Origin of the sequence: Mucilaginibacter ginsenosidivorans, from assembly GCF_007971025.1 — a bacterium.
Lineage (GTDB): Bacteria > Bacteroidota > Bacteroidia > Sphingobacteriales > Sphingobacteriaceae > Mucilaginibacter > Mucilaginibacter ginsenosidivorans.
In genome coordinates this window covers 5,126,017-5,241,359 of the sequence record NZ_CP042436.1, presented here as the reverse complement: position 1 = coordinate 5,241,359, position 115,343 = coordinate 5,126,017, and the positions used below count along the sequence as shown (strand labels likewise).

Annotated in this window: 87 protein-coding genes, 1 tRNA gene and 1 pseudogene (2 of these 89 only partly in view); 43 read left to right on the top strand and 46 right to left on the bottom strand. The window is 46.2% G+C overall.

Annotated elements, in window-relative coordinates; genetic code table 11:
- From FRZ54_RS23850 to FRZ54_RS23840, 3 genes are all read right to left on the bottom strand, one after another.
- On the bottom strand, positions 1-785 hold the 5' end (the start) of the coding sequence (locus tag FRZ54_RS23850; protein ID WP_147034299.1) for a T9SS type A sorting domain-containing protein. Its footprint begins 2,158 nt before the window's first position; the window shows 785 of its 2,943 coding nt (coding positions 1-785); it begins with the start codon at positions 783-785; its stop codon lies off the left edge, out of view.
- Positions 786-1,101: 316 nt separating this feature from the next.
- Positions 1,102-4,041 carry a T9SS type A sorting domain-containing protein gene (locus FRZ54_RS23845; RefSeq protein ID WP_147034298.1) on the bottom strand — a complete coding sequence of 980 codons (2,940 nt, stop codon included), beginning with the start codon at positions 4,039-4,041 and terminating at the stop codon, positions 1,102-1,104.
- 367 nt (positions 4,042-4,408) lie between these two features.
- On the bottom strand, positions 4,409-4,618 hold the full coding sequence (locus FRZ54_RS23840; protein WP_147034297.1) for a hypothetical protein: 210 nt from the start codon (positions 4,616-4,618) through the stop codon (positions 4,409-4,411).
- A gap of 169 nt (positions 4,619-4,787) precedes the next feature.
- On the opposite strand from FRZ54_RS23840, the gene FRZ54_RS23835 reads away from it, so the two are divergent.
- Together FRZ54_RS23835 and FRZ54_RS23830 are read left to right on the top strand one after the other, a co-directional pair.
- Complete coding sequence (locus tag FRZ54_RS23835; protein ID WP_147034296.1) at positions 4,788-5,918, top strand: hypothetical protein; 1,131 nt, start codon at positions 4,788-4,790, stop codon at positions 5,916-5,918.
- Positions 5,919-6,109: 191 nt separating this feature from the next.
- Complete coding sequence (locus FRZ54_RS23830; protein WP_147034295.1) at positions 6,110-9,841, top strand: S8 family serine peptidase; 3,732 nt, start codon at positions 6,110-6,112, stop codon at positions 9,839-9,841.
- A 72-nt stretch (positions 9,842-9,913) separates the two neighbouring features.
- Here FRZ54_RS23830 and FRZ54_RS23825 read toward each other — a convergent pair whose 3' ends face one another.
- Complete coding sequence (locus tag FRZ54_RS23825; protein WP_147034294.1) at positions 9,914-10,432, bottom strand: hypothetical protein; 519 nt, start codon at positions 10,430-10,432, stop codon at positions 9,914-9,916.
- Between the two features lie 220 nt (positions 10,433-10,652).
- On the opposite strand from FRZ54_RS23825, the gene ggt reads away from it, so the two are divergent.
- From ggt to FRZ54_RS23805, 4 genes are all read left to right on the top strand, one after another.
- Positions 10,653-12,362, top strand: a complete 1,710-nt coding sequence (gene ggt / locus FRZ54_RS23820; RefSeq protein WP_147034293.1) for a gamma-glutamyltransferase — start codon at positions 10,653-10,655, stop codon at positions 12,360-12,362.
- A gap of 92 nt (positions 12,363-12,454) precedes the next feature.
- Entirely contained in the window at positions 12,455-12,889 is a 435-nt protein-coding gene (locus FRZ54_RS23815; protein WP_187359845.1) for a MarR family winged helix-turn-helix transcriptional regulator, read from the top strand.
- Positions 12,890-13,013: 124 nt separating this feature from the next.
- On the top strand, positions 13,014-13,511 hold the full coding sequence (locus tag FRZ54_RS23810; protein ID WP_147034291.1) for an FKBP-type peptidyl-prolyl cis-trans isomerase: 498 nt from the start codon (positions 13,014-13,016) through the stop codon (positions 13,509-13,511).
- A gap of 12 nt (positions 13,512-13,523) precedes the next feature.
- Positions 13,524-14,450 (top strand): FKBP-type peptidyl-prolyl cis-trans isomerase, encoded by a 927-nt coding sequence (locus FRZ54_RS23805; protein WP_147034290.1) that lies wholly within the window; start codon positions 13,524-13,526, stop codon positions 14,448-14,450.
- On the opposite strand, the gene FRZ54_RS23800 is transcribed toward FRZ54_RS23805, so the two are convergent.
- The 4 genes from FRZ54_RS23800 to FRZ54_RS23785 form a co-directional block, all read right to left on the bottom strand.
- Positions 14,451-15,764, bottom strand: coding sequence for a cryptochrome/photolyase family protein (locus tag FRZ54_RS23800; RefSeq protein ID WP_147034289.1), 1,314 nt, complete (start codon positions 15,762-15,764; stop codon positions 14,451-14,453). It lies immediately after the preceding gene.
- Positions 15,757-16,677, bottom strand: a complete 921-nt coding sequence (locus FRZ54_RS23795) for a TIGR01777 family oxidoreductase (RefSeq protein WP_147034288.1) — start codon at positions 16,675-16,677, stop codon at positions 15,757-15,759. The genes FRZ54_RS23800 and FRZ54_RS23795 overlap by 8 nt, the downstream gene beginning before the upstream one ends.
- 34 nt (positions 16,678-16,711) lie before the next feature.
- Complete coding sequence (locus FRZ54_RS23790; RefSeq protein ID WP_147034287.1) at positions 16,712-17,599, bottom strand: NAD(P)H-binding protein; 888 nt, start codon at positions 17,597-17,599, stop codon at positions 16,712-16,714.
- Between the two features lie 73 nt (positions 17,600-17,672).
- On the bottom strand, positions 17,673-17,984 hold the full coding sequence (locus FRZ54_RS23785; protein ID WP_147034286.1) for a Dabb family protein: 312 nt from the start codon (positions 17,982-17,984) through the stop codon (positions 17,673-17,675).
- A gap of 197 nt (positions 17,985-18,181) precedes the next feature.
- Between FRZ54_RS23785 and FRZ54_RS23780 the strand changes: the two genes are divergently transcribed.
- From FRZ54_RS23780 to FRZ54_RS23740, 9 genes are all read left to right on the top strand, one after another.
- Complete coding sequence (locus FRZ54_RS23780) at positions 18,182-19,498, top strand: DASH family cryptochrome (protein WP_147034285.1); 1,317 nt, start codon at positions 18,182-18,184, stop codon at positions 19,496-19,498.
- An 11-nt stretch (positions 19,499-19,509) separates the two neighbouring features.
- Positions 19,510-19,956 carry a type II toxin-antitoxin system RatA family toxin gene (locus FRZ54_RS23775; RefSeq protein ID WP_147034284.1) on the top strand — a complete coding sequence of 149 codons (447 nt, stop codon included), beginning with the start codon at positions 19,510-19,512 and terminating at the stop codon, positions 19,954-19,956.
- A gap of 196 nt (positions 19,957-20,152) precedes the next feature.
- Positions 20,153-22,954 (top strand): 2-oxoglutarate dehydrogenase E1 component, encoded by a 2,802-nt coding sequence (locus tag FRZ54_RS23770; RefSeq protein ID WP_147034283.1) that lies wholly within the window; start codon positions 20,153-20,155, stop codon positions 22,952-22,954.
- Between the two features lie 17 nt (positions 22,955-22,971).
- Positions 22,972-24,570: a 2-oxoglutarate dehydrogenase complex dihydrolipoyllysine-residue succinyltransferase gene (gene odhB / locus FRZ54_RS23765; RefSeq protein WP_147034282.1), complete on the top strand. Its 1,599-nt coding sequence runs from the start codon at positions 22,972-22,974 to the stop codon at positions 24,568-24,570.
- A 319-nt stretch (positions 24,571-24,889) separates the two neighbouring features.
- Positions 24,890-25,612, top strand: a complete 723-nt coding sequence (locus tag FRZ54_RS23760; protein WP_147034281.1) for a cytochrome c — start codon at positions 24,890-24,892, stop codon at positions 25,610-25,612.
- Complete coding sequence (locus FRZ54_RS23755) at positions 25,585-25,998, top strand: hypothetical protein (RefSeq protein WP_147034280.1); 414 nt, start codon at positions 25,585-25,587, stop codon at positions 25,996-25,998. The genes FRZ54_RS23760 and FRZ54_RS23755 overlap by 28 nt, the downstream gene beginning before the upstream one ends.
- 11 nt (positions 25,999-26,009) lie before the next feature.
- Positions 26,010-26,549 (top strand): YceI family protein, encoded by a 540-nt coding sequence (locus FRZ54_RS23750; protein WP_147034279.1) that lies wholly within the window; start codon positions 26,010-26,012, stop codon positions 26,547-26,549.
- A gap of 113 nt (positions 26,550-26,662) precedes the next feature.
- Positions 26,663-27,478: a DUF5777 family beta-barrel protein gene (locus FRZ54_RS23745; protein ID WP_147034278.1), complete on the top strand. Its 816-nt coding sequence runs from the start codon at positions 26,663-26,665 to the stop codon at positions 27,476-27,478.
- A 20-nt stretch (positions 27,479-27,498) separates the two neighbouring features.
- Positions 27,499-27,912 carry an OB-fold protein gene (locus FRZ54_RS23740; RefSeq protein WP_147034277.1) on the top strand — a complete coding sequence of 138 codons (414 nt, stop codon included), beginning with the start codon at positions 27,499-27,501 and terminating at the stop codon, positions 27,910-27,912.
- A gap of 159 nt (positions 27,913-28,071) precedes the next feature.
- Here the strand turns inward: FRZ54_RS23740 and FRZ54_RS23735 are convergent, their stop codons facing one another.
- From FRZ54_RS23735 to FRZ54_RS23725, 3 genes are read right to left on the bottom strand one after another with little or no spacing between them, the layout of a single operon-like run.
- Positions 28,072-28,533, bottom strand: coding sequence for a hypothetical protein (locus tag FRZ54_RS23735; protein ID WP_147034276.1), 462 nt, complete (start codon positions 28,531-28,533; stop codon positions 28,072-28,074).
- Entirely contained in the window at positions 28,530-29,003 is a 474-nt protein-coding gene (locus FRZ54_RS23730; RefSeq protein WP_147034275.1) for a RidA family protein, read from the bottom strand. The genes FRZ54_RS23735 and FRZ54_RS23730 overlap by 4 nt, the downstream gene beginning before the upstream one ends.
- 9 nt (positions 29,004-29,012) lie before the next feature.
- Entirely contained in the window at positions 29,013-29,477 is a 465-nt protein-coding gene (locus FRZ54_RS23725; protein WP_147034274.1) for a DinB family protein, read from the bottom strand.
- 77 nt (positions 29,478-29,554) lie between these two features.
- Here FRZ54_RS23725 and FRZ54_RS23720 point away from each other — a divergent pair, with 77 nt between their 5' ends.
- From FRZ54_RS23720 to FRZ54_RS23710, 3 genes are all read left to right on the top strand, one after another.
- Entirely contained in the window at positions 29,555-31,717 is a 2,163-nt protein-coding gene (locus FRZ54_RS23720; protein WP_147034273.1) for an outer membrane protein assembly factor BamB family protein, read from the top strand.
- Positions 31,718-31,813: 96 nt separating this feature from the next.
- Positions 31,814-33,541, top strand: a complete 1,728-nt coding sequence (locus FRZ54_RS23715; RefSeq protein ID WP_147034272.1) for an ArnT family glycosyltransferase — start codon at positions 31,814-31,816, stop codon at positions 33,539-33,541.
- Positions 33,542-33,550: 9 nt separating this feature from the next.
- Positions 33,551-34,582 (top strand): hypothetical protein, encoded by a 1,032-nt coding sequence (locus tag FRZ54_RS23710; RefSeq protein ID WP_147034271.1) that lies wholly within the window; start codon positions 33,551-33,553, stop codon positions 34,580-34,582.
- Positions 34,583-34,731: 149 nt separating this feature from the next.
- On the opposite strand, the gene FRZ54_RS23705 is transcribed toward FRZ54_RS23710, so the two are convergent.
- The 3 genes from FRZ54_RS23705 to FRZ54_RS23695 all read right to left on the bottom strand — a co-directional run bounded on the left by FRZ54_RS23705 (position 34,732) and on the right by FRZ54_RS23695 (position 39,063).
- Positions 34,732-35,457, bottom strand: a complete 726-nt coding sequence (locus FRZ54_RS23705) for a head GIN domain-containing protein (protein ID WP_147034270.1) — start codon at positions 35,455-35,457, stop codon at positions 34,732-34,734.
- Between the two features lie 146 nt (positions 35,458-35,603).
- On the bottom strand, positions 35,604-37,262 hold the full coding sequence (locus tag FRZ54_RS23700; RefSeq protein WP_147034269.1) for a M1 family metallopeptidase: 1,659 nt from the start codon (positions 37,260-37,262) through the stop codon (positions 35,604-35,606).
- Positions 37,263-37,389: 127 nt separating this feature from the next.
- Positions 37,390-39,063, bottom strand: coding sequence for a M1 family metallopeptidase (locus tag FRZ54_RS23695; RefSeq protein ID WP_147034268.1), 1,674 nt, complete (start codon positions 39,061-39,063; stop codon positions 37,390-37,392).
- A gap of 226 nt (positions 39,064-39,289) precedes the next feature.
- Between FRZ54_RS23695 and lpdA the strand changes: the two genes are divergently transcribed.
- The 6 genes from lpdA to FRZ54_RS23665 all read left to right on the top strand — a co-directional run bounded on the left by lpdA (position 39,290) and on the right by FRZ54_RS23665 (position 44,489).
- Positions 39,290-40,693, top strand: coding sequence for a dihydrolipoyl dehydrogenase (lpdA, locus tag FRZ54_RS23690; protein WP_147034267.1), 1,404 nt, complete (start codon positions 39,290-39,292; stop codon positions 40,691-40,693).
- A gap of 127 nt (positions 40,694-40,820) precedes the next feature.
- Positions 40,821-41,447, top strand: a complete 627-nt coding sequence (locus FRZ54_RS23685) for a TlpA family protein disulfide reductase (RefSeq protein ID WP_147034266.1) — start codon at positions 40,821-40,823, stop codon at positions 41,445-41,447.
- Between the two features lie 36 nt (positions 41,448-41,483).
- Entirely contained in the window at positions 41,484-42,251 is a 768-nt protein-coding gene (locus FRZ54_RS23680) for a putative signal transducing protein (RefSeq protein WP_187359706.1), read from the top strand.
- 79 nt (positions 42,252-42,330) lie between these two features.
- Positions 42,331-43,347, top strand: a complete 1,017-nt coding sequence (gene murB, locus FRZ54_RS23675) for a UDP-N-acetylmuramate dehydrogenase (protein WP_147034264.1) — start codon at positions 42,331-42,333, stop codon at positions 43,345-43,347.
- A gap of 256 nt (positions 43,348-43,603) precedes the next feature.
- Positions 43,604-44,140, top strand: a complete 537-nt coding sequence (locus FRZ54_RS23670) for an RNA polymerase sigma factor (RefSeq protein ID WP_147034263.1) — start codon at positions 43,604-43,606, stop codon at positions 44,138-44,140.
- A gap of 112 nt (positions 44,141-44,252) precedes the next feature.
- The gene (locus tag FRZ54_RS23665) at positions 44,253-44,489 is read left to right on the top strand and encodes a cytochrome b5 domain-containing protein (protein ID WP_147034262.1); all 237 of its coding nucleotides are present in this window, start codon (positions 44,253-44,255) and stop codon (positions 44,487-44,489) included.
- Positions 44,490-44,547: 58 nt separating this feature from the next.
- Here FRZ54_RS23665 and FRZ54_RS23660 read toward each other — a convergent pair whose 3' ends face one another.
- Positions 44,548-45,465 (bottom strand): PfkB family carbohydrate kinase, encoded by a 918-nt coding sequence (locus FRZ54_RS23660; RefSeq protein WP_147034261.1) that lies wholly within the window; start codon positions 45,463-45,465, stop codon positions 44,548-44,550.
- An 87-nt stretch (positions 45,466-45,552) separates the two neighbouring features.
- On the opposite strand from FRZ54_RS23660, the gene FRZ54_RS23655 reads away from it, so the two are divergent.
- From FRZ54_RS23655 to FRZ54_RS24810, 3 genes and pseudogenes are all read left to right on the top strand, one after another.
- Positions 45,553-45,626: transfer RNA gene (locus tag FRZ54_RS23655), tRNA-Asn, on the top strand.
- A gap of 184 nt (positions 45,627-45,810) precedes the next feature.
- A pseudogene (locus tag FRZ54_RS24815) lies at positions 45,811-45,969 on the top strand (hypothetical protein); the annotation flags it as partial.
- Positions 45,954-46,178 carry a hypothetical protein gene (locus FRZ54_RS24810; RefSeq protein ID WP_228462584.1) on the top strand — a complete coding sequence of 75 codons (225 nt, stop codon included), beginning with the start codon at positions 45,954-45,956 and terminating at the stop codon, positions 46,176-46,178. The pseudogene FRZ54_RS24815 and the gene FRZ54_RS24810, both read left to right, overlap by 16 nt.
- Here FRZ54_RS24810 and FRZ54_RS23645 read toward each other — a convergent pair.
- From FRZ54_RS23645 to FRZ54_RS23570, 17 genes are all read right to left on the bottom strand, one after another.
- Complete coding sequence (locus tag FRZ54_RS23645) at positions 46,175-47,119, bottom strand: sterol desaturase family protein (RefSeq protein WP_147034260.1); 945 nt, start codon at positions 47,117-47,119, stop codon at positions 46,175-46,177. The genes FRZ54_RS24810 and FRZ54_RS23645 overlap by 4 nt on opposite strands.
- A complete protein-coding gene (locus FRZ54_RS23640) occupies positions 47,120-48,559 on the bottom strand; it encodes an N-acetylneuraminate synthase family protein (RefSeq protein WP_147034259.1) in 1,440 nt (479 codons plus the stop codon).
- Positions 48,560-48,571: 12 nt separating this feature from the next.
- A complete protein-coding gene (locus tag FRZ54_RS23635; RefSeq protein ID WP_147034258.1) occupies positions 48,572-49,375 on the bottom strand; it encodes an SDR family oxidoreductase in 804 nt (267 codons plus the stop codon).
- A gap of 2 nt (positions 49,376-49,377) precedes the next feature.
- The gene (locus FRZ54_RS23630) at positions 49,378-50,724 is read right to left on the bottom strand and encodes an aminotransferase class III-fold pyridoxal phosphate-dependent enzyme (RefSeq protein ID WP_147034257.1); all 1,347 of its coding nucleotides are present in this window, start codon (positions 50,722-50,724) and stop codon (positions 49,378-49,380) included.
- A gap of 12 nt (positions 50,725-50,736) precedes the next feature.
- The gene (locus FRZ54_RS23625; RefSeq protein WP_147034256.1) at positions 50,737-51,672 is read right to left on the bottom strand and encodes a transketolase family protein; all 936 of its coding nucleotides are present in this window, start codon (positions 51,670-51,672) and stop codon (positions 50,737-50,739) included.
- Positions 51,673-51,674: 2 nt separating this feature from the next.
- Positions 51,675-52,538, bottom strand: coding sequence for a transketolase (locus FRZ54_RS23620; protein ID WP_147034255.1), 864 nt, complete (start codon positions 52,536-52,538; stop codon positions 51,675-51,677).
- On the bottom strand, positions 52,528-53,340 hold the full coding sequence (locus FRZ54_RS23615) for a cytidylyltransferase domain-containing protein (RefSeq protein WP_147034254.1): 813 nt from the start codon (positions 53,338-53,340) through the stop codon (positions 52,528-52,530). Before FRZ54_RS23615 ends, FRZ54_RS23620 begins: the two co-directional genes overlap by 11 nt.
- A 10-nt stretch (positions 53,341-53,350) precedes the next feature.
- A complete protein-coding gene (locus tag FRZ54_RS23610; protein ID WP_147034253.1) occupies positions 53,351-54,403 on the bottom strand; it encodes a hypothetical protein in 1,053 nt (350 codons plus the stop codon).
- Between the two features lie 366 nt (positions 54,404-54,769).
- Positions 54,770-54,907, bottom strand: coding sequence for a hypothetical protein (locus FRZ54_RS24575; RefSeq protein ID WP_187359705.1), 138 nt, complete (start codon positions 54,905-54,907; stop codon positions 54,770-54,772).
- 40 nt (positions 54,908-54,947) lie between these two features.
- On the bottom strand, positions 54,948-55,385 hold the full coding sequence (locus tag FRZ54_RS23605) for a VOC family protein (RefSeq protein WP_147034252.1): 438 nt from the start codon (positions 55,383-55,385) through the stop codon (positions 54,948-54,950).
- Between the two features lie 32 nt (positions 55,386-55,417).
- Positions 55,418-55,867, bottom strand: a complete 450-nt coding sequence (locus FRZ54_RS23600; protein ID WP_147034251.1) for an SRPBCC family protein — start codon at positions 55,865-55,867, stop codon at positions 55,418-55,420.
- A 62-nt stretch (positions 55,868-55,929) separates the two neighbouring features.
- A complete protein-coding gene (locus FRZ54_RS23595) occupies positions 55,930-56,760 on the bottom strand; it encodes a helix-turn-helix domain-containing protein (RefSeq protein ID WP_187359704.1) in 831 nt (276 codons plus the stop codon).
- Between the two features lie 210 nt (positions 56,761-56,970).
- The gene (locus tag FRZ54_RS23590) at positions 56,971-60,834 is read right to left on the bottom strand and encodes a hypothetical protein (protein ID WP_147034249.1); all 3,864 of its coding nucleotides are present in this window, start codon (positions 60,832-60,834) and stop codon (positions 56,971-56,973) included.
- Between the two features lie 25 nt (positions 60,835-60,859).
- Positions 60,860-65,923, bottom strand: a complete 5,064-nt coding sequence (locus FRZ54_RS23585; protein ID WP_147034248.1) for a hypothetical protein — start codon at positions 65,921-65,923, stop codon at positions 60,860-60,862.
- A gap of 415 nt (positions 65,924-66,338) precedes the next feature.
- Positions 66,339-66,596 (bottom strand): hypothetical protein, encoded by a 258-nt coding sequence (locus FRZ54_RS23580; RefSeq protein ID WP_228462583.1) that lies wholly within the window; start codon positions 66,594-66,596, stop codon positions 66,339-66,341.
- A complete protein-coding gene (locus FRZ54_RS23575) occupies positions 66,589-67,281 on the bottom strand; it encodes a molybdopterin-dependent oxidoreductase (RefSeq protein WP_228462582.1) in 693 nt (230 codons plus the stop codon). Before FRZ54_RS23575 ends, FRZ54_RS23580 begins: the two co-directional genes overlap by 8 nt.
- Positions 67,282-67,325: 44 nt before the next feature.
- Positions 67,326-69,800, bottom strand: a complete 2,475-nt coding sequence (locus FRZ54_RS23570) for an alpha-L-rhamnosidase-related protein (RefSeq protein WP_147034247.1) — start codon at positions 69,798-69,800, stop codon at positions 67,326-67,328.
- Between the two features lie 146 nt (positions 69,801-69,946).
- Here FRZ54_RS23570 and FRZ54_RS23565 point away from each other — a divergent pair, with 146 nt between their 5' ends.
- Positions 69,947-71,542, top strand: coding sequence for a hypothetical protein (locus tag FRZ54_RS23565; protein ID WP_187359703.1), 1,596 nt, complete (start codon positions 69,947-69,949; stop codon positions 71,540-71,542).
- Between the two features lie 85 nt (positions 71,543-71,627).
- On the opposite strand, the gene FRZ54_RS23560 is transcribed toward FRZ54_RS23565, so the two are convergent.
- Entirely contained in the window at positions 71,628-72,731 is a 1,104-nt protein-coding gene (locus tag FRZ54_RS23560; RefSeq protein WP_228462581.1) for a serine hydrolase domain-containing protein, read from the bottom strand.
- Between the two features lie 225 nt (positions 72,732-72,956).
- Between FRZ54_RS23560 and FRZ54_RS23555 the strand changes: the two genes are divergently transcribed.
- From FRZ54_RS23555 to FRZ54_RS23540, 4 genes are all read left to right on the top strand, one after another.
- On the top strand, positions 72,957-73,340 hold the full coding sequence (locus tag FRZ54_RS23555) for a hypothetical protein (RefSeq protein WP_147034246.1): 384 nt from the start codon (positions 72,957-72,959) through the stop codon (positions 73,338-73,340).
- A 94-nt stretch (positions 73,341-73,434) separates the two neighbouring features.
- Entirely contained in the window at positions 73,435-73,923 is a 489-nt protein-coding gene (locus FRZ54_RS23550; protein WP_147034245.1) for a MarR family winged helix-turn-helix transcriptional regulator, read from the top strand.
- Between the two features lie 191 nt (positions 73,924-74,114).
- Positions 74,115-76,892, top strand: a complete 2,778-nt coding sequence (locus FRZ54_RS23545) for a TonB-dependent receptor (RefSeq protein ID WP_228462580.1) — start codon at positions 74,115-74,117, stop codon at positions 76,890-76,892.
- 71 nt (positions 76,893-76,963) lie between these two features.
- Complete coding sequence (locus FRZ54_RS23540) at positions 76,964-78,400, top strand: hypothetical protein (RefSeq protein ID WP_147034244.1); 1,437 nt, start codon at positions 76,964-76,966, stop codon at positions 78,398-78,400.
- 85 nt (positions 78,401-78,485) lie between these two features.
- Here the strand turns inward: FRZ54_RS23540 and FRZ54_RS23535 are convergent, their stop codons facing one another.
- The gene (locus FRZ54_RS23535) at positions 78,486-79,610 is read right to left on the bottom strand and encodes a family 20 glycosylhydrolase (RefSeq protein WP_147034243.1); all 1,125 of its coding nucleotides are present in this window, start codon (positions 79,608-79,610) and stop codon (positions 78,486-78,488) included.
- Positions 79,611-79,816: 206 nt separating this feature from the next.
- Between FRZ54_RS23535 and FRZ54_RS23530 the strand changes: the two genes are divergently transcribed.
- Both FRZ54_RS23530 and FRZ54_RS23525 read left to right on the top strand, forming a co-directional pair.
- Complete coding sequence (locus FRZ54_RS23530; RefSeq protein WP_147034242.1) at positions 79,817-80,401, top strand: hypothetical protein; 585 nt, start codon at positions 79,817-79,819, stop codon at positions 80,399-80,401.
- Between the two features lie 48 nt (positions 80,402-80,449).
- Positions 80,450-81,553: a M28 family metallopeptidase gene (locus tag FRZ54_RS23525; protein ID WP_228462579.1), complete on the top strand. Its 1,104-nt coding sequence runs from the start codon at positions 80,450-80,452 to the stop codon at positions 81,551-81,553.
- A 3-nt stretch (positions 81,554-81,556) separates the two neighbouring features.
- On the opposite strand, the gene FRZ54_RS23520 is transcribed toward FRZ54_RS23525, so the two are convergent.
- Positions 81,557-82,477: an AraC family transcriptional regulator gene (locus FRZ54_RS23520; RefSeq protein ID WP_147034240.1), complete on the bottom strand. Its 921-nt coding sequence runs from the start codon at positions 82,475-82,477 to the stop codon at positions 81,557-81,559.
- 185 nt (positions 82,478-82,662) lie between these two features.
- Between FRZ54_RS23520 and FRZ54_RS23515 the strand changes: the two genes are divergently transcribed.
- The 3 genes from FRZ54_RS23515 to FRZ54_RS23505 all read left to right on the top strand — a co-directional run bounded on the left by FRZ54_RS23515 (position 82,663) and on the right by FRZ54_RS23505 (position 86,187).
- A complete protein-coding gene (locus tag FRZ54_RS23515; protein WP_147034239.1) occupies positions 82,663-84,183 on the top strand; it encodes an aldehyde dehydrogenase family protein in 1,521 nt (506 codons plus the stop codon).
- Positions 84,184-84,240: 57 nt separating this feature from the next.
- Positions 84,241-84,645, top strand: a complete 405-nt coding sequence (locus FRZ54_RS23510) for a DUF779 domain-containing protein (protein WP_147034238.1) — start codon at positions 84,241-84,243, stop codon at positions 84,643-84,645.
- A gap of 78 nt (positions 84,646-84,723) precedes the next feature.
- Positions 84,724-86,187, top strand: a complete 1,464-nt coding sequence (locus FRZ54_RS23505; RefSeq protein WP_147034237.1) for a glycoside hydrolase family 30 protein — start codon at positions 84,724-84,726, stop codon at positions 86,185-86,187.
- A gap of 72 nt (positions 86,188-86,259) precedes the next feature.
- Here the strand turns inward: FRZ54_RS23505 and FRZ54_RS23500 are convergent, their stop codons facing one another.
- The 9 genes from FRZ54_RS23500 to FRZ54_RS23460 all read right to left on the bottom strand — a co-directional run bounded on the left by FRZ54_RS23500 (position 86,260) and on the right by FRZ54_RS23460 (position 107,973).
- Positions 86,260-88,935: an outer membrane beta-barrel protein gene (locus FRZ54_RS23500; protein WP_147034236.1), complete on the bottom strand. Its 2,676-nt coding sequence runs from the start codon at positions 88,933-88,935 to the stop codon at positions 86,260-86,262.
- Between the two features lie 102 nt (positions 88,936-89,037).
- Positions 89,038-91,428, bottom strand: coding sequence for an ABC transporter permease (locus FRZ54_RS23495; protein ID WP_147034235.1), 2,391 nt, complete (start codon positions 91,426-91,428; stop codon positions 89,038-89,040).
- A gap of 221 nt (positions 91,429-91,649) precedes the next feature.
- Positions 91,650-94,031: an ABC transporter permease gene (locus FRZ54_RS23490; RefSeq protein WP_147034234.1), complete on the bottom strand. Its 2,382-nt coding sequence runs from the start codon at positions 94,029-94,031 to the stop codon at positions 91,650-91,652.
- 104 nt (positions 94,032-94,135) lie between these two features.
- Positions 94,136-96,517, bottom strand: coding sequence for an ABC transporter permease (locus tag FRZ54_RS23485; protein ID WP_147034233.1), 2,382 nt, complete (start codon positions 96,515-96,517; stop codon positions 94,136-94,138).
- A gap of 115 nt (positions 96,518-96,632) precedes the next feature.
- Positions 96,633-99,047, bottom strand: coding sequence for an ABC transporter permease (locus FRZ54_RS23480; protein ID WP_147034232.1), 2,415 nt, complete (start codon positions 99,045-99,047; stop codon positions 96,633-96,635).
- Positions 99,048-99,105: 58 nt separating this feature from the next.
- Positions 99,106-101,547, bottom strand: coding sequence for an ABC transporter permease (locus tag FRZ54_RS23475; RefSeq protein WP_147034231.1), 2,442 nt, complete (start codon positions 101,545-101,547; stop codon positions 99,106-99,108).
- A 76-nt stretch (positions 101,548-101,623) separates the two neighbouring features.
- Complete coding sequence (locus FRZ54_RS23470) at positions 101,624-104,071, bottom strand: ABC transporter permease (protein ID WP_147034230.1); 2,448 nt, start codon at positions 104,069-104,071, stop codon at positions 101,624-101,626.
- A 76-nt stretch (positions 104,072-104,147) separates the two neighbouring features.
- Positions 104,148-106,553 carry an ABC transporter permease gene (locus tag FRZ54_RS23465; RefSeq protein WP_147034229.1) on the bottom strand — a complete coding sequence of 802 codons (2,406 nt, stop codon included), beginning with the start codon at positions 106,551-106,553 and terminating at the stop codon, positions 104,148-104,150.
- 268 nt (positions 106,554-106,821) lie between these two features.
- Entirely contained in the window at positions 106,822-107,973 is a 1,152-nt protein-coding gene (locus FRZ54_RS23460; protein ID WP_147034228.1) for an amidohydrolase family protein, read from the bottom strand.
- A gap of 233 nt (positions 107,974-108,206) precedes the next feature.
- Here FRZ54_RS23460 and FRZ54_RS23455 point away from each other — a divergent pair, with 233 nt between their 5' ends.
- From FRZ54_RS23455 to FRZ54_RS23445, 3 genes are all read left to right on the top strand, one after another.
- A complete protein-coding gene (locus FRZ54_RS23455; protein WP_147034227.1) occupies positions 108,207-109,343 on the top strand; it encodes a nuclear transport factor 2 family protein in 1,137 nt (378 codons plus the stop codon).
- A gap of 46 nt (positions 109,344-109,389) precedes the next feature.
- Positions 109,390-110,367 (top strand): GlxA family transcriptional regulator, encoded by a 978-nt coding sequence (locus tag FRZ54_RS23450; protein WP_147034226.1) that lies wholly within the window; start codon positions 109,390-109,392, stop codon positions 110,365-110,367.
- Between the two features lie 88 nt (positions 110,368-110,455).
- Positions 110,456-111,403 carry a glycosyl hydrolase family 18 protein gene (locus tag FRZ54_RS23445; RefSeq protein WP_147034225.1) on the top strand — a complete coding sequence of 316 codons (948 nt, stop codon included), beginning with the start codon at positions 110,456-110,458 and terminating at the stop codon, positions 111,401-111,403.
- 1 nt (position 111,404) lies between these two features.
- Here the strand turns inward: FRZ54_RS23445 and FRZ54_RS23440 are convergent, their stop codons facing one another.
- Positions 111,405-112,079, bottom strand: coding sequence for an NAD-dependent epimerase/dehydratase family protein (locus FRZ54_RS23440; protein WP_147034224.1), 675 nt, complete (start codon positions 112,077-112,079; stop codon positions 111,405-111,407).
- A gap of 6 nt (positions 112,080-112,085) precedes the next feature.
- A complete protein-coding gene (locus tag FRZ54_RS23435; RefSeq protein WP_147034223.1) occupies positions 112,086-112,529 on the bottom strand; it encodes a DUF1003 domain-containing protein in 444 nt (147 codons plus the stop codon).
- A 199-nt stretch (positions 112,530-112,728) separates the two neighbouring features.
- On the opposite strand from FRZ54_RS23435, the gene FRZ54_RS23430 reads away from it, so the two are divergent.
- From FRZ54_RS23430 to FRZ54_RS23420, 3 genes are all read left to right on the top strand, one after another.
- The gene (locus tag FRZ54_RS23430; RefSeq protein WP_147034222.1) at positions 112,729-114,060 is read left to right on the top strand and encodes a Gfo/Idh/MocA family protein; all 1,332 of its coding nucleotides are present in this window, start codon (positions 112,729-112,731) and stop codon (positions 114,058-114,060) included.
- A 262-nt stretch (positions 114,061-114,322) separates the two neighbouring features.
- The gene (locus tag FRZ54_RS25035; protein ID WP_228462578.1) at positions 114,323-114,514 is read left to right on the top strand and encodes a hypothetical protein; all 192 of its coding nucleotides are present in this window, start codon (positions 114,323-114,325) and stop codon (positions 114,512-114,514) included.
- Positions 114,515-114,653: 139 nt separating this feature from the next.
- Positions 114,654-115,343 carry the 5' portion of a hypothetical protein gene (locus FRZ54_RS23420; RefSeq protein ID WP_147034221.1) on the top strand. The gene runs 78 nt beyond the window's last position, so the window shows 690 of its 768 coding nt (coding positions 1-690); it begins with the start codon at positions 114,654-114,656; its stop codon lies off the right edge, out of view.

Below are 115,343 nucleotides of genomic sequence, written 5' to 3'. Positions count from 1 at the left end.
TTATTCAGGCTCATGCCGTTGTTTGCGCTGCTGAAAGTCAGGGTTGTTCCGTGCATTTTGGTTACGGCGGTTGACGTTGAATTTTTTATAGCCGAATTTTGCCCCGTGACATTGATGGTTGAGGCGTGATCGATAAATGTTCCCTGGTTGTCGATAATGTTGGCGGGCGTGCCGCTTCCCGAAAGTGTTATGGTCGATTTTACGGTGGTTAGCGTACCGGTATTGATTAGCTGGCTAAAGTCCTGCAAGGTAAGTACAGAGCCGGCTAGGAAATTAAGCGCACCGGCGTTGGTGATACTGGAATGGTTGTTAGGAAAATTGAATGCCGAGCCCGCTGTGAAATTTACTGTAGTGCCTGAAGCAATGGCCATAGACGACTGATAACCCAACTGGGAGGTGCCGCCGATATTTGCTGTACCCAAACCTGAAAAAGTAATACCTGTTGCTGCGAATATAGGCTGGGCTGTACTGATACCATTACTGATAGTAAGTATAGGGGAGCCCGAAAATTGTACATTAACGCCATAAACACTATACAATGTCGTTTGCAACTGGCTTATGGTTAAGCTGCTGGTAAGTGTAACGGTTTGTAAACTTGTGTTAATAACAGCAATATCTGTCGTGCCGGTTTTCCCGGGATATCCCGTGGAGGGGAACCAGTTGGCTGATGACGTCCAGTTGCTGCTAAAGGCAAGGCCTGTCCATGTATAAGTTGTGCCTGCTACGCTCCGCTGAATGGACAGGAATGCGACTAAAATCAACAAGTAAAGCTTTGTTCTTCTCATAGCATCGGGGTTATGCTTCCCACCTCACTAACGGTTTATTATCAATAAGGTAGTGATAATAATTAACCTTTAATTTACGCGTGCTTTATACGATATTAAATATAATTATGTTCTTTTTAAAAGAAAAATATTAATTAATGATTAATGTAAATTTCATAAAAGGTTGATTTATTGATGGGTATGAGATGAAAACATGGCTTAAACAGGGCCACTGCTTGTTAGAGAGGTATATATGTGTCCGGAAAAACGTCTAAAAACAAAAAACCGCCCCGGCAATTGCAAAGGGCGGTTGATGTGTATATATGGATTAATTAGGCTACATTTTTACAAATTTGGCATTGCCAACTTCTTCCTTTGTTTTGTTATCAAATGCTTTGATGATGTAGGTGCCGGGGTGCAAGCCGGCAATACTGCCCTGCCAGGTGGTTGAATTTGTTGCCGATTGACTGATCACCAAACCCGAACTATTAGTGATCATGATCATATAACTATTGGCAACACTTTTGGGATTTGTTATTGTGAGGCTGATATTTGAACTGGCCGGGTTAGGATATATACTGACAGTGCTTTTGGTAGTTGGGTCAGGGTAGTCGACCCGCACGATGTTGGAGTAGGATATCGTGTTACTTACATCTGTTGACATAAGCCGGTAAAGGTTGTGTTTCCCCGGCAGCGAATCTATTATGCTGTAAGTACCCATGCCGGCTGCCTTTACAATCCCTGCAATCTCGTAGGTCTTCCCGGTATCTGCACTGCGCTGAACGGCGAACCGGGTGTAGTTTTGCTCGTTTTCGCATCGCCAGGTCAGTTGTACCCGTTTTGCTGTTCCGGCTGGGTTCTGCATTTTGGTCGCCGCAAAACCGAGCAGGCGGTATGCATAGGCCGGGTTTTGGCGAATTACCAGGGCGAAACGGTTGGAGCCGAATGAATTGGTATCATTTTTAAAGATATTAAACCGGTAAGTGGGGTTATGCCTCATGTCGCAGGAGTCCTTTTTATAAGCATCCATCAGCCATATATCGTACAATTGCGGCACCCCCTGGAGGTTTTTCAAGCTAAGTGAATAAACACCGTCGGTGATTGTATTTACTGATAGCCGCGTTTTGCTGCCCGACGCGAGCGGAATGGTATTGATAGCGAGGTTCTCATTATCACCCGAAATACTCGAGATACTTACTTTGCCATTACCTGCTTTATATATCGCATCAACCTCCGGGTCAAATTTGCTCGTCGCATCGCTCATAAAGCGGATGATCATGTCATCCGTATTCACCGAATCCTGGCCCAATTGCAGCTTCAGGTACTGGATGGGGTTTGTTGCTACAGGAGCCGTGCTCATTAAAAGACCAGCGCCGGTTGCCTGTGTGCTTGTTTTCGCCGATTCATTAAATATGAGTTTTGCCGAAGCACTGCCGGCCACTACCAGGAAACCCTGCCCGCTTGCTATTATGTTTGTTGCATTATTGGTTCCTATGCCGCCCCCGCCTTTTATATATGCACCAAAGTTTGCGTTTAGCGGGTTCAGTTCATAAATCGTATTACCTACGTTTGAACCGTATATGCCCGTTGTGGTGCTTGATGTTTGAAAATTTTCCCAATCGATGGAGCTTGGGTAAGGGTTGCCTACCAGGTTAAAACCACGGACCGACGCCGGCGAACCGGACGTATAGCTTAAGTTGGAGGATGCCGGGGTGAACCAGTCTTTCACGGTTACCTGGCCCTGGTTCATTGTCCCTGTGGCGGTCTCAATGGAGCTTTCAGCACTCGTGCCAGGTGTGTATTTGTTGGCCAGGTTGCTTACCCTGTCGCCGCGGAAAAAGAAAAGAAATCCATTTCCAACCGGGATGTTGAAGCTGCCGGCATCGCCATCAATAGTGTATGTTGGGGCGTTATTTATGGTAGCCACACCCCTGAAGTTACCTGAAATATAAGTGGTATTCGATGGGCTCATATTTTCGCGGTAAAGGTATATACTTGGATTGCCTGATTTATCAAACCCGCCGCTGGTACCGCCCGAACCCGTTGTAAGGGAGCCTGTGTTAATGTAATTTAGGCTGTAAACATTATTGCCACTTATCGTACTTGCATAAACAGGCGAAGAGAACAGCCGGTAACTGCGATAAGCCGAACTGCCCCCGGTGATATACCTCTGCACATAGTAAGTGCCTGTAACTCTGCCGACGGAGTTAGTTGGCACGGCGCCCAAATAGGCTGAGCCGTAGGCATCGGACTGGAATATAAAAAAGCCTGCGCTGCCAGCTGTTATGCCTGCCTGGTACCCTGATATAGTTATCCCCGACGTTGAGCCGACATAAAAAGTGCCGGTATTAGTAATGGTAGAACTTTGTCCAGTAAGATTAATGATGCACGACGAGTTTGAGGTGCCTGCATAGAAGCCGCCCGAATTAGTAATGGGGCAGCTTTGTGTGCCGATATTAAGCGTAGCGGCTGAGTCGGCTATAAACGTACCTGCGTTGGTAAGACTCATGCCGTTATTCCCGGTGCTGAACGAAAGTGTCGTGCCCCGCAATCTGCAAACCGCCGAGGAAGTTGAGTTTTTGAAAGCAGCATTTTGGCCGGTTATATTAATTGTTGAGCCATGATCCAAGTAAGTACCCTGGTTGTCGATGATATTTGCGGGGCTGCCGCTGCCCGAAAGGGTTATAGTAGCTTTTGTGGTTGTCAGCGTACCCGTGTTGGTCAACTGGCTTTGATCCTGGAGTGTTAATGATGAGCCGGTCAGAAAATTCAGCGCTCCGGCGTTTGTTATACCAGAGTGATTGTTGGGAAAACTGAACGTGGAGCTTGCTGTAAAATTTACGTTAGCTCCGGACAAAATAGACATCGATGACTGATAGCCAAGCTGTGATGAGCCGCCGATATTTGCAGTTCCGGTACCGGAAAAAATTATGCCATTCGAAGCTGATGAAGGCTGAGCTGTAGTGAGGCCCGAATTTACCGTCAAAACTGCGGAGCCTGAAAACTGTATTTTTACGCCTGATACACCGTAATTGGTTGATTGTAATGAAGCGATGGTTAAACTGGCACTAAGCGTTATAACTGCGTTGCTGGTGTTGATGCGGGCAATGTCAGTAGTCCCCGAACTTCCGGGGTAGCCGGTGCTTGGCGACCAGTTTGATGCCGTTGTCCAGTTGCCGCTGGCGCCTCCGTTCCAGGTATAAGTCGTACCTGCCTGTGCCAGTTGCGCGCAAAAGATCAAAGCTATTAAGAGAAGGAATAGTAATCGGATTTTCAACGTGTACGGCTAATTTTTTCTCTTTAAATGAATACTCTGCAGGGCAGATTATTTATCGCTAAAAGATCAATTATATCCCGTTTACACTATCCTTTGCCCATATAATTGGCCTGATAATGCGGCGTTATACGTTATAACACATGATTGGTTTCATGGTCGGTTAATTTTTTTAATAAATTGTTACAAAAATATAGAATACCGATATGGCTGGTGCAAAATATAGCCTTATACCCTTTGTTTTGATGGAATGAAAATAGGTGGATTGTAAATATTAATCATAGGTTAATTAAATTAATTGAAAAATCGAGTCAAGGAATCAATAATTAAATTATTAACCCGAGCATTATTGCCGGCAAAGAAAGAAGAATTATTTAGCGCGGGGTAGTATATTTTGCTTACGGTAAAGACTGTAGGCAGCAAAAGCGGACGCCACTACGACAAGTACAATTACCCATGTATCCAAAGGGCACGAAGCATCCGGGTCAGCATCATCACACGGAACAGTGGTCTGTGCAACTGCGTTTACAATAGCCGTCAGGAAAAGTACAAGGGAACAAAATCCGGCTTTTAGCTTCATGAAGAATTTCTACAGTTACAAATATAGGTTTTTATTTTTACGTGCCCAATTTAACATATGTTTCAAATACTTACAAGTTAAGGCGGCTAACAGTCAAGCCGGCGAAAACCGGTAATTGGATTATTTTTGTAAATTGTGGTGGATTTACCAACCAAATCTTCACTATATAATGCCCGGTGAACGGCTTTCTTTATTCGATGAAAACAGAAGCGACCTTTTGTTAAAGATAACATGCCTGTTCTGGCTATTCGCGAAATTATTGAGCTGGAGGATATGGACAACGAACCGGTTATTACCTGTTGTCCCGCTATTCAAAATCTTTGATCAAGTACCAGGAGTGGTGCATGCGGTGGCTTTTGGACTATCGATAGGGCTCATCCTGTTGGCTTTTTTCAAACCTGTTCGCGCTGTTCTGTTGGTATTGTTAAGCGTTGAAGTTATTTCGTGTGTGCTGGATATCAACCGGTTGCTGCCATGGGAATATCAGTACGTTTTCACTATTCTTATTTTCCTGTTCAACTTTAAAAAAAACGGAGTTATACCTGCCTGCATTGCCTTCGTGTTGGTATCCACTTATTTTTATGGTGGTGTATGCAAATTGAACGAGGATTTCGTGCGCACGGTTTGGAACATGCTGATCCTTAAATTTTTTCTGAAAATGCCTGCTCATTTCATCATGCAAAGCTGGGTTCATTACAGCGGGTATTTATTGGGTGTAATTGAATTGCTCGCAGGTGTGGGTTTATTATTCAGGAAAACCCAGGTTTGGTCGGCGATCGTTTTGATCATGATGCATGTTTTCATTTTATTGTTGTTCAGTCCCTTTGGGTACCGCGGATATCGCGTGCTTTGGCCATGGAATACATCTATGATAGTTTTTCTTTACCTTATCTTTCTGAGGGGAAAGGAACGTGTGGCAGTAGTTCAGTCCGTGGTGCACGGTGTAAATAAATTGATATTTGTAATTTGGGGCATTTTGCCCGCACTAAGTTTTATAGGTTATTGGGATTATAATTTATCCTCTGCTTTATTCGCGGCCAACATCCCTAAAATGACCATTTGCGTTGCCGATACTTCACGCTGCAAGCCATTGCAACGGTTTTTCAATCAAAACAGCAAAGCTTCTATGTGCCGTGGCCAGGCAAAAGCGGATATCCAGGCCTGGGCAATTGCCGAAACACGCGTATCCGCCTATCCGCAGGTTTGGGTTTATAAAAGGATGCAGGAAAAGATCGAAAAACAATACCCATCCGCCGTATTTACTTTTACGTATTTTAATCATTACCCTAAAAATAAATAAGGCCTCTGCGACCAATACTACCACGAAATAACGGGAAAAAGTATAATTTTATCGGGCATGGTTGCGTTAAGGTTCTGCCTGTTTTGAAAAACGATTAACTATTGAGGCAACTATTCATTGTTAATTCATGTACATCAATTAGTCTTGTATATGGCTGATTTTAACCTTGTTGTTTAATTTAAAAAGGGCGGATGAGAATAAGTTTTACTTCAGTAGCTGCGTTTTTTTTGCTTTTGATGGCTGGTGACGCTTTTGCTCAGCAGCAGGTTTTGGTGACACCCGATAACAAAAGGAACCTGGATATTTTAACCACCAAAGCCAATGAAACTTTCCGGGCCAACCATCAAAAAGCGCTTTCTCTTGCCCAAGTCCACGGCTGGCTCCTTAGCCGTAGAACAAAGAACGGCGGCCTCGTCTCGCTGCAGGGTGTAAACAGCCTTGGCTTCCCCGTATACCTTGCAACCGACAATAATGTCATATCCGCCGCTACTACCAATACCAACACCGTGCAACCGGGCGGCTTGCTGGGGTTGAACTTATCGGGTTCGAGCGCTTTTCTCAACAATAAACTGGCAATATGGGATGGTGGTTGGGTTTACAGGCAACACCAGGAATTTGCCGGGAAAACGATCTCTTACGGCGATACTTCGGTTATTATCGACCATGCTACTCACGTATCCGGTACAATGCTTGCGAAAGGCGTTTATCCCCCAGCAAAGGGTATGGCTTTTAATGCCGCAACGCTCCATTCATACGATTTTAATAACGACATAGGCGAAATGAGTGCGGCGGCTTCAGGCTTGCTGCTATCAAACCATTCTTATGGTGACGAGGCGGGCTGGAATTTTAATGATGCCGCAAATCGCTGGGAATGGTACGGTTTGCCCGGCGATACTGTTGATTATACTTTCGGGTTTTATTCGGACCGTGCACAGGCATGGGATAAGATAGCTTATAATGCGCCATTTTACCTGATAGTCGAGTCAGCTGGTAACTCCCGCGGAAGCACCGGTCCGGCAGTGGGTGCAACTTATTACGGATACAGCAGCGCTACTAACCAAACTATTGTAAACAAGGGGCCGCGTCCGGCTAATATCAGCAGCAATAACAGCTACGATTGTATAAGCACTACCGGTAACTCTAAAAATATACTTACGGTTGGCGCTATTAACCCTTTACCCTACGGACCTTCTAATTCGCAAAACATCACGACCACCTTTTTTAGCAGTTGGGGGCCGACAGATGACGGTCGCGTTAAGCCCGACCTGGTAGCCAATGGCCTTGATGTATTATCCACCGGCTCGGGCAGCCCGACAAGTTATATCACTTATTCGGGCACTTCCCAGGCTGCGCCAAATGTCACCGGGTCACTATACCTGCTGCAGGAATATTATGCACAAAAACATTCGGGCACCTTTATGCGTGCAGCCACATTGAAAGGACTTGCTTGTCATACAGCTTTCGACGCCGGGAATGTCGGCCCCGATTATATCTACGGCTGGGGGCTGCTGGATATGAAAAAAGCGGCACAAGCCATCACTGATAACGGGACGAAAAGCCTGATCCAGGAGAAAACACTGGCGCAGGGGCAAACGCAAACCTATAATGTAGTAGCTTCCGGTAATGGCCCGCTTGTAGCCACGATATCATGGACCGACCCGGCAGGCAGTATTACGCCCGACGGCGTTATTAATAGCCGTACGCCCAAGCTGGTTAATGACCTCGACATCCGCATCAGTGATGGTACAACTACTTATTTACCATGGGTTCTAGATCCTGCTCATCCGTCGCTGGCTGCAACCACAGGCGATAACATCAGGGACAATGTGGAACAGGTTTATATAACAGGTGCTGTTCCCGGTAAGGCTTACACCATCACTGTGTCGCATAAAGGAACACTCTCGTCGGGTTCCCAGGCATATTCCATTATCGCAACGGGTATTGGCGGGGCGGCGTATTGTACCTCAGCCGCGGTATCAAATGCCGATTCCCGTATCAATACTGTAAGATTATCGAACATCAGTAATTCACCGCCGGCCGGCTGTACCACCTATTCTGATTATACCAACCTGACCGTACGGCTGGAGCAGGGAAAAACGTATCCATTAAGTTTAACGCTCGGCACCTGCGGCGCCAATTTTGACAAAGCGGCAAAAGTGTTTATCGACTGGAACGGGAACGGGACATTTGAGGCTGGCGAGCTTGTTGCTACAAGCAATGTTATTAACGGGACCGGCGTTTACAGTACCAGCATTACCGTGCCCGGTACGGTGATACCGGGCAATTTTAGCCTGATGCGCGTAGTACTTACCGAAACGTCCGACCCTTCAATCATCACTTCGTGCGGTAACTACGCCAAAGGCGAAACAGAGGATTATCGTGTGCAGTTCCTCCAAACAAGTATCGATGTAGGTGTTTCGGCGATTATAAGCCCGGCGTCGGGCGGCAGTTGTACAGGACCGGTACCTGTGACTGTCACCCTTAAAAATTATGGCAGCACAACTATCAATTCGATACCTGTAAATGTGACCATTAAGGCGGCCGACGGGACCACAACATCGCTAAGCCAAACCTATTCGGGTTCGATAACTTCGCTTGCGCAGGACGATTTTACCTTTACTTCCTCGTTCAATATTTCGCCAGGCACAAGTTATGTCGTTACCGCAACTACAAACTTATCCACCGACCTCGTTCCTGGCAATAATGCAGTAACCGATACTGTAACAACGCCTGACCAGCCCCAGTTGAGCGGCCTTTCGGCTAATTTTTGCAATGCAAGTAATTCGTACCTGCTTAGCGGTACCGGTGACGGCGAAGTGCTTTGGTATAAATCAAGTACCGATACAATACCATTTGCCTATGGCGCTTTAGCCACAACCACGCAGGCCCCGGCGAATGGAAGTTATTACGCCGGTCTGAACGATTTTCACGGCACAGTTGGCCCTGCCACCAAGAATGTTTTTACAGGAGGAGGGTACAATCAATTTACCCCTTCCATAACAGTATTCTCGCGTATACCTGTAATTATACAAAGCGCCCGTCTTTATATTGGCAATTCGGGCAAGATAACTTTTACCGTTGCCGATTCAACCGGCGAAGTTGTTTCAACCTCGGTGGTCAATGCAATAGCAACGCGCTCGAACCCCGGACCCGGTGCCCTGGACGACGACTCGACTGATAAGGGGCAGGTCTATAATCTTAATCTGCTTATCCCTGCGGCCGGGCACTACACGATCAGCACATCCTACGACGCTGATGCGACGATCTATCGAAACAATGGCGGCGTCACCGGTTACCCTTTTAAAATAGGGGATGTTTTCAGCATACAGGGGAATACTGCCACGTCAGCTTCGGACACGGCGTATTATAAGAATTTTTACTATTACCTGTACGATATCCGCCTGGTAAGCCCCGGTTGTGCTTCGGCAACAAAGCAATCTGTCTCCCTGGTTAAACCGGTCATCACACAGAATGGCAATATTTTGAGCTCGAACTTTACCAGCGGGAATCAATGGTATCTAAACAATGTCGCCATAAACGGGGCTACCGGGCAAACTTATGCAGCAGCACAAAGCGGTAATTACCGGGTCGATATCATTTTAAGCAACGGCTGCGTTTCGCAATCGGATAACTTTGTATATGTCAATACATCACTCAGTTCTGATAATGATATAGGCCTGGCGGTGTTTCCTGTGCCTGCCGACGGGCAATTGAACGTGGTATTTGCCGCTCCGGCTGCATCATCCTTAACCTTGTCGCTGGTTAACAGCGCAGGGCGCACGAATTATTTGGCGCAACAACAACTTGCAGCCGGCAACTTTAGTACGATTATCAACACAAGCCACCTTCCGCCGGGTACTTACATACTCAAGATACTATTGGGGAATAAAAAATATGCGCGAAAGATCATTATTGATAGGTAGGGGGTAGTGATCAGGAAATTAAAAAGGGCCGGCTGACATCAACCGACCCTTTTCGTTACGGGGTTAATATTTTTACTTAAAGCAATACTTCACACCTAAACCTGGTGCAATGTCAAAGAATGGCCCGGTAGCCAATTCGAGGCGCGGGTTCAGGTCGAGGCTGACAGCGATGGGCGAATTAGGTATCACGTATTCGAGGCCGATAACGCCATCGGCACCCAGCAATATTTTGTTGCCGGTGTACAATTGGTCGTCACCATTAAATCTTTTGTAATAGCCTGCGCCTACTGCTCCAAGGTGTGCACCAAAGCCATAATAGAAGCGGAATCCTTCAACATTGAAGGCCTTTACATTGAGTTCATATAAGCCGGTAATAACCAGCCCATGCGGTGAACGCAGCCCGGCGATGGCCTCAAGGGAGGTCTTTTCGTCCATAAAATATTTGGCCGATACGCCGTTTTCATACCCGCCGAATTTTAATCCTGCGGCAAATTGATAATTAGGCCGGTATTCTGGTGCTTGTGCTTTTGCGGTGTTGCCAATAAATAATAAAACACCCAAAATAGATAATAAGTAAGTAGCTCGTTTCATAGAAGTTTATTGCAAATAACGTTATTTTCTGCCTTTTAATGTCAATGACTTTAGTTTAAAGCCATACCCGGCTGATTTTCAAATGCAAAACTTGTTATTAAATATTAGCTGTAATAAATAAGTTTTCCACTATTTAACAGGACAAACAGTTTTTAGCAGCTAATTGTTACGATATATTTTTTAGAATTAGGCTAAATTAGGCCGATTATATAACCTGGTTATGAATCCTATACAGCTAAGATATTTCCTGCATATTTTACTTATTTCAGTTTTTTTCGCCTCCGCAAGCTGCGTGCAGGGCACGCTTGGGAAAAATAACAGCGATGAGTACCACAATGGAATGGTGGTTTGTGCTTACCCCGACGCCGCTAATGTGGGCCTCGAAATATTAAAAAAGGGTGGTAACGCCGTTGATGCAGCGGTGGCGGTGCAGTTTGCGCTTACGGTAACCCATCCGCAGGCAGGCAATATCGGTGGCGGGGGCTTTATGGTTTACCGTTCGGGCAAAGGCGAGGTGAATACACTTGATTTTAGGGAGAAAGCACCGGCCGCCGCCGGCCAGGATATGTACCTGGATTCGGCAGGGAATGTGATACCGGGTAAAAGTCTGTCGACACATTCAGCGTCGGGGGTACCAGGCTCAGTTGACGGCATGTTCGAAGCGCATCGCAAGTATGGCCGTTTGAAATGGAGCGAACTGGTGCAACCGGCTATCGACCTGGCACGTAATGGGTTCAAAATAACAAAACGGCTTGCCGCCGATCTGAACTGGGCATCAAAAGAAATAAAAAAACTGAACCCGGGTAAAAACTACCTGCTCAAAGATACCACCTGGCAGGAAGGCGACATATTGGTGCAGGAAGACCTTGCAAAAACATTGGAACAAATACGCGACAAGGGCCGGGATGGGTTTTACGATGGCGTTGTAGCCGATGAGATTGTATCTGAAATCCAAAGCGGCGCCGGGCTGATCACCAAACAGGATCTAAAGAACTATCATTCTGTTTGGCGCAAGGCATTGATCGGCCAATACCGGGGCTACAAGATCATAACGATGCCGCCGCCGTCCAGCGGGGGCGTTGCATTATTGCAATTACTACAATCGGTGGAAAAATACCCGTTGACCCGCTGGGGTTTTAACAGCGATTCGACCGTGCAGTTATGTGTCGAAGCCGAGCGCCGGGTTTATGCCGACAGGTCGAAATACCAGGGCGACCCCGATTTTTTTAAAGTACCGGTTGACAGTTTGCTGAGACCGAAATACAATACCATGCGCATGAGCAGCTTTACCTGGGATAAGGCCACTCCGAGTTCGGATGTTTTGTCCGGTAAGATCAGTGGTTATGAAAGTGATCAGACTACGCACTACTCTATTGTCGACCGCGATGGGAATGCGGTATCCATTACAACAACTTTGAACGGCTCGTTCGGCTCAAAAATATTTGTAAAGGGCGCGGGATTTTTGCTGAACAATGAAATGGATGATTTCAGTTCGAAACCAGGGGTTCCTAACATGTTTGGCCTGGTAGGTGGTAAGGCAAACAGCATACAGCCCAACAAACGCATGCTCTCGTCCATGACGCCAACCATAGTGGAGAAAGATGGTAAGCTGTTCATGATCGTTGGAACGCCAGGAGGGGCAACCATTATCACATCAGTTTTTCAAACAATTATGAACGTTATCGATTTTAAACAGGATATGCAACAAGCGGTAGCATCGAAACGTTTTCATCACCAATGGCTCCCCGATGTTGTTAATATTGAACACAATGCGCTGGATACCACTGTTCGAACCAGGCTGGAGCAAAAGGGCTATAAAATTGTAGAGGGCGGTACGATAGGCCGGGTCGACGCGATATTGAAAACGCAGTGGGGGTATTACGAGGGCGGCGCCGATCCCAGGGGGGATGACACGAAAGTTGGATGGTGAATTGTCAATGGTGAATAGTCAATAGACCATGGACGAAAAATCGCGAACTAATACTATACTTGCAGAATTATTTCGATAAAATGCCCTCGCATATTAAACACCAGGAAACGATAGATTACTTTATGAAGGTGGTTTGGCAAACCATGGCTAACCGTTATAACCAGCTGGTTACCGAATTTGGCATAACACAATCTATCGGATATTTACTCATCAATATTGATGAGCAGGAGGGCACCACGGTGTCGCAGGCAGCGGCTTTGCTGGGATTAAAATCTACCAGCCTTTCGCGCATGCTGAACCAGCTGGAAAAGACGGGCCTTATCTATCGTGAATCGAACCAGGGAGACAAGCGGTCGGTAAAAATTTACCTTACCGAACTTGGGAAGGAGAAACGGCACCTTGCGCGTGTGGTGGTAAAGCAGTTTAACAATTACCTGAACAAGCACATCAGCGAACATGATAAGCAATACCTCATCGACCTGCTGAAGAAGATCAATAAGCTCACCGTAAATTACAAGCCCGAATAGGTTTCTTTTACCCGCACTGAAAAATAAAGCAATGCCGCGTGCGTTGTACCAATGCGACTGAATTGTTAAAAATTGTTAAGAAGTCGTTTTTGAATTTTAAAACGATAAATTTGCCGGTTGAAAAATGAAGAGGTACCTATTGCCCATATTACTGATCGGTGCGCTTGTAAGTGGCTGTGGTAAAACTCAAAGCGACAGGGCTAAATACCTTGCGCAGGCAGCCAAGGACGATAAGATACTGGCGGATTATATAGAGGCCAATAATTTAAAGGATAAGGCGGTAAAGGCCAATGATACCTCGGGGGTATATTATATTATACTGCGCAACGGGCAGGGGAACGATGTTTTCACATCGTCGACCATAGTAACGGTAGGGGATACAGGAAAGGTGTTGGGGGCCGATACTGCATTTACCCAAACCAATGAATTTCACCCCTCCTATACATTGGGACAGGTGATATTAGGCTGGCGGCTGGGTATACCAAAAATGCAAAGGGACGGCATCATACGTTTATTGATACCTTCGCGGTATGCGTACGGGCCAAATCCGCAAAAGAATATTGGATTGCCGGCTAACGCCATACTTGATTTTGATATAAGACTTTACGATATAACGAACTGATATAAATTATAAATGAAAAAAATACTTTTTACTTTTTTAGTGCTTTTTGCCATTGGTATTACGTCGTGCCGCAAAAGTAGCTCCGACCTTAATATCAAGCAATACGACAATCAGCAGATACAAAACTATATCAGCGCAAATGGCCTTTCAGGCATGGAACGTGACACTACCGGGGGAGATACAACGGGGATCTATTACAAGATAATTGACCAGGGAAAAGGACCAGCCTTGAATTATCCTGATGTCATTTCCTATGTATATAAAATGAATTCTTTTGATGGTAAGTATACCGTCCAGGATACGGTATTGAACCATGGCTATAGCGTTTTGGGTCACATGGTGCCGTCAGGGGTGCAGATCGCAATACATAACCTACTGAAATACAGGGGCGGTAAAATGCGCGTGCTCGTCCCTTCGCATTTAGGGTACGGCTTGGCCGGTTTCGGTACAGGTAGCACGACGCTAGCTAACGGACGTTTAGCAGGCAACCAATGCCTTGATTTTACTATTTATGTTGTGTACGACCAAACTAAGTATGATGACCTGGTGATCCAGAACTATATGACCGCTAATAGCTTGACAGGATATACCAAAGTAACCGAAGGTCCTGACTCCGGTTTGTATTATAAGATTACCGCGGTCGGCACGGGAGCGCAGGTTAATATTAATTCGACCGTGCAGGCAAATTATGTTGCCAAATTGATGAACAATACCGTTTTTGATGACCACTCATCTATAACCGCCTCATTCAGCGACCTTGGCGGAGGATCCATCACTAAGGGGTTTGCCGACGGCATGCTGCTTACCAAAAGCGGTGACGGGGGTATATCCATGCTTATCCCGTCGAGGCTGGCTTACAGTACCTCAGGTATCTCAGGCTCTATACCTGTCAATGCCTGTCTGAGATTTGATGTCACCAACATAACGATAACACAATAGTTATTTGGTTAGGGCCTCTTTAAACGCCTTCAAACACCGTTCGCGGGCAAAAGTATGATCGATAATGGGTTTTGGATACTTGCTGAAATCGGCATATTCCGGAACCCATTTTTTTATGTAAACCAGTTCAGGGTCGAATTTTTTGGCTTGCGAATCGGGGTTAAATATCCTGAAATACGGTGCAGCATCAGTGCCTGAGCCGGCTGCCCATTGCCAGCCGCCAACGTTACTTGCCATTTCATAGTCCAGCAATTTGCGCGCAAAATAGCGTTCGCCCCACCGCCAGTCTATCAGCAGATCTTTGCTCAGAAAGCTTGCCGTAACCATACGTACGCGGTTGTGCATAAAGCCGGTTGTATTTAGTTCACGCATGCCGGCGTCAACCAGTGGGTACCCGGTTTGTCCTTTGCACCAGGCCTTGAACTGTTTTTCGTCGTTCACCCATCTGATACGATCGTATTCCGGTTTAAACGCGTGATCCATTGTTTTTGGGAAATGATGCAGGATCATCATATAAAACTCCCGCCATATCAGCTCATCCAGCCAGGTTTTTTCGTAATATTCATTCGCCTTACGGGTCAGGTCGCGGATGCTTACAGTTCCGAAGCGCAAATGCAGACCGATATGCGATGTACCCTTCGTGGCGGGAAAGTTTCTTTTATCAGCATAATCCTTAATAAACTGCTCATAATTTCTATCGGGAAATTCACAATCGCTTTTTTCAAACCCCATCGATTTTAAAGATGGAATAGCTGGTGAATTATGCTGGCATAAATTGCCGAGGTATTTTTCCGTTGGGTATGATTTCAAATAAAATGGTTTCAGTTTTTGATACCATTTACGCATATAAGGTGTGTATACCGTATAAGGCAGGCCGTCATCTTTCACCACTTCGTCTTTTTCGAATATGACCTGGTCTTTAAAGGTTTCAAAGCCAATGCCCTGCTTTTTCAGCAAATGCTCAACCGATTTATCGCGCTCCGCGGCGTAAGGCTCATAATCGTGGTTGGTGTAAACTGTTCCAATAGCATATTCCTTTACTATTTCCTTCCAGGCATCCCCGGCCTTGTCATACTTTACCAATAAGCTGCTGCCATGGGTTTCAAGCTTCTCTTTTAGCTCTTCAATTGAATTATAAATAAAAGTTACCCTTGCATCGTCCTTGTCTTCCAGTTTATCCAGTATCTCCCGGTCGAAAATGAACAGGCATAAAACCGGGTTTGAACCTTTAAGTGCGTGATAAAGACCTGCATTATCATGTACACGCAGGTCGCGGCGGAACCAGAATATATTCAAGACAGTTTGTTTATTCATAGATTTCGCTTAAGGCTTCTTTTAATTCGGGATGGTTGAAATGAAAGCCGGCCTCCTCAATTTTTTTTGGTGATACTTTGGTGCTGCCCAATATTACAACGCTCATCTCGCCCATCAGTAATTTGAAAACAAAACCGGGCACATTAAAGGGCCATAGCGGTTTGCGCAATTGTTTGGCTATAGCCTTCATCAATTGTTTATTGGTAACCGGGTTGGGCGCCGCCATATTAAATACACCTGCTATGTGTTCGTTCTCAATAGCGAAAAGATAGGTACCAACGGCATCCTCCCAGTGTATCCATGGCACCCATTGTTTCCCGCTTCCAAATGCAGCGCCGGCAAATAGTTTTACAGGCATGGCCATTTGAGGTAAGGCCCCACCCGACCGGTCTAAAACTACCCCTGTCCTGTATTTTACAATACGAACTCCTAAACTATTTCCTTCATCGACGGCTTTTTCCCAGGCAACGCAACATTCGGGCATAAAACCCGGCCCGGGTGTGCTTGCCTCGGTCATTAACTCATCGCCACGGTCGCCATAGTAGCCAATTGCCGCCGCAGATATGACAGTGTGGATTTTATTGGTCCTTTTATGCATCAGGCCATAGATCAGCCTGATCGACTCGGTCCGGCTGTCTATCAGTTCTTTTTTGCGTCCTTCGGTCCATCGTTTATCAACAATTCCAGCACCGGCAAGATGAATCAGGATATCGGCGTTATCAATACATTGCTCATCAATTTCACCTTTGTGCACATCCCATAAAAAAGTTTTTACCCGACTGTCGTTGCCCGGCTTGCGGCTAAGATGGCTCACGGTATATCCTTTTTGCAATAGAGCCTCGGTCAACGGTTTGCCGATGGAGCCAGTGCCCCCGGTTACCAGGATGTGTTTATTTGGAGATGCTTGCTTCATGGAAGTTGGCAGGAGTTTAATGCAACATACGAAATTACACCGACATCGATTTTTCGGTATGATTATGTATCAACTGCAGCGATTGCTTGAAGGTGACGCACTCGCGGGGTAAAATGTCTTTTATGCAATCTTCCTCGCAAACAGAATCGTATCTCAAATTTTCGAGCAGGCTTTGTGCCTCAGGATAATTGATCGGCGACAGGAAGTTTGCGAGGTACGCCGCCAGCCTGGAGTTTAACCGTGGCAGTGTTACAATGTTTGGTTTCTCGTCGGCATAAGTGGCTATATACAACAACAGCATTTGCTTAAACGTGATGGTTTGCGGGCCGCCAATTTCAAATTTGCGGTTGTAAGTTGTGCGGTTAAGCAAACAATCGAGCAGGTAGCCCAATAAGTCGCCGATATAAATAGGCTGTATATTAGCTTCGGACCATGCTTTGGTTATCACGATCGGCTTATTTTCCGTCAATGCCCTGAAAAGTTCCATGGAAATACTGCCCGGCCCGACGATCATAGAGGTTTGTAAGCCTGTCAGCGAAGCGCGGCCGGCGGCGAGTATTTTTTCGATATGCTCGCGCGAAGCCGCATGCAGATCGCCTACCGTTATCAACTGGCTGCAGTGGGTCTTATTCAATGCGTCCATGAAATTTTGGGCAGATAACGCCTCGAGCCCGGCGAAGCCCGAAGTTTGCGTAAGCCGGTTGGCCAGGTAAAATGCAGCATCAATATCTACAGGGAACTCTTCGATGCTGTGCGACCGCAGCAGATCGCCATTAAGAACTACAACTCCGTCATAATTATGCTGAGCTGAAAAATATTTCTTGTCGCGGGCAACACATATAACCTGGTGCCCTTTTTCTATCAGGCAAGGTATAAGTTGGCTGGCAATGTAACTGTTCGCACCGGCAAGCAATACTTTCATCTAATGCTCAACAATAAAAGCAGGAAGGTGTTTTTATTATTTGACAGCCTCCCGATAAATGACTGAGGGTCGACTAAATATTTACATTATCCAGTACCAGAACCTTTGAACACAAGGGTTTAGCATACTGTTCGGCGAAGATGACGTGTGTAGGGTCGTGCTGGTAGGCTTCTTCTTCTTCAAGTGTGTTAAAAAGTAATAGAAGTGACACATCGTACGAGCTGTCTATCACATCCCGGTTGGTATCGGCGGGCACACCAATATGCATATCGCGGATATGGGTTATAGGCTTCAGCAATTCCAGACCTTCGATAAGTTTTGTCTTGTCTTCCTTGTTTTTCAGCCAAAAGTGTACATGATGTACGAATGTGTTGTGTAGATACATGTGTGTATGATTATTTCAGGCGAAAGATGGCTATAAATTGGATGAAATACAATAAATACGTGGCTTTGTTACTTTGCGTTTACATTGAAATTGTACCTGCTTAAATGTTGCCTCGATGTCAAATAACATCCTATATTATGCTTTAAGATTAATTTATTGCAAATTTGCAGGTTGACTGGTCAGAGGTACTTTAATATATGAGCGGAAAAACGATATTGGTTTGGTTCAGGAACGATCTTCGCATCCACGATAACGAAATATTGCTTGAGGCTACAAAAAAGGCAGACAAAGTACTCCCGGTGTACTGTTTCGACCCGTTCTATTTCAAAAAAACCGATATCGGCCTTGATAAAACAGGCAGTATTCGCGCCCGTTTTTTACTGGAGTCGGTGGCCAGCCTTCGCAAAAATCTGCATAAGCTGGGCAGTGAGTTGATAGTGCGGACGGGTGATCCGGCTGAGATCATCCCTCAACTGGCGCAACAATACCAGGTTAGCGAAGTATACCATCACCGCGAGGTTGCATACGAAGAAACAGAAATTTCAGAAGCTGTAGAGACAGCGCTTTGGAAGATAAAACTTAACCTCAAACATTTTATCGGTCACACATTGTACCATAAAGAGGACCTTCCATTCCCGATAAAGGATATTCCCGATAGTTTCGCAACTTTCAAAAAGAAGATAGAGCGCGACAGCGATGTTCGGCCCTGTATTGAAACTCCGCGGCATATCATTACACCGGAGATAGCAGAAGCAGGGGAGCTGCCAACGCTTGGCGACCTGGGTTTAAGAGCGCCTGATGCCGATCCGAGGGCGGATTTTCATTACGAAGGGGGAGAGACAGCTGCTTTGCGGCAAATGCATCAGTATATTTCGAGCCTGGATAACATGCCACTGCATAAAGGTGCAAGACACATGTCTGATGCGCCGTCACGGCTATCGGCGTGGATATCGCTTGGGTGCCTTTCGCAAAGGATGGTTTATCACGAAGTAACCAAGCATGCTAACGGTGCACATACTTCAGGATCTCCCCTGATATTGGAATTACTGTGGCGCGATTATTTCCGCTTCATGTTTAAAAAGCACGGCAGGCAATTTTTCAATGCCGATGGGATCACTGATGACCTTGCGCAACCGGCGGCTGGTGGAGACGATGTATTTGAACTTTGGAAAAACGGGCATACCGGAGTGCCTTTTGTAGATGCTGCCATGCATGAATTGAATGCGACCGGCTACATTGCCAATAATAAACGCCAGATAGTAGCCGCCTTTTTGATAAATACACTGAAAGCGGACTGGCGAAAGGGCGCTGCTTATTTTGAAGAAAAACTTATCGATTATTCGCCCGCAAGCAATTTTGGCAACTGGGCCTTCGTGGCCGGAGTAGCGAACCATACCCGTGACAACCGTTACTTTGCAAGCGTAAAACTGGCGGAAAAGCCGGAGACTGAAAGCGATTTTATCAGTACCTGGTTACCGGAGATCAACGACAGTAACAGCCTGGTCGAGGTTTAAATTAGCTCCCAATGAGACCCCTGAAACTTTCTGAAAAGATCCTTATCAATAAGGGCTCCCAATTGGTGTTCGATTACACACAGGACTATTCAAATCGTCTTTTATGGGATACTTTCCTTAAAAAAGCTGAGCTTATTGATGGCGCTGAAAACGCCGGAGTAGGAGTAAAGGCATGGTGCGTCGCCCGTAACGGTTTGGGTATGGAGACAAAATACGTGACCTTCAATCGCCCGAAAAATACCGCGGTAAAAATGACCAGGGGACCGCTTATGTTCAAATCGTTTTCGGGGTCATGGCTGTTCCGGGAATTGGAACATGAACAAACTGAAGTTGCCTTCATTTATTCTTTTCGATTGCGATTCCCTTTTTACATATTTAAGCGCACTATTAAAAATAGCCTTCAACGCAACGTCCGGAAAAGACTAGCAGACCTGAAAACCTGTATCGAAGGGACATAAGCGCATCGAAAATCTTTTTAATTATACCGTGCGGTATAATTAAAAAGATTTAAAAACGATTCTTATGCGCTTGATTGGGGTGATTATCCCGCAATATGCCGATTGCAAGCAATTTATTACAACCTTTTGAAAATAAATTATAAAGTTTCCAATCTGATATGTGTAATTTTGTACCGTTTTACTGATTGGTTTCTGCATGGAGCGCCTAAATTATATTGACAGCGGTAACGCTGCCTACATTAATACACTTTACGAAGCATATACCCAGGACCCCGAAGCGGTCGATTTTGGATGGCAAAAATTCTTTGAAGGCTTTGACTTTGGCCGCGAGGCCAAAGGACCCATTTCCTCGGGTGGAGAGGGATCAGAGCATTTTTTAAAGGAGATCAATGTACTCAACATGATCAACGGGTACCGTACCCGCGGGCACTTGTTCACCAAAACAAACCCGGTGCGCGAGCGCCGCAAATATTTCCCCGGTAAGGAACTGGAGACATTTGGCCTGAGTGAGTCTGATCTTGATACGGTGTTTAACGCCGGGGTGGAAGTGGGCATGGGGCACGCCAAATTGCGTGATATCCGTGATATGCTGGAGCAAACCTACTGCCAGTCGATAGGGGCCGAATACAGATACATTCGCAATCCGATAAAGATCAAATGGTTTGAGGAACGGATGGAAAGCAACCGCAATACACCATCCTTCAATACCGAAGAGAAATTGCGGATGCTGGATAAATTGAATCATGCCGTAATTTTCGAGAATTTCCTTGGAACAAAATTCCTTGGCCAAAAGCGTTTCTCGCTTGAGGGGGCCGAAGCTTTGATCCCTGCAATGGACTCCGTAATTCAAAAAGGCGCCGAACTGGGTATACAGGAGTTTGTGATAGGTATGGCCCACCGTGGCCGGCTTAACGTGCTGGCCAATATCATGGAGAAAACCTACAAAGAGATTTTTTCAGAATTTGAGGGTAAAACCTATGATGCGGAATCAGGTTTTGGCGGCGACGTAAAGTATCACCTTGGTTTCTCTACCGACGTGGAGGCAAAGAATGGGAAAAAAGTGCATTTGAGCCTTTGCCCAAATCCTTCACACCTGGAGGCGGTGGACCCTGTAGTGGAAGGTCTGACCCGTTCGAAGATCGATTTTAAATACAATAGCGACTATACCAAAATAGCACCCATACTTATTCACGGCGACGCGTCTATAGCCGGCCAGGGTATTGTTTACGAGGTGTTGCAGATGGAAAAACTGGAGGGTTACCGCACCGGCGGCACCATTCACCTGGTGATCAATAACCAGATAGGTTTTACCACTAATTTTAAGGATGCGCGTTCAAGTACCTATTGTACCGATATTGCAAAGACAGTTCTTTCGCCGGTTTTCCATGTGAACGGCGACGACGTAGAGGCCCTGGCCTTCGTCATCAACATGGCGATGGAGTACAGGCAAACCTTTCATGATGATGTTTTTATCGATATTCTGTGTTACCGCAGGTACGGACATAATGAGTCGGACGAACCAAAGTTCACACAGCCATTGCTTTACAAGGCAATAGAAGCGCACCCCAATCCGCGCGAGATATACTACCAGCAGTTGCTCGCCCAGGGAACTATCAATGCCGACCAGGCAAAGATCATGGAAAAGAATTTCCGCGACCTGCTGCAGCAAAAACTCGATGAGTCGAAAGCCGAGGACAGGTTTACCGATACTATCCAGATGTTTGAGGGTGCCTGGGAGGGCTTGCACCTGGCATCTGCCCAGGATTTTACAAGCCCTGTAAACACGGCAGTAACGAAAGATGAATTTATTGACATTGCCAAAAAAATAACCACGCTGCCTAAGGATAAAGAGTTTTTCAAAAAGATCGAAAAATTGTTTGAAGAGCGCAGCAAAATGGTGACCAAAACTCAAACGTTTGATTGGGCCATGGGTGAGCTTTTGGCTTATGGCAGCCTGCTAAAAGAGGGCCACCCGGTAAGATTGAGCGGAGAGGATGTAAAGCGGGGAACTTTCTCGCACCGTCATGCCGTTTTAACTTTGGTTGACTCGGAAGAAGAATACACACCGCTGGATACTTTGGGCACCGAAGCAAAATTTACGATATACAACTCGTTATTGTCGGAGTATGGCGTGCTGGGTTTTGAATACGGTTATGCGCTTGCTAACCCCAATGCCCTGACAATATGGGAGGCCCAATTTGGCGACTTCTTTAATGGTGCCCAGATCATTGTAGACCAGTATATTGCCAGCGCAGAAACTAAATGGCAGCGCGGTAATGGATTGGTGATGTTGCTGCCCCATGGCTACGAAGGCCAGGGGCCTGAACACTCTTCGGCGCGCATTGAGCGCTTTATGGAACTTTGTGCTGATAATAATATCCAGGTGGCAAATTGTACAACGCCTGCAAATTTCTTCCATATTTTGAGAAGGCAACTGCACCGCGAGTTCCGCAAGCCGCTGATCATTTTTACACCGAAAAGCTTGTTGCGAGCGCCGAAATGTGTGTCGCCGGTAGAAGATTTTACAAATGGGGCTTTCCAGGAAGTAATTGACGATAATTACGCCGATGCGAAAAAGGTGAAACGGGTGTTGTTCTGTTCAGGCAAGCTATATTATGAACTGCTGGAAAAACAACAGGCCGATGAGCGCAGGGATGTTGCCATTGTCCGTATCGAGCAACTATATCCTACGCCCGAACAGCAAATGCTGAAAATAAAGGCCAAATACAGCAAAGCGACTGACTTTATATGGGTGCAGGAAGAACCTGAAAACATGGGTGCCTGGCCTTACATGTGCCGCAAGTTCCGCAAAAGCGAATTGCAACTTGATGTGGTGTCGCGCAACGAAGGCAGCAGCACTGCCACAGGTTTTGCCAAGCAGCACGCCTCGCAGCAATTATATGTGATATCAAAAGCCTTTGATACACCCGCAGGAGAAGCTGTAAAGAAAACGGTAAAAAGAACAACCAATAAAATGGCTAATGTAGCCGCCGACTAAACGTACAACACACTACTATGAGTTTAGAGATAAAAGTTCCGCCGGTAGGCGAATCAATAACCGAGGTAACCCTCTCGCGATGGCTGAAAAAAGACGGCGATAGTATTGCCATGGACGAAGTAATTGCCGAGTTGGAATCTGACAAGGCTACTTTTGAACTTACCGCCGAAAAAGCCGGGACTTTACAAACGGTAGCTAAGGAAGGGGATACCCTTGCTATTGGCGCCGTAGTTGCCAGTATTAATGACAATGGAGCAGCCACGCCGGCCAGGGAAGCCGTTCCCGCGCCTGCTGCATCTCAGCCGCAGCCGGAGGTCGTGGCCAATGCACCTGCCCCGGCGCCTGTCGCCCAGGCGAATGAGGGCGGCTCGCTAGAGATCAAAGTTCCGGCGGTAGGGGAATCTATTACCGAAGTGACATTGTCGCGCTGGCTGAAAAAAGACGGGGATACTGTTGCTATGGATGAAGCACTGGCAGAATTGGAATCGGACAAAGCTACTTTCGAACTTACTGCCGAAAAGGCCGGGGTATTAAAGACCATAGCCAAAGAGGGCGACGTTTTGCCTATCGGCGCTGTAGTTTGTTCTATTGAAGGAGCCGGCTCAGCTGCTGCCTCTGCTCCTAAAACCGAAACTCCGGCAACTGCTACGACGGCCACCGCTCAAAATTCCGAAAAAACTTACGCCTCGGGCACGCCTTCGCCTGCTGCGGCAAAAATATTGGCTGAAAAAGGCATCGACCCCTCGCTCGTTCCGGGAAACGGTGTGGGCGGGCGTATAACCAAAGCCGACGCGATGACCGCCGTTACTGCCGACCTTGTATCGGAAAACCCACAGGGCGGTGGCAGGGTTTCGACGCCGGCAAGCCTTAAAACCGAGGTTAAAGCTCCTGAAGCTGCTACGCCTAAAACGCCGGATGGCAGAGAGCGCAGGGAGAAAATGTCGCCCCTGCGCAAAACGGTAGCCCGCAGGCTGGTAGCTGTGAAGAACGAGACCGCGATGCTGACCACATTTAACGAAGTGGATATGTCGCCAATAATGGAGATCCGTTCCAAATACAAGGATAAATTTAAAGAGAAACATGACGTTGGCCTCGGCTTTATGTCATTCTTCACCAAAGCGGTTTGCGAAGCTTTGAAGGAATGGCCGGCAGTAGGTGCGCGCATTGAAGGTGAAGAGATAGTTTACAGCAATTTTGCAGATATATCTATCGCCGTATCTGCGCCGAAGGGCCTGGTAGTACCTGTTATTCGCAATGCCGACAGTATGAGCCTGGCCGAAATTGAAAAAGCAGTAGCTGCCCTGGCTGCCAAAGCGCGTGATAATAAACTGACCATCGATGAGATGACAGGTGGTACCTTTACGATAACCAACGGCGGTGTATTTGGCTCGATGATGTCGACGCCGATCATCAATTCGCCTCAGTCGGCTATATTGGGTATGCACAATATTATCGAGCGACCTGTTGCAGTGAACGGACAGGTGGTGATCAAACCGATGATGTATGTGGCCCTGTCTTATGACCACCGTATCATCGACGGGCGCGAATCGGTAAGCTTTCTGGTGAGAGTGAAACAATTACTGGAAGACCCGGCGAGGTTATTGCTGGGTGTATGACCGCTGATTGGGCAGTTTTTTTAGATTTAGTTGATTTTAGATATTTTAACCCGGTTTATGCCGGGTTTTTTTATGGTGTTAAAACTTCATCGTTACACCGCATTAACATTTATTCAACCTTGTGACAACTGCGTGTTTTACAAAATACGGTCATATATCTTTAATCGGTAAAAAATTTCTCGTTCAAATATAATTTTTTAAAAAATGCTGCGTTTTTTGATTGTAACTTTTTTAATACAATAACTGTTAATGCATTTATCTTAAATGTGTTAGGTGGAATTTTTCGCCAGGTATTATTAGAAAAGGTTACCTATCAACCATGAAAAAGCCCCTATTAATCGTTGCGGCATTCTTTGCCGTACTGTTTTCGTGTACACATGATGCAGTAAACCCATCAAACCCCACCAGTTCATCCACCGGCAATACTTCTGGTAGTACAAGCGGGACCGGAACAGGTACCGGATCAGGAAACGGCACAAATGCCATCTGTTTCCAGACGGACGTGCTTCCATTATTTCAAACCTATTGCGCAAGTGCCGGCTGCCACGATGCGGCAACCGCCCGTGAGGAGTTGGTATTAACCAGCTACGCCAACATTATGCGTGGTATCTCAGCAAACAAGCCAAATTCGAGCAAATATTACCAGGTTATTGCAGATGGTTCGATGCCCCCGCGAAACTCTCCTAAATTAAGTTCGGCGCAAATAGCTACTATCGCTAATTGGATTAAAGCCGGGGCGACAAACAATACCTGCGTAGTAGCCACCTGCGATACCACGAAGACCACCTATACCAACGGCGTCTCTCAAATTTTTGCAACGTATTGCAATGGCTGTCATGGCCTGGCACCAGGATCGGGTAATGTTGTGTTAAGCGACTACGCCAGTGCAAAAGCCGCCGGTGTTGGAATGAAGATCAACTTTCTAAATGCCATTAATTATACTTCAGCAACCCCGGCTATGAATATGCCCCAGTCAGGTAAGTTGAGCGATTGCCAGATCACGCAAATAACCAAATGGATAAACAGCGGCTGTCCGCAATAACGTATAGCGCCATGAAGTACCTGATGATATTGTCTCTCCTGATGTTGGGTAGCGCCGGTTGTTATTATGATCATGCTGATCGAAGCTACCCCCAATCACTATCAAGCGCGACCTGCGATGTGACAGCCGTAAATTACAGCACAAGTGTGACATCCATTTTAAGCGCAAATTGTTACAGTTGCCATAGCGGCAACGCATCGGCTGGCGGGGGTATCCAATTGGATTCCTATGCCGCTGTGAAAACCTATGTCACCAACGGGCAATTGATGAATTCCATTAATCATACGGGCGGGATACCTGCTATGCCTTTAAACGCGCCGCAATTATCCTCCTGCGATCTCAAAACCATTCAAACCTGGATAGATAATAATACCCCTAATAACTAAAACTCAAAACAATGAAAAAACAGACGTTGCTCCTGGTTTTAATAGTTGCATCATTTCAGCTACAGGCGCAAAAATTATTCGCAACCAAAACAGGCCAGATCAAATTCAATGCAAGCAGCCCGCTTGAACAGATAGTCGCGATTAACAACCAGGTAGACAGCAAAATGATCGATAAAACCGGGCAAATAGTGTTTAGTGCGCTCATCAAAAGCTTCAAGTTCGAAAACCAGTTGATGGAGGACCATTTTAATGAGAATTATATGGAGAGTTCTAAAATTCCCAAAGCTGAATTTAAGGGATATATTACCAATGTATCATCAGTAGATTTTTCAAAAAATGGCAAATATCCTATTACGGTGGAAGGAACACTTGCTATGCATGGCGTGTCGCAAAAAGTGTCGACTGCCGGTAGCATAATAATCGAAAACGGGAAGCCATCCATAAGTGGGTCTTTTAAGGTCAAAATTAAGGACTATGGGATCACGGGACTTTATATTGGCGAAAAGATTGCCAATGAAGCTGAGATATCGATCAATTGTAAATATGAATAGCCATGGGCACATTTTCCAATTGTGCAAGATATCAAGGATGTCTTGCTATTGCATTACTATTGGTACATTTTGCCGTTTGCACAGCTAATGCGCAGGATGTTGACCTTTTTAAGATGCAAGACGAACAAAATAAGAAAGATAAAAAACAAACGACGGAAATAACCACATCTATATTTAAAACTACGCGAATAGTCAACGGACAATCAATTGAAAATACCGGTGCAGGTATTTTGGACCTGAAGATATCGCACAGGTTCGGGACGGTGAACACCGGAGCGTATAATTTTTTTGGGCTTGACCAGGCCTCTATGCGTATCGGATTGGACTACGGTGTCACAAGCCGGCTGGAGGTCGGCATTGGGCGAAGTACCTTTAATAAGGAGTTTGACGGATTTTTTAAATACAGGATATTACGCCAGTCGACAGGCAAAGTAAATATGCCGCTATCGGTCAGTGTAGTATCGACCGGCATTTTGCGTACGGTTAAAGATGCGCCGGCAGATTATCCGATTCACTACTCCGATCATCTAAACTACGTAAACCAGGTTATTGTGGCGAGAAAATTTGGTGATTATTTCTCCCTTCAGTTTGTACCAACCATGGTGCATTATAACATAGTGCCGACGACCGCTTTTAGAAACGACCTTTATTCACTCGGAACCGGTTTCCGCTTGAGACTGTCAAAAAGAGTGAATCTTACAGGGGAGTATTATTACCAGTTTGAACGGTTGCAGGGATATTACAACGCCGCATCGGTCGGGTTTGACATCGAAACGGGGGGGCATGTTTTCCAGCTGTTTTTTACCAACTCGACCGGAATAAATGAAAGAAGTGTGATTACCCAGACAGATGGACGCTGGGCAAATGGCGGCATCCATTTTGGTTTCAATATCTCGCGGGTATTTGTGGTTTCCAAACATAAAAAGTAAACAATTAACAGAATCAGATCATGTGGAAGAAGATTATTTTTGGAGTTATAGCGGCAATTTTTGTAGTTGCTGCAAGCGGGTGGTATTATGTTTTTGAATACTCAGAAACTCACCACAGAAGTGTTGAAAATGAAAAGGCGACAGTAGTTACGGCGACCCGGATAGTTAAGGATTTTGAGGCAAATGAAGCTTCAGCTAATGCAAGGTACCTGGATAAGGCCATTGAGGTGAAGGGGGTGATCTTAAAAAAAGAGAAGGACCAGGCCGGTAATACAACAATTACCTTAAAAAGCGGGGACCCATTTGCCAATATTTTTTGTACACTAAAGCCGGGCAGGTACGATCTGCGAGATTCAGTTATTGTAGTAAAAGGCATTTGTACTGGCTTTTTAAGTGATGTGGTGTTGAACGGAGCAGTTGTTGTTAAGGATTGATCACGGCTTTTTAGCTACCGTTGTTTCCTCGTTCAGTAAAATATCGTTCCTAAGCCGGTTTGCTTGCCTGTCCTGGTGGGTTTGCGACAGGTCTGAATAGCAGATTCAAATTAATTAAATATTTAGCCCGGTTTGTGCCGGGTTTTTTGTTTGAAAACATCAGTCAAACTCCTCAAGCGGTATAGCCTCATCAAAGTAGGATTTAAATTTTTCGGACAATATTTCCCTGGTGAATTTGACAATAGTATAAGCGCTATCAAAACAATCTACCTCGATCTCAGCATCCGGGCATTGCAGATGTCCATTTTGCCAGATCAATTCATTTCCTTCTGAATAAGGTAAATTCTTTTCATCGATCTTAATTTCCATAGCCACGGGTATGGCTATTATTGTACCCCAATAAAGTTGAATGTGACCGTGGAGCACTTTCCTGAATTCACCGGCCGTTAAAATAAAATATTTTTGCTCGTAATCAATCGGGGCATTTTCTATACCACCTCCGCCATCAATACCTGAAATTACCCAATTATAACCGTCGATATATTCATCCAGTGGCTTGAGTATCTCATCCAAATAGGTAAGAAATTCCAATTTGTCGCTTTGGTGAATAATCCAGTTCATCTGTTTTTCGGAATCACCGCCGTCGCTTCTACCTCTAATAAAATATCATCCCTGAACAGTTTACTAACCTGGACAAGCGTGCTTGCAGGTGGATTTTTGACGTTGATAAACTTGTCCCTTACAGCGCGCAACGCTTGCAGCTGGCTTACATCGCGCACAAAAAAGCCAAGTTTAACAACATTGTCCATTTTTCCGCCGGTTGCCTCAACTATACTTTTGATATTCTGAAACACCTGTTCGGCTTGTTTACCGAAATCGTCTTTCCCAACAAGGTTTCCTTTATTATCAAGGGCCACCTGCCCCGATATGATCAGCATTTTACAGTTTCCAAGATCCACAATAGCCGCGTGCGAATAACCTCTCGGAGTTGAAACCGATGCCGGGTTTATAAATTTAACCAAAGAAGTATCAGCCTGTGCGAACGACAGTTTTGCCAAAAGCAGTAATGGTAGGATCAGCAGCTTCTTCATTGCACTAAGTCAGGCCATTGAAACCAGTCGCTTTAATGCGCCAATCGTTCCCGAATGCAGCCCCTCATGAAAAGGTACAAAATGGAGCGCATCATCAATATTTTTGATCTCAACATTGTAGCGGGTGTTCCATGCCGTATAGCCCGTAAATATATCGTTATTATAGTCGGCTTCCAGCTCATCCATAGTCGTCGAAAGCAACTGCTTGATATTGGCTATTTCCGATTCACTCAATAATCTTTCTGGTTTGGTACCCGACCGGAATTGCTCCCAAAACTCATCGCTTATGTGAGGCGTAATACCTGCCCTTTTGTAACAAATGCCTTGCTGCGCTGCCACCATATGCCCCAGGTTCCAGATGATGTTATTGTTAAAACCTTCGGGTATGCGGTTAAGTTGTTCGGTAGTCAAGTCTTTGATTCCTTCCAATAAAAAGGCCCTTACTTTCCTGATGTTTTCGATTTGTCCGGTCATGATTGGTTAGATAAGCTTTACAATACTAATTAATGTTATAAATTAGCGTCTATCCAATTACCTTAATTGACAATTCAATGACCGGCTTAAGATCATCTACTTTAACCGCTTGCGGTATATTTTTAATGCTTTCTTCCTGTAAAAATCATCCTGCGGACAATACTACCTGGCGGGTGTACGGCGGATCGAAGATGGCGCAGCATTATTCGTCACTGACGCAGATAGACAGCTCGAATGTGAAACAGCTACAGGTGGCCTGGGAGTATCACACCCACGATGCCGATACAGTTGGCCATTCGCAGATACAATGCAGCCCAATCGAAGTAGACGGCATACTTTACGGCACTACGCCGAAACTGAGGTTATTTGCGGTAGATGCGGCTACGGGTAAAGAGAAATGGACATTCAACCCGGCCGGGAATACCAACTCGTCGCCGATGAGTTTTGGGATGAACAACAACCGTGGCGTTACATACTGGGAAGATGGGGGTGATAAACGCATATTGTACTGCGCCGGGTCAAATATTTACGCTATTAATGCAACCAACGGCGAGCAGGTAAAGAGTTTCGGCACCGATGGGAAAGTGGACCTCCACAACGACCTTGGCCTTGATGCGTCCAAAATGTATGTGACGGCTACTACGCCTGGCATTATTTACAAAGATCTTTATATTATTGGCAGTCGTGTAAATGAAACAGCCGACGCAGCGCCGGGGCATATACGGGCCTATGACGTGCGCACGGGTAAACTGAAATGGATATTTCATACCATCCCTCATCCCGGCGAGGAAGGTTATAACACGTGGGAAGACACCGCTGCATACAAACATATTGGTTCGGCTAATAGCTGGTCGGGTTTTAGCATGGACGAAAAGCGGGGGCTGCTGTTCGCACCAACCGGCTCGGCAGCGTACGACTTTTATGGCGGAAAACGTTTGGGCCAGGGTCTTTTTGCCAATTGCGTCCTTGCCCTGGACGCCGGTACAGGTAAACTGAAATGGCATTACCAGGTTATTCATCACGATATCTGGGATAAAGATTTGCCGACGGCGCCTGTATTGGTGACCATCAAAAAAAATGGTAAACTGGTGGATGCTGTTGCGCAGCCCACTAAACACGGGTTCATTTTCGTACTCGACAGGGAAACAGGAAAGCCGTTATTCCCGGTTAAGGAAACGGCTGTTTCGACCAAATCTGACCTGGCAGGTGAAAAACCCTGGCCGACACAGCCCATTCCCGAATTGCCGGCGCCGTTCGCCAGGCAAACACTGACGGAGAAGGATATTAACCCGTACCTGCCTGACAGTTCAAAAGCTGAAGTTTTGAAACGATTGAGAAGTTACCGCTATGGTAGCATGTTTTTACCCCCAGGCAAGCAGCCATCGGTTATTTTCCCGGGGTTTGATGGCGGCGCCGAGTGGGGCGGTCCAGCTTATGACCCGGAAACCGGTATTATGTACATTAACGCCAATGAGATGGCCTGGATAATGACGATTGCCGATACCAAAACCCTGGCTGCCAAAAACGAAACCTTTACCCAGGCAGGGCAGCGCCTGTTCATGAGCAATTGTATGAGCTGCCATGGCAAAGACCGCAAGGGAACAGGCAATTTCCCCTCGCTTATCAATGTGCAAACCAAGTACAAGGATAGCCAGATAGCCGATCTGCTGAAAACGGGCCGCCGGATGATGCCTTCGTTCAAACAGTTGTCGCCGCAGGAAAGCCAGGCTGTTATTTCATTTGTGACCGGTAACAGCACAACCGGTAAGGCCGCTTTTATAGCAGAACATAAAGCCGTCGATCCCTACCTGGATATCCCATATATGATGACAGGCTATAATAAATTCCTTAGCAAAGAAGGGCTGCCCGCCATTTCGCCGCCCTGGGGAACTTTGAACGCCGTCAACCTGAATACCGGGAAAATGGTGTGGCGAATACCCTTTGGTGATGACCCGCAGATGGCGGCACCGGGCCGGGTGACGGGAACGGAAAACTATGGTGGTCCGGCGGTAACCGCAGGCGGGTTGCTATTTATCGGCGCTACCAAAGATGGGATGATACGGGCGTTCGACAAAAAGAACGGCAGGCTATTATGGCAATACAAACTGCCTGCAGCCGGGTTTGCGACGCCTGCTGTATACGAGGCGGACGGTAAGGAGTTTTTGGTAATAGCTTGTGGCGGGGGGAAATTGGGGACCAAATCAGGCGGTAGTTATGTGGCGTTTGCGTTGGGGAAATAGCATGCTATTTTTGGTCTAAAGCTACTGACAGATGGCTTTAGCCAAAATTTATAGCAGGCCATTTTTTTAACTAAATTTGCCCCACAATCTATTTGAATGCAATTACCATCGCCAGGTATTTCCGCTACCGATAAAAAGCAAACTCAATTTATCTGGTATTTCCTTCTCGGGTGGACGATCCTTAATGCTATACAAGCCTGGAAACTGGAGATACATGCCGATGAGGCCTATTACTGGCTTTATTCCCGCTTTCTGGATTGGGGGTATTTTGACCATCCGCCGATGGTGGCGCTATTTATCCGCATAGGGGATAGCATTACCCACAGCGAGTTCGGCGTGCGCCTGATGACCGTATTGTCCAGCACCCTGTCGCTGTATGTGCTTTGGCTCATCGTGCGGCAATACGGCGCTGCGGCAAAATGGTTCATCCTGGTGGTTTCGGGAGTTTTCATCTTCAATATCTACGGGTTCATGACCACGCCCGATGCGCCGCTTTTCCTGTTTACCGTGTTGTTTTATTATGTATATCAAAAATACCTGGTGCAGGATAGTTATAAGCTTGCTATATTATTGGCGCTGGTTATAGCGGGGTTATTGTACAGTAAATATCACGGGATATTGGTGATTGGCTTTACCGTATTGTCCGACCTTAAATTATTAAAGCGAAAATCATTCTGGGTGATCGCTATTTTATCCGTTGCCCTGTATTTGCCGCATATTTTATGGCAGATGAACCACGGTTACCCATCGGTGAACTACCACCTTTTTGAACAAACGACCGATCATTATAACTTTTGGCAAACCTGGACCTATTTCCCGGGACAGGTGCTGATGGCCGGGCCGCTTATCGGCTGGTTCCTGTTTTGGAAAGCCTTCCGCGTGAAGGTTAAGGATGGTTTTATACGTGCGCTGCTATTCAACGCCGGGGGTACGTTTCTGTTCTTTTTATTGAGTAGTCTCAGGGGCGAGGTGCAGCCGCAATGGACGCTTATCGGTTTTGCGCCGCTCATTATGCTGTCGCTTATTTATTTTAAGCAATGCGGCAAACCATTGGTTTGGTTTAGCCGGCTGGCGTTCATCAACCTTGTTTTTATACTGACGATACGGATATTGCTCATCACAGCTTCGCCGCTGATCAGGAAAGTGGGACAAGTAAAGAGCCAGTACGGCTATAAGGAATGGGCGCATACTATCCGCGAAAAGGTGGGCGATAATTACGTTATTTTTATGGACGGCTTCCAGAATGTATCCAAATATGATTTCTATAATAACACTACCAAAGGTTTTGCCTACGACAACCGTTACTACCGCCTTACCCAGTTCGATATCTGGCCGATAGAGCAGGGGCTTCAGCATAAAAAAGCCTATTACCTGGTACGCGGCCCAATTAAGGGTGTTACTACCGATTCACTAAACACCACGGGCGGCATTTGGTACGGCGGCTGGGTGAACGATGTGCGCACTTACCAGCAGGTAAAGGTAGAAATGCCCCAAAGCAAAATTACAATGAAGGCAGGTGAGCAAAGGGCATTGGACGTAACCATAACAAACCCGTACCCCTACACAATAAATTTTAATAACCAGGGTTATCAACACCAGGTAGTTTTTGCTGCGTGCACGTTTACCGGGGTGGTGGAGATATCGGAGCAGCTATCGGCAGACGATTTTCATGAAATTAAGCTGGAACCGGGGCAAAGCACGCATTATACCTTTAAATTTGCAGCGCCGTTGCAAAAAGGAAATTATACCCTGCTATTTTCGCTGCGCACCGACCCGTTTATGGGCAGCAAAAATAGCAGGATCATCAGCCTGGCAGTTGAATAAACACTTACAATGATAAAAAGACTATACTTAATAGCCATTCTCACCCTAATAACAGGCACTGCCGCTTTAGCGCAGACTACGGTTGATGTTAATTTCAACGCCCTGGGCTTCCTGGATAACCGCGAATACAAGGATTTTGTGGCCCGTTCGCGCACCTACTCCGGTATGCGCACGGCATTAAATTTCGGGCTGAATATTGACAGCATGAACCATTTTGTGGTGGGTGTGAACGGCATACACGAGTTTGGCGCACAGCCTTATTTCCTGAAAGTGAACCCGGTGGCTTATTATAATTTTACTGGCAAAAGCTGGCTGTTTTATGCAGGCGCGTTCCCGCGCGAAGGGAACCTGACCAATTACCCCCGCGCTTTGCTGAATGATACGTTAAGGTATTACCGCCCGAATGTGGAAGGCTTGATGGCGCAGTTTCACAGCGCTCATTTTATGGAAACCGGCTGGATAGACTGGGTGAGCAGGCAAACGGCAACCGACAGGGAAGAGTTCCTGTTTGGTTTTTACGGCAAGTACCGCCCATCGCTTACCGGGCCATTCTATATATCGCATTATTTTTTATTGCTGCATGATGCCGGTGCTGCGGTGTTGACGGCCGACGACCATATACAGGAAAACGGGGGCGGCCAGGTACGCCTGGGGCTCGACCTGAGCAAAAAGCAGACCTTCCTTGATTCGTTAACTATTGAAGCCGGCGGGATGATCAACCTGCACCGGGTGCGCGGTTTGGACGGCTGGCAAACGCCGAAAGGTTTTGTAGCGAGTGCGTATGCATCATACAAAACCTTCGCTATCTTCGACGAATTTTACAGCGGGCAGGGAGGTGCCTTAGTTACCTTCGGCGATTCGTTTTACGAAAAGAAATTTTACAACCGGCTCGACCTGATGTGGTCGGCGTTCAATGCCAAAGGACTCAAGGGACAGTTTATTTTCAGCGTACATCGCACGCCGGGTTTTACCAGCAACCAGGAGGCATTCAGGATAACCTATGACCTGGGGAGGAGGGTTATTGCGAGGTTTAAGGATTAAAAACCGTAGAGGCGCATAATTATGCGTCTCTACGAAGAAAAAAGGGACACAATCTGCGTCCCTTTTGCTATATAATGAATGCCTCCCGACATGTTGATAATATGACAGTGAAATAGTCCCTCTCCTTTGGAGATGGGTTGGGGTGAGGCTTAATTTCCGCCTATATCACCGCTACCCGATTTTGATTTCATTACATTTTTCGGGTGACCGCCATAGCTGATGTCTCCCGAGCCGGATACAGAAGCATTGACTCTTTCGCTGGCATATATCGATGCATCGCCCGAACCGCTTACGTGGACATCTGTATTTTGCGTGATGAGGCCGCGACCACTGTAATCGCCCGAACCGCTTACGCGTACCGCCGACGTTTCGGCATGGCCCGAGATGCGGACATCGCCCGAACCGGATATGCTGGTCTCCAGGTTTTTGGCATCCAGTTGGCCGTTCACGTCGCCCGAGCCGGATACCCGCAGGCTCATTTTGTCGGCATGCAGCCCGTCCCTGAAATCGACATCGCCCGAACCTGATACCACGATGCTGTTCACATCCTTAATGGTTACATAAACCAATATCTTTTTGTGGCGGAACAGGTCGCCGAAATGGAACATTTCGTTGTGCTTGTTGTAAATTTTCAGTACGCCGTTATCTACTTCGGTAGTGATGCGATTGATAATTTCTTCGGGGGCCTCTACTTTTACCGATTCGGTATTGCCCTGGGTTAGCCTGACATCGAACGGCCCGCCAACGTCAACGGCGTGAAAACCCGAAAGATGACGGTCTTCGGTTCGTTGCTGCGCCATGGCGGAAGGGGCAAAAGTATAAGCTATGCCGGCCATAAGCAGGCATGTTAAAAGAGATCTGGTTATCAGTTTCATGATGGTCTTATTTGTTTAACAGGTATAAGACGCCTATAGTAGGGGATAGGTTGCATGATTGTTAGAAAAAATAACGAACACCGAATATTGAATATCGAATGATGAAGTTGACTTACTTCGATATTCAGCATTTGATATTCATTGACTCAATCCACCAACACCCCGATATAATAATTGAAAGTATCTGCTTCTAAATTATCTTTGGTCAATCCCTCCATTTCAACAGGTGTAAACCGTGTTGTCGGCTTGATGAATTGGTACTCACCGCCTTTCATCTTCACGCGTACCGGCATGTTAAAGCCTTTGGCATCGGCCTGCCAGCGTACAGCCAACTTGCCTTTCCGGTCAACCATAAATTCCAGTATCGGCAGGTTCCTGTAATGCAGGTATTGGTCGAACACCGGTTTAAGGTTAATGCCCGACTGGTCGCAGATATAATTGATGATATCGTCGTAAGTTACCGTTTGGTGGTAAAATGTTTTATTGAGTCCGCGTAGTATGCTGCGCCATTTCTCGTCGTTATTTATAATGGTACGTATCATATTCAAAAGGTTTCCCCCTTTATAATACATATCGCTCGATCCTTCTTTGTTCACATTATACGGCCCAACGATCGGGCGGTCGTTGTTGATCAGCAGGCGGGTACCATGCACATATTCCTGCCCGGCCTGTTTGCCATAAAATTTCTCGATAAACAGCGATTCAGAATAATTGGTAAAGCTCTCGTGTATCCACATATCGCCCAGGTCTTTAGAGGTGATGTTATTCCCGAACCATTCGTGCCCACTTTCATGCACCACAATAAAGTCCCATTTCAAACCCCAGCCGGTACCCGACAGGTCGCGGCCCAAATAGCCGTTTTGATAATGGTTGCCATAAGCGGTTCCGCTCTGATGCTCCATCCCCAGGTGGTGCGATTCGATCAGTTTATAACCGTCCTCGTAAAAAGGGTACGGCCCGAACCAGTATTCAAAAGCTTCGAGCATCCGTTTGGCGTTGGCGCCCCACTGCTTTTTGGCTTTGTCCAGGTTATAGCTCAACGGCCAGAAATCCATGGTGAGTTTTCCTTTTTCGCCATTGTAAGTGTCCGAATAATGGGCGTAATCGCCAATATTAGCCTCGATGTCGTAGTTGTTTATAGGGTTGGAAACGAACCAGTCGAACCGGGTATAGCCGTCCTTCAGTTTGGTCACCTTGCGCAGGCGACCGTTCGACACATCCTTTAAGCCCGTAGGTACGCTGATGCTGATCAGCGCGCTGTCCACCTCGTCTTCCTGCTGGTCTTTATTGGGCCACCACACACTTGCGCCCATACCCTGGCAGGCTGTAGATACCCACGGGTGGCCCAATGAATCGACATTATACTCTACCCCGCCATCCCACGGCGCACGTTTGGCGATAGTTGGGTGACCGGAATAATAAACCGTAAACTCATCCTTGCTGCCTTTTTCTATCGGTTTAGGAAAAGTGACAAATACCGCGTTGAATTCGCGGGTATAAGGCAGTTCCTGCCCCTTGTAAATAACTTTTTCCACATTCAGGTTGCTGAACAGGTCGAATTGCAGTTTGTCAAAATCAGTTGTTGCGGTGAATTTAAAAAGCACATTTCCGCTGATGGATTTATCGGGGATATCGAACTTCACATCCAAATGGTAATAATTAATATCATAACAGGTGCGCAGCGGCGACATGAACCCCCGCAATGAATCGGCGCGGGTGAAGGTTTCCTTGTCTACGCCCAATTGTGCGAAACTGGCTGTGTTGCTGATAATGAGCAGCGCGAAGAGGGTGAGTTTTTTTATCATGGTTATATTTGTCATGCATTAGTGGGTTGGTGTCATGTTGAGGCTCTCGAAACATGCGGGCAAAGGCCTGCGTACACCCCTGCCAGCCGGCAGGCAGGCTTCGAGAACCTCAAGGTGACAACCCATTTTATTTTTCTGTTCCTTTATTTATCCCCGAAACAGAAATATAAAAGTTAAAAGTATCGGCCTCTAAATTCTCTTTTGTTGCGCCGGGTATATTGATCGCCTGCGCAGTTGTGGTTGGCGTAATGAACTGATATTCTTCGCCTTTAACTTTCACCCTCACCGGCATCGTAAATCCTTTGGCCTCGGCTATCCAGCGAAACCAGGGTTTGCCGTCCTTCCATGTCACCTCAAGCGCCGGCAATTTGGTATAGTGCAGGTACTGATTGAATACAGGCGACAGATCTATACCCGACTGCTTGCTGATATAGCCGGTAATATCATCATAGGTAACCGTTTGGTGATAAAAGGTTTTGTTGAGCCCGCGTAATATCCCGCGCCATTTCTCATCATTATCAATAATAGTGCGTATCATATTCAGCAGCACCGCGCCCTTGGGGTACATATCTTCCGAGCCCTCTTTATTAACGCCATACTCGCCCACCACCGGGTATTTATTTGCAATACCTACTCTTAATCCGTTGATATATTCCTCCCCGGCCTGCTTGCCATAATGGAAGTCAACAAATAGTCCTTCCGAATAATTGGTGAAACCTTCGTGTATCCACATATCGGCCAGGTCCTTTGCAGTAATGCTATTGCCGAACCATTCGTGCCCGCTTTCGTGTACGATGATATAGTCCCATTTCTTTCCCCAGCCGGTGCGCGAAAGATCATACCCCAGGTAACCATTCATAAAATGATTGCCGTACGCTACGGCACTTTGGTGCTCCATGCCCAGGTGCGGCGTCTCCACTAATTTATATCCGTCCTCATAAAAAGGGTATGGCCCGAACCAATGCTCAAATGCCTGCAGCATGGGCTTCACGTTCGCGCCAAATTGTGCCTTTGCTTTTTCCAGGTCCGATGGCAGCACCCAGTAATCCAGGTCGAGATTGCCTTTTTCGCCGTCATAGGTATCCTTAAATTCGGCATAGTCGCCTATGTTAGCCGCCACATCGTAGTTGTTGATGGGGTTGGCCACAAACCAATCGAACCGTGTATAACCATCATTCAGGTCGGTAACCTTGCGAAGCCTGCCGTTTGATACGTCTTTCAATCCTTTTGGCACGCTGATACTGATAAGCATACTATCTACCTCATCGCTCAGGTGGTCTTTATTCGGCCACCATATACTGGCACCTACACCCTCGCAGGCGGTAGCCACCCAGGGTTTGCCTGTAGTATCAACCGTGTAAACTACGCCGCCGTCCCAGGGCGCGTTTTTGGCGACTGTTGGGTTGCCTGAGTAGTATACTGTAAATGTATCCCTCGTCCCTTTTAATATTGTTTTCGGGAAGGTAACAAATACCGCGTTGGCTTCCCGTGTAAAGGCGACCTCGTGCTTTTTATAAAGTACCTTTTCTACTTTCAGGTTGGCAAACAGGTCGAACTGTAATTTCTTGAAGTCCTGAGTGGCGGTAAACTTGAACAGGTTACTGCCGCTGATAAATTTTTTATCGATATCAAACTTCACATCCAAATGATAATAATTGATATCGTAACAGGTGCGTAATGGTGTGAGTGTGCCGCGCAGGCTATCGGCATGGGTGAATTTGCTTTTCTCAACTAAAAGCTGGGCCCGCAGGGCCGTATGCACCAGGCCAAAAAATAAAGCCAGTAAGAGTAGTTTCTTCATGGGACGAACTTAAGCCGACAGGTTAAATTTAACAACTATCTGCATAAGAAAGTGATTTGCGCATATTAGTGTTACAATGCGGTGAAAGTTGGGTAAAATACGGGCGACCCAATCACAAGTTAACTGACCACCAATCACTATTGTAATGCTCCCGTCAACTAATCACTAATTAACTAATCACCAATCACTAATTTATTTACTTTTGCAACTCCTAAGAAACTCTGCTATGCAATATGATGTTATCGTTATCGGTTCGGGCCCTGGTGGTTATGTGGCGGCTATTCGCTGCGCCCAGTTGGGACTCAAAACTGCCTGCATTGAAAAATATGCCACCTACGGCGGAACCTGCCTTAATGTAGGGTGTATCCCTTCCAAAGCTTTATTGGATTCCTCCGAGCATTACTATAATGCTTCCCATGCCTTCAAAACGCACGGTATCAACCTCGATAACCTGTCGCTGGACATGGCGCAGATGATGAAGCGCAAGAACGAAGTAGTGGCAAAAAATACCGGCGGCATTACCTTCCTTTTCAAAAAGAACAAGATAGACGGTATACAGGGTGTAGGGTCATTCAAGGATAAAAACACTATCAGCATTAAAAAACCTGATGGCACCGAACAGGAAATAACAGGCAAGAACATCATCATTGCAACTGGCTCAAAACCATCAAGTCTGCCGTTTATACAGATCGACAAAAAACGTATCATCACCTCTACTGAAGCCTTAACGCTGACCGAAATGCCGAAGCATTTGATATTGATAGGTGGTGGTGTTATCGGGCTTGAACTGGGCTCTGTTTATTCGCGCCTTGGCGCCAAAGTATCGGTGATCGAGTTTATGGATTCCATTATCCCCACCATGGACCGCGGTTTAGGTAAGGAGTTGCAGAAGGTTTTAACAAAACAAGGCATGGAGTTTTATACCGGCCATAAAGTAACCGGCGCAACTGTTAAAGGCAAAGAGGTAACCGTAACCTTCGATGCACCCAACGGTGATAAAAAGGAATTAAAAGGCGATTATTGTTTAGTAGCCGTAGGCCGTATAGCTTATACCGATGGCTTAGATTTAGATAAGATAGGCCTGACCGTTGAAGAGCGCGGCCGTAAGATCACGGTTGATGACCATTTGGAAACCAGTGTTAAAGGGGTATACGCCATTGGCGATGTTATCAAAGGCGCCATGCTGGCCCACAAGGCCGAGGATGAAGGCACTTTTGTAGCGGAGTCCATTGTTGGGCAAAAACCGCATATTAATTACAACCTGATACCCGGTGTAGTATACACCTGGCCCGAAGTTGCTGCCGTAGGGCAAACCGAGGAGCAACTGAAAGCTGCCAATGTAAAATATAAAACCGGCTCGTTCCCTTTCCGCGCCAGCGGCAGGGCGGTGGCGAGCGGCGATATGGATGGCTTTGTAAAAGTTTTGGCAGATGCCGCAACCGATGAGATATTAGGCGTGCATATGATCGGTCCGCGTGCGGCGGATATGATAGCCGAGGCAGTTTGCGCTATGGAGTTCCGTGCGTCAGCCGAGGATGTTTCAAGGATGAGCCACGCTCACCCAACCTATACCGAAGCCTTCAGGGAAGCCTGTTTGGCGGCAACGGATAACAGGCCGATACATATTTGATTGGCAGGTCTTGGGTTTGCAGTTCGCGTAGACTTATGTATACACAGCCAACGGGAATGATAGACAAGGCGGTTCCAAAAGAACTGCCTTTTTTATGCCATAAAATTTGCTGTATATTCGGTTATCTATGAGATCATTCTTCACAATTTTATTGGCCTGCCTGTTAACGCAGGTTTCCGTTGCCCAGAAAAAGGCAGTGAAAAAGCGCGCCGCCAATCATCTGCCGGATATAGAGGTATATGACCTGAGTGGCACACACACTACTTTGGGTGCATTGGCTAAGAACAAGGTGATGTTTATCGATAACTGGTTTATCCCATGCCCGCCCTGCTTTCGCGAGATGGACATGCTGCACAAGCTTTATTTCAAATATAAAGCGAACAGGAACGTAAGCTTTATTACTATTTGCCGGACAGATAGCGGGATAGTTAAAAAGTTTATAGCAAAGGATAAGTCGCTGACCGGGTTCAGGAACTGGTATGAAGAGATCAGCGGACGGAAGGATTTTAAGCTGCCGGTGTACTTTATCCCGGGCTGTAACCAGAAAATATATACCGGTACCGCATTGGCTAAATATACACCCGACGATAAAACAAAATGCCCCGACGCCCAATTCCGGTTTCAGGGCTATCCAACCATTATCATATTTGACAAGGCGGGCAAAATGATCTTTAAAAGAACCGGCTTTGGATTGAACGAAAACCCGGATATCTACATGGCGCAGTTGGATTCGGTTATCAGGTCGGCGAAGTGATTAGAATGAAATTTAAGCGTTATATTTATGCCTGTCATGGATACCTTTGTCACAGTCTTAACAGTACAATACCCTCAACAGCTTTGGATAATTCGCGGCAAACTCGAATCTGAGGGGATTGAGTGTTTTATAAAAGATGAGTTAACGGTTCAGGCTTATAATTTGTATTCAAACGCAGTGGGGGGTGTTAAACTTCAAGTTCAGCGACAGGATGTAGCCAAAGCAGTTGAAATTTTAACCGAGCTCGGTTACATCAGGGATGAACCTATTAAGCCGAACCTGTTAACGATTATAGAAAAGAAAAAAGCCTCTATATCTTTCCTGAAAAAAATAAATGTAGTACGTGGAATAGTGATTGTAGTACTTCTGTTTATAACTTTACTTACAACTGCGCTTTATTTTATTCTTAGACCATCTTTATCGGACCTGCTTATCCAAAATTCCTGGTGTGTTGATAGAATTGATTACATGGGAAAGCCGATCGGCCCAAAAACGGTAATAACTGGAACTGGAATCTACATTAGTATGACAAATATAAATGGTGAGGCTGATTGTCTGGAGAAAATGGCTTTGGATAATAGTGTTAATCATATTATAACTCTGCCAGGGATAAATAGTAATTCTATTTTCGGAACATGGGAATCTATCGATAATGAGAGTATTGTTATCTCAACACATACTTTGAAAAATATTTTTGCAGGAAGATATGAAGGAAATATATCGGGAGAGCAACTCACTCTAAAGTCAAAAACTACAATAATTTATGCTCATCGCGATAATTACAGGATTATATATCCTTTTTAGATTTGAGCATCAATAGGTGGTATTTTATAAAGAAATGCAGTTAGATACAAGTCAAGCTTAAAATTCCGAAATTCGCGACATGCTGCAAATTCAGGAAGACGTCTCCCTTAAAAATTTTAACACTTTCGGTATCGATGTTTCGGCCAAGTATTTTGTCGAGATAGCGCACGAAGACGACCTGGTGGAGCTGTTTATGGACCCGCAATGGCTCCAGGTAAACCGGCTGGTAATGGGCGGCGGCAGCAACATGCTACTGAAAAAGGATTTTGATGGCTTAGTGATCCGTATCAATATCCGCGGTATCGAACATCGCCTGGCGCAAAATGATGTTTTTGTAGAAGCCGGCGCCGGCGAGGTTTGGAACGACCTGGTAAACTATTGTGTAGACAGGGGCTATGCCGGTATCGAGAACCTGAGCCTGATTCCCGGTTCGGTCGGGGCATCGCCTATACAGAATATCGGCGCTTACGGCGTCGAACTGAAAGATGTTTTTAAAAGCTGCCGCGCTTTTGAGGTAGCAACAAGCCAATTCAAAGCATTTAATAAAGAGGATTGTGGCTTCGGCTACCGCGATAGTGTATTTAAAGGTGCGCTGAAAGAACAATACATTATTGTATCGGTCAAGTTCCATTTGTCCCTTGTTCCGAATCTTAATCTTGCGTATGGCGCTATCGGGCAGGAACTGGCCAACCGGAATATTGCACATCCCACTATAAAAGATGTATCGCGCGTGGTATCCCATATCCGTGTGTCTAAATTGCCCGACCCTTCAACTATCGGCAATGCCGGGAGTTTCTTCAAAAATCCTGTTATCGGTACCGAGCAATTCGCCGAAGTACATGCAAAATTTCCGGAAGTTGTACATTATCCTGCCGCCAACGGCGTAAAATTAGCAGCTGGCTGGCTTATTGAACAGTGCGGATGGAAGGGAAAAGTGGTTGGAAACACCGGAACATGGAAGAACCAGGCGCTGGTTTTGGTGAACCACGGAGGGGCAACGGGCGAAGAAGTGTACAGTCTTTCGTCGCAAATCATAGACAGTGTGTACAGTAAATTTGGCGTTTTTCTGGAACGCGAGGTAAACATCATCGGTTAAATTTTTATCTTTTTAGGATAATTTTAATCTTTTTCACTCCTTTTTAAAGCCAGTTTTCGGCGGATATGATGCGGAGATTAATTGTCAATTTATTGCAATAATTTACTGTTTATCAGTTGTTTAGTCTAAGCTGTCAGAGCTCCAGGTATTGGGTTGCGTATAAGTCACTGTATGGCTTTTGTTACAATGCTATTTTGGGTGGTGTGCAGATAACGGTATCAGGTTTGTATTAATCCCTGTACAAAAACTTAACAGAATGACAGCAATCGAGTTTAACACCATGGTCCTTCGTCAGGCAACATCATTGAGGTCTTACGCACTTCACTTCACCCGCGACGCAGACGACGCAAACGATCTCGTACAGGATACAATGTTGAAAGCCATAACTTATTATAATAAGTTTAAAGAAGGCACAAATCTTAAAGGATGGTTATACACCATCATGAAAAATACGTTCATCAACAATTACCGCCGTTTTGTTAAAATGAGCACTTTCGTTACCAAGTCCGACGAGATATCGTCAGCAAACCTGGTATTCAGCTCTACCAAAAATGCAGGCGAATCCAAATTTGTGATGGATGATATCAGGAAAGCACTGGACAGGTTGCCCGAAGATTACTATGTACCTTTTACCATGTATTTCGATGGGCATAAGTACCACGAAATAGCCGACCACCTGGAAATCCCAATCGGCACGGTAAAAACCCGCATCCACGTAGCACGCAAGCTTTTAAAGAAGAATCTGAAGGCTTACGACAACGGTATCAAAAAACCGGTTTATGCCGAAGATTAATAAAACAAGTTGACTCTACATATATCTATATTGAAACCCGCTTCGGCGGGTTTTCTTTTTGGTAATAATGTGAACGGGATAAAGTTGCTTACTTTAGTCACCAAAAAAGATAATGAGCGAACTGCCTGTTTACACCCGGTCGCAGCTGGCCCTTCGCAACGGGCAGGATAAGCCGGAAGTATGGATAGCCTATAAAGGACTGATATACGATGTGAGCCGCAGCCGGCTGTGGCAAAATGGCAAACATTACGAACATTGGGCCGGACAGGACCTGACACACGAATTGCCCGATGCGCCGCACGATGAATGGGTATTTGTTCATTTTGAACCAATAGGAAAGTTGCTTTGAAACGAATTCAGAGGTCGGAAGTCAGAATTATCTGACATCTTCCTTCAGATTTCAGACCTCATAAAATTTCAAATTTTGACAAGCTCACAAACTGCTGGACACGCTCCGCAATTTCTTCGGGTTTAAGGTTCCTCAATTTTTCGGTCCCGAATTTTTCAACGCAGAACGACGCCAGGGCCGATCCGTAGATGATGGCATTCTTCATATTGTTGAAATTCACTGTTCCAACTTTGGCCATGTAGCCGATGAAACCGCCCGCAAATGTGTCGCCTGCCCCCGTTGGGTCAAAAACTTCCTCGAGCGGCAGTGCAGGGGCCGAGAATATTTTACCCTCGCCAAAAAGTAATGCGCCATGCTCGCCCTTTTTAATGATAAGGTATTTTGGTCCCATGGTCAATATTTTTTGCGCCGCCTTTACCAATGAGTATTCACCTGAAAGCTGGCGTGCTTCTTCATCGTTTATGGTTAGCACGTCAATCATTTTCAGCGTGGCAAGCAAATCGTCCAGCGCAATGTTCATCCAAAAGTTCATGGTGTCCATTACGATCAGTTTTGGCCGTTTATGCAAGCGGTTAATGACTGTTTGCTGCACCTGTGGGGTAAGGTTACCCAGCATCAGGAATTCGCAGTCCTGGTACGAGTCGGGGATGATGGGATCAAAATCCGCCAGCACATTCAGGTCGGTCACCAGCGTATCGCGGCTATTCATATCATTATGGTACTTGCCGGCCCAAAAAAACGATTTTTCGCCCTCCTTAATTTGCAGCCCTTCGGTGTCAATGTAATGGTTATTAAGGTCTTCGATCTCACTTTTCGGAAAATCATCGCCTACCACAGCTACTATTTTTACCTTATCACAAAAGTATGCTGCAGCCAAACTGGCGTAGGTAGCCGCGCCACCAACAATTTTATCTGTCTTCCCGAAGGGTGTTTCGATGGCGTCAAATGCCACAGTACCAATAACTAATAGACTCATTAATAATGTTTTTTATTTTTTTTGTTGCAAATATTGTGAAATTACCCCGTAAATCATACTTTTGCACACTCCAAACCGGAAAATGATTCCTGAGTAGCTCAGCCGGTTAGAGCATCTGACTGTTAATCAGAGGGTCGCTGGTTCGAGCCCAGCCTCAGGAGCAAAAGCCCCGCAAGATCTGCGGGGTTTTATTTTTTCAATAACAGCTTGTTTGGGGTGATAAAGCACGTTGGTGCCAATGGTGGTATCCCGTGGAACTGATTCACACGCTTTCGAAGGCATGCTACCCTATTTGAATATCCCCGTGTATTTGGACATGAGTTAGCCGGTGATTTAGGGGCTTTTGACAACACACCCGGTTTTACATCAGGAGAACAAGTAGTGTCATTGATGCCTTATTTTAATTGTGGCAATTGCATTCCCTGCCGCAGTGGAGGTCTGAACTTTTGCGTGAATATTAAGGGTGTGGTGTGCATGTTAATGGTGGTATGGCCGAATGCCTGACGGTGCCTCTGCAAACGCTGATTTATGGAGAGGGGTTTGAGGTTGATGAGCTGGCACCGGCTGAACCATTGGCTATTGGTGCGCACGTAATAAAACGTGCACGTGTAAAGTCAGGCGAGTTTGTTTTGATAATTGGTGCCGGACAGATAGGTTTAGGTACCATGGATTCCCCGTATTGCCGGGGCTACAGTGATTGCGTCAGACGCTAGCCTTCTTCTTCGAACACATACAACCCAGGCATTTTTGGCCGGTGACGAGCTGACTGTTTAGGCTTTAATACGACTTTCCATACCTCTTTGACGAACCGCACCATCCGGGGCCTTAAATTATAATACCACCTAAACCACTTATATTTAAATAATACTTGCTCGGGAAATCGTTTGACCGAGAATGCATGCTGTAAAAAGTAGTCTTTGGGATAGTCATAGTATAATCCCCAATTTTCAGCTTCATTGCCCGGAGAATAGCCCGGATCATAAACGGTACCAAATAGGTAATCCCAACAAGCGAACTTGGTTGAAAAATTAGCATGGAAAACTTCCCTGTAATTGGCATGATGCCATAAGTGCAATTCGGGAGAATTGAGGAGGTATTTAAATTTACCCAGCTTAATCTTAATATTGGCATGGATGAACATGCCGAACATCGCATCGAGCATCGCCTTTATAGGAACCACTACCGGATCGGCTCCTAAAATAATGATCGGTGCAAACTCTATAGTTTGATTAATGATAATTTCGAGCACATGTGAACGCGAACCGGCTAAAAAGTCAACTTCTTTTCCCGAATGGTGTGCCTCATGAATGCGCCAGAACAGTTTGTTGGAATGCTGGAAACGGTGGAAAAGATAAATATACAGATCATGCGTAACCAGGAAAAATAACACCTGTACGACAACAGGCCAATGTTTCACAAACTGGATGTCCGACCAGTCAAAGCTTCTTTGCAGCGGCATTATGATGTAATCAAAAATCACGATCTTAAGCACATAGCTTTGAATAATGGTATACCATACCAAATCCACCCAAAAACCTTCGCGAAAAAAAGGCAATCCCTTGCGATAAGGCGAAATTCGTTCCCATGCAATAATAAAGACCACCCAAACGGCGAGTATAAGTGTGGTTACAGTAACTACTTTTTCCAGTGGCATTTAACTCATTAAAGGCTTTTCCTTATACTCGTCGCTAATATTTACCCTCAATCTTTTCATTGGGGCCAGTTCAGATTCATAAACCTTTTTTATGCCATCACCTGCAGCAGTTTCTACATCTCTTATATCACGTACCAGGCGCTGGAAGCCCTGGGGCTCAACCGACGCGGCGTGATCTGATCCCCACATCGCGCGGTCAAGCGTAAAGTGTCTTTCAACAAAAGTTGCCCCCATTGCAACAGCACCTACGGTTGTAGCCAGGCCTGTTTCGTGACCTGAATAGCCGATAGGGATACCCGGAAATTTATTTTCGAGCGTTTGAATCATTTTTAAATTGAGCTCTTCCGGTTTGCAAGGGTATGATGAAGTTGAATGTGCTACAAACAGGGGGTAACCAGGACTAAAAACTTCGATAAATGCCAATGCATTTTCAATCTCTTTCATGGTCGACATTCCGGTTGAAAGCATTAATGGCCGGCCTGTTTCCAATATCCGTTCGATCAATGCAAAATCAGTAAGCGAAGCGGAGGCCAGCTTGTACATTATGGTATCAAACCGTTCCATAAAATCAACAGATGGCACATCCCAGGCCGATACAAACCAATCGATGCCCACTTTTTTACAGTATTGATCTATTGTTGCATATTCGGCAATGCCAAATTCCGTTTTGCGTTTATAATCGATGTAGGTCATTCGACCCCATGGTGTATCCCGCATCACTTCCCATTGATCTTTCGGAACGCATATTTCCGGGGTGCGTTTCTGGAATTTAACAGCATCAGCCTTAGCTGCAACAGCCTCATCAATGAGCCTTTTAGCTGTTTCCAGATCGCCGTTATGATTGATACCTATCTCGGCTATGATATAGCATTGCTCTCCTTTACCAATTTTTCTTCCGTTGTTCAACGTTATCACCTCGTTTCTTTGACCGGGCAAAGCAAAAGGACTTTTCAGATCGATGATCAACTCAGCAAATTCTCTGAAACAACCCTCTCCGCCCTTGTTTTCGCATACATAGTCTACCTGTGACTTTATAGCAGGTAATGCATCTGCCGGACTTGCTGTAAACCTAACCAGTTTCATTATATCCAGGTCGTTGTAATCGTCACCTATGTAGGCCACTTCTTCAGCTGCCAGTTGCAGGCGTGATAATATTTCTTTTAGGACAGCCGGTTTATCTTTTGCAAGCAAGTGTAATTCCGTGATCTGAAGTTTTTGTGCCCGTTGTATCAGTGACGGCGATTTTTCACCGGTAATAATAGCGGTTTCGATCGCGGTCAGTTTGCGCAGGCGTTCTACCCCCATGCCATCACGAATGTTAAATTTTTTTAAGGTTTCGCCATCTTCGCCATAATAAACACCGCCGTCGGTCAATACGCCGTCACAGTCGGTGATCAATAGTTTGATACGTGATGCTTTTGCTTTTAAAATATCTTTCATGATTTTATTGGTTTAAATTGCTGTCCATCCTCCGTCTACCACCAGGTTGGCACCTGTCATATAAGCAGATGCTTCACTGGCCAGGAAAATAAGCGCGCCCTGATAGTCAGATGATTTGGCCATACGGCCCAGTAATGTTTTTGCTGAATAATTGTGTATAAAAAACTCGTTTTGCCCGTTCTCTACCCCACCTGGTGAAAGTGTATTCACCCTCACTCCTTTATTGCCCCAATAAGCTGCTAAAAACCGGGTGAAATTTATAACAGCCCCCTTAGTAACCGGGTATGCTGCCGATTTATAAAAAGTCTGCGTCCTACATTCATCACGATAAATAGATTGATCCGGGCCAACCATGCCGTAAGTTGAAGCGATATTAATAATACTACCCCCACCTTGCTCTGCCATTTTTGATCCGAATACCTGCGAGCACAAAAAGACGCCGGTCACATTCACATCTAACGATTTTTGGAACGCTTCAAGCGGATAGTTCTCAAAGGCCGACTGCTCTTTTGCCAACGCCGGATTTTCGAACATATCATTGATAGCCGCGTTGTTTACCAGCACATCAATGGTGTCGTATTTATTAAGGGTTTCGTCCAGGGCCTGGGTTATCGATGCTTTGCTGGTTACGTCAAGACCAATACCCAGGTGATTACTGCCCAATTGCTTTGCAAACTTTTGGGCACGTTCGCCGTCAATGTCTGCAACTACTACATCAGCGCCAGCCGTTGCGAGAGCTTCGCAATGCTTTTTACCGATCAACCCGAGTGCACCAGTAACTATGGCCGTTTTTTGATGCAATGAAAACAATTCCATTTTTAGCTTACTGCCGTATTTTTTGGCTTAATATTATAATTGCTTACCTTACGGAATACCGCTTCCAGTACTTCTCCTCTTAAATATTTTTTGATGTCACCGCTTTCAATGGCCTCTTTCATAATTGGCATTACATCACGGTAAGCAGAAAGGGTATATTGGATATCCTCATTTGTATGGCTATAGCACATGTTATGAAAGCCGGCCCATAATATCCCGCGCTTAATCATTTCCTGCTGCATCAGTGTTTTTACTTCCAGACCATTACCTGCTTCAGGGGTAAAGGTTATCATGGTACGGCAGTTATAACCAATGCAACGGGTATACTTATCCATACCCATTTCAATGGCTAACTGGTTGTAGCCGTCTTTTAACAATGCCCCTTTTTCATCTAAGTACCGCGGCACATTTTTGTCAACCAGCTCATTAATGGTGGCTTTACAAGCGGCTAATGACAACGCTTCGCCTCCGAATGTAGTATAACTAAACACCTGTGAGTTGAAAAGCTCCATCACATCGGCCCTGCCAGTCAATAAAGCGATGGGCATACCATTGGCGCAAGCTTTTGAAAATACGGCCAGGTCGGCGTTTACGTTGAAATATTCCTGAGCGCCACCTATGGCAATGCGAAAGCCTGTCCACATTTCATCGAATATCAATAAGGTGCCGTTTTCTTTGCACACAGCCGCAAGCTCCCGGAGAAACCCGGGTGCAGGGGTTTCAAAAATAAAAGGCTCTAATATTAAAGCAGCTATGGTCTCATCAAGCGCAGCTTTTATCGATTCTATATCGTTATATTCAAATGTATAAGTGAGATCTTGTATAGCTCCCGGTATACCTGCATTGCGGCTGGTAATACCGATGTACCAATCGTGCCAGCCGTGGTAACCGCAACAATACACTTTATCGCGCCCGGTAAATGCCCTGGCTACCCGTATAGCAGCCGAACATACATCAGCGCCCGTTTTGGCAATTTTTACCGCTTCGGCATTGGGAATGATCTCCTGTATCAGTTCGGCAACTTCTACTTCGAGCGGATGCATTAAGGAAAAGGTGATGCCGTCCTCCAATTGATCTTTTATGGCCTGATCAACAGCCGGGTAGGCATATCCTAACGATAAGGGTCCAATAGCCGCATTAAAATCGATATACTCGTTACCATCCACATCCCAAACATGTGAGCCTTTGCCCATTGCCAGGTATTTTGGAGCGGCGCCTTTTGTAAATTGCCCCGGCCCCTTTGCCAGGGTTTGGGTAACCGGCTTTTGCACTTTAAGGGCGCGTTGATAAAGTTTATCAGACTGGGTGATATCCGGGTAATTCTCGTTAAATCCTATTTTGTTAGGCATATAGTTGGTGTTTTATTCAGCAAACTGGGGTTTTAAAATTTCGGGTTGAATATGTTCGGTCTGATAACCAAGTATCTTTTCTGCTATTTTCTTACCGTTGAAACCCTCATGTTGCATTACTGCAGGCAATAGTGCAGGTTTAAACCATTTTTCATTTAGAGCAAAGGGCAGGACATTTGCAGTCTTTTGATGCTTTAATAATACTTCGGCAACTATGGTATATAAACCGCCGGTCAGGAAATGATCTTCAAGAGTAACTAATAACCTACTATTTGCAGCTTCGAGAATGGCTTGTTCATCAACCGGTTTCAAACTGCGCATATTGACAAGGCCCACAGATAAGCCCTCGTCTTTCAACATATCCAACGCGATCATGGCTTGTTCAAAAAGGAGCCCATAAGTAAGAATCATGACATCAGTGCCTTTTGATATCACCTCGGCTTTTCCTAATTCAAATGGTTCATGAACATAGCTGGTTTGCCGGGTATTGATACGTGTATAGGCAGGCTGGGGGGATGCCCATATTTGAGGCAGCATTTTTACCATGTCATCTTCATCGGCAGGTGCAAAAACTGTCATATTGGGGATACCCCGCATAATAGAAATGTCCTCAATAGCCTGGTGTGTCGGCCCGTTGGCGTCAGATAGTAAACCGGGTATAAATGCACTTAGCTTTAAAGGCAATGCGGGTATGCCTGCATCGGTACGTATAAACTCAAACGCACGCATCGATAAAAAAGAAGCCAAAGCGTGAACAACAGGTATTCGGCCGCGCAATGCCAAACCCGCGGCTGCGCCTATCATCGTCTGTTCAGTTATCCCGGTGTCTATAAAACGATTGCCCAATACCTGCGGTAGTTTGCGTATTAATGCCCGGTTTTCTGCTGTCATCGCGATAAACCGTTCATCCGCAACACCCATTTCTGTAAGTAATTCCTCGTATGACATATTTATCTGACCACTAAAGTTTCTGATGTTAATTGAGTTGAATGTTCGCCGTGCAATTCCTGTAAAAGCTGCTGTACTTCATCCGCCGAAAAATTGCAGAACCAACGATCGGCCCGTCTTTCGATACTTGGCAATCCTTTCCCCCTGACGGTATCGGCAATTACCACGTTCAGTTTATCTTTTTTAAACGGATAGTTTTCAAATGCCGCCCGCAATGCATTATAATTATGCCCGTCAATACGGGTAACCGCGCTGCCGAAGGCTATGAATTTATCTTGCAAAGGTTCCAACGGTATCAGTTCTTCTGTAGGCATATTAGCCTGAAAGTTATTACGATCGATCACGAAAACCAGGTTATCGAGTTTATAGGCATTTGCCACAAGTACTGCCTCCCAGCATGAACCTTCATTCAATTCGCCATCGCCCAGGATGCAAATCACTTTGTTTTTCCCGGCTCTGATTTTAATATCCATCGCCACGCCGATCGCTACCGATGGCAAATGGCCCAGCGAGCCTGAGTGAAATTCTATCCCGGGAATATTTGTATTCGGATGCCAGTATAAATGATCATTTATGGACAAATGATTAGCTAACCTTTCCTTTTCCATCAACCCCAGCTCCGCGAAAGTCCCATACAGGGCAGGTACATCATGCCCCTTGGAAAGGAACAGGTAATCCCGGTCAGGATCTATCAAATTATCATTATGTAAATTCAAAAATTCGGCATACAAGTAAACGATCAGATCAACGGCAGATAGAGACGCTCCGGTAAAGCAGCCGCCGCCTGTTGACATTTTGATAATATGCTCTCTTACATTCAGAGCGATACTTTCCAATTGCTGATTACTGTAGTGTTTATTGTGCATGAATGATCTTTGTTTGTCTGGCTGATATAGTGCTGAGTTCGTCGAGATGATGCCGATACCAGTTTACGCCAGCATATTCAGCGTTGATCTGTTGTATATCAGGCTTTTGTATCAACAAGTCGATAATGTCCTCACAAGAAAAACAGCCTTTTTTAAAATATAGCTGTTCGTATACCCGTTTAATAAATTCGTAATCTTCCTGGTAATCTATTGTAAAACGATGCGACATGGAATAGTCCTTCCCTGTGGCCCAAACCACATTTCCGATGCGAAACTGATCGGGATTTTCCCATATATAAGGTGTTGTATGTTCCAGCTCAAGTGCTCGGGTGGCTAACCGGCAGGTTTGTTCAAGGCAATACATCGTCATGACCTCCACATCGTTCCCATCTGGCCACGTAGCCGGGTGCAGATTACTTATATAATCATACTTGCCTTCGTTTTTAAAAAAGAAATCAAGCACATGGTCGACTATCCGCGGATCGATCAATGGGCAATCTGAGGGAATCTTCAAAACGATATCTGCTCCGTACCTAATCGCCGCCAGATAATGCCTTTCCAGTAAATTATTTAAGCTACCCCTGAAACACGCCACACCAATATGTTTAGCTTCTTTTTCAAGAATATCATCGTCCGGATTAACGGAGGTAGCGATCATGATTTCCGGCTGGTATTTGCTCATCTGCAGGCGTTCGATCATTCGCGCCAGCAGGCTCTTACCCAGCAACGGCAACATCACTTTGCCGGGCAACCTGCCTGATGACATGCGTGCCTGCACTACGATCAATATTTTCTGAGACATAGACCTCCGTTTAGCTTGCAATCAATTCTTCAACCACTGGCCGAGGATCTACCGGCCGGTAGATGAAGTTTTTTAGAAACTTATCTCCTTTTCCTTCAAACTCAATATAACTCCGGCAAATCCCTGCAATGTTCTCCGCAGAAGTGCCCTGGTTTTGTATAGGCATCTGCCGGTATAGGCTTTCGGTGTCGAACCAGGAATGTACTTTTTTTCTTAGTGCTATGCCGGTATAAACCACGGTGGAGTACTGCGTGATCAGCTCACAGCAATTAGCGATCATCTCATTGGTATTACCATGATGATAGATAAGCGCGTCGGAGGGAGCATATCTCCTGATCTCAGCTTCGGCACGTGCAAAGTTTTCGTTAGGGTGCAGCTTAAATAAAAGCCGCTTGCCGTTAGCCATCTTTACAGCTTTCCTGATAAAGGCCGGGCGGTTCTCAAACCGGAAAGTTTCCCGCAGGTCCGTCGTGGCCACCATTACGTAGTCGCGATGCGGGAAGTCATTGTCTGCAAAAAGTTCTAAATTGTCATAATTGGGTATCCCGGTTACGATAATCCTATTTTCATCAGCGCCCCTTTCTGACAGCGCAGTTTTATAACCTTCCGAAGCAGCACAGTATATGTCGCATAAATTGGTTGAGCCATTCAAAGAAGTATTTCCTGCCATCCAAATAGGCAATCCAAAAAATTTGACAATGTGGCTTGCAATGGTCATTTTGTCGATCATGCCTTCCTGAACCCATATCTTTTTGGTTTGCCGCAAATTTGCAGGCACCACCATGTCACTGCAAAAAACTACCAGGCTATATTCATTTTTGACGGCTTTATAGTCTATTTGACAACCGAATGCTCGCAAATATTTTTCGGTACTTTCCCGGTGTCTCCGGGCCATTACTGTACTCTCGATTACGCTGGTATGTTTTTCAAAAAATTTGGCTGTGGCCGCATCGCTGAAGATCTGGCTAAACCAACAGTCGTAATCTGGTAACAGGCTGGCTATCTGGTGCATTTGAGAAGTTTGATTCAGCGAGCCGGTGATAAACAAAATCTTCTTTCTCATACGAAGGGGAAAATCAATAATTCAAACTTATAAAATCAGTTTACTTGATTTAGCACCGAAAATCAAACTTCATGAATGTTTAATCTTACCTAAATATTTGCATCATATATAGCCCGGATTGTTATCGTAAAGTTAATTTCATCTTATTTAAGGAGCACCGAGGGCGCTACTAATCATTTTTAACATTATTTTAAATTCGCACTTTAAATAAGCCGGTTGCCTTCTTGTCGATAATGGAAAAGACACCGTAAATTCTTCTGTTAATCAGGGGATCGCTGGTGGTGCCCAGTCTCAGGAGTAGCTTAATGGCCTTTCAGTAATTTTGAAGGGTTTTTGCAATTTCAATAGCGGAATGCCCAGGAGTGCTTAAAACCATAACCTGGCTTTTTGCTGAACAATTTTCCACCACTTAAAGAAAGACACAGCAGTTAGCTTTACTTTTTCAAGTTTAAGGCAGGCAGGCGTACGAAAGTACTGCCTGCCTATGCCAATAGGTTTTTCCATTATCGCCCTGGGGACTTTCGAGTTATACGCCGCGACTATGTTAATATTTCTTGCCCACTGCCTGTTTTACCTTTGCAACGTCGGGGCCTGCTCCGTTCCCCTCGTAGAAAGACATGTCCTCGCCGATGCCCGTGAGCCGTAAAACCTGCCCCCCGGGAGCCTGAAAGTACAGGTGAGGATCGGGTATGTCAAGCTTTAATACGCCGAAATCAAGAATTTTTTTCGCCGTTTCCGCTACATTATCCGATTTGATCTCGAGCCAGATCGACCGTGCGGTTCGTAAGAAATCGTTCACATCCGATACATCGCCATAAAGAAATGCGATATAGAAATTGTCGCCCAGGCGCACAAAGTCCCTGTCATCTTCTGCCTTCGTGATCTTTCCGCCAAGGACGTCACAATAAAACCGGCGAATGCTTTCGCGGTCCTTTCGCGGAACTATGACCGACGAATGGTTCCCAAAAATTACCTTTTCCATGATGTTTTAATTTTACAGGTAAAAGAAATGATCTATTTGGTGGCTGGCCTGAAAACGCCTTGTCCGGTGGTGAAATAGGAAAATAAACTTGTTTTGATCCAGTGGGTCCAGCCGGGCGCGCAATCATTGTAACATTCAACATCGGGTGTTAGCCCATCATGGGTAAAGGTCAACGCCGTTGCACCGCCGGTTTCCTTAAGGTCGAATATCAACCTTGTATTGGCCCATTCCTTTTTATCGGAATACCAGGGCATGTTACAATCTGTAATTGACCATACTACTCTTTTGCCTGGAATCAACTCCGTTACGGTAAAGTCGAAGAACGAGTCGCCCCCCATTTTTACTACAAACTGATCATTTTGTTTTTCAGAATTTCCGCTAAAGGTTATGCCCCACCACGCAGGCACATTGCTGATCTTTTTGATCGCTTCTTCTGCGCTGATCCCCGCAGAAATACTGATCGTGAAATTTTGCTTTTCCATCTTATTGTTTTTTTAACCAAAATTAGGGCGACGGTAAGCCCGGGTATTGTACAAATCGGAAGTCAGGCAGTAAAGTTGCGGGTGCTGAGCTCGTTCGTGCTGTTTTGCAGATCGGTAGGCGTGGTGCCGGTGAAACGCCTGAATGCTCTGATGAAATGAGACTGGTCGTGATAATGGTGGTAAATCTGTTCTTTTAAGGCTTGGTGGCCAGCGCCGGCCGAGAATGCCTGGTAAAATTGCTTAAACCGCGTTATCTCCGCAAGGTTTTTAGGTCCGGTGCCGAGGTGTTCCGAAAATTTGGTATGAATCCAACGCGAACTATAGCCCGTTTCCTTTTCGAGCTGCGCTACACTAACCATGCCCTTGGAGTCCGATATCCGTTTAATGCAGTAGTCATAGATCGGATCGGCTTCGGTCTTATCCAGCAGTCTGATCAGGAAATTCTGCAGCAGCTGTAATTTTTCCATCACAGAAGTTGTTTCGGCAAGCTGCGACTGAAGTTCGCCGGCGCAGTTGCCTGCCAGGTGTTCCAGGTCGACAATTTGATTTTTCAGCTCATCATACGATAAGCGAAAGAAACGATAGGCCCCGAGCGGGTTAAACTCGATGATAATTGTGCCGGTGGGCACGTCCATTTGCGGGTCGAGCAGAACGGGTAAATCGATCAGGCCAGTTAAGCTAAGCTTATTTTCACTTTGAACAAATGACCTGTCGCCTACACGAGCCTCGATACCATTGCGGTAAGTAAGGGTTAATTTAAAATTTGCATTGGGGACAATCAGCTTTCTTTCGGACACAGGAAGACGGCCGCCGCTTTCGAAAATACACATTTTGGCTATGTACGGACCCAACGATGGATGAGGTGTGACCGGAATAAATCGGAAATCTGTCATTTTGATCATTTCTGCAAAATGTCAATGCAGTTTAAAGATAAGGCGAACAACGCGCTTTTCCCAAATTTTATTAGGGGGTGTATCGCAGCCACGCATAATGATCCGGTTTTTTAGGCACCAGTCGATATGAATCAAAACAACTGAATACCCTGCAACTGGTAAGTTATTGCAGGGTATTCAGCGTTAAACGGGTTGTATATTTAAAGCCCGTTATGTACAGCAAACAAATGGCACCGGTGTTAACGGCGATGTACGCAATATGCGGAATTTGCCTAAGCCATTACCCAGCGGGCTAACATTGTTTGCTACCGCATTTGCCGTCGCGACGGTTTCGCGTGCTTCCAGCGGTTTCGCAATTACGCTTATCGGGCTCGACTCGTAAACAGCATAGGATTCCTTGGTGTTAGATACCATATCTAAATAGGTGTTCGGGTTCGGCATCATTTCTACACAAATTACGCTGAGAGACGAGGATACCGGAAGCCCCATCAGGGCCAGTATCTGCGATACTTCGTTGTTTGTCCAGGCGGCTTCCGAATAGACCACGGCGTCGCGGTTGATTTTGAATGTAATAGGAACCAATCCTATCGGTGGCTGGGGAGTAACCAGCAGCTTTTCGCCTAAAAGAATATTGCGGTTGGATTGGCCGTCGGCCTGGGTAACCTGCGCATACAGCAGCGCCCAGATATCGGTACGCGGAGGCCTGGCCGTTACGTTAACCCCATTTAGTACGGCTACGGCGTGAGGAGCGCTTACGCTGATGGCTAATTCGTCGCGGTTTACGCTGCAAAACAAGGTTGGCGCGGGATGCTGCACACCCGTTATCCGCAATGGCCGCCCATACCTCCCCTGTGCGGTGCTCCATATCTTTTTATGCCCGGCTCGTATCTCGTACGTGAACAGACCAAACAATTCGGGCGAGGCATTGTGAAGCCCGGGGGGAAGAGGGATAAGAAAATGCTTATCGGAGCCTTCCGCCGGAATCATTTCCTGCATGGCGTCGAGCCCTGCCTCATCGTCCGTATTGTTACCCGAACTTATCACGCGTATCAGTTCCGGGTCGATAGGTAATGCCGGTTCCTGGGTATTTTCTACCATATTAGCCGTTAGCTGCGCCAGCAAAGGATCGGGTGCGTAATTGAGCAAACGTATAAAGAAGCTGTCATTCGGATCGGCCGGAGGCTCCTTAAATTCGAACCATAGGTGTTTTTCACGAGCCTCGGTGGCCGAATAATCGTCATTGGCGATGTATTTGGATAAGGCAATACCTGCCGACGCCAGTACCGGAATTTGCGAGGGGTTGGTGGTTACCGGTAGTTCCAGGTTAAGCGTCAATGGTTTATCGGCTGTGGGCGCCGCAATAAACTGCGGCGTAATGATATATTCAAGTTCAATAATATCAGGGAATTTTCCGGGCAATGGTTTCGGTTCCACTGCATCCAGGTAAACCAGGTCCATTTCCGAGCGGTCGGGATTAAGCAATGAATTGATGTTTGCTGTATTACCCAGCCTGATATAACCCACATTTTCGACAGGGTCGGCTGCTACAATGGCCCCATCAGCTTTATATTTCATAATCCGCTGTACCAGGAAACAATCAGTTTTTACGGCATCCCAGGTCCAGTCGCGCTTAAGTACCAGTTTTACTGCCACGATCCAATGATTAAGCAGGTCACTTTTGGTTGAGATGGTGATGTTTGAGCTATCCGGCGACAGCGAATGCCGTATGGCGCGCGAACAGCCGAATTGCACCTGTTTGCCGGGTTTGCCAACCAGGGTAAATCCTTTATTATTCACACCAAGCTGACCGGCCAATCGTTGTACAAGATCAGGCGGATTAGTGGCATTGCGGTCGCCCAGCAAAACTTTAAAGCGCGTATCCCTGTTCAATGGCAGCGGATCGGGATCGGGCTGCAGATAAATACCCTGTAACTGATTTTCGGCGCCTGTGCCCGAGAAAAGGTCTTTTTCAATAGCAGATTCCTTTCTAACCATGAACGAAACGGGTAAGCCGCGGTTGGTCAGCACCGAGCCAAAATAATTAGGGTCGGGCGGGCAAACTGGGCGCATAGTTATGCGGATGTCCCTCGAGGTTGGCAAAACGATCTGCGGGATAGCATCTATCTGCCCGGCGGCCAGGCCCAAAGCTTCCAGGTTGGTAGGGTCGCCAAGCGCGAGGACCGGTGCATCGACATATTTTATCGGCATGTTCAAAGCCGCGTTAAAGTCGGCCGGGAACGACCGGTGCGTGGTATATAATGGGATGTAGGCCTCCCGCCCGTTAGCCGACAACTGGTTGTCCATTAGTAACGACTTTACTTCCACCAGAATTTCTACCTGCGTTACATCAGGATCGGCCAGCCCAAAATCCCTGCCCAGTTTTCCGCTGGTCGGGTTCCCGGCCGCGGCGTCTGCATCTGCTTTTAGCAGCGCAATAGCGTTCGGGTATTTTTTAGTGAATACCACCGCCGGATACCCCAATCTTGGGCGGGTGACGTTAACAGAAGTGCCGGTGAACAGATCGCCGTTAATGGGTTTATCGGGCCAGTTCAACTGTTGCGGCACTACATACCGTTTAAAATGGATGGTTGATATAGGCGCAGGCCCCTGGTTGTCCGGATCAGGCTTATGGGTAGTAACGGGGCCGCCGCCGGTAAAGTCGGTCATGCGCACCCTGAAATCATATATATTTCCATAAAACAAGCCTGGACTACCCTCGCCGACAGGGTCATACAACGTTTGCTGTACAGCTCCGGCCTGGTCGGTTTTATGCATTACGGCTGCATCGGCGTCTGACAATACCAGCGATTTGCCTATCCATTGCGTAAAATAGGACGGCAACCAGAAATTGGCGCTTGTGTTGCCATCTATTTGCGAAGGGTAAACTTCGGTACCCAACTCAAATTGCTTGCCATTTGGTGTTATCTGTACGGGGCCAAGGGTAATATTCGTTTTCGACTTCACCATAGCCAGTGATGTCCATGGATTGGCCGTTTGCCCGGAGGGAACGGATTGTCTCACGTCTACCCGGTACTTGGCCACACCCAGCGGCGAATCGACACGCAGGCCCGTGCCGGGTTTACCGGGGTCCTCGGCCATCTGGCGGTTCTGCCATATCAGTAACTGTTCATCGTCCCAGCCGATACGAATGCCAAGGTCTTTGGTAGGCAGCGATTCAGGGTCCTCTTCTTCTTTAACAAAGTTGTTGTTTACCGGCTGATAAGTGTGTACGATCTTTGAAAAGCCGGTGTCGTATTCACTTGCCTCGATAAATATCGGGTCGAAATTACCGGCCGGCACCGGGTCGGGGTCCATTGAATTTTGTTTGAAAAGTACCGGGAACTGCACGGCCGCGAATACATTACGGTTCTTATTGGGTACTAAAGCAGGGATGCGTGCTGCATATTTTTTCACCAGGCTCTTATCGGCCTGGCTCTCTGCAAAGTAGTCGCTTCCGCTGTCAAGGTCTATCCACAGCCAGCCACCGTTCGGAAACGTATTGACGTCAATGGTTATGGTGGACGATTGTATAAACCCTACAGATCGCGCCAAATCAGGCTGGCGCAGTAAGTATGCGAAAACCTGTCCCCAGCTTACGGCAGTGGGGTCGGAATTGACAAAAGCGGGATTTACCACCGTACTCCTGACGGCACAAGCGTAGCTGTCGTCGATGACTGCTTCTTTTACCCTTGGATTGGTAAAATTAAATGAGTTGCGATAGCTAAGCGGTAAATATTTTTGGATGAAGTGATTGGAATTGGCCGGTGGGGCCGCGTCGCCAACTACCGAAACATTGAACTTTGCGGCAAGTGTCGAAAACACCGAAGGCGCCCCGGCAGGTATGCCTATACCGGCTAACGGAAAAGGTGTGGAAGGCAAAAGGTCGGTCGGAAAAATGGAAAGGTCCGAAATAACTTTTGCCTGTAGTTTCAGGTTAGCCGACTGGAAAGGTGATGTGCCCGGTACGAGGGGCTGTGTCGGGTCGATGTTCCTCGGAATGATCAAAGCATTGATACTAAGCGTATTTCCCAATAGCTTTTGAGGGAAAGTCAATATGGTGAGTTTTGCTGCCATAACTGTTAAGTTTATTTGTTGGAGATCAGGCTATTTGCCTTGACTCTGACCATGATTTAGAGAAACTGATATCTATTACAAGGAATATGCTGATGTCGATAGCGAAGGTTACCTGCGCTGTCATATCTGTTTTATCGGCTGTACGGTCGATGGTGCCCGAGGCTTCTATCGTAATGGTGATATCTACCAAACCACCAATCAGGCTTGCCTCCCCTTTGAACAGGAGGAAGGCCGTGATCTTGATCTCGGTAGATGTCAGGTTCATTTCGATACCTACCATATAGGTCACCGATACATCGCCGACAACAGGCAGGCCGACCATCAGTTCGACCCCAAAGCCAAACTTCATGTACAGCGCCGGCCCGGTTTTCACGTCAGCGCTAAGCCTAACAACCACCTGCCCTACTGCATAAACCGTGGCTGCTGCCAGGGATACACACATTACCTGCATACCGCCATCGAACTCGAAATAAGCACCGGCAGACGGGATAAGATTGCTTGGGTCGGAGGTGATGGAAAGCGCCTCATTAAAATAGGCCCCAACTTTTAACCCGGCCGTAAGTCTTAACGGCGTGGTTGGACCGTCCAGTTCGGCAGGAGGGAAATGAAGGGTGGCTATTTCCTTGTCGGCGTGGAATTTGTATTCAAAGTTATCACCGCCGTTGCTCATAGCTACTTCAAGCGCCTTTTTAGCTACCGCTGCGTAATCGCCGGTCGACAAGCTTTCGAGCACTTGCAGAATATCTACTATCGGTTTCAGGTCGGGGCCGAACTGCAACTGCGGGAGGTTAAAGGCTGAGTCCGAACCGTTTTCGGAATCGAAATTACCATCTATATAAACCATTTTGGTAAACGGTCCCAGGTCGACATTGAGCGTTATACTTTTTGCGCTCGATACCCAGCTTTCGGCAAGTGAATTCAGATCATAATTAAGGTTTTTGTCTGAACCGGCGTTATAGGTTATGTAAAGTTTGACATCCTTGGTATTGACAAAATACCAGGGCGAGGGTAATACTTGTTTAAGGATGTTGCCCGGGCTCAGCTTATTCAAAAGCTGGTAGCCTTTGTCGAGGATATTGATCCCGAATTTCGACATATCCATGTCCGGAATGTCGAGCGGATTGGGGAATATGCCTGTCGAATTGATGAGGTGAAAAGCATCGGCGAATTTGGCCAGCGGGAAATCATTGCCCAGCGACTGGAGTTGTTTTACTCCGTCCTTATATGACGGAAGCTGGAACAGCACTTTCTGGGTGCCGGTATTTTGTAACAAGCCATAATTTATAGTTGTTGGTGCAGGCGGACGCAGGAGGTCGGCAGGGTTGGCCAGGCGTAACTGTTCGGCGGGGTAATTCGAAGTGCCGTTTGCCAGCAATTTGCCCCTGCGTATTAGTGGTACAGGGGCATTGTTATCCACTGGTGAAACGGCCCCGCTTCCAAGATCATGTTGTACGATGCTCCACGAACCATCTTTCGGCAGGATAACCGTACCGCGTGCGGTACCTGTAAAAACCGGATCGGGCGAGGCAGGGTCGGGCGCGCCGGCAACATCCACCCTGTTTAAACGCATTTGCTGACCCGATTTGCCGATATCGATGATACAATCTACCGGGCCGCCCAGCGAACCGGCCTGCGTTTGCAGGAGCTGGTTAAAGAACACCGGCGAGATCGGCTCACCGCGGGGGCCAAGCTGTACGTAGCCCAGCATTTGCTTCGAGGGCACCTTGCCATTGGCGGCGCCTTGCACCACATTGTCTATCTGCACATCAGCGTCAAAGTATATAGGCTGCAATAATATGTCTTTTGATATACCCGCTGCCGGTATCGGTACGCTGATGCCATCGTCGTTGATATAGTTTCCGGGAGGGGTCCTGAACCAGGTGCGGCTAAACTGCGGCAGGTCATTTTCAACGATATTTTTTACGTTGAATACACCCTTAACTATACCGGGATGGAAAGTGTAGGGACTGGCAATGTGGGTACCCGATTCATCGAAATAGGAGAAGTCATAGGTGCCGTCGGTGTCGGCTCTCCAGCCACTATCCACCCTGTAAATTATGGCGCTTCCGCTGCGATAAATTGTGACTGTGCGTACCACGCGGATACCCCAGGGATACACCAGGCTCTTTACCTGTATGATCTCGAGTGATGTCCGGCCGACGATAACATCGAATTTTGCCTGACTCGTAGCCGCTATACTGGCATTCGGATCGAGCCAATTGCTGAACATGCTGGCGCCATAGCCCGAAAAGTCGATCCGCTCAACTGGCACACCGACTTTATGGATAAGCGGCGGTTGAAACTGCTGATTAAATATATAGTCTACATCGGGCCCAAGCACGCCTGCATTTGCAGCGGTGCCGCTCGCGTTCAGCACATTTCTCAACTGAACTGTAAAGCCTGAAAAGGAAGGGCTGACATTTGGCTGTGTAGTATCCTGCTGTCCGCGTGCCGCTATTTGCAAGCCGCCGCTTACTATCTTTTGAGGGGCATTCGGAACATTTTTGGGCGTAATATCAAAGTCCTGCGGCTCTATACTTAATGTAGGCGGTTTAATATTGACCGGCTGGGGTGTGCCGCTGTTCATTATCGCCATGGAGCGCATACCGAACGGCAGGGTGAACAGCGAGGCTGTAATAAGCGGGTTACCCGGCGGGGTATGGGTATAACTGTCGACAATAAATTTACTAACCGGAACCGGGGCTATCGGAACAACTTTTGGGCTGTTGTTAAATAGCTGTGTCGGGCCACCATCATCTCCAAATAAAAGCCAGCCAAGCGGTGGATCCTGCGCTCCTGATTTTACTGCCGGCGGGGTAAGGTTTACCACCGGCTCCCAGGTTATCTCGGGAACCATAAATGCCCTGACAAATTTTCCGGGTGTGGCCAGATCCATTCCCAATATCTGGAGCATGTCCGCTTCGGCCGAGTTATCTACCGGCTGTATAGTGGAGGATTGACCATCGCTTTTCGCCTGGATGTTCGTCGTCGAAAAAGACACACCCATCAGGTCGGCATTTGTCGATACATCGAGCATGCAAAAATTAGGGGTGCCAAATTGTGCCGTGGCCTGGTCCCATCGCTGACCGGGGTCGGGTTGGGCAACGGCCCGGGTCTGCACTTTTTGAGGTTTTACAATGCCCGCCGCTGCAACCGTCGTATTGGCTAAAGGCGTAATAGCAAAGGAAACCTTTGCAGCCTGGGGCGCCTTAGCCGGGGCCCCGGGCTGAGGCCAGCTTACCAGGCCGGTTAACAAGCTTTGCACCTGCGATAGCGGCAACGTTTTTTGTACCTGCCCGTTTGCAGCGCCGGTGGCGGTAATGCCGGTAACACCTCTTTGGCTACCCCAATACAGGCGGCTCGCCGCATAAGGATCCGGCAACGCCGGGGTCAGGTTAAACAAACCAAAGGAAAGTATCAGCCTGGCTTGTGCAAAAGTTGTCGCGTTCGATAATTCGCCGAACAAGATCACCCCTGAAACCGGCGTGGTAGTCAGCAAGCCATTGGTAAGTGCCATGGCCTGTTGCGGAACGCTTGTCAAAGTTGTGTTAGGCGGCGGTGGATAATTTTGCAGCAAAAGCTGGCTATCATACAGCAATGCTATTTTCTTACCCGGTATCACCGCCTGGTATAAGAGTGCATTGCTGCCCTTTACACTAACCGGGCTGTCATCTACCCGAACAGGCCGGTCGATATTGGCAATAAAGGATACATTAGTGCTTAGCAATTCCTCGCCGGCCTGTATACTTAAAAAGTAAAGCCCGAATTGCTTTGAATAGCCTATGTCGGCGGTAGATAGCCGCCCGGTCGTTTCATTGCTCCAAAGGTCGTAATGCTGTTTCCCGTAGCGGTTCCCGGCAAAAAGATCGGTGACGCCTATGATACCCACCGTTGCAGATAACAGCGGCGCTGCAAGTTTAACCGGGCCGCCTTTCAGGCCGGTCCAGCTTACCTGCATACCCGACAGGCATAAAGCGGCCAATGCTCCCGTGCCTAAGGCTGTATTGGCCTGCGTTATATCTATTGTGGCAACGGGCAGGTCCCAGTAGCCTTTGAGGATAGGAGCGGAGCCCTGCACCGTAAAAAACGTCGAATCGCATTTACTTACCGCAAAGGTTGGCGCAGTAACATTACAGCCTATATAAATTCCGTTTAAAGCCGGATTATAAACCGGGGCGGCCGCGGGGTCGTACTGAAAGGTGTTGGCGCTTCCATAAAGCTTCCAGGAGGCATCGGCAAAGCCGTTTATCTTTATCCCTGCCTCAGTTAGTGTAAAGCTGAAAGTTGCCGGCAGTACTACCTGGGCATTCATGGCATCAATGCCGATGTTGTCGGGAGATGCCGTGTTGTTAACAGGCTGTTTCAGATTTAGCGCCACGGTGCAAACGGCACCGGCGGGCATCACAACAGCTTTGTTACTATTTATATCCAGGTGCTGGTTAAACGTTATACTGCCGCCACTTATGATTAGCCCGGTGTAGGTACCCACGGGCGCTGTAGCGGCTATCAGTTTCGAAAGTATCCAGATGCTACCTGCCGTTACGGTATATTTAGTGGGCGTGCCGGGCAGGTCGATCTTTATGATGCTGATGGTAATCGGGACGATAACTGCCGGATGAGCTGTATCGGTATCCAGGAAAATGGATATTGTTTCGTTGATATTGCGTATGGGTATGCTAACGGGCGGTGCCGTTGTCTTAACCGGTGGGATCGTCGTTTTAACAGGGGCCACCTTGACAGGGATGACCGGCAATTGGTTCAGTATGCCCGAACCGCTTTTGTCGCCTACGGTAATGGTTGTGATCGTTGTGCCGGCCTTTTTCCCTATGGTTTTAAAAACGCCGGGACTGTCGGTAAGTAACTGGCTCGAGACCGGGAACAAGCCGCCGAGACTTATTTTGTTGCGCGCCGGCATTACCGGTGTTGCGGGTGTAGCCGATTTTACCGGCTTTATCGCGTTTGCCTGCAAGTCGTTTAAGAGGATAGGTGCAAGCTGGGATTGAAGCGCCGTTGTGCCGGTGCCTGCATCTGGCTGACCAAGGGAACTGCTTAGTTCCTGGATTAGGTTGATAATGTCCTGTTGTTGCATAGGTAATACAATTAAGTTGGTTAGTCATCCAGATAACGTCGTCAAAGGCACTGTAAATTAAGGAACTAATAAATTCCGGATGAAGCGTAGAACTACGCGAACCGGCTACGGAAAATACCCAATATGTAATTTTATTGAGCAAAAGTTAAATATCGGGCGGCTTACCCGGATGTTCTTTAAGCTACCAATGTCATAGCTCTTTGTTCAATTTTAGTCTCACCACTACTTACGTTTGTCGGTAAAATGGTCCTGAATAAAGCAACGGGGGTTTTGGTTGAGGAGGAAAATGTACAAATAATAAATAGGCTGCAGTTATTTGTTGGTTTAATGCATCGTTGGACAGATTGCGCCGGGCGGAAACAGCGGCAGGAACATGTAAAGGCCCCGCAACATGCAGGGCCTTTTATTTATCAGCCTACCGCGTAACTGTCACCATCAGAAACGTCGCAGGGATCGAAGTTCTTCCGTTGGCGCTTTGATTTTGGCTGTTAAACAATTCCTCTAACTCTCTTTGCAGGTCTTCAGCTTTCCCATACTTTTCGGCAGCATCAAACGCATTCATTGTTGGGCCATAGTAGCATTTAAATACTATTACAAATTCCGCCGGCGTATAAGGCGCATGAAATGTGGATGTATCCCGGTCAAAAGTTATATTCTCCTTACAGTTAATCACTATAACGGTCGTTACGCCAGGGGTAGGCGGTGTTGGAATATCCGCGGTCTTCCCAAAAACCCAGTTTGTTTTCAGTAAGAAATTCGATGCGTTTTATCCATTTAGAACCCTTCCAGGCATAAAGCTGGGGTGTTATCATACGGCATGGGCCACCATGTTCTTTAGGCAAAGGCTGCCCTTCGAAAGTATGCACCAACAAAACATCCGGTTTCAGTGCTTCTTCAAGGGATATATTGGTAGTATAGGTATCATAGCCGTAACACATAATATGGGTAGCATTTTCTTTTGGATGAACCAGCGCCGCCAGGTCGAGCAGGCTTACGCCTTTCCAGTGCATATTCATTTTTGACCAGGTGGTTACGCAATGAAAATCGGACACGTCTTTTGTTTGGGGCAGGTCGAGAAAGTCCTTCCAAGAAAGTTTCACCGGGTTTTCTACAGCACCGTCGATTGTCAGCCGCCACTTTTCAACGGGGATATCTGGCTGATAGCCGAGATCGAGAACAGGCCATTTTACCGTTACCGTTTGCCCAATGGGAAGCTCAGGCATACCATGCCTGTTGGGTTTGCCCGAACCCCGGGGCGCGTCATCAGCGACAGAAGGAGTAAGCTTCATTTTTTCCTCAAACCTGGCCTTCAGTTTCATCCGGGCTTCAATTATCCGGTCTAATTTATCTTCTTCCATCAGTGCAGGTGTCAAAGCGTGTTACCATAAATTTACGGACATTTTCAGTTGTTTGAGATGATTATATTCTCTTTAGCCGATGCAGGAGCAACATTTAATAGTATAGTTCCCCGCAGGTCACTTTTGATCTTTTTAACCAGTTTGCCGTTGATCGTTAACGAATAAACCGAACTGGGTTTTAATTGATGAACAGCATAGCTAACAGCCTTCGAGGCGCTTTGCTGCCATTCTATCTTATCTGCGTTCCAGCTCTTTATAGCAATGGCTAATTTCTGTGACGATGTAGCCTGCAAAGAAACATCAGGGCTGTCGCCGTTGAAATAAGACAATTGGTTTTTGGTGGTATAGAATCCAAAATTTGAAGGGGCAGTTACTTTAAACATTTTATCAGCTACGGAATAACTATTGTTATCCAGGTTTATATCCAGTTTTTTACCCCTGAAATTGTATTTTAAAACAGTGCCTGCCAGTTCAGGTGTTATATGAGGATCAAGGTAAAATCGGTTATACAACGGATTTATACCGTAAATAGCCTGGTAAAGCCCGACAATTGACAGGCTGTTGCCTGATAATATATCATCGCCCAGGCCATCCTGCTTCAGCCGCCCGTAACGCTGAAATGCCAGGCCATCCCTGCCATATTGTTCCAGCACGTTTTTGACATATTTCAGGGCCAGGGCGGGGTTATAAGCTGCATACGCCGTCACGCCGACGGATCCCCATGATAAAAACAGGTCGCCGTTCTCGTAGGAGGGAAATGGGAATTGCCACTCTTTACCTTCACCCGGAGCATACGATGTCATGGCTAAGGGCCAGAAAAATAGTTTCTCTTTTTCCATTTGCTCCTCAATGCTGTTGAGGATGATCTTCTTTCGGGCATCGTTATCGCAGATACCGTAGGCGATAGCCATAAAATTTACCGGCGTTACCATGTTGGTGCCATGTATGGTTTGATCCTTGTCTCTCCAATAAATATAGCACCCTTTGTCTTCATCCCAAAAGCCACCGTCTTTAGTCGGTTTGTTAAAGCTTTCTTTCAGCTTTGCGGCAAAACCTGCATAGTATTTTGCTTTATGCCCGTTGTTTAACTGATGCTCGATAGCAGCCCATTTAATTAATGCGTGGTAAAGTTTCGCGTTCACAAAAGCATTTTCGTACGATGCCCAGATGATATCGATCCAGTCGCTGCTCTTTTTTTCGCCCGAATTATCGTTGGTCATTTCAACCAATCCGTTGTGGTTGCCATCCCGGTTAAGTATCCAGTCCAGCGCCTTTTCACAGGCTAACTGGTGGCTTTTCACCCAGGCTTTATCGCCGGTCATATCATACAGTTCGGCTATGTTGGTCACCAGGTCGGGGTTCGAATCCATCAGGATGCCCCATTGCGCTTCGTAAAAACCATATTGGTTAAATTTGCCCGGCATGGCATCCTCATTGGTGTAGGCCCATCTTGGGTAAACCCGGCCATCGGGTTTTATGGCGTGGCTGCAATAATAATCAAGGCAGCTTTGATAACCCGCAAGGTATTTTGGGTCGTTTATACCCAATCCAAGTTGTGCAATATATTGTTCGTGCAGACAGATAGGCCCATAGGGTGTGTGCCAGCTGTTACCACCGAAATGTAATGAATCGATAACGCCTATGCGGGCGATGGTATTTAATACGGCGCTTACTTTTTTGCCGTCGACACCCTTAAGGATGCCCCGGCCATATTTCTCATTAAAGTCGAAGTAACTTAGGGTGATGCTTTGACTGCGGGTTCCCGCTGCCATGGTAAACGGAGCCCAAACATCAGTGCGTTGCCTGATGAACCTCCTGCGGTTTGTCCCGCTATCCATTTTAGGGACAAGTTCCTTGCCGGATACGGAAATGGTGTAAGCCAGTTTATCATCATCGGTCCGGCTATATTTCATAGCCACATTTTTACCTGGCGCATCAACGGTTATATTTAAGCCGTTACCTGTTTTGCTGTTCCAAAAGTCCGAAGACCTGGTATGAACGCCATAGGTGCATAGTTTCTCGTTGAACAGATAGAACCAGGCCAGCCCGCCATAACCCTGGTAGGCGCCTTCCCAGGTGTCGATGCTGTCGAAATTGAATACCGGCAGTGCGCTTTCTTCTACAACCACAGGTTTGGAGCAGCTTCGTTCCAAAGTCCATTTTATCGATTTTCCTGCGATGGTAAATATCCAGTTCTCTTTTATGGCCAGGTTTTTATCGCCGTAGGTTATCCCTGTTAACTTAATTGTGTTCCCGGTTTTTATCAGTGAGGGAACGGCATTCAGTCGCAGGGATGAATAAACTACGCCGTTAACTCTAACCGAAGTATATATACCGTCCACACTGCTGATCACTTTTTGCCCGTTAACTACCAGGGATGTTATGCTGGCCTTGTTGCCGTAATCGAGCGTCATCGTAATTTTCGGATTGTTGATGGTATATACTTTATCCATCGCAACAGATGGCGCCAAAGTAATAAAGCAATAGATCAGGGCGGCATAAAGGGTTTTTGAAAACATAGGTCAAGTTCGATATTTCACAGATGTTATTCCATCCGGCAGTTTCTATAATGCAAATAGCTATTTTTATCGCAAACAAGCTAATAAAAAACTGTTTTGTTTAAAATTGAGGCAGGCCTCGCGGCGCCTTACAAAGTGTAATGAGCATGATAAAAAGATATATAACGGGCCTGGCTGCTTTTGCCACAGCTTGCTTGCTGAGTTCATTTGGAACGGTAAAAGCTGATACAAGCGGGGGCGACCAGCCCAAAATAGTGAACATTGTGAATTTTATCCGTTTGCTGGAGCCCCGGGACTCGGCCATCACCGAAGATGTGCTTTATCAAACTGTTGTCAGGCAGGTTGAAATAATGAAGAAGTACAAACTGGGCGGAACTTTTCTATTACAGTACGATGCATTAATGGATCCCCGCTATCAAAAATTGTTGAAGAGCCTGCCGCGTAGTTCTTTTGAGATCGGAGCCTGGTGGGAAATACCCCAACCCTTAGTAGAAAAAGCGGGGTTAAAATGGCGGGGTCGTTATCCCTGGGACTGGCGGGCGAACATCGGTTTTTCGACCGGCTATACACCAAAAGAGCGCGAGAAACTGGCTGATGTTTATATGCGGGATTTCAAAAAGATATTTGGCTATTATCCAAAATCGGTCGCATCATGGTTTATTGATGCGCATACGCTTAACTACCTTTATCAAAAATATCACATCGTTGCCTCGGCTAATTGCAAGGACCAGTATGGTACCGATGGCTATACCCTTTGGGGCGGGTACTGGAACCAGGCTTATTATCCCAGCAAGATAAATTCTTACATGCCTGCCCAGAATGCGGTAAACCAGATCCCGGTGCCGATATTCAGGATGCTGGGCAGCGACCCGGTGCGCCAGTACGACAACGGCCTTGGAACAACCCGCCAGGGGGTGGTTACGCTGGAGCCAGTCTATAAATTTGGCGGCGGTGATTCAACCTGGGTGAACTGGTATTTTAAAGAATTTGTTGATGGCGAGTCGACCGGATTTGCTTATACGCAGGCCGGGCAGGAAAATTCATTTACCTGGGGTGCCATGGCCAAAGGATTTGAAATTCAAATGCCCCTGATCGCAAAACTGAGGGACGAACATAAGATTAAAGTGGAAACACTGGCAGCCTCCGGAAAATGGTTTAAGGAACATTATAAAGTGACGCCTGCAACATCGGTTACTATCAATAACGATATTGAAGGGAGCGACCGCAAAACGGTTTGGTTTGATAGCCGTTTTTACCGGATTAATTTAATATGGGAAAACGGTACGCTGCGGTTAAGGGATATTCATTTGTTCGATGAGAAACTGCCTTCTGTTTACGAGCAGGAGAAAGCGACCTCGAATGAATGTTCTTTTTTCACGCTGCCGGTTGTCGATGGCTATCTCTGGAGCACTGCACAGCAAATGGCAGGGCTTCGGCTCAAAGCGATAATTGATGGTAAGGAAACGCTAATGGAAGGCGGCGACCCGGTTGTTACAAGCCCTGTTCCCGGAAAGCTGCACATATCGTGGCCGCTGAAAACCATCTCCGGAACATTGGTAATAGATATGGACGAGCGGCAGGTCTCGATGAAGATCAAAAGTGAAAAACATATCGACTGGTTTATGGATATGTCAGTTGCCGATAAGACAAAACTACCGTTTACCAAAATTGGACATCGTCAAATAAAATGTAAATTTGAGGGATGGATTATGGGGTTGAAGCAGAAAAAGGCTCTTTTATAAAATCAGAGGGGAACGAAGTCTTCAGCATCCGGCCGGAGAAAAGTGTGGTTATTTTAAATCTGGCATATACATGGACAGGTAAAAACTAATATTTAATTATCGACTTCAACTTTCCCCAAAGCTCGTTGTCAAAATCTGATCCTGCCGGTTTAACACCACCTGCTGTATTTCCCATCCGGATGATGACCAATTTTTGAGATGGAACGACATAAATTTTCTGGTCGTTTTTACCAAGCGCTGCAAACAGATCGGCAGGAGCATTTGGGATGATAGGCCCGGAGAAAACAATTTGCGATTGCGGGAGCATGTTGCTGCTTTTGCCATTTAGCCAGGTTAAATAACCATAACTCAGGTTTAGGTTCTGTGAAGTATTTATTTGGCTTTTGAAATAGTTAGTATCAGCTAATATAGCCGTCTTATCCCAACTGCCTTTGTTTAGCAACAGTAACCCAAACCGGGCCATACTACGGGCACTGCTGTAATATACATTGTTAGAGTTGGGCGATTTTACCCAGGCGCCGTTCATGCCTATTTTATCCCTGATCTTTTGCTGAAAGTAGGCGTTGTAAGACAGGCCTGTGGCGTGCTCTATGACCCCATCCAGCATAGTATAGGCAGCGTTATGGTAAGCCCATCGTGTTCCGGCATCGGCCTTATATACCAGGCAGCCGGGCAGGGTGCAGTCCGGGTCGGCAACGCCATCATCCAGCCCGGTGGTCATGGTCAGTTGATTTTTTATGGTGATCAGGTTCTCCTTCGCCAATGGCGCCGATGTCCAACCGGTGCCTAAATATTTTGAACTTTTATCGTTGATGTCGATTAATCCTTCCTGTTGAGCAATGCCCACCAAGAATCCCGTCATGGTTTTACCTGCCGATGCCCAATACCAGAGACTGTCGGCCGTAAAAGTTCCAAAATATTTTTCGCTAACAATTTTGCCTTTTTTCAGGATGACGAAAGCCTTGGTGCCTTTACTTTGCAAATAGGGGTATAGGTTATTGATTGCAGTTTCGTCCCAGCCCAAAGAACTTGCCGTTGTCGTCTCCCAGGCGCTGCCGCTTAATGGCGGAAAATAAAGCGTGTCTGCAGATGGTGCGGGCTTAGGGTCGCTGCTGCCGCCTTTATGGCAGGCCATAAGACAAGTTAACCCAAAAAGTAAAACAAGGTAGGGGAGTTGTTTTTTCATCATTAAACTTAAACGGATTTATTTTCCGAAGGTTTAATGGTACCGGCTAACAAACCGGGCAAATTAAACATGCCGGTTCCTTCGCTGCGCTGCCTGTTCTATGTGATTCGCTGATGGTAGCCCTTCATTTAAATTAAAGTTAAGTTTTTGTAATCAAATCAATTTACGTTGCTTATCGGGCCAATAATCGGGTTATTTGCAGATTAGTGAAAACTGTGTAATAACGGCATGTTTAAAGCATTTATCAAGGTATTGTTCTCCTTTATTGTATTGATGATCGTGGGCTTTCCCACGGCCAGATCGTTTTATGGGCCCAGGGCGCATAAAACGTATCATATTCATGCAAAGGAAAAGGCGCAATGCAAACAGCCCCACCTTGATCATATGGTGCATGACAACAGCTGGAGCCTGATCAAAAATTCGCAACTTTCGTCTCCGCCCGTACAGCTAAAAGTTAAAGGTGCACCAATGCTTTACATATTGTTCAGCATGGCTTTTATTGTTTTAGCATTACTAAGCATCCGCTCTCACAGGGTTTTTTCGGCCTGCCGAAACAGGGCATACCCATCGGCCCCGAAAATTTTCATCGCCTGCCAAACCTTTCTTATCTGATATTCTCCGGGCTTTCATAGCCAATTTCTGTAAATAAGTTTATTCGTTTATTGCAGCCAACCGTCCGGAAGGCTCGCATTAACCCTGATTTATTATGAATTTCGGAGAAGATCTGAGCCTGCAGGTTATGCTGGCTCACAAATCATATCACCAATACTTACTTAAAGCTTTTAAAGAAATAGACGGTTACCAGCACTACCAGGTGATTTTGCAGCTCAGCAGGTTCGGCAGGATGACGCAGAAAGCTTTGTGCGAGAATCTGCAGATAGAAAAGTCGAACATGGTTGCGATAATTGACGCTCTCGAATGCAAAAAGTACGTGATAAAAGAAGTAAATTATAAGGACCGCAGGGGAAGATTGATAACCCTGACATCAAAGTCGGCTAAACTTGCCGGGATATTCGGGAGCCTGTTTACCTCGTTCGAGGAACACATCAATGATGAGGTCACCTGGCTCGAAATGCACAATTGTTTGCGTGTATTGAAAAAAGTTAATGATAAGTTCAGGGACCTGATCAACCAGGAAGCCCACACCGGCCCGGTCGGGAGGTATTTGATCGGGGAGAATTCAACTACTAATTAAGTAAGCCGCAGCCGTAGCGGCGAAAAATTGGGTCTGAAGAGAAAAAAGGCACGCGGCTGCCTCTTTTTTTACAAAAATGGTTGTAAAAATGAACCATTGGTAATGGTGAGGTAAGAAACATTTGATGGTTTGATAATTGCCAAAAATCGTTTAAAAATGAGTTCTAAGATACTTTTGTCCAAAATTTTACTGTGGATAAAAGAAACATTTTACTTACCATTTTATTTCTGCTGATTGTTGGACCTTCGGCTTTAGCCCAAAGCACCGGCAAGATCGCGGGCAAAGTCATCGACCAAAAAACCAGTGAACCGTTAATAGGCGCAACAGTCGCTATCGAGGGAACTACAAAGGGAGTTGCTGCCAATGTCGACGGTCATTATTTACTATCGCAACTACAGCCAGGCAGTTATGCAGTGGTAGTGAAATTTATCGGGTATCAGAGTAAGCTGATCTCCGATGTTGAAGTTAAGCCCAATACCGTTGTCAATCTCGATGTCGTATTGCAGGAGGCAAACTCGCAGGGACTTAGGGAGGTTACGATCACCGCAACCTATCGGCAGGCATCAACGGCGTCCTTGTATGCGGTCCAGAAGAATAGTATAACCATATCAGATGGGATATCTTCGGAATTAATAAAAAAGTCGCCGGATAAAAGTACCAGCGACGTTTTAAAAAGGGTAAGCGGGGCGACCGTGCAGGATAATAAGTTTGTTGTTGTAAGGGGCCTGAACGACCGTTATAACAGCGCCTCGCTGGATGGCACGCCCTTGCCAAGTACCGAACCCAACCGCAAAGCCTTCTCTTTCGATATTGTCCCAGCTAACCTGATCGAGAATATTGTTATTAGCAAAACTGCCACGCCAGATATCGAGGCCGATTTTGCCGGGGGTAATATACAGGTGTTAACCAAAGATATCCCCGATCAAAACTTTATCAGTTTCGGGTTGGGATATAGCTACAATACGCAAAGCGCATTCAAGGATTTCAAGAGTGGTTACCGCAACGTAAGCGATTATTTCGCATTCGATGGCGGGTCGCGTTCGCTGCCTGATGGTTTTCCAACCACGGCGAAGGTTGTAGGTCCGCCAAGGCTAACCGCCCAGCAAAATATACAAGCGATAAATTCGCTCAATAACAATTTCAATATTAACACTTACAAGGCATTTTTAGGGCAGAGCTACCAGCTTGCATTCGGGAATGTAAAGGAAATCGGCGAAAACAAAAATCGTTTTGGCACGACGATAGCACTCACATACCGCAACGCCGAAACATCTATACCCGACCTGGTAAGAAAGTTTGACAATTACGACTTCACGGAAGATCAATATAAATTCTCAACGAATATTGGCGCCCTGGCCAATTTCGGCTATAGCTTCGGAAAAAATAAGATCACCTTCAAAAATCTTTACAACCGGATATTTGATGACCAGTTTACTTACCGTACAGGCTCCAACACATCAAGCTCAAGTTACGACAACCGTTTTTATGCCTATGACCTGACGGAGAAGAGCCTTTTTAAATCAACGCTGGACGGCGAGCACAAGTTCGGCGAAAAAAATAACAAATTAGATTGGAGCTTAGGTTATAGCAATATACTGAATGATCAGCCCGATCAACGCAAAATTAACTATGTACAATCAAGTGCAAATGATCCTTTCGTAGCAAGCATCACAAACCTCGGTAAAGAAAACGCAAGGTTCTTTTCAAAATTGAGCGAGAATATTTATTCGGGGAAAGTGGATATTAAAATACCTGTTACAGTTTTTGGTGAAACAAGCCATTTGAAAGCGGGGGTTTCATCGCAATACAGGCACCGTTCTTTTGATGCCCGTTTTTTAGGTGTTACGCTGATAGATGCGACCAGCGATATCAGATTGCGGCCTATTGAAACGCTTTTCGGTCCAAATGCCATTAACTCGGGCGCTTTTGAACTGGACGAAATTCCTAACCCGAACGATCAGTATACGGCCCATAGCTTTACCAACGCCGGATACATCATGTTCGATAACAAGTTAAGCAAAAAACTGAGGGCGGTGTACGGGGTGCGCTTGGAAAACTTTGACCTGAGTTTAAGCACGAAGGACGTTGACCAAAAGCAACCCCGGGCGCAACTGAAAAATACAGACATCCTTCCTTCGGTAAATCTTACTTATAGTTTAACAGCTAAAGCCAATTTGCGGGCATCTTATTACCGTACGCTTGCCCGGCCCGAGTTTAGGGAGCTTGCCCCGTTTGCCTATTATGATTACGAACTGCTGGCCACGCAGATAGGTAACCCATTTCTGAAACGGACGCTGATCGACAACGCTGATCTGCGGTACGAGTTTTATCCGTCGGCAGGGCAAATATTTTCGGTTTCGGCCTTCTATAAAAAGTTTCATAACGCCATAGAGCCAAGTATTGATGATGTAAATTCATCGACAACCATCTCTTATTTCAATTCAAAATCGGCCTATGTATATGGCGTAGAGATGGAGGCCCGAAAGGCGCTTGACTTTATTAACGATGGCGCTTTTTATAAAAGCAGCACCATATATGTAAATGTTGCGCTTACAAAATCCCAGATACAGAATCCGGATAATCCACAACTGCTTGAACAAAACCGACCCCTGGTAGGCCAGTCGCCGTATGTGGTGAATGCTGGTTTTCAGCATAACGCATTTAACAACAAGCTATCGTTAAACATCCTGTATAACAGGCTTGGCCGACGGATATTTTATGCAGGGGGCGAACGGTTCCCGAGTATTTATGAAAATCCGAGGGATGTAATCGATTTCCAGGTCGGATATAAAGTATTTAAGGGCAAGGGCGAGATCAAACTGAACGGCAGCGACCTCCTCAATCAAAGCAATACTTTTTATTACGACTACGATAAAAGTAAAACCTATACACCGGCAAATACAGATCAGACCTTTAAGCGCTATGCTTTAGGGGCTACCTACTCTTTGAATTTTAATTACACTTTTTAAAAACAGCATAACAGCACCAGTCATCAAATTATTTAACAACAGATTTAACAGAACAAAAAGGAATGAAGATCATGAAAAAACAAGGATTATTTTTAGCGCTTGTGGTAGCGATGTTTTTGACTGCATGCAGCAAGAAGAGTACCACGGTAGACCCTACGCCGACGCCAACGCCAACAGATAAAACCGTTACAGTAACCGGCGACATAGATGCAAACACCACCTGGACAGCCGATAAGATTTACTTATTAAAAGGTTTCGTGTACGTAACCAACGGAGCAACGCTTACCATTGAACCGGGAACTATTATAAAAGGCGACAAAGCCACCAAAGGTACTTTGACCGTTACCCGTGGTGCAAAATTAATGGCGGTTGGCACAGCAACTAAACCTATCGTATTTACTTCGGCGTTTGAAGCGGGCGCCCGTTCAAGCGGCGACTGGGGCGGCGTTATCCTGTTAGGAAAAGCACCGGTAAACCAGGGCGACAATGTGCAGATAGAAGGTGGTTTGGACCCTAAGGGTGACGCTGCCAAATACATACAATTTGGCGGTACGGACGCCAATGATAATTCCGGCACGTTGAAATATGTGCGTATCGAATATGCCGGTATCCCGTTTTCACCTGATAATGAGATCAACGGCCTTACTATGGGCGGTGTTGGTGCAGGAACGACGCTTGATTACATCGAAGTTTATCGTGCAGGTGACGACTCTTACGAATGGTTTGGCGGCACCGTTACAGCCAAGCACTTGCTTGCAATTGGTGGTTTAGACGATGATTTTGATACTGACTTCGGGTTTTCAGGAAAGCTTCAGTTTTGCCTTTCGCAACGTTACCCAACCATTGCTGATATTTCCGGTTCCAACGGTTTCGAGTCGGATAACGATGCATCAGGTTCAGATAAAACACCGCAAACTTCGGCTATCTTCTGTAACATGACCATGTTGGGCCCAATTTCGAGCGCTACTGCGGGAAGTATTAATGCTAATTATCAGCATGCTGCGCAAATACGCCGTAACTCGGCGTTGAGCTGTTTCAACTCGGTTTTTGCGGGCTTTGTTGAAGGTGTTTATATCGACGATTCAAAAGTAACTACTGCTGCTTCAACCTCAACCAATTACACCGCCGGCCGTTTAGCTTTCCAGAATAACATTATTTACGGAAGCAATAAAAAAGGTAATGAAGTAAAGGGCGAGAACAAGGCGATATTTGAAACAACTCTAAGGGCCGAAAATACTTTCGATGCAACGTTATACGCTGATGCAATAATTAACTCGCCTTTCAAATACTCATCTGATTTTGCTAACGCCGGTACTCCTGATTTTACCGTGAAAGCAGGTTCACCGGCAGCAAGCGGTGCTTTGTTTACCAATGCTAAGATCAGCACGGACCCATTCTTTGAAAAAGTGGATTATCGCGGCGCTTTTGGAACTACCGACTGGACCGCAGGATGGGCCAATTTTGACCCGCAGAAAATGCCTTATACCACACCGGGTGCTGTAAATTAAATTTCAAATAATCTCCTCAGCAAGGTGGCCGCCCCGGATTATCCGGGGCGGTTTTTTATGTTTATGCTGCCAATCGCACAGGCTGTTACCTGGCAGCCGCCTGCTCCAGCTGGTTTGCCTTATCAAACATCATTCTAAAAGTATTCCATGGCGTGTTGTCGCCAACTTTTGCGTCTGTCGTTCGTCCATAATAGCCATCAAAAAATCGAGCAGGTGGTGACCATATTGTTTCGGCTATGCCATAAAAACGGCTTTTCATTTCTTTGCCCGAAATTGCCCTCGAACGGTACAAGTCCTCTACCTGGTTCATTGCTACCTGCGGGCGGTTCCACGTACAGGTAACCACGCGTAATCCTTTCAAGGCGAAGTATACAGCGGTTTGGTTATCCTGGTTGTATTGCCAGTCGCATATTACCACGTCGCGCGGTATCAGGTCGATGGCGCGATAGGTGTCGTTATAGCTGCCGGCCCACATGCCTATGCCGGTTGCCCTGCCGTCGATCAGGCGGTCACCCCATATCCAAAGCTCCTCACCTTTTTCAGCCAGGTGATCGCGAATGGTTTGCACCTCGTTGGCAAAAAGTACCGCCTTATCTCGGCCGCCGCAACGCGGGCATTTGTCCTCACCCAAATAAAATACCTCGTCCATACCTGCATGAAAAGCTTTGGCCTCAAACACATCCATGATCTCATCGACCAGGTCGAACACTACCTTATGCACCCCGGGGTGCAGCGGGCAATAACTGCGGCAATATAAATTGTCTGCATTCGGCCATTTATATTCCGCCGGCGTGGCCGGCATTTTTACCCATGGGGTTTCGTCAAATTCGGGATATACCTTTAGCAACATCCCGGTTTTGGCCGCCCACGATTGATGGCCCAGCAAATTGATCTGCGGGATGATACTGATACCATTCTTCTTACAGGCCTCCAATATCTTCTTACAGTCGCTTTTAGTCAAGGCGGCGGTATCGCGAAGCTCTGGATGGCTCTTGTATTTATAATTAAAGTCAACCCGCAGCACAAGGGTGTTGATCTTTCTTGGCGCCAGCTCTTCGTTGATAAATTTCACAAAGTCATCTACGCCATCAGGCTTTGGCACCGCTATAATAAAGCCTTTAACCTGGTAGGCGCTGTCGGGTTTTTGCTGCGAAAATACAGTTATAGCGGATAAAAAAAACGCTGCGAATAAGCAATAATACTTTCTCATTGAACCGGGCCGATTGTTGATGAATGAATGGGTGAAAACTAATTACACAACCAAGATAACTAAATATTGAAAGGTTTACTATCTCAATTTAACAACGCCTGGTTTCCGCTGTGGCATAGCCTGTATACCAAAGCGTGCCTCTTTTTCGTTTATGTTACTATATTTACCACCCGGTACCATGTTATTATCCTAAACAAGCACTTATAATGAATACCTTATTGAAAACCTGTTTTGCCAGCCTGCTGGCCCTGTTCGTTTGTATAAACATTTGTTTTTCCCAGGCTCCCTCGCAGGTAGCAATGAAGTTAAAGGCAACGTACATTCAATTAAAAATATATCCCGGATCGAAGCCAAAGAAATTAGCCTATTTAAAATCTTTTCCCGGGAATAAGCAGCAATTTGCAGAGATATTCCAAAATGGCCCCCTGCATTCAGAATATATTGAATACCTGAACTTTTTTATCGGTATGGCTAAGGATTTTCCGGCCGATGTTGTTGGTAAAGCGGTCGATATTGGCAAGGATATGACTTACGATGCCGGGACAGGGAAGCAAATGCAACTGGCAATTGTGCAGCTCGGTATACAGCACCCGAAAGAATTTGCCGCTAAGGTAAAGTCGCTGCCGGGGCATGATATTGATGATCTTACAAAATTCCTTGCAGATGCGGAAGACCACAAAAAATATACTGAATACCAGGGGTTGATAGATGTTTTGGACAAGATAAATGAAGTACAGCTTGCAGATAAGCTGATCGATGCACGCGTGCAGCGCGAAAAGAAGGGGCATTAGCAATAAATGAAACGAAACCTTACCTTATTTTTCTTACTATTTACAAACATGCTTCTCGCGCAGGATTCCGTATTTGTCCGCAGGATGGTCGATACACTGACATCATCCTATTTTTGGGGCCGCGGCTACACCAATGACGGTATGGGCAAAGCGGGCCGCTTCATCGCGGGGCAGTTTAAGGATTATGGTCTGCAACCTATGGACGGCCGGGAATATGAACAACCATTCACCTTTAGTGCGAATACCTTCCCGGGTATGATGGACCTGTCGATCAACGGTACGGCTTTAGTGCCCGGTCGCGATTTTATCATCGGCCCGGCAAGCAGGGGTGTAAAAGGAGAGGGTACACTTGTACAAAAGGACAGCATTCATTTTATCGACCTTAAAAACCGTGTAGTTGTAGAGTTGAAAGATAAGCTGACCTGGTCGGTTGAGCAGGGTGCTGCCGATTTTACTTTGGTACAGGTGGATAAGAAAGCGTTGAAAGGAATACCTGTAACCATTAATATCAATGAGGAAAATAAGCTGGTGGAAGGGTTCAAAGCAAATAACATCTGCGGTGTAGTTAAGGGGACAGTAAAACCCGATTCAGTCGTCATATTTACGGCGCATTACGATCACCTGGGTGGCATGGGCAATAAAACTTACTTCCCCGGTGCAAATGATAATGCCAGCGGGGTAAGCCTGTTGTTAAGCCTGGCCAGATATTATGCCCTGCATCCGCAGCGATATTCGATGGCTTTCATTTGCTTTTCCGGTGAGGAAGCCGGTTTATTAGGCTCCAAATTTTTTACTGAAAACCCGTTGGTGCCGCTTCAAAGTATCCGGTTTTTAATAAACCTCGATCTGTTAGGCACCGGGGAAGAAGGTATAATGGTGGTTAATGCAACGGTTTACCCGAAAGAATACGGGATACTGAAACAGTTGAACGAACAGAACCATTACCTGGTCAAAGTAGCATCACGGGGTAAGGCAGCAAACAGCGACCATTTTTTTTTTACCGAAAAAGGGGTGCCGGCGTTCTTCATTTACACCATGGGCGGCATCAGGGCTTATCACGATGTGTTCGACATCAGCAAAACGTTACCCCTGAACGAATACAACCATGTGTTTAAACTACTGGTAGGGTTTAATGCAGCTTTGATGAAATAAAGATCAATTTAAGTTCTTCCGGAACTCGGCAGGGGTTTTGCCTTCGATACGTTTAAATAATTTGAAGAAATAGCTCAGGTTATTAACCCCAACAGCGTAGCATGCCTGGGTGATCGTTACGTTCGAATCCGATAACAATAATTTCGCAGCTTTAATACGCTCGTGAAGGATGAAATCGACCGGGCTTATGCCAAATTCCCGCTTAAAGCATCTGAAAAAGTTCGGCCTGCTCATACAGCAAAGATTGCTTAACTGGTCGATAGTTATCTCCTCATGAATATGATTTTTAATGTATTGAACTGCTGCCGCAAAGCGATTGGTATTGGTATGTTTATGATAACTATCGAGTATCATTTTGCGCGCCTGGGTTTGCATAAGGCGGATAAGGAGTTCCTTCAGCGTAAAATCGGCAATGACATCTTTAGCGGCAAAGTTTTCCGTGCTGATATTTACCAGGCGGTCTATGGTCGCGGTGATCTCGGAAGTATTTTGTAAGTGAAAACAGGAGACGTCAATGTTCCATGCTTCGTTTTTTTCGGCCTTGGGGTATTTTTCATTAAGCAATTGCAGGGTGTCCTGCAGCATACCCGAATCAACAGCCAATGCAATGCATTGGGTTGGATTATCCAGCCCGGCTTCAGGAAAATCAATAATCATCTCCTCGTTATCAGGCACAATAACCGATTCGCCCGGCAGGTAATCAAAATGCTGCGACCCAAAAAGGTGCATCACTTTTTTGCCGCGGAGCATGGTGGTAAGCACCATATCGTTAAAAACAAGTTTTACTTTCTCCGACTGTTGATGCGTTTCAAAAACATTCAGTTCGCAATGCTGCAGGGTATACACCGAACGGTTCTCGACCAGCGTTTTCAGGTCTTTTTCGTGAAGCAGGGGCAACGGCCTTGGCTTAAACGTACTCTTCATATCGTTATAACGCTGCAGGTAGTTTACTTATTGGTATATTAAAGGTAGGGAGATAATTATAAATAAATAATGATTTGCGACATTTTAATATTTTAATGCATAAGCCTGATACTATAGTGCATAAATACCGGGAATGGCTTTGTTTAAATTTACAGAAACCAATTATTTTTTAAACCGATTTTATTATGGAAACAATAACAGAGTCCCAAAAGCTTGTTGCCCGTCCTTCGTTTAAAGATCATTACGACAATTTTATAGGCGGGGAATGGCGTGCGCCGGTAAAAGGAGAATATTTTGAAAGTATATCACCTATCGACGGAAAAGCATTTACCAATGTGCCCCGTTCGGGCAAGGAGGATATAGAACTTGCGCTCGATGCTGCGCATAAGGCCTTTGCCACATGGTCGCATACATCGCCAACCGAACGGAGCAATGTTTTATTGAAAATAGCCAACCGGATGGAGGAGAACCTGGGCTACCTGGCAGCGATAGAAACCATCGACAATGGCAAGCCGATAAGAGAAACCATGGCCGCCGACCTGCCGCTGGCGATAGATCATTTCAGGTATTTTGCCGGCGTGATACGCAGCGAAGAAAGCGGCGTTAGCGAGCTCGACCAGTTTACGGTGTCGCTCAATATTCATGAACCGATAGGCGTTGTCGGGCAGATCATTCCATGGAATTTTCCATTGCTGATGGCAACCTGGAAAATGGCTCCGGCCCTTGCAGCAGGGTGTACGGTAGTAATGAAACCGGCCGAACAAACACCTGTAGGTATTTTGATGCTGATGGAACTGATAAAAGACATTATCCCGCCGGGCGTGGTAAATATTGTGACCGGCTTCGGTCCCGAAGCCGGCAAACCGCTGGCAAGTTCGCCACGGGTATCGAAAGTGGCCTTCACCGGGGAGACCACTACAGGCAGACTTATCATGCAGTACGCATCTGAGAATCTCAATCCCGTTACGATGGAGCTTGGCGGTAAATCGCCCAATATTTTTATGCCAAGCGTGATGGACGCCGATGATGAGTTTTTTGACAAGTGCCTGGAAGGTTCGGCTATGTTTGCACTTAACCAGGGCGAGGTTTGTACCTGCCCGTCGAGAATGCTGGTGCACGAGTCGATCTACGACCGTTTTATTGAACGTGTGATAGAAAGGGTTGAAAAGATAAAAATGGGGCACCCGCTCGATCCGGATACCATGATGGGTGCGCAGGCCTCAAAGGACCAGTATGAAAAAATACTTTCCTATATCGATATCGGCAAAGAAGAAGGCGCCGAAGTGCTTACAGGAGGCGGCAAACAGTATCTTGACGGTTTGACGGACGGGTATTATATCCAGCCTACTTTGCTGAAGGGGAATAACAAGATGCGGGTTTTCCAGGAGGAAATATTTGGACCCGTGGTCTGCGTTACCACATTTAAGGATACCGAAGAGGCCATTTCGATAGCCAATGATACCCTTTATGGTCTCGGCGCCGGTTTATGGACACGCGATGCCCATGAGTTGTACCAGATACCGCGCGCTATACAGGCCGGCAGGGTATGGGTTAACTGCTATCATGCTTATCCTGCCCATGCACCATTCGGCGGGTATAAAAAATCTGGTTTTGGTAGAGAAACGCATAAAATGATGCTGAACCATTACCGGCAGAACAAGAACATGCTGATATCATACGATAAGAACAAGTTGGGATTCTTTTAATAATCATCGCAAATGATGGCGTCGTGGCGATTGGCTGCGGCGCTTTTTTATTTTACAATGGAAAATATTCCGAGGATATTGATCACACCCGAAGCGGTGGACGTGCTGCACAAATTACGGGGCCGGTTTGGCGAGCTGATGTTTCACCAGAGCGGCGGCTGTTGCGATGGCTCGCAGCCAATGTGCTTTGAAAAAGGCGAATTCAAGGTGGGTGGTAACGATGTTTACCTGGGTGATATTGATGGCTGCGGATTTTTCATGAGCCGCGACCAGTTTGAATACTGGCAGCATACCCAGCTTACGGTAGACATAACCCCGGGCCGGGGTTCCAGCTTTTCACTCGAAATACCCATGGGACTTAGGTTCATTATCCGTTCGCGGCTATTTGATGACGATGAATTGGCACGCTTGATACCTGTCATCAGCGGGGAAGAATACCTTGACCGCCAGGCTACCCCGTGATTTTTTCACATTGCACTGGATAATATCAGTTTTTTAATAGATTTGAAGTTCACTCTCAATCTATTATCAACTTTTATTATGAAAAGACCTATCAAAGCCGCCTGCTTTGCTGTCGTTGCAGCGGGTATATTAATGAGCGCAGCGAGTGCCCAGCAAAAAGCGCCGTTCTCGCTCAAAAACAAGTCGGTGAAAGTTTATGTCACCGAAAAGGGTACAGATAACCGGATGACTAAGACCGGCACGCTCAATTTTGAGGCGAAGCCACAGCCTGTAGAAACCGAAGTAGCAGTTTTTGTCGATCCCTCAAAAACCTTCCAGACGATGCTGGGTATCGGCGGGGCGTTGACAGACGCCTCGGCGGAGACGTTTTATAAATTGCCCAAAGACAAGCAAAAGGAAATATTGACCGCCTATTATGATAAGACGAAAGGTATCGGATATACTTTCGGGCGTACCAATATCCAAAGCTGCGATTTCTCCAGCGATACCTACAGTTATGTAAAAGATGGCGACAAGGCCCTGAAAACCTTCGACATTAGCCATGATAAAAAATACCGCATTCCCTTCATTAAAGAAGTGATAGCGGCAGCAGGCGGCAAACTGACCATGTTTGTAAGCCCCTGGAGCCCGCCGGGCTGGATGAAAACGAATAATGACGTATTACACGGCGGCACGCTCAAAAAGGGATTTGACCAAAGCTGGGCAAATTTCTATATCAAATTCATTAACGCTTATGAGAAGCAAGGTATACCTATCTGGGGATTGACCGTGCAGAACGAGCCTATGGCTACTCAAACCTGGGAATCGTGCCTGTATACAGCAGAAGAAGAGCGGGATTTTGTGAAGAATTTCCTCGGTCCAACACTGCAAAAATCGGGTATGGCAGGCAAGAAGCTAATTGTTTGGGACCACAACCGCGACCTGATGTACCAGCGGGTAAGCACTATTCTGGAGGATCCCGCAGCGGCTAAATACGTTTGGGGCGTTGGCTACCACTGGTACGAGACCTGGACCGGCGCAGGAATGAATTTTGAAAACGAGCGCCTGGTTCATCAAACTTTCCCTTCAAAAAACCTGGTATTTACTGAAGGATGCGCCGAAAGATATGACGCGACGAAACTGGATGATTGGTCGTTGGGCGAGAAATACGGCTACTCGATGATCAACGACTTTAATGCAGGCACCGTGGCCTGGACCGACTGGAACGTATTACTGGATGAAAAAGGCGGGCCAAACCATGTGGGTAACTTCTGCTTTGCCCCTGTGCACGCCGATACCAAAACAGGCGCAGTTACTTTCACCAATTCGTACTATTACATCGGCCATTTTTCCAAATTCATTAAGCCGGGAGCAAGACGGATAGCCAGTTCGGCAAGTCGCGATAAATTGCTGACCACTGCTTACATGAACCCCGACGGGAAAATAGCCGTAGTGGTAATGAATAAAAACGACGAAAAGATAGATTATTTGCTTTGGATAAAAGGTAAGGCGGCGAAGGTGACCAGCGCCCCGCACTCCATAGCTACGCTGATAGTTGAGTAATGCCTCACCACAGCCCCTCTCCAAAAGGAAAAGGGCTTTTTATATTTCATTCGTCAGGAACCACAGGCAAATCTATTTGGTAGTGGTGCTGTTAAACCGGTACGAATAGGACAATAAGAAGTACCGCCTGATGGTTTGGTTTTGAATATCATTAATAGTATTCTCCGTGGCGTAGTGGAAGGTGCTGATGCCCTGGTTTAATACGTCATAACACGTCAGCCTGAACTCTCCGTGGTCGTTCTTTTGCACCATTTTTGCTACCGAAAGGCTCAGCAGGTTCGAATTTTTTCGCAAACCCACGGCAACCTGCGGGTTGTAGGTATAGGTGTAATTACTGCTGAAGGATATCTTGTTCGGCAGGTGAAAATCGGCGCCCAGGTTGGCGCGTTGAGTTACAAAACTTGAACCTTTATAATCCACCAGTTGATATTTGGTTATTGCAGGGCTCACGCTGTAGCCCGGCCTCAGTTCGATAATGTCTTTCCAGTTGGCCGAAATTTCCTGTGCCAGTGTTACGGCGATAGTGTTCTGATAACCATCCTGGTCATTCACTTCAAAAAAATTATGTCCGTAGCTGCCGTTCAGGTTGGTGTTGGTGCTGATCTGCCAATCGCCGGATTTTTTAAAAGTTTTGCCCGCGCCTGCATACAGATAGGTGGTAAAGCGACCGTTCCGGTTTATTGGTGTGGTTACTTCGGCGCCTTCAGCATTGATTGTTCGTTCGCGCACAACGCTGTTGGTTTCTACGGTTACCCGTGATGACAGGTTCAGGTATACCTGGCTCTGTGTTTTGAAATCGAAGTAGTTCACTCCAAAACTATGCCGGTGCGTAGGTTTCAAATCGGGATTGCCGATAAAGCTGAACAATTGACTGTAAACTACGGTTATAGGCTGCAGATCGTTAATGGCCGGCTGTTGCAGGTCTTCGCTGTAGTTTATGTTCACTTTATTGATATGTAATTCCGCCGTCGGGAAAAGATTGTTGAAATGCTGATCAAGGTCGCCGGTGTAACTGTTAAAGTGATTGGTTACCTGCTGCAATTGTCCCGCAAGGCCCGCTTTAAGTGATATTTTATCAGTGAACTGGTACATCAATTCACTGTGCAAGGCCTCCGTCCATTGCTTCCGGGTCAGGTTGTTGCTTTGGTCGGGCAAAAAGATGGTGTATAAGCCTGTTTGCAGGTTCTGCTGATAGGTGAAAAGATCGCCCTCATCGCGGTCAAAATTCGTCGACGCCGATATTGTGACGGAAAGTTTTTTAGTGAGTGGGTAATGAAAAGCGGCGCCCACGTTACCATCGTCCCGGTTGCTGGTGTTTTTTGCCGATCGGTTCAGCGTGTCGGACTGTAATGCAGCGGTATAGGATAACAATTGATCGGATGAGATATTAAGGCTGTGCGATGGACCTATGCTCAACGCGTGGTTTATGCTAAATGAGGCTCCCTTTTTGCTGAGCCTGGTGTAATAGGTAAATTCCTGCCTGAAAGAGACCGAACTGCCGCTTGACGCGCTGCTATTGATGCTTTGACTCAGTAACGGCGCAAAGTTGTTGGAGCCGGTGGCATTAGTGGTACTGCTGCCGTTATTACTGTTGTATGAAAATTCCGGGTTGTATTTGATGCTCGTGGCGGTGTCCGATCCATATTCCAGGCGCCCGCTTAAAGTTTGCGAGGTGGAACCGTTATGATTGATATTATTGGAAAAAGTATTGAACGTGGTGTCACCTACAAACTGCTGCCGGTTTACGGTACCCTTGCTGTCGTTAATATCATTGTTGAAATAATAGATCAGGTTAACCTTTAGTTGCTTACCGAATTTGTTATTAAAGTTGACCGTGCCGTTAGTGATTCTTTGAACCGATCCTCGTGGCTCGGCTTGCAGCACAGGGGTATGGAACCCATCGCCGAATATCCCGGTGCCGCTCAGGTTATCGCTGCTGGCACTGGCACTTAATTGCAGTTCGTCCTGGAATTTATTAAGGAATGTATTGGCCTGGTAACGATCGCGCGTACCACCGCCCAGCATGGCCCGACCAAAAGTGCTTTTTTTGAGCGCCTTTTTAAATTTCAAGTTGATGATCTTTTTTACCTCGTAATCCGGCTTCAGATGATCCGGGTCGCCCTCCCGGTCGTCATAAACCTGTACTTTGGATATCATATCGGCATCCAGGTTACGTGTGGCTATCTTAGGATCATTCGCGAAGAAGTCTTTTCCGTCAACTTTGAGTTTCGAGATATCTTTGCCATTTACCGTGATCTTGCCATCGTGACTTACCTGCACACCGGGTAGTTTTTTTAGCAAATCCTCAACCACAGCGTTCGGTCGCACCTTAAAAGCTTCGGCATTAAACTCGATGGTATCTTTCCGGATGATCACCGGTGCGCGTTCGCCTTTAATAACAACCTCCTGTAGGGTTTTTGTGCTGAGCAACACCTTCCCAAGGTCAGTAACGGCGTCGCCCTTTTTTAATTCCAGTACAAGGCGAAGGCTTTTGTAACCCACGCAGGAAATGAGCAACCGGGCCGGTTCGGCCTGGTTGATGTTGTAAAGTGTAAAGGCACCGTTTTTATCTGTGATGGTGTAAGATAACAAGGATGAATCCTTCATTTTCAATACAGCAATGGTGGAATAGCCGATGGGCTGTTTACTTACGGAATCAACCACAAGCGCCTTTATGGTGCCATGATTTTGGGACCTTGCAGCGGCGGCGATAAGAAAAAAAAGGAGTAGCAGGAGGCAGCGTTTCATTCAAAGGATTAGATGCCGCAATATAATGCGATAATCCTTTAACGCTGCCTTAATAACAGTTATTTTACGTTAAAACAGAATTAATTGGGCCTCAGCCGTCTGTCACTCCGACCGCAAGCTTTTTACCGGGTTGGCCAGCGCAGCTTTTACAGACCGTATACTGACCGTGATAAAAGCGATGAGGATAGCCGCTGCACCCGCTGCTATAAATATCCACCAGTGGATAGTGGTTTTATAGGCAAAGCTTTGCAGCCATTTGCTCATGGCAAACCAGGCAATGGGCGATGCGATGAGGGTAGCCATCAATACCAGTTGCACTAATTCCTTACTCAAAAGAGATACTATGCTGGCAATACTTGCGCCCAAAACCTTGCGGATACCGATCTCCTTTACACGCTGCTGCGCAGTGAATGTAACCAAACCGAACAAACCCAAACAAGCAATACTAATTGCCAGGACGGTAAATATCAACAGCAGGTTTCCCTGTTTTTGCTCACTTTGATATTGGTTTGCAAAATTCTGGTCGAGGAAATGATAATCGATCTTGTTTTCCGGATCGAATCTGCTGTAAACGTCCTGCATGTATTTGATGGCGGCAGGGATATTGGTTTTGCCCAGGCGAACGTACAGGTTGTCTTTATCATTTGCCTGTGCAGGCAGCGTAAGTACCAACGGGGCTATTTTATGTTGCAGCGAATAGGTATTAAAATCCTTAACCACGCCTACAATAGTCGAAAAAGTTATAACGCCATGGTCGACGCCGGTGCGCACACGGCGGCCAACCGGGTTTTTCCAGCCGAGTTCATTTACCAAAGTTTCGTTTATAATAACTGCATTGTTCGCACTGTCGCTGACGCCTTTAATAAAGTTGCGGCCGGCAGCAACTTTTATCTGCATGGCGGGTATAAAATCTTCGTCGACAATTAGTGTTTCAACCAGTTTGGTATCGGCGGCCGTGTTGCCATCGGGGCCGAGATTAAAATCGTTCAGTCCGATATCGTTATTGCCTATTGGATTGCCCGCCGAAGCCGCACTTTGTATCAGCGGGCTTTGCAGCAACTGAGCTTTGATGGATTCCATTTTCGACCTGGCTTCGCGACTGTGAATATGGAATGTAAGCATCTGCGATTTGTTGAAGCCAAGATCCTTGTTCATTACATAATTGAGCTGCTGGTAAATAATGCAGGAACCTACGATCATAACAATGGTGGTAACAAACTGGAAGACCACGAGCGATTTGCGGAAAGCGATTGTTGAGGACTGGTTACCCAACTGGCCCTTGATAGCCGGTATGGTGCTGAACCCGGATAAAAACAGGGCTGGATAAATACCGCTGATTATGCCTGCAACAAGGGCAAATCCAGCAAACAGTAACAATGATTTGGCCAGGCCAAAGTGCCAGATGTCGAGGGCTTTCCCGGATAAATGATTAAAGTATGGTAATATGGCCTGTACTAATACCAGCGCAATAACAGTAGCAAACGTGGTAAATAACACAGATTCTGAAAAGAACATCAGCATCAGCTGTTTTCTATCCGACCCGATTACCTTGCGGATACCGATCTCTCTCAATCGTACGGATGACCGTGCTGTAGTCAGGTTAAAATAATTGATCACCGCTATGCCTAATATCAATAGCCCAACTAAGCCGAATACATACACGTAGGTAATATTACCATTGTTACCCATTTCATAATCGAGATGCGAATGCAGGTGAATAGACGTAAGTGGTTGCAATTCCATTTGATAATGGATATTGTTCAGATCGTTCTTCAGGTGCTTATTGTAAAACTGTTCCGACCGGGCTTCTATCTTTTTATAATCATCAGCATTCTTTAACAGAACATACGTAAAGACCCCTGCTGCGCCCCATCTGCCTGTCAGGTTATCATTGAACGAGCGCAGCGCGCTGAATTTGAATGTGGAATATTCGGGTACATCGTCAATAACGGCTGTAACCAGGTTGGGGTCGTCTTTATCAAAGGATACGGTTTTGCCCACAGCCGATGTGGCATCGCCGAATATTTTGATAGCCAGTGTTTTGGTGAGCACAATGCAATGTGGCTTTGCCAATGCTGTATTAGGGTCGCCGTCAAGAAAATGATAACTGAAAATATTAAATATCGAATTATCGACAATGGAAATATCCCCGGCCATGATCCGCTTATCGCCATAGGTTATCTTGCCGCCGCCTTCCATATCTATGCGTACTGCGTCTTCTACTTCAGGATAGTCGGCCTTCATTGCCGGTGCGTAAGGGATGGATGTTATCGCCAGGTTGAAACTTCCACCACTCCACTGTCCATGCTGCGCCACGCGGAAGATGCGGTCAGCTTTCCGATTGTACCGATCATAACTTACCTCCGATGCCACATAAAGACTGATCACCCAAAAGGCGGCTATGCCGATGGCTAATCCGCAGATGTTTACCAGTGAGAAAAAGCGGTGCTTGTTAAGGTTACGCCAGGCGATTTTTAAATAGCTGTAGATCATGGCAGGTAAGTGTGATTGTAAGTTAATATTTTGTTATTGCTCTTACAATAAGCCAAAGCCAGTGCCACAATTTAATCCTTTGAAAATCAATTAAATAAAAAAAAGACTACTGATTGGTCGTTCGTTTTTGATACAAGTTATGTGCGGTTTTGCGCGGCCTCACCCCAACCCCTCTCCAAAAGGAGAGGGGCTTTTAACTGTATCTTTTAACTAATCTCTAATCATTCCGAGCGCAAACTTTTTACCGGGTTGGCCAGCGCCGCTTTTATACTCTGGTAGCTCACCGTTAACAGCGTAATCAGCATGGCTCCTGCTGCGGTGACAGCGAATATCCACCAGGAAACTCCGGTGTGGTATTGGTAATTTTGAAGCCAGTTGTGCATCAGGTAATATCCCAGTGGTGAGGCTATGATCAAAGAAATGATCACCAGAACTGCAAAATCTTTCGACAGTAATTGCCATAGGTTAAACACCGAGGCGCCGAGCACTTTGCGCACGCCGATCTCTTTAACCCGCTGCTCGGCCATAAACGATGCCATACCAAACAAACCCAGGCAACTGATAAAAATGGCCAGGCTGGCGAAGGCGGTGGCAAGCTTGCTCACGCGTTCTTCGTTACCAAACTTTTTGGCGTATTCCTGGTCGACGAAATGATATTCAAAAGGCTGCTCGGGGTTATAAGTTTTAAATACAGAGGCGATCTTATCAACAGCTTCGCCGGCGCTTGCTTTAGGGTTTATCTTTAGCAACACATAGCTACTCGGGTCTTTCGATAGAAAATAAATTACCGGGCGTGCCTGTTCATAGGGCGAGCCGATAATGATATCCTTAGTAACCCCGACTATTTTATATTGCTTGTTATAGTAAGTAATGTAAGTCTCCGTAGGGTTTTTCATTTTCATAAAATCAACGGCTGCCTGGTTGACGATCACCGCCGCAGAATCGGACAGGAATGTTCTTGAAAAATCACGACCCGAGCTAAATTCCCAGCCGATAGTTTTACCGTAATCATACGAGATATTGTTTTGCTGAAAATCGGTGCTCATGTTAGGGTCCTTGCCGGGCCATTCAACGGCACTAGTGCTGCCCGCTCCTGAAGTTGGCGGCGAACCTGCTTCAGCCACATTAGTCACCATGCCCGTATTGATAAGGGCGCTTTTAACAACATCAAAATGTTTATGTATCTGGTCGGTCAACATCGGCACGGCCACCAGCCCATCGCGGCTGTAACCTACCGGGCGGTCCTTTGCGTATTGGATCTGCCTGAATACTACTATCGTCCCGATGATAAGCACAACGGAAACGGTGAATTGCAACACAACCAGTACCTTGCGGGGCACTGAAGCCAGCCGCCCGACACGGAACGATCCTTTTAATACTTTTACGGGTTTAAACGATGACAGGTAAAACGCCGGATAGCTCCCGGTAATAATTCCGGTGAAAAAGCTAAAACCTATTCCCGCTATCCAGAAGCCGGTATTTTCCCATGGGATGGTCATTTGCTTACCAGCCACCTGGTTAAAAAACGAAAGGCTTAATTGCGCCAAAAGCAGCGAGATCACGAAGGCAATCAACACACATAGCAGCGATTCGCTAAAAAACTGGTAAACCAACTGTGCCCGCAACGAACCGATGGCCTTGCGGATACCAACTTCGCGGGCACGCTTTTCGGACCGGGCGGTGCTAAGGTTCATAAAATTGATGCACGCCAGCAGTAATACAAAAACGCCTATGATGCCGAAAAGCCAGACATATTGTATCCGTCCGCCCGTGTTTTTGCCTTCTTTGAACTCATCATACAAATGCCATTTGCTCATCGGTTGCAGGAATAAAGCCGGCTTCTTTTTGGCCAGGAATGCGCTTACATGCCGCAATTTTTCATCTTTTATCTTTAACGATACTTTGGCCAGATCGGCGTTATCAGCCAGTTGAACATACAGGGAAACGAAGTTCGGCCGCCATGGCTCCTTCATCTGGTTGAGCTGATTATCCGATGCAAAACGATCCCACGAACCGATGAAGGCCATATCGGCCAGCGTAGAGTTTTTGGGCAGATCCTCGTAAACCCCGGCCACTGTCAGATTATCCGAATTGTTCAGCTTCAATACTTTAAACATAGGGTCGTTATTGCCGAAAAATGCCTTAGCCGTCGAGGCCGATATCAATATGGACGATGGATCCTTCAGCGCGTTACGGTTGCCTTTAAGCATGTTCAGCGTAAATAATTCCGGTCCGCCGGTTTCCATAAACACACCTTGTTCGCTCAGTTTTTTATTACCCAGGGCCAGCATATTTCCGCCGAGGCCTGTCGACATTACCACCTGTTTAAAGTCGCTTCCGTAGTTTTTACGTATTTCGGCCGCAAGCGGGTAAGGTACCTGCCACCAGGTCTGTACCTCGCCGTTATTAGTAACGTTTTGAATGACCTGCGCAATACGGTTGTAGTTTTTATGATACCGGTCAAAAGTTACTTCATCCCATATCCAAAAACTGATGAGCATCACTACTGCCATGCCCACAGCAAGGCCGCCTATGTTTATTAAAGAGGAAGCCTTGTTTTTAACGAGATTGCGCCAGGCAACTTTTAAATTGTTCTTTATCATGACGTTTAATTCAATGGTTCATTTGTGCAATAGTTCATTAGTTCAATGGTTCATTTTGCGAAGCCTTTTATTTGTTAGTGCTTTAACTAACCGTTAATCACGAATCACTCACTCCGCAAACTTTTCACCGGGTTGGCCAAAGCTGCTTTGATGCTCTGGTAGCTTATGGTAAGCAATGTTATCGCCATCGCACCTACCGCAGTCACTCCAAATATCCACCAGTCTATACCTGAATGATAGCGGTAATTTTTCAGCCAGTTTTGCATAAAATAATAAGCTATCGGTGATGCTATAACCAGCGAGATAGCTACCAGCATTACGAAATCCTTCGACAGCAGGCTCCACAGGTTGAGTATGGATGCCCCCAAAACCTTGCGGACGCCAATTTCTTTAACGCGCTGCTCGGCCATGAAAGAGGCCATCCCGAACAAACCGAGGCAGCTGATAAATATTGCCAGGCCAGCAAATGAACTAGCCAGTTTGCCTATGCGTTCTTCGTTACCAAACTTTTTTGCGTATTCTGCGTCGGCGAACTGGTAATCGAAGGGCTGAGCAGGATTATAAGCTTTAAATACTTTTTCAATTTTGCCAAGGGCCTCATGGGTACCTGCATGCGGGTTGATCCGGACCATAACAAAATCGCCGCTGCCTTTTAGCATGTGGTAAAGTGTCGGCCTAACGGGTTCGTACGGCGATTCGGACACCATATCCCTTATCACACCTATTACATGATAGGGCACGCCGTCCCATTTAATTGTTTCGCCCACCGGGTGTTTAAGCCCCATGAATTTTGCAGCGGTTTCATTGATCACGAATGCTAACGAATCGGTAAGATAGTCTGCCGACAAATCGCGGCCGGCTATAAATTGCCAGCCTACAGTTTTACCATAACCGGGCGAAACATCAATATTGGGAAATTCGACAGCAAGGGCCGGGTCTTTGCCCTTCCAGTCAAAGCCGCTGTTGGTGGAATAGTCGCCTGTAGTTGGACTGGTGGATTCGGCTATTTCGGCTACCGCCCCGCTTTTTACAAGTTCATTCTTCACAATATCGAATTTATTATGGATGTCGCCGGTTGCCATTGGAATAGCTATGAGCCCATTGCGGCTGTAGCCTACCGGCCGATCCTTGGCAAATTGTATTTGCCTGAAAACGACAATGGTACCGATAATAAGCACAACAGAAACGGTGAATTGCATCACCACCAATACCTTGCGCGGTATTGCTGCCAATGGACCAACTTTGAATGTACCCTTTAATACTTTGACTGGTTTGAATGACGACAAATACAACGCCGGGTAGCTGCCCGATATAAGCCCGGTTATCAGGCTAAAACCGATACCGAGCCCCCAAAACAGTGGGTTGCCCCATAAAATGGACATTTTTTTACCGGCTATGTCATTGAAAAATGGTAAGGCCAGCTGCACGAGAATGATAGCCAGTATAAACGCAAAAAGTGTCGCCAAAATGGATTCACTAAGGAACTGGTAAATGAGCTGGGGGCGCAACGAGCCCACAGCCTTGCGGATACCAACTTCCTTTGCCCGTTTTTCGGACCGGGCGGTGCTTAAGTTCATAAAATTGATACAGGCCAGTAGCAACACAAAACCCCCGATTATACCGAACAGCCAAACATACTGAATGCGGCCGCCGGCATGGACACCATTTTTGAACTCGGCATATAGATGCCAGTTTTTCATCGGGTCAAGAAAAACCTCATTCTTTTGCTTCAACTCGATCTTGTTCACCTTGTCGTGTTTGATATCCCTGATCTTTGCGGAAACTTTATTTACGTCGGCGTTATCAGCCGTTTGAACATAGGCCAGGTAACAATTGCAGCGCCAGGTATCTGCTTGTTTTGTAAGCTCATCTGTGTTTGAATACAACTGCCATGGTGAAATAAAATTAACACCGGCAAACGAGGAATTGTCCGGGAAATCTTCATAAATTCCCGTCACTTTTACAATTTGCCTGTTGTCAATTTTCATGACCTGATCCATCGGGTCTGCATTCCCGAAATAGGCTTTAGCAGCAGATGCTGAAAGTATAACAGAAGACTGATCGTTCAACGCAGCCCGCGTTCCCTGCAACATTTTTACCGAGAACATGTCAAGTGCCTCCGGTTCGAGATAAGTACCTGTTTCGGTGAGTTTCTTATCACCAAATGCCAGTATATGGCCAAACGGAAACCGGGCCATGGTGACATGTTTAAAATTGCTGCCAAAATCTTTGCGAAGCGCATCGCCCATGGGCCATGGCACGGAGTTGCCGGTGCCAACTTCACCATTCATGGTGTTATTTTGCAGCACCTGCGCAATGTGGTCGTAATTTTTAAAGTTCTTGTTGAACGATAATTCGTCCCATATCCACAAGCCGATCAATATCACTACCGCCATGCCCACAGCCAGGCCGCCAATATTGATGGCTGATGAGGCTTTGTTTTTGATGAGGTTGCGCCAGGCAACTTTTAGGTAATTCCGTATCATAACGTTTAGTTCAATGGTTCATTTGTTCAACAGTTCATTGGTCTTTTGTCTCACCCCTATCCGGGATATTTTAGTTACGTTTTATTCAACTAATCACCAGTTACCTAATCACTGATCACTCGCTCCGCAAACTCTTCACCGGGTTGGCCAACGCGGCTTTTATGCTTTGGTAGCTTACGGTTGCCAGCGTTATGATGATAGCTCCCGTGCCGGTAAGGGCAAATATCCACCAGGATATATTGGTTCGGTATTGATAATGCTGCAGCCAGTTGTTCATGAAATAATAAGCAATAGGCGAGGCGATGATCTGAGATATAATAACCAGCAGTACAAAATCCTTCGATAGCATTCCCCATAGATTCATCACCGATGCGCCCAGTACTTTGCGCACACCTATTTCCTTAACCCGCTGCTCGGCTATAAAGGAGGCCAAACCAAACAAACCAAGGCATGAAATGAAAATGGCAAGCCCGCCAAAAACCGCGGCGAGGCTGCCTACTTTTTCCTCGGCGGCAAATTTAGCAGCGTATTCCTGGTCGACGAACTTGTATTCGAACGGCGCCGAAGGGATTACCTTCCTGAAAACGGCTGCTATTTTTGGCAAGGCCACGGTGGTGCTTACATTGGGATTTATTTTGACATTAATCTGGTTAGTACCTATGTGGCCTTTGATCATAAAAACAGTGGGGATTGCGGGCATATAGGGCGATTCCATTACCATATCCTTAACCACGCCGATTATTTTATAATATTTTAACGGTTGATCCTGGAACTTCCAACTTATATCTTCGCCCACCGGGTTTGTCAGCCCCATATACCTGGCAGCCGATTCATTAATCACCATGCCTGATGAGTCGGTAAGGAATTTCCTTGAAAAATCGCGACCCTGCACAAATTGCCAGCCAACTGTTTTGCCGTATTCAAAGGTTACGGGCAGCGTGCCAAACTGGTCCTGCAGGTTTGGGTCCTTGCCGCGCCAGGTAAAACCACCATTGCCCGATGCTATTTCGGTAACTTTTCCGCACGATTCGGACATTTCGGAAACAACGCCGGTATTTTTTAACTCTGACCGAAGCAGATCGTACTTACCATCAAAATCACCTGATTTTTTTTCGATCATGATCAGGCCTTCACGGGTATAGCCAACCGGGCGGGCTTTGGCTACCTGCACCTGGCGGTAAATAATGATAGTACTGACGATGAGCGCTACAGATACGGTAAATTGCGTTACAACCAATACCTTACGCGGTATCGAAGCGAACCGGCCAACCCGGAAAGTTCCCTTCAATACTTTTACCGGATTGAACGAAGATAGGTACAGCGCAGGATAACTTCCGGCTACCAGACTCGTGATGCAAATAAATACGACGCTCAACAGCCAGAAATAAGGGCTTGCATAAGGCGTTTTAACCAACTTGCCCGACAGGTCATTAAACCACGGCAGTGACAGCGCAACTAAAAACATTGACAACATGAACGACAACAGGACAATCAAAAATGATTCACAATAAAACTGCCCAATCAATTGGCGGCGTACCGATCCCACTGCTTTGCGAATACCTATCTCTTTTGCACGTTTTTCGGACCGGGCCGTGCTCAGGTTCATAAAATTGATGCAGGCCAGCAATAACACAAAACCTCCGATGATACTTACCAGCCACAGCATCTGGAGCGGTCCGGTGTCTGCCTGGCCTCGCTTGTAATTGTGCAGGTGCCAGTCGCTCATGGGCAGCAGGAAAACCTGTGGGTTTTGTTTAGCCTGCTCCTTCAGATTGCCCAGGTTTTTCAGTTCAGCGTCTTTAATATTGTGCGATACCGTTGCAAAATCTGTATTCGGATTAATTTCTACATAAATTTTCAGGAAGTGGTTCTGCCAGTCGGTCATAGCACGCTCTTTTATCCAGGGATTATCAATGATCCATAAGGCTGTAGTTGACAGAAATTTGAGGTCTTTAAACTGGCAATTCAGTGGCAGATCCTCATACACACCGGTAACTTTAACGGTAAGCTTATTATTGATCTTCATTACCTGGTTTACCGGGTCGGCATCGCCAAAAAATGCTTTGGCGGTCGACTCAGACAGCATGATAGAATACGGATCTTTCAGCCCTAACCTGGAACCATGTATCATTTTCAGCGTCAACATTTCGGGCGCATCGGCGTCCATGTATAAACCTGTTCTTGAAAGTTTTTTGTCACCTGCCGAAAGTATATTATCGACATCCCAGGAAGCCGTTACAACGTGCTTGAAATTCTCTTTGTAATTGGTCTTCAACTCGGTCACCATCGGGAACTGGAGCGAGTTGTTAATGCCCGTCTCTTTGGTGCGCATATCAATAAGCCGCGTTCTGACCTGTGCAATATGGTCGTAGTTTTGATGGTATTTATTGAATGACAATTCGTCCCAAACCCAAAGGCCAATAAGTGTTACTACCGCCATACCCACAGCAAGGCCGCCAATATTGATGGCTGATGAGGCTTTGTTTTTGATGAGGTTGCGCCAGGCAACTTTTAGGTAATTCTTTATCATAACGTTTAGTCTTTTATTTACGTTTTATTCAACTAATCACCAGTTAACTGGTCAATAATCACTCACTCCTCAAACTCTTCACAGGGTTGGCAAATGCGGCTTTTATGGCCTGGAAACTGATGGTGCTCAGGGCTATCAAAAATGCTATCAGTCCGGCAATGCCAAATACCCACCAGCTGATATCAATACGGTAAGCGAAATCCTGCAGCCAATGGTGCATCACCAACCACGATACCGGCGCGGCGATAACAAAAGATATGATAACCAGCAGCAGGAAATCCTTAGAAAGAATGAATACCACATTTTGGGTGGACGCACCCAGTACCTTCCGGATGCCTACTTCCTTGGTGCGTTGTAAAATGTTATAAGCGGATAACCCAACCAGGCCAAAACAGGCTATCAGGATGGCCAGGAATGCAAACAGGGTAAACATTTGCCCGAAACGCTGATCGCTTTGATATTGGGTATTAAAATCGTCGTCGAGGAAATAGTAGTTAAACGGATCGTTAGGAAAATACCGGCTCCATAATGCCCTTATGTTGGCTATGGTGCCCTGCAGATTGGTAGTTTGCAGTTTAAGCGAGTAAGCGTGGCTTGCATTTAAACGCAGCGTTATCAATTGCGGGTCGATAGGCTTTTGCAGGCCCAGGTGATGAAAGCTTTGCACAACACCTATAATGGTCAGCGTATCGCCCGATGCAATTTTTTTGCCGATGGCATCCTTCGCATCTTTAAACCCCATTTGAGCCAGCGCGCGGTCGTTTAGTATGGCGGCATGCTCGTCAGTTTTAAAATTCTTTGAAAAATTGCGACCTGCCAGAAGTTTTAGTTGAAACTGAGGGATAAAGTCATAATCGACACCAAGCCGGTAAACTGTAGAGGCCCCCAGGTCGGGATGCTCAAGACTTTTGTAGCCGTTAGTCCAGTATATTTCCTTGCCCATCACGCTGGTGGATATGGTCATGCCTTTAACGCCCGAGTTTTTAAGTACTTCGTTTTTAAAGGGCCGCAGTGTGTTCCAATAAATCGAGTCGGCTACGGTTTGTGCTCCGTCAAGCACCAGGGTCTGGTTGATATTGACGCCAAGTTTTTGGTTGCGCATAAAATTTACCTGCTGGTATACAATGATGGTTCCTGCGATAAGCACCACGGATATGCCAAACTGAGCGATGATCAATGCTTTGCGCAGCACTAACCCGCCCGATGTGTTTTTGAAGGCCCCTTTTAAAACCGCAACAGGCTTGTAATCTGAAAGCACGAAAGCCGGGTACAGGCCTGAAAGTAAAGTACCTGCGATAAAGATGCCGGAAAAGATAAGCCAGTATTTGGCCGACATAGAGAAACCGGTTGCGACGTCCTTGCCCATCAGCGTGTTAAACCAGGGGGTTAATACTGCAACGGCAATACCGGCAATTATGATGGAAATAATGTTTAACAGCGCATTTTCAAGCATAAACTGCTTTACCAGGGTTGCTTTTGCAGCGCCCAGCACTTTCCGTACGCCAACCTCTTTGGCACGTTCGACAGAACGGGCGGTAGACAGGTTGATATAATTTATCCACGCAATAGCCATGATGATAAATCCGATAAGGAACATGAAATTAACCGCGCTGCCACTGCCGTTCACTTCTGCTTCCTGGTTGTAGTTAGAGTTGAGATAAATATCGCTCAGCGGAATGATGTATAACTGGTCGGTGATATTGTTGACTTTGCGATTTTGCAGGCTATTGATGTATTTATTGGCAAAAACCGGCATTTTGGCCTGGAATGTTCCCAGATCGGTACCGGGTTTTAGCTGGATGTAGGTGTAGAAATCATACCAGCCTATCCTGGTATTGGCAGGGTCATCTTTTTGGCCGCCCCTTATGAAGATCTGCCTGAAAGTTTCATACGATACCAGGTAATCGATGATCAGGTGCGAGTTTTTTGGATAATCCTTAAATACTCCTGTTATCTGCAAAGTCTGAACAGGATTTTGATTACGGGCGATGAGTGTTTTACCAATAACGTCATCGGTACCGAAATACTTTTTGGCCATGCTTTCCGAAATGATCATTTTGCCGGGAGCATTTAAAACGGCTGCGTGGTTGCCACTTAACAACTGTACACCCAGCATATCTACAGATGATGGATCAGCATAATAACCCTTCTTTTCAGAGAATTTTATATTTTTTGCATCATTGCTAAGCAAAAGCTCATCATCTATCAGCCTGCAATAATTCTCCACCTCGGGATAATCTTTTTTCATCAGCGGACCAAAGGCAGGGTAGGAGGTAGCCGATTGCCACAATAACTTCCCCTGCTTATATTGATCGAGCCGTATCCTGACTATTCGCGACGCGTTCTTTTGGAAAGTATCATAGCTTCTTTCATAGGATACATATTGGAATATAAGCAAACAGCACGCGATGCCAATAGTCAGGCCCAGGATGTTAAGCGCGGTGTAACCCTTCCTTTTCGTAAGGTTACGCAGGCTGATGGTGAGAAAATTCTTTATCATGGCTTTGGTTCAATGGTTCATTTGTTCACTTGTTCATTGGTGATTTGCATACCGCCAACTTAAAACTGCAAATTGCCTACTCTGATTTAAGGCTCTTCACCGGGTTCATCAGCGCCGCTTTTATGGATTGAAAGCTCACTGTGATCAATGAGATCAGTATGGCTGCCACACCCGCTGCTGCGAAAATCAAGTACCAGTTGATAGGAGCCTTGTAAGCAAAATCCTGTAAAAACCACCTGCTTAAACCCCATGCGGCAATAGGCGAAGCAATGACAATGGCTATGATCACCAGCTTTACAAAATCAATAGAGAGCATGGCTGTTATACCCTGTACGCTTGCACCAAGCACCTTGCGTATGCCTATCTCCTTGCTGCGCTGCTCGGCCATAAAGGCTGAAAGCGCAAATAGACCAAGGCAGGCTATGATGATGGCCAAAACGGCAAAACTGGTGAATATACTGCCCGTACGCTGCACATCGGCATACATATTGGCAAACTGCTCGTCGAGGAATGTGTATCGCATGGGCTGATCGGGCGAATATTTTTTCCAAAGTGCCGATACATTGGCTATGGTGGTTTTCATATCCGTGCCGCTTACCTTCACTGATACAATGGAAGTGCTTAAACCAAAATGCAGTACTATCGGCTCGATATTGCCACGCATGGATTCAAAATTAAAATCATGTACCACACCAACTATCGGATATACGCCATAGCCGTTGGTGATACGTTTCCCAACCGGGTCCTTAAGGTTAAGCTTATTGGCCATGGTTTGATTGATGATAACCGCGTTAACGGTGTCGGTAGCCATTTGGTAGGAAAAATTGCGGCCTGCAATAAGTTTTATTCCCAGTGTTTTAAGGTAGGTATCGTCAATTTGCCAAAATTGGCCGCTTACACCCGCATCCAGTTTCGAACGCCCTTCATTATAAAAAGTATTGCCATTACGCTTTGTGCCCTCTACCGGAAGGTAGTCGCTTATCGAAGCATTTTTTACCGATGAAAACTTTAACAGGTCCGTCTTAAAGTTTTTCACGGCCCTGTCGCCAAGCGTATTGGTACCCTGCACAATCATCACCTGGTCCTTATCGAACCCTACTTGTTTATTGAGGATATAATGGGTTTGCTTGTAGATAACTATGGTGCTGATAATGAGAATAATAGAAGCGGTAAACTGGAATACCACCAGCGAGTTGCGAAGAATAGAACTTTTGCTGCCACCGCTGATGGAACCTTTGAGTACCTGTATAGGTGTAAAGCCCGACAGGTAGAAAGCAGGATATAAGCCGGCGACGATCCCGACGATAGTTGCAGCGCCCAGCATTACCGGGATAAACCACCAATCGTTCCAGGGCATTGTAAGCGATTTGGAAGCCAGTGTATTGAAATACGGCAATAACAACCAGGCAATGGTAATGCCCAACAGGAATGAAATAATACTGTAAATGAATGATTCGGTAAGGAATTGATTGATGAGGCCGCTGCGGTATGAACCGACAACTTTACGCAACCCCACTTCTTTGGCACGGTTGGCCGACTTTGCCGTTGAAAGGTTGACGAAATTGATACAGGCTATCACCAGTATAAAACCGGCGATGGCCCCAAACAACCATACAAAACGGATATCGCCGTGCGGTGTATCATCATAAATATCGTACGACTTTAAATTGATGTCTTTAATATTTTGCAGGTGAAGGCTGAATTTTGCGGCTTCTTTTTCGGCATCTTTCATACCTGAGCCAACCATGGCCGGCAGAAAATAATTTTTGATGAGATCGGCGGTGAACTTTTTCTCGAATTGAGCGACATTGGTTCCCGGGCGCAGCAGGATGTAATCAGGGTAATTGCTGGCGTTCCAGTTGGTTTGTTCGCCCTGGTAAAATTCGACACCCTTTAATGTCAGCAGGAAATCGAATTTGCGCAGGTGCGAGGTTTCAGGAATATTTTCCATCACACCCCCAATGGTATACGGATGCGCTTTATCATTATTCAGGTATATAACTTTGCCCACCGGGTTTTCCCCGGGGAAGTATTTTTCAGCCTTGCGTTTCGACATAACTAAGGTGTAAGGCTCCTTCAAAGCATTTTCGCGTTTGCCGTAAACCATGGGCAGCTTTAGCATGTCCAGCATTTCCTGGTCGGCGTAGGTAAAGCCCTGTTCAAAAGTGTTCTGGGTTTTGTCGGCGCGCCTTACTTCGTTACTGCCCGCTTTATCGAATAGCGAGTTCGGCATCAATCTACCAGACAATTTCACTTCCGGAAAATCCGACTTCAGTACTTTTCCCATTGGCGCGGGCCAGTCGGTCCCTTTTTCTGTTTTGCCATCGATGTTATAATAGCCCACCACCCGGTAAATACGGTCGGCGTCGGGATACGAACGGTCGAAACTTGTCTCATTCCTGATGTATAAAGCAATCAGGATACAAGCAGCAATGCCCAGGGCGAAACCCCCGATCTTCACCGCCGCATACATTTTTTGTTTGCGCAATTGCCTTATGGCGATCTTTAAATAGTTCCTTATCATGGGTTGTACGTTTTTGTTTATTAGTTCATTAGTTCAATGGTTCATTTGTTGGTCCATGGTCTATTGACTTACTGTATCACTCCGATCGCAAACTCTTCACCGGGTTAGCGGTGGCGGCTTTTATACTTTGATAGCTTACGGTTAATAGGGTAATGACCATTGCGCCGACGGCGGTTAACCCAAATATCCACCACGACAGGTCGGCATGGTATTTATACCGTAACAGCCAGCCCGACATAAAATGATGCGCTATTGGTGTTGCAATAACCAGCGAAATGAAGACCAGCACAATAAATTCTTTTGACATCAGGCCCCACAAATTGGTAACGGATGCGCCCAAAACTTTTCTGACACCGATCTCCTTGGTGCGCTGCTCGGCCATGAACGATGCCATACCAAACAGCCCCATACAACTTATAAATATCGCAAGGAAGGTAAAGAACCCTGCAAGCTTACCGGTACGTTCCTCGTCAGCAAATTTTTTGGCGTAGGTTGTATCTGTAAACTCGTAAGTGAACGGGCTTCCCGGGTCGTATTGTTTATATATCGCTTCAATTTTACCAAGGGCCTCGCTGGTTCCCATACGTGGATTCAGCTTGACATTAGTGACACCGCCATCGCCTTTAAGCTGGCAGAAAACAGTTGGCATAACCGGGTCGTAAGGCGAGGTCATCACCATATCTTTTACCACACCTATTATCCGGTAAGTTCCGTCTCCCCACTTAATGTTTTGGCCAACTGGGTCCTTCATGCTCATGAATTTTACTGCTGATTCATTTACCACAAGCCCCAGCGAGTCGCTTATAAACTCTTTTGAAAAATCGCGGCCCTGTTTGATCTGCCAGCCAATGGTTTTGCCGAAATCGGGACTGACACGTACAACCCCAAAGTCGGGCTGTAAACCGGGCGCCATGCCCTGCCAGGAGAAACCACTTTGATCGGACCAGATGCTGGTGATAGGGCTGCCTGATTCTGCTATGGAGGATATTGCCCCGGATTTCATCAGATCGTACTTTACGGCTTCGAAATGATTGTGTATATCAGGTGTTTGATGATACACTTGTATCATACCTTCCCGGCTGTAACCAACAGGACGATTTTTGGTGTATTGCACTTGTGTGAAAACCACTACAGTACCAATAATTAAAGTAGCCGAAACAGTGAATTGCAGTACAACCAATATCTTACGGGGTAAGGCTGCCAGGCGCCCTGCACGGAAAGTTCCCTTCAAAACTTTTACGGGCTCAAAGGACGACAGGTAGAAAGCCGGATAGCTGCCTGCGATAACACCGGTGAGTATGGTAAAGATGATACCGATGGCCCAGAACAACGGGCTCGACCAGAGTATTGACATTTGTTTATCGGAAACCTGGTTGAACCATGAAAGCGACAGCTGTACCAATATTATAGAAAATGCGAAAGCGAAAACCGATACTAATAGTGATTCGCTGAAAAATTGGGTGATCAGCTGCTGGCGCAACGAGCCCAGCGTTTTACGGATACCAACTTCCTTCGCGCGCTTTTCAGACCGGGCAGTGCTAAGGTTCATGAAATTGATGCAGGCCAAAAGCAATACAAATGTGCCGATGATACCGAACATCCACACAAATTCGATATTGCCACCCACGATCACCCCGTTTTTGAATTCGGAATAGAGGTGCCATTTGCTCATGGGGTGTAAAAACAATGAGGGCTTAAAACTTAGACCCAGCTTATCCTTTGCTATGGTCATCGCATTGAATTTCAAGTTTTTGATACGGGCCGAAACCTGGTCGATATTGGAGTTGGGGTTTAGTTGGGCAAATATTTGCCACGAATTATTGCCCCATTCATTCATGTTTCCCTTTAGCCATGCATTGGTACTTACATACAGGTCCCATGGAAGGATGAAGGCCATGTCAGTAAATGAATTATTGCGCGGCAGGTCTTCATACACGCCGGTAACTTTTACAAGATCGCGGTTGTCTACTTTGATCATCTGGTTCATCGGATCGGCGTCGCCAAAAAGCGCCCTGGCCAGTTTTGCCGACAGGATGATGGACGAAGGATCTTTTAGCCCGCCGCGTGTGCCCCTTAGCATTTTCAGGGCGAACATATCGGGTGCTTCGGCCTGCATATAGTTGCCGTCCTGGTTTAGTTTCTTGTCTTTATAAGCAAGGATGTGACGTTGCGTCCAGGTCGACATGACAACGTACTTAAAATCCTTATCAGGGCCGGTATAGTCTCCGCGCAGTTTGGGACCCAAAGGCAAGGGTATTGAGTTTTGTGTGCCTCGCTCACCATTAAAGGTTTGATGCTGCATTACCTGTACAAGCCGGTCATAATGCTGAAAATATTTATCGTAGGACAATTCGTCCCATATCCAAAGACCGATCAATATTGCCACGGCCATACCAACCGACAGGCCGGTAACATTAATAAAAGTGTGCGCCTTATTCTTTAAAAGGTTTCTCCAGGCGATCTTTAAATAGTTTTTTATCATGATGTTTAGTTCATTTGTTCAATAGCTCATTGGTTCATTGGTGGCATAACTACAGATCAAGCACTTTTAGCTATCATAAAGCAACTAATCACCGGCTAACCGGTCACGAGTCAATTATTATTAAGAAGAAGATAGATTTTATGGCACAACAATATCATGCCGATATTTCAATGTATTGATATACAGCGATTTGATTTGATCTACGAAGAGGCGGCATTGTTCGTATCCGAACGAAAAGTGTACGGTTTTGTTACAGTGACGCCCGTGGCTATTGCGGAAACAATGACCTGTCTATCTGGGGGAATAGTTTGAGTGCATTTTTGTAGTAAACTTTTTTCAGGACATCGTCCGGCAATCCCAGGCCGTACATGTTCCAAAAGGCATGGTATCTCCGTAACGGCGGGAAGTATTCATCATCGGTTTCCAGCATCCTGAAATAAAAGCCATACTCGGGCACCGACCATGTATCTTTGCCAAACAGGATCCTGTCCTGGTATTTAATAAAGAAAGCCCGGGCGGTTTTGGGCTCGCGGCCAATCTCCTCCATCACAGCGGCAAATTCGGTATAAACATTGGGCAGGGTGTCCAGCAGGGTGCCTAATGCCTGCAGGTTATTGGCAAGCCAGCCAAAATGTGCGGCTATAAAAGTTGTATTGCGATGTTTGGCAAAAATATGGTGCTGTTCGCTCATCACCTGTTTCCAGCTTGGGTACCTTGACGACGGCCTGGCCCGGGAGGGATGCAATTTCAATTCGAGCCAACGCTCGTTATTGGCATCTGGCTTATCAAAAAATGGCGCTGGTTCGCCGGTATGGATCAGGACAGGAATGTGCAATTCGCCGCATTTCTCCCATACAGGGTCGATCCGCGGATCGTCAACGGGTATGCGTTTGCCGTTTTTATCCTTGATCTCGAGGCCGAGTTCCTTATATACCTTTAACCCGCTGGCTCCGTTTTTTACATCCTCTTCCAACTGGGCCATTGTATTTTTGGTCCAGTTCGGGTCATCGATATTGGTAAAATCTATATTGGTGAACACCAGGATGCGACCCTTCCCGTTTTTCTTCACATTGGCCATCGTGCGGTCAAAATAGTCCGGGCCGTTCACGGTGAACAGCGACGTGCCGTGGTAGTTACTGATCATTTTTCCTCCACGACCGCTCAGGTTAACCATTGCGACCATATTGAGGCCATCCATATCGTTCAGTAGTCCTTCCAGGTTTTGGTTGGGCATGTCCCATTGATGGTTGTGGACATCGATAAAAGGGTATTTGGCACGTTTTATCAAATGCTCCTTAACCACCAGCGTCGACTTTGGGTTGTAGGATTCAAAATCCATGCGGTCCTGCGCAAAACTGCCGCAGGCAAACAACACCAGGCAATACAGCAAAAAACGTTTAAACAGGTATGGGTTCAGCATCGCCTAAAATTAAAAGGCTGCCGATCAATAAAAATATGCGAAACCCATTTATTTGTTATGATGGCGTAATGGTGACAATTGCGAACTGTATCATTCCATGATTCGTTAATTCAGATATGACTGGCAACGGCATTACAACAATGTCCTTACACACAAGTCTTTTGTCACTTGCGACAAATTTAAACGATGCATAGCGAAATAGATTTGTGGTGTTAAAACGAAAGATCAAAAACATGACAAACAAAGAAATTGCAGCCCAAATAAATCTGGCTGTTCAGCAAGGCGACGTGGAATCGGCCGCAGCTTTAGTTACCGAAAATTATATTCAGCACACGCCGGCAGTTCCTGATGGCCGTGCTGGCCTTAAAGTGTTGGTTTCGAAAATAAGTAACAAAGAAATACCATCCCCGGAAATTAAAAACGTAAGGGCTTTTGAAGATGGGAATTATGTGGTACTGCACCATGATGTAAACTGGCCGGGCAGGAAAAGCATGTTTGAAATTTTCAGGTTTGAAAACGGACTGGCAGCAGAACATTGGAGCGGGATCATGGATCACCCAACGCAAACAGTAAACGGCCATACCATGTTAGATGGGACAACCGCTGTTACCGACCGTGAACTTACCGAAGAAAACAAGGCACTTGCAAGCAATTTTGTAAAAACGGTACTTGTACAAGGCGAATTTGATAAGTTGCTGAATTTTTATGATGAAAATTTAATTCAGCATAATCCTTTGATCGATAATACCGCCGCAGGGTTGATAAGGGGGATTGGCGAAATGCAAAAACAGGGGATCACGATACAGTTCGAGAAAATATTTAAGGTTTTCGGCGAAGGTAATTTCGTGCTGGTTTGTTCGGAAGGTAAATTTATGGGAAAACCTACGGCGTTTTTTGACCTGTTTAGGTTTAAGAATGGAAAAATAGTGGAGCATTGGGATGTTATCCAGGAGATACCCGCATTGTCTGCAAATGAGAATGGTTTTTTCAAGGCGACGCTCTACAAGAGGATAGGCGGTTATGACGGAATTTGTAATTTTGTCGACCTGGCGTTCCCGCGGGTAGCCGCTCATCCGCAACTTGAAAAGTATTTTATCGGGCATGCGATGGAGAGTAAATTTCGCCAGCGCCAGCTTATTGTTGACAGGTTAAGCAGCACCTTGCAGGGCCCGACGATCTATTTAGGCAGATCGCTCAAGGATGTTCACAAGGGGTTGAATATCACAATAGAAGAATGGGAGGCATTTATGGGGGTACTTGAAAACGCAATGGATGAACGGAAAATTGAGGGACGAGATAAAGAGGACCTTGTATCAGTGTTCGAGAATGTGTTTAAGGCGGTAACGGTAGAAAGCGAAATCAGTCAATAAATAATAAAGGATTACCTGTTCTGTACAGGAAAGGGTAAAAAATCGGATGACCAGGCAAATAAAAATTGGGATCGTGGTATATAAAAGCTGCACCTCGTCGATGGTGACCGGGTTTTGGGATATTTTGACATTGGCGAATCAGCTCCATCAGCAAACTTGCGGTGCCCCGGTTTTTTGTCTGGAGCTGATTGCTGAAAAAAAAGCATCTGTTAAAAGTTTCAGCGGGTTGTCCTTTACACCACACAGCACTATCAAAACAGGTAACTTATATGATTTGATCTATATACCCGGCTTTATAGGCGATGCAGATGAAGTGATAAAAAATGAGCAGCCCATTATCCGGTGGCTAAGGGCGGTACATAGTAAAAATACCATTTTGGCGGCTGCATGTAATGGGAATTTTCTTTTGGGTGCATCGGGAGTACTTGATAAAAAGAAGGCTACGACTCACTGGAGCCTGGCAGCAGAGTTCGGTAACAAGTACAAATTAATCATTGTCCAGCCGGACCGGATGATCATTGATAATGGTAATGTTATCTCTGCAGGCGGCGTTACGGCATATTTAAATCTTAGTTTGCACATTATTCAGCGTTTTACGACTGCTGAGCTTTCGCTTACCTGTGCCAAGGTGTTCCTTGTCGATGCAGGACGCAAGGTACAGACACCGTACCAGGTATACCAGTTTTCGAAAAACCATGGCGACGAATTGATAAACAGGGTACAGGATTGGATGGAGAATAATTACAGAGAGAAAATTTCTTTAGATAAGTTAGCCGGGCTGGTAAACCTGAGCAGGAAAACATTTTTGAGGCATTTTAAAAAGGCGACCGGCGACACACCGCAACTATACCTGCAAAAACTGCGGGTAGAAACCGCTAAACGCTTACTCGAATCAAAAGATATCACCTTTAACGAGATTACCTGGGAAGTAGGGTACCAGGATGTTAGTTCGTTCCACAAAATATTTAAGCAGGAAACAGGCCTTACACCGATGAGTTACCGGGAAAAGTTTTTCATTGCCTGAAAAATCGCCGCAACAAAGCGGTTGTAGTTGGGTTAGCCGAATGATGCTAAAAGATCGTTACTTTTAGCATCAGCTTATTTAATCAACTATGAGAAAATTCCTCCTGCTTTGGCTCATCGCTTCTGCCTGTCTTTCTGTAAATGCCCAGCAAAAGTTCAGGGTGATAGGTTATTTGCGGACGAACAATATCCTGGAGGGGCAAGCCGGGCAGGTAGATTACGGCAAAGTGACGCATATCAATATTGCTTTTATCAACCCGGACTCGGCAGGGAATTTTACGTCAATGCCGGGACTGAAGGCTTTCGCCGATAAAATGCATGGGCTGCATATCAAAGTGCTGGCTTCTATAGGCGGCGGTTTGGCGCCTGCATATTATACGTCATTACTGGCAGAAGGCAACCGCCAGGCACTTGTGCAGAAATTGGCTCAACTGTCGGAATCCTATAACCTGGATGGCATTGATGTAGACCTGGAAGGCGAGCGGGTGGATGCCAATTATGAAAGCTTTATCACCATGCTATCAGCCGCGCTTAAGCCGAAAGGCAAATTGTTAACGGCCGCTGTGGCCACGGTTTATAAAGACAGGTATACCGACAAAGTGCTGTCCCTTTTTGATTTTATCAATATTATGTCGTACGATAAAACCGGACCGTGGCGGCCTGAGAAGCCGGGGCCGCATGCACCTTACGAAATGGCGGTAGAGGATATGAATTACTGGGCAGGCGAAAAAGGCATTGCAAAAGATAAACTCAATTTGGGCATTCCGTTTTATGGGTATGGCTTTGGGCCGGGAGCGCCATCGGATATGTCGTTCAGGAAGATCGTCAGCACTTACAGCGGCGCCGAAAACAAAGATGAATGGACCTTGCCCGAAGGCGGCACTATTTATTACAACGGTATACCGACCATCAAAAACAAAACCACGCTTGCACTGGAAAGGGCAGGCGGCATTATGATATGGCAGTTACTGGGCGACGCGCAGGGTAAATATTCACTATTGAACGCTGTTGATGAGGTAGTACACCAAAAGAAGTAGGCTACCGTTTGGCCAGCGATTTAATATCAGGCACTTCCAGTATTTGTTTTTCATAACCGTATACCGAGGCATTGATCATTGCCAGGCCAAGTTGGGCCAGTGTGCTAACCCGGTTTGAAAAAACCAGTTTCAATACCGGGTACAGCCAGGTAATGTATTTATAATATTTGTTGGTATTGCGCAGGCCCGGCGTAGGGTGCATGTATCCCGGCCGAAAATTGTAAACCTGTTTGAAAGGTAGTTTGGCCAGGTCGTTCTCGGTTTTTCCTTTTACCCTTGCCCACATGCTGCCTCCTTTTTCGGTACTGTCCGTACTGGCACCCGAGATGTATTCAAAAGTCATATCCGGGTTAAGGTGTGCCAAAGTTTCGGCAAAATTCAGCGTGAGGGTATAAGTTAGCTTATAATACTCCGGTTCTTTCATGCCGACAGAAGATACCCCCAGGCAAAAATAACAGGCATCGTATCCCTTTAGCTGATCTTCGATAGCAGTAAGATCGAAGAAATTGGCATGAACGATCTCTTTCAGCTTTGGGTGCGTCATGCCAAAAGGTTTCCGGTTCACAATAAGTACTTCGCCTATCATTGGGTGCTGCAGGCATTCATGCACCACGCCTTCGCCAACCATGCCTGTGGCCCCTGTGACTATCACCTTTAGCTTATTGTTTGAAGTCATGCCTGCTTATTTTGCTTTTATATCCTGCAACAGTTCAAGTATCTTATCCAGTTTATCAACCTCGATAGCGTTCAATCGTTTTTGTAATTCTTCAATTTCTTCTTTGGCTTCGCAATTTGTTCTGTAATCCGCATCGGCCTGCGCCCGGTCGCGGTCGTTTTGGCGGTTTTGCGCCATCATTATGATAGGGGCGGCATACGCAGCCTGGGTTGAAAAGACCAAATTTAACAAGATGAAAGGATATAAGTCCCAATGGTATTTCCATGCGATTGTGTTTAAGATCATCCATATCGCTACAATGATAGTTTGCCAAATGATAAACCGCCACGAGCCCATACCCGTTGCAACGGAATCAGCCAGGCGCTGCCCAAAGGTCATTGATTCCTCGTGCTGCTGGTGCCAGGTCTTGTGATTTAGCGCCCTTTGCAACCAGTTTTTTTGTTCTGCCATAAAAGTTTAAGTTTTAATTGTTAAGCGATTAAATATAGGCAAATAGTGAGGCATAAAACAGCCCGGAGAATTTCTAATCCCTTTTTAATCCGGTTGTAAACTCTCCTATTCTTTGAACCTGATTATGTCCTCATATTTTTTGGTAATTGTAGTTTCGACAATTAAAATTTTTATATTTATCGGAACCAATTAAACTTTTATGAGCTCCCGCAGAGATTTTTTGCAGAAGTCCGCCCTGCTTACCGGCGGCACCGTACTGGCATCGGCCCTTGATAACCATGCTTTCGCTATTTTCAAAAACAGGATCATGCCGTCCGATCAGCTGAATATCGGCGCCATCGGCATTAATGGGATGGGTTGGGCCGATACAACCTCGGCCTTAAAAATCCCCGGTGTAAACCTGGTGGCGATATGCGATGTGGATAAAAACGTTATGGATGCCCGTATGAAGGACCTGGTGAAGATGAACTATGATACATCGAAAGTTAGGCGCTATGATGACTATCGTACCTTGCTGGATCAAAAGGACATCGACGCTGTGATCATCGGTACGCCGGACCACTGGCACGCCATGATCATGATGCATGCCTGCGAGGCGGGGAAAGATGTTTATGTGGAAAAGCCCGTGGGCAATTCCATCGGCGAATGCCGGGCCATGGTGGCTGCGCAGGAACGGTACAATAAAGTAGTACAGGCGGGGCAATGGCAGCGCAGCCAGCAGCATTTTAAGGATGCTGTCGACTTTGTGCAGAGCGGGCAATTGGGGAACATCCGTACCGTAAAAGTTTGGTGTTACCAGGGATGGATGAGGCCGGCGCCGGTAGTTGCGGATAGCGCGCCACCCGCTGGCGTCAACTACGCAGCATGGCTGGGCCCTGCTAAGACGGTACCATTTAATTCAAGCCGTTTCCACTTTAATTTTCGCTGGTTCTGGGACTATGCCGGTGGTTTAATGACCGATTGGGGTGTACACCTGCTGGATTATGGATTGCTGGGGATGAAATCGCCGGTGCCAAAATCTGTTTCAGCTTTAGGCGGTAGGTTCGCTTATCCCGATCTTTACGAAGAGACGCCCGACACCCTGACCACTTTGTACGAGTTTGATGGTTTTAACATGGTTTGGGATTCGGCCATGGGTATTGACAACGGATCGTACAACCGCGATCATGGTATCGCCTATATCGGTAACAACGGCACGCTGATTTTAAACCGCGGCGGGTGGGAAGTGATAGAAGAAAGGCAAAGCAAAAGTAAAGTGAGCAAGCCGTTTGTGGCGCAGTCGGACAACGGGCTGGATAAGCATTGGGAGAATTTTGTCAGCGTGGTAAAATCGCGCAAACTGGAAGACTTGCATTGCCCGATACAGGCGGGCGCGCATGTGGCTACCGTGGCGCAGATGGGCAACATAGCTTACCGCAGTGGTAAAAAGCTGGAGTGGAACGACGCCGAACACCAGTTTACCGACCATGCAATAAACAAGCAATATATGATGAAAGAGTACCACAATGGCTATAAACTGCCAAAAGTTTAAGGATAGCGGGCTTTTATTCGTGCTGTTTTTTTGTAAAAATGATAATAAGAATGCCGGTTTGTTGGTGTTTTTTATTGAAGTCGATTTTTAGACGCCCCTTATTTGTAATTCTTCAAAAACGTTAGCCGTTTCAAATAGTAGTGTTTATATTTGAATATAGATTAGCTGCCCTTTGCTAACAGTTATAAACCAACCAATACTTTAAGATCAGGAAAATATTTGGTGCGGGCTTCGGCCCCATTCCTGGTTATTGTTTAAAATTATGCTTGCTGCGATACCTGAATCGGCTTTGTTATTGGCGGTTATCATTATACCGCTTGCCGGCTTGTTGAAAAGAAGGAAGCCGAAGGAGAAAAGTATCGATACCGATATTTCCAACGCCCGGTACGCGGTCAATGAATATGGAAAATTGGTTGAGATAAATCGTGACGAATTATCGGGTCATACCCATTAAGCGGTAATAATCCCTGTTGACTATATCAAAGTCCCCTGCACAAAAGGGGGCTTTTTGTATTATACAGGCGCCCATTTTTGAAAAGTATTAGCAGGATTTATCTATTTTTGGAAAACATCACCCTGAAATAAAGCTCAATATGATAAAAAGGCTACCCCTGTTTATACTGCTATTGTTTTTTTCTCCCGCTGCTTTTGCCCAATCCGACTCGGATAGTACAAAGCATCCATCTCCGGACACAACGGCAAAAAAGGTGGTCGTCGACAGTATATCAAAAATTCCTGCTGCTGACACCACAGCAAAAGCTGTGAAAGATTTAAAGGCCGACAGCGCAAGCGCGTCCCATGCCGCCGACAGCGTGGCAAAACAGGTTTCAGGGAAACAGGGGCCAGCCCGCAAGATAAAACATGCCCGCGTTGACAGCGTTGCGAAGGCCCTGCCCGGAAAAACCGCCAAATCGTCTGCCGGAGCGAATACGACAATGCATTCCACAGTAAAAACCCTGAGCGACGAGCGCTATTCCATGCTGATGAAAGGCGAGGACTTTGATAACATGTCGCTTGCCGGCGAGCTCAATCATTACCCGATGCCGGATAAGGCGCTTGAGTATAAAGTACAGCTCGGGCTCAATCCCGGACAGTTGACGAAACTGAAGGAGATATCGGCGGTACTGCACCGTAAACGCATTGAAATGGGGGAGAATATTATTAAGAATGAAAAAATGCTGGATACTATTTTTCAAAGCAAGCAAGCAGTTGACGGCACGGTAATTTTTTATACCAATCGGTATGGATTGTATATGGGCGAAATAAGGAATGCAGTTTTACAA

What these genes read in the sequence shown, in the direction of transcription:
- FRZ54_RS23670 (WP_147034263.1), top strand. Translation starts at nt 43,604, where the DNA reads ATGACAGCAATCGAGTTTAACACCATGGTCCTTCGTCAGGCAACATCA.
- FRZ54_RS23700 (WP_147034269.1), bottom strand. Translation starts at nt 37,262, where the DNA reads ATGATAAAAAAACTCACCCTCTTCGCGCTGCTCATTATCAGCAACACA.
- FRZ54_RS23720 (WP_147034273.1), top strand. Translation starts at nt 29,555, where the DNA reads ATGACCGGCTTAAGATCATCTACTTTAACCGCTTGCGGTATATTTTTA.
- FRZ54_RS23455 (WP_147034227.1), top strand. Translation starts at nt 108,207, where the DNA reads ATGACAAACAAAGAAATTGCAGCCCAAATAAATCTGGCTGTTCAGCAA.
- FRZ54_RS23745 (WP_147034278.1), top strand. Translation starts at nt 26,663, where the DNA reads ATGCAAGACGAACAAAATAAGAAAGATAAAAAACAAACGACGGAAATA.
- FRZ54_RS23760 (WP_147034281.1), top strand. Translation starts at nt 24,890, where the DNA reads ATGAAAAAGCCCCTATTAATCGTTGCGGCATTCTTTGCCGTACTGTTT.
- FRZ54_RS23470 (WP_147034230.1), bottom strand. Translation starts at nt 104,071, where the DNA reads ATGATAAGGAACTATTTAAAGATCGCCATAAGGCAATTGCGCAAACAA.
- FRZ54_RS23505 (WP_147034237.1), top strand. Translation starts at nt 84,724, where the DNA reads ATGAAAAGACCTATCAAAGCCGCCTGCTTTGCTGTCGTTGCAGCGGGT.
- FRZ54_RS23715 (WP_147034272.1), top strand. Translation starts at nt 31,814, where the DNA reads ATGCAATTACCATCGCCAGGTATTTCCGCTACCGATAAAAAGCAAACT.
- FRZ54_RS23685 (WP_147034266.1), top strand. Translation starts at nt 40,821, where the DNA reads ATGAGATCATTCTTCACAATTTTATTGGCCTGCCTGTTAACGCAGGTT.
- FRZ54_RS23515 (WP_147034239.1), top strand. Translation starts at nt 82,663, where the DNA reads ATGGAAACAATAACAGAGTCCCAAAAGCTTGTTGCCCGTCCTTCGTTT.
- FRZ54_RS23575 (WP_228462582.1), bottom strand. Translation starts at nt 67,281, where the DNA reads ATGGAAGAAGATAAATTAGACCGGATAATTGAAGCCCGGATGAAACTG.
- FRZ54_RS23635 (WP_147034258.1), bottom strand. Translation starts at nt 49,375, where the DNA reads ATGGAATTGTTTTCATTGCATCAAAAAACGGCCATAGTTACTGGTGCA.
- FRZ54_RS25035 (WP_228462578.1), top strand. Translation starts at nt 114,323, where the DNA reads ATGCTTGCTGCGATACCTGAATCGGCTTTGTTATTGGCGGTTATCATT.
- FRZ54_RS23710 (WP_147034271.1), top strand. Translation starts at nt 33,551, where the DNA reads ATGATAAAAAGACTATACTTAATAGCCATTCTCACCCTAATAACAGGC.
- FRZ54_RS23585 (WP_147034248.1), bottom strand. Translation starts at nt 65,923, where the DNA reads ATGCAACAACAGGACATTATCAACCTAATCCAGGAACTAAGCAGTTCC.
- FRZ54_RS23525 (WP_228462579.1), top strand. Translation starts at nt 80,450, where the DNA reads ATGCTTCTCGCGCAGGATTCCGTATTTGTCCGCAGGATGGTCGATACA.
- FRZ54_RS23590 (WP_147034249.1), bottom strand. Translation starts at nt 60,834, where the DNA reads ATGGCAGCAAAACTCACCATATTGACTTTCCCTCAAAAGCTATTGGGA.
- FRZ54_RS23750 (WP_147034279.1), top strand. Translation starts at nt 26,010, where the DNA reads ATGAAAAAACAGACGTTGCTCCTGGTTTTAATAGTTGCATCATTTCAG.
- FRZ54_RS23755 (WP_147034280.1), top strand. Translation starts at nt 25,585, where the DNA reads ATGGATAAACAGCGGCTGTCCGCAATAACGTATAGCGCCATGAAGTAC.
- FRZ54_RS23610 (WP_147034253.1), bottom strand. Translation starts at nt 54,403, where the DNA reads ATGAGAAAGAAGATTTTGTTTATCACCGGCTCGCTGAATCAAACTTCT.
- FRZ54_RS23480 (WP_147034232.1), bottom strand. Translation starts at nt 99,047, where the DNA reads ATGATAAAGAATTACCTAAAAGTTGCCTGGCGCAACCTCATCAAAAAC.
- FRZ54_RS23465 (WP_147034229.1), bottom strand. Translation starts at nt 106,553, where the DNA reads ATGATAAAAAACTATTTAAAGATCGCCTGGAGAAACCTTTTAAAGAAT.
- FRZ54_RS23680 (WP_187359706.1), top strand. Translation starts at nt 41,484, where the DNA reads ATGGATACCTTTGTCACAGTCTTAACAGTACAATACCCTCAACAGCTT.
- FRZ54_RS23500 (WP_147034236.1), bottom strand. Translation starts at nt 88,935, where the DNA reads ATGAAACGCTGCCTCCTGCTACTCCTTTTTTTTCTTATCGCCGCCGCT.
- FRZ54_RS23770 (WP_147034283.1), top strand. Translation starts at nt 20,153, where the DNA reads ATGGAGCGCCTAAATTATATTGACAGCGGTAACGCTGCCTACATTAAT.
- FRZ54_RS23510 (WP_147034238.1), top strand. Translation starts at nt 84,241, where the DNA reads ATGGAAAATATTCCGAGGATATTGATCACACCCGAAGCGGTGGACGTG.
- FRZ54_RS23645 (WP_147034260.1), bottom strand. Translation starts at nt 47,119, where the DNA reads ATGCCACTGGAAAAAGTAGTTACTGTAACCACACTTATACTCGCCGTT.
- FRZ54_RS23835 (WP_147034296.1), top strand. Translation starts at nt 4,788, where the DNA reads ATGCCCGGTGAACGGCTTTCTTTATTCGATGAAAACAGAAGCGACCTT.
- FRZ54_RS23495 (WP_147034235.1), bottom strand. Translation starts at nt 91,428, where the DNA reads ATGATCTACAGCTATTTAAAAATCGCCTGGCGTAACCTTAACAAGCAC.
- FRZ54_RS23780 (WP_147034285.1), top strand. Translation starts at nt 18,182, where the DNA reads ATGAGCGGAAAAACGATATTGGTTTGGTTCAGGAACGATCTTCGCATC.
- FRZ54_RS23825 (WP_147034294.1), bottom strand. Translation starts at nt 10,432, where the DNA reads ATGAAACGAGCTACTTACTTATTATCTATTTTGGGTGTTTTATTATTT.
- FRZ54_RS23595 (WP_187359704.1), bottom strand. Translation starts at nt 56,760, where the DNA reads ATGACAGATTTCCGATTTATTCCGGTCACACCTCATCCATCGTTGGGT.
- FRZ54_RS23605 (WP_147034252.1), bottom strand. Translation starts at nt 55,385, where the DNA reads ATGGAAAAGGTAATTTTTGGGAACCATTCGTCGGTCATAGTTCCGCGA.
- FRZ54_RS23695 (WP_147034268.1), bottom strand. Translation starts at nt 39,063, where the DNA reads ATGAAGAAACTACTCTTACTGGCTTTATTTTTTGGCCTGGTGCATACG.
- FRZ54_RS23490 (WP_147034234.1), bottom strand. Translation starts at nt 94,031, where the DNA reads ATGATAAAGAACAATTTAAAAGTTGCCTGGCGCAATCTCGTTAAAAAC.
- FRZ54_RS23615 (WP_147034254.1), bottom strand. Translation starts at nt 53,340, where the DNA reads ATGTCTCAGAAAATATTGATCGTAGTGCAGGCACGCATGTCATCAGGC.
- FRZ54_RS23800 (WP_147034289.1), bottom strand. Translation starts at nt 15,764, where the DNA reads ATGAATAAACAAACTGTCTTGAATATATTCTGGTTCCGCCGCGACCTG.
- lpdA (WP_147034267.1), top strand. Translation starts at nt 39,290, where the DNA reads ATGCAATATGATGTTATCGTTATCGGTTCGGGCCCTGGTGGTTATGTG.
- FRZ54_RS23785 (WP_147034286.1), bottom strand. Translation starts at nt 17,984, where the DNA reads ATGTATCTACACAACACATTCGTACATCATGTACACTTTTGGCTGAAA.
- FRZ54_RS23530 (WP_147034242.1), top strand. Translation starts at nt 79,817, where the DNA reads ATGAATACCTTATTGAAAACCTGTTTTGCCAGCCTGCTGGCCCTGTTC.
- FRZ54_RS24810 (WP_228462584.1), top strand. Translation starts at nt 45,954, where the DNA reads ATGGCCGAATGCCTGACGGTGCCTCTGCAAACGCTGATTTATGGAGAG.
- FRZ54_RS23725 (WP_147034274.1), bottom strand. Translation starts at nt 29,477, where the DNA reads ATGACCGGACAAATCGAAAACATCAGGAAAGTAAGGGCCTTTTTATTG.
- FRZ54_RS23775 (WP_147034284.1), top strand. Translation starts at nt 19,510, where the DNA reads ATGAGACCCCTGAAACTTTCTGAAAAGATCCTTATCAATAAGGGCTCC.
- FRZ54_RS24575 (WP_187359705.1), bottom strand. Translation starts at nt 54,907, where the DNA reads ATGGAAAAACCTATTGGCATAGGCAGGCAGTACTTTCGTACGCCTGCC.
- FRZ54_RS23550 (WP_147034245.1), top strand. Translation starts at nt 73,435, where the DNA reads ATGAATTTCGGAGAAGATCTGAGCCTGCAGGTTATGCTGGCTCACAAA.
- FRZ54_RS23520 (WP_147034240.1), bottom strand. Translation starts at nt 82,477, where the DNA reads ATGAAGAGTACGTTTAAGCCAAGGCCGTTGCCCCTGCTTCACGAAAAA.
- FRZ54_RS23810 (WP_147034291.1), top strand. Translation starts at nt 13,014, where the DNA reads ATGAAGAGGTACCTATTGCCCATATTACTGATCGGTGCGCTTGTAAGT.
- FRZ54_RS23555 (WP_147034246.1), top strand. Translation starts at nt 72,957, where the DNA reads ATGTTTAAAGCATTTATCAAGGTATTGTTCTCCTTTATTGTATTGATG.
- FRZ54_RS23540 (WP_147034244.1), top strand. Translation starts at nt 76,964, where the DNA reads ATGAAAAAACAAGGATTATTTTTAGCGCTTGTGGTAGCGATGTTTTTG.
- FRZ54_RS23565 (WP_187359703.1), top strand. Translation starts at nt 69,947, where the DNA reads ATGATAAAAAGATATATAACGGGCCTGGCTGCTTTTGCCACAGCTTGC.
- FRZ54_RS23630 (WP_147034257.1), bottom strand. Translation starts at nt 50,724, where the DNA reads ATGCCTAACAAAATAGGATTTAACGAGAATTACCCGGATATCACCCAG.
- FRZ54_RS23435 (WP_147034223.1), bottom strand. Translation starts at nt 112,529, where the DNA reads ATGGCAGAACAAAAAAACTGGTTGCAAAGGGCGCTAAATCACAAGACC.
- FRZ54_RS23620 (WP_147034255.1), bottom strand. Translation starts at nt 52,538, where the DNA reads ATGCACAATAAACACTACAGTAATCAGCAATTGGAAAGTATCGCTCTG.
- FRZ54_RS23740 (WP_147034277.1), top strand. Translation starts at nt 27,499, where the DNA reads ATGTGGAAGAAGATTATTTTTGGAGTTATAGCGGCAATTTTTGTAGTT.
- FRZ54_RS23600 (WP_147034251.1), bottom strand. Translation starts at nt 55,867, where the DNA reads ATGGAAAAGCAAAATTTCACGATCAGTATTTCTGCGGGGATCAGCGCA.
- FRZ54_RS23805 (WP_147034290.1), top strand. Translation starts at nt 13,524, where the DNA reads ATGAAAAAAATACTTTTTACTTTTTTAGTGCTTTTTGCCATTGGTATT.
- FRZ54_RS23795 (WP_147034288.1), bottom strand. Translation starts at nt 16,677, where the DNA reads ATGAAGCAAGCATCTCCAAATAAACACATCCTGGTAACCGGGGGCACT.
- FRZ54_RS23735 (WP_147034276.1), bottom strand. Translation starts at nt 28,533, where the DNA reads ATGAACTGGATTATTCACCAAAGCGACAAATTGGAATTTCTTACCTAT.
- FRZ54_RS23445 (WP_147034225.1), top strand. Translation starts at nt 110,456, where the DNA reads ATGAGAAAATTCCTCCTGCTTTGGCTCATCGCTTCTGCCTGTCTTTCT.
- FRZ54_RS23430 (WP_147034222.1), top strand. Translation starts at nt 112,729, where the DNA reads ATGAGCTCCCGCAGAGATTTTTTGCAGAAGTCCGCCCTGCTTACCGGC.
- FRZ54_RS23440 (WP_147034224.1), bottom strand. Translation starts at nt 112,079, where the DNA reads ATGACTTCAAACAATAAGCTAAAGGTGATAGTCACAGGGGCCACAGGC.
- FRZ54_RS23460 (WP_147034228.1), bottom strand. Translation starts at nt 107,973, where the DNA reads ATGCTGAACCCATACCTGTTTAAACGTTTTTTGCTGTATTGCCTGGTG.
- FRZ54_RS23475 (WP_147034231.1), bottom strand. Translation starts at nt 101,547, where the DNA reads ATGATAAAGAATTTTCTCACCATCAGCCTGCGTAACCTTACGAAAAGG.
- FRZ54_RS23570 (WP_147034247.1), bottom strand. Translation starts at nt 69,800, where the DNA reads ATGTTTTCAAAAACCCTTTATGCCGCCCTGATCTATTGCTTTATTACT.
- FRZ54_RS23705 (WP_147034270.1), bottom strand. Translation starts at nt 35,457, where the DNA reads ATGAAACTGATAACCAGATCTCTTTTAACATGCCTGCTTATGGCCGGC.
- FRZ54_RS23640 (WP_147034259.1), bottom strand. Translation starts at nt 48,559, where the DNA reads ATGAAAGATATTTTAAAAGCAAAAGCATCACGTATCAAACTATTGATC.
- FRZ54_RS23450 (WP_147034226.1), top strand. Translation starts at nt 109,390, where the DNA reads ATGACCAGGCAAATAAAAATTGGGATCGTGGTATATAAAAGCTGCACC.
- FRZ54_RS23625 (WP_147034256.1), bottom strand. Translation starts at nt 51,672, where the DNA reads ATGTCATACGAGGAATTACTTACAGAAATGGGTGTTGCGGATGAACGG.
- FRZ54_RS23730 (WP_147034275.1), bottom strand. Translation starts at nt 29,003, where the DNA reads ATGAAGAAGCTGCTGATCCTACCATTACTGCTTTTGGCAAAACTGTCG.
- FRZ54_RS23560 (WP_228462581.1), bottom strand. Translation starts at nt 72,731, where the DNA reads ATGATGAAAAAACAACTCCCCTACCTTGTTTTACTTTTTGGGTTAACT.
- FRZ54_RS23790 (WP_147034287.1), bottom strand. Translation starts at nt 17,599, where the DNA reads ATGAAAGTATTGCTTGCCGGTGCGAACAGTTACATTGCCAGCCAACTT.
- murB (WP_147034264.1), top strand. Translation starts at nt 42,331, where the DNA reads ATGCTGCAAATTCAGGAAGACGTCTCCCTTAAAAATTTTAACACTTTC.
- ggt (WP_147034293.1), top strand. Translation starts at nt 10,653, where the DNA reads ATGAATCCTATACAGCTAAGATATTTCCTGCATATTTTACTTATTTCA.
- FRZ54_RS23660 (WP_147034261.1), bottom strand. Translation starts at nt 45,465, where the DNA reads ATGAGTCTATTAGTTATTGGTACTGTGGCATTTGACGCCATCGAAACA.
- FRZ54_RS23665 (WP_147034262.1), top strand. Translation starts at nt 44,253, where the DNA reads ATGAGCGAACTGCCTGTTTACACCCGGTCGCAGCTGGCCCTTCGCAAC.
- FRZ54_RS23830 (WP_147034295.1), top strand. Translation starts at nt 6,110, where the DNA reads ATGAGAATAAGTTTTACTTCAGTAGCTGCGTTTTTTTTGCTTTTGATG.
- odhB (WP_147034282.1), top strand. Translation starts at nt 22,972, where the DNA reads ATGAGTTTAGAGATAAAAGTTCCGCCGGTAGGCGAATCAATAACCGAG.
- FRZ54_RS23485 (WP_147034233.1), bottom strand. Translation starts at nt 96,517, where the DNA reads ATGATACGGAATTACCTAAAAGTTGCCTGGCGCAACCTCATCAAAAAC.
- FRZ54_RS23535 (WP_147034243.1), bottom strand. Translation starts at nt 79,610, where the DNA reads ATGAGAAAGTATTATTGCTTATTCGCAGCGTTTTTTTTATCCGCTATA.
- FRZ54_RS23840 (WP_147034297.1), bottom strand. Translation starts at nt 4,618, where the DNA reads ATGAAGCTAAAAGCCGGATTTTGTTCCCTTGTACTTTTCCTGACGGCT.